The organism is Catenulispora sp. MAP12-49, from assembly GCF_041262705.1.
In the GTDB taxonomy this organism is placed as follows: Bacteria; Actinomycetota; Actinomycetes; order Streptomycetales; family Catenulisporaceae; genus Catenulispora.
In genome coordinates this window covers 227,122-313,387 of sequence record NZ_JBGCCP010000007.1, presented here as the reverse complement: position 1 = coordinate 313,387, position 86,266 = coordinate 227,122, and the positions used below count along the sequence as shown (strand labels likewise).

General features: G+C 71.0%; 76 protein-coding genes, 3 tRNA genes and 1 pseudogene (1 of these 80 cut by a window edge). 38 read left to right on the top strand and 42 right to left on the bottom strand.

What is annotated here, in order from left to right:
- The coding region (locus ABIA35_RS16860; protein ID WP_370358464.1) for an ABC transporter ATP-binding protein at positions 1-762 on the top strand (762 nt) is incomplete at its 5' end.
- A gap of 287 nt (positions 763-1,049) precedes the next feature.
- Positions 1,050-1,934 carry a hypothetical protein gene (locus ABIA35_RS16855; protein ID WP_370358463.1) on the top strand — a complete coding sequence of 295 codons (885 nt, stop codon included), beginning with the start codon at positions 1,050-1,052 and terminating at the stop codon, positions 1,932-1,934.
- Here ABIA35_RS16855 and ABIA35_RS16850 read toward each other — a convergent pair.
- The 4 genes from ABIA35_RS16850 to ABIA35_RS16835 form a co-directional block, all read right to left on the bottom strand.
- Positions 1,931-2,056, bottom strand: a complete 126-nt coding sequence (locus ABIA35_RS16850) for a hypothetical protein (RefSeq protein WP_370342483.1) — start codon at positions 2,054-2,056, stop codon at positions 1,931-1,933. The two genes, ABIA35_RS16855 and ABIA35_RS16850, sit on opposite strands and share 4 nt — an antisense overlap.
- 72 nt (positions 2,057-2,128) lie before the next feature.
- Positions 2,129-2,626 carry a hypothetical protein gene (locus tag ABIA35_RS16845; RefSeq protein ID WP_370342481.1) on the bottom strand — a complete coding sequence of 166 codons (498 nt, stop codon included), beginning with the start codon at positions 2,624-2,626 and terminating at the stop codon, positions 2,129-2,131.
- 104 nt (positions 2,627-2,730) lie between these two features.
- Positions 2,731-3,711, bottom strand: a complete 981-nt coding sequence (locus ABIA35_RS16840) for a WXG100 family type VII secretion target (RefSeq protein ID WP_370358462.1) — start codon at positions 3,709-3,711, stop codon at positions 2,731-2,733.
- On the bottom strand, positions 3,708-4,112 hold the full coding sequence (locus tag ABIA35_RS16835) for a hypothetical protein (protein ID WP_370358461.1): 405 nt from the start codon (positions 4,110-4,112) through the stop codon (positions 3,708-3,710). The genes ABIA35_RS16840 and ABIA35_RS16835 overlap by 4 nt, the downstream gene beginning before the upstream one ends.
- Before the next feature lie 332 nt (positions 4,113-4,444).
- Here ABIA35_RS16835 and ABIA35_RS16830 point away from each other — a divergent pair, with 332 nt between their 5' ends.
- Together ABIA35_RS16830 and ABIA35_RS16825 are read left to right on the top strand one after the other, a co-directional pair.
- Positions 4,445-5,224: an electron transfer flavoprotein subunit beta gene (locus ABIA35_RS16830; protein WP_370342477.1), complete on the top strand. Its 780-nt coding sequence runs from the start codon at positions 4,445-4,447 to the stop codon at positions 5,222-5,224.
- Between the two features lie 14 nt (positions 5,225-5,238).
- Positions 5,239-6,189 carry an electron transfer flavoprotein subunit alpha/FixB family protein gene (locus tag ABIA35_RS16825; RefSeq protein ID WP_370342476.1) on the top strand — a complete coding sequence of 317 codons (951 nt, stop codon included), beginning with the start codon at positions 5,239-5,241 and terminating at the stop codon, positions 6,187-6,189.
- Here ABIA35_RS16825 and ABIA35_RS16820 read toward each other — a convergent pair.
- Positions 6,161-7,828 (bottom strand): serine/threonine-protein kinase, encoded by a 1,668-nt coding sequence (locus ABIA35_RS16820; RefSeq protein ID WP_370358460.1) that lies wholly within the window; start codon positions 7,826-7,828, stop codon positions 6,161-6,163. The two genes, ABIA35_RS16825 and ABIA35_RS16820, sit on opposite strands and share 29 nt — an antisense overlap.
- Positions 7,829-7,941: 113 nt before the next feature.
- Between ABIA35_RS16820 and ABIA35_RS16815 the strand changes: the two genes are divergently transcribed.
- The 4 genes from ABIA35_RS16815 (at position 7,942) to ABIA35_RS16800 (ending at position 12,418) form a co-directional block, all read left to right on the top strand.
- The gene (locus ABIA35_RS16815; protein WP_370358459.1) at positions 7,942-9,366 is read left to right on the top strand and encodes an MBOAT family protein; all 1,425 of its coding nucleotides are present in this window, start codon (positions 7,942-7,944) and stop codon (positions 9,364-9,366) included.
- Positions 9,367-9,387: 21 nt separating this feature from the next.
- Positions 9,388-10,431: a GDSL-type esterase/lipase family protein gene (locus ABIA35_RS16810; protein ID WP_370358458.1), complete on the top strand. Its 1,044-nt coding sequence runs from the start codon at positions 9,388-9,390 to the stop codon at positions 10,429-10,431.
- A 140-nt stretch (positions 10,432-10,571) separates the two neighbouring features.
- Complete coding sequence (locus ABIA35_RS16805; RefSeq protein ID WP_370342472.1) at positions 10,572-11,744, top strand: cysteine desulfurase family protein; 1,173 nt, start codon at positions 10,572-10,574, stop codon at positions 11,742-11,744.
- Between the two features lie 104 nt (positions 11,745-11,848).
- The gene (locus ABIA35_RS16800) at positions 11,849-12,418 is read left to right on the top strand and encodes a hypothetical protein (RefSeq protein WP_370342470.1); all 570 of its coding nucleotides are present in this window, start codon (positions 11,849-11,851) and stop codon (positions 12,416-12,418) included.
- Positions 12,419-12,433: 15 nt separating this feature from the next.
- On the opposite strand, the gene ABIA35_RS16795 is transcribed toward ABIA35_RS16800, so the two are convergent.
- Positions 12,434-13,699, bottom strand: a complete 1,266-nt coding sequence (locus ABIA35_RS16795; protein WP_370358457.1) for an NAD(P)/FAD-dependent oxidoreductase — start codon at positions 13,697-13,699, stop codon at positions 12,434-12,436.
- Between the two features lie 78 nt (positions 13,700-13,777).
- On the opposite strand from ABIA35_RS16795, the gene mnmA reads away from it, so the two are divergent.
- Complete coding sequence (gene mnmA / locus ABIA35_RS16790; protein WP_370358456.1) at positions 13,778-14,854, top strand: tRNA 2-thiouridine(34) synthase MnmA; 1,077 nt, start codon at positions 13,778-13,780, stop codon at positions 14,852-14,854.
- An 83-nt stretch (positions 14,855-14,937) separates the two neighbouring features.
- Complete coding sequence (locus ABIA35_RS16785; RefSeq protein ID WP_370358455.1) at positions 14,938-16,656, top strand: penicillin-binding transpeptidase domain-containing protein; 1,719 nt, start codon at positions 14,938-14,940, stop codon at positions 16,654-16,656.
- A 45-nt stretch (positions 16,657-16,701) separates the two neighbouring features.
- Here ABIA35_RS16785 and ABIA35_RS16780 read toward each other — a convergent pair whose 3' ends face one another.
- Entirely contained in the window at positions 16,702-17,178 is a 477-nt protein-coding gene (locus ABIA35_RS16780; protein WP_370342465.1) for a MarR family winged helix-turn-helix transcriptional regulator, read from the bottom strand.
- Between the two features lie 58 nt (positions 17,179-17,236).
- On the opposite strand from ABIA35_RS16780, the gene ABIA35_RS16775 reads away from it, so the two are divergent.
- A complete protein-coding gene (locus ABIA35_RS16775) occupies positions 17,237-18,004 on the top strand; it encodes a YitT family protein (protein ID WP_370342464.1) in 768 nt (255 codons plus the stop codon).
- A pseudogene (locus ABIA35_RS16770) lies at positions 17,901-18,413 on the top strand (NADPH-dependent FMN reductase); the annotation flags it as partial. The gene ABIA35_RS16775 and the pseudogene ABIA35_RS16770, both read left to right, overlap by 104 nt.
- Positions 18,414-18,436: 23 nt before the next feature.
- Here the strand turns inward: ABIA35_RS16770 and ABIA35_RS16765 are convergent.
- Positions 18,437-18,886, bottom strand: a complete 450-nt coding sequence (locus ABIA35_RS16765) for a hypothetical protein (RefSeq protein WP_370342463.1) — start codon at positions 18,884-18,886, stop codon at positions 18,437-18,439.
- A 237-nt stretch (positions 18,887-19,123) separates the two neighbouring features.
- Here ABIA35_RS16765 and ABIA35_RS16760 point away from each other — a divergent pair, with 237 nt between their 5' ends.
- The 8 genes from ABIA35_RS16760 to gatB all read left to right on the top strand — a co-directional run bounded on the left by ABIA35_RS16760 (position 19,124) and on the right by gatB (position 29,433).
- Positions 19,124-20,131 (top strand): methionine synthase, encoded by a 1,008-nt coding sequence (locus ABIA35_RS16760; protein WP_370358454.1) that lies wholly within the window; start codon positions 19,124-19,126, stop codon positions 20,129-20,131.
- Positions 20,132-20,220: 89 nt separating this feature from the next.
- Positions 20,221-22,392, top strand: coding sequence for an NAD-dependent DNA ligase LigA (gene ligA / locus ABIA35_RS16755; protein ID WP_370358453.1), 2,172 nt, complete (start codon positions 20,221-20,223; stop codon positions 22,390-22,392).
- Between the two features lie 163 nt (positions 22,393-22,555).
- A complete protein-coding gene (locus ABIA35_RS16750) occupies positions 22,556-24,691 on the top strand; it encodes a putative bifunctional diguanylate cyclase/phosphodiesterase (protein WP_370342458.1) in 2,136 nt (711 codons plus the stop codon).
- A gap of 157 nt (positions 24,692-24,848) precedes the next feature.
- Positions 24,849-25,688: a PhzF family phenazine biosynthesis protein gene (locus ABIA35_RS16745; protein WP_370358452.1), complete on the top strand. Its 840-nt coding sequence runs from the start codon at positions 24,849-24,851 to the stop codon at positions 25,686-25,688.
- 183 nt (positions 25,689-25,871) lie between these two features.
- Positions 25,872-26,183 (top strand): Asp-tRNA(Asn)/Glu-tRNA(Gln) amidotransferase subunit GatC, encoded by a 312-nt coding sequence (gene gatC / locus ABIA35_RS16740; protein ID WP_370342456.1) that lies wholly within the window; start codon positions 25,872-25,874, stop codon positions 26,181-26,183.
- Position 26,184: 1 nt separating this feature from the next.
- Positions 26,185-27,690: an Asp-tRNA(Asn)/Glu-tRNA(Gln) amidotransferase subunit GatA gene (gene gatA / locus ABIA35_RS16735; protein WP_370342455.1), complete on the top strand. Its 1,506-nt coding sequence runs from the start codon at positions 26,185-26,187 to the stop codon at positions 27,688-27,690.
- A complete protein-coding gene (locus tag ABIA35_RS16730; protein ID WP_370342454.1) occupies positions 27,687-27,926 on the top strand; it encodes a hypothetical protein in 240 nt (79 codons plus the stop codon). Before gatA ends, ABIA35_RS16730 begins: the two co-directional genes overlap by 4 nt.
- Position 27,927: 1 nt before the next feature.
- Positions 27,928-29,433, top strand: coding sequence for an Asp-tRNA(Asn)/Glu-tRNA(Gln) amidotransferase subunit GatB (gatB, locus tag ABIA35_RS16725; RefSeq protein ID WP_370342453.1), 1,506 nt, complete (start codon positions 27,928-27,930; stop codon positions 29,431-29,433).
- A 70-nt stretch (positions 29,434-29,503) separates the two neighbouring features.
- Here the strand turns inward: gatB and ABIA35_RS16720 are convergent, their stop codons facing one another.
- Genes ABIA35_RS16720 through ABIA35_RS16705 form a run of 4 tightly spaced genes read right to left on the bottom strand, consistent with a single transcriptional unit; the run spans position 29,504 to position 33,283 of the window.
- Positions 29,504-30,724 (bottom strand): hypothetical protein, encoded by a 1,221-nt coding sequence (locus ABIA35_RS16720; protein ID WP_370358451.1) that lies wholly within the window; start codon positions 30,722-30,724, stop codon positions 29,504-29,506.
- On the bottom strand, positions 30,721-31,803 hold the full coding sequence (locus ABIA35_RS16715) for a hypothetical protein (RefSeq protein ID WP_370358449.1): 1,083 nt from the start codon (positions 31,801-31,803) through the stop codon (positions 30,721-30,723). The genes ABIA35_RS16720 and ABIA35_RS16715 overlap by 4 nt, the downstream gene beginning before the upstream one ends.
- On the bottom strand, positions 31,800-32,471 hold the full coding sequence (locus ABIA35_RS16710; protein ID WP_370358448.1) for a hypothetical protein: 672 nt from the start codon (positions 32,469-32,471) through the stop codon (positions 31,800-31,802). The genes ABIA35_RS16715 and ABIA35_RS16710 overlap by 4 nt, the downstream gene beginning before the upstream one ends.
- A gap of 5 nt (positions 32,472-32,476) precedes the next feature.
- The gene (locus ABIA35_RS16705; protein WP_370358446.1) at positions 32,477-33,283 is read right to left on the bottom strand and encodes a hypothetical protein; all 807 of its coding nucleotides are present in this window, start codon (positions 33,281-33,283) and stop codon (positions 32,477-32,479) included.
- Between the two features lie 265 nt (positions 33,284-33,548).
- Between ABIA35_RS16705 and ABIA35_RS16700 the strand changes: the two genes are divergently transcribed.
- The 4 genes from ABIA35_RS16700 to ABIA35_RS16685 all read left to right on the top strand — a co-directional run bounded on the left by ABIA35_RS16700 (position 33,549) and on the right by ABIA35_RS16685 (position 37,330).
- Positions 33,549-34,589 carry an NAD(P)-dependent alcohol dehydrogenase gene (locus ABIA35_RS16700; protein ID WP_370358445.1) on the top strand — a complete coding sequence of 347 codons (1,041 nt, stop codon included), beginning with the start codon at positions 33,549-33,551 and terminating at the stop codon, positions 34,587-34,589.
- 112 nt (positions 34,590-34,701) lie between these two features.
- Positions 34,702-35,433, top strand: a complete 732-nt coding sequence (locus ABIA35_RS16695) for a peptidyl-tRNA hydrolase (protein WP_370358470.1) — start codon at positions 34,702-34,704, stop codon at positions 35,431-35,433.
- A gap of 153 nt (positions 35,434-35,586) precedes the next feature.
- Entirely contained in the window at positions 35,587-36,348 is a 762-nt protein-coding gene (locus tag ABIA35_RS16690; RefSeq protein WP_370342447.1) for a peptidylprolyl isomerase, read from the top strand.
- A gap of 205 nt (positions 36,349-36,553) precedes the next feature.
- Positions 36,554-37,330, top strand: a complete 777-nt coding sequence (locus ABIA35_RS16685) for an SDR family NAD(P)-dependent oxidoreductase (RefSeq protein WP_370342615.1) — start codon at positions 36,554-36,556, stop codon at positions 37,328-37,330.
- A 100-nt stretch (positions 37,331-37,430) separates the two neighbouring features.
- On the opposite strand, the gene ABIA35_RS16680 is transcribed toward ABIA35_RS16685, so the two are convergent.
- Both ABIA35_RS16680 and ABIA35_RS16675 read right to left on the bottom strand, forming a co-directional pair.
- Positions 37,431-39,569, bottom strand: a complete 2,139-nt coding sequence (locus tag ABIA35_RS16680; protein ID WP_370358469.1) for a ricin-type beta-trefoil lectin domain protein — start codon at positions 39,567-39,569, stop codon at positions 37,431-37,433.
- A gap of 68 nt (positions 39,570-39,637) precedes the next feature.
- Positions 39,638-41,002 carry a ricin-type beta-trefoil lectin domain protein gene (locus ABIA35_RS16675; RefSeq protein WP_370358444.1) on the bottom strand — a complete coding sequence of 455 codons (1,365 nt, stop codon included), beginning with the start codon at positions 41,000-41,002 and terminating at the stop codon, positions 39,638-39,640.
- Between the two features lie 182 nt (positions 41,003-41,184).
- Here ABIA35_RS16675 and ABIA35_RS16670 point away from each other — a divergent pair, with 182 nt between their 5' ends.
- Both ABIA35_RS16670 and ABIA35_RS16665 read left to right on the top strand, forming a co-directional pair.
- A complete protein-coding gene (locus ABIA35_RS16670) occupies positions 41,185-42,231 on the top strand; it encodes a LacI family DNA-binding transcriptional regulator (protein WP_370358443.1) in 1,047 nt (348 codons plus the stop codon).
- Positions 42,232-42,375: 144 nt separating this feature from the next.
- Entirely contained in the window at positions 42,376-43,326 is a 951-nt protein-coding gene (locus ABIA35_RS16665; protein ID WP_370342443.1) for an alpha/beta fold hydrolase, read from the top strand.
- On the opposite strand, the gene fxsT is transcribed toward ABIA35_RS16665, so the two are convergent.
- From fxsT to ABIA35_RS16590, 15 genes are all read right to left on the bottom strand, one after another.
- Positions 43,314-47,180, bottom strand: a complete 3,867-nt coding sequence (gene fxsT / locus ABIA35_RS16660) for an FxSxx-COOH system tetratricopeptide repeat protein (RefSeq protein ID WP_370358442.1) — start codon at positions 47,178-47,180, stop codon at positions 43,314-43,316. The two genes, ABIA35_RS16665 and fxsT, sit on opposite strands and share 13 nt — an antisense overlap.
- On the bottom strand, positions 47,177-48,379 hold the full coding sequence (fsxC, locus tag ABIA35_RS16655; RefSeq protein WP_370342441.1) for an FxsC protein: 1,203 nt from the start codon (positions 48,377-48,379) through the stop codon (positions 47,177-47,179). The genes fxsT and fsxC overlap by 4 nt, the downstream gene beginning before the upstream one ends.
- On the bottom strand, positions 48,376-48,984 hold the full coding sequence (locus tag ABIA35_RS16650; RefSeq protein WP_370342440.1) for a TIR domain-containing protein: 609 nt from the start codon (positions 48,982-48,984) through the stop codon (positions 48,376-48,378). The genes fsxC and ABIA35_RS16650 overlap by 4 nt, the downstream gene beginning before the upstream one ends.
- 116 nt (positions 48,985-49,100) lie before the next feature.
- A complete protein-coding gene (locus ABIA35_RS16645) occupies positions 49,101-51,338 on the bottom strand; it encodes an FxsB family cyclophane-forming radical SAM/SPASM peptide maturase (RefSeq protein WP_370358441.1) in 2,238 nt (745 codons plus the stop codon).
- A gap of 38 nt (positions 51,339-51,376) precedes the next feature.
- Entirely contained in the window at positions 51,377-51,520 is a 144-nt protein-coding gene (locus ABIA35_RS16640) for a hypothetical protein (RefSeq protein ID WP_370342438.1), read from the bottom strand.
- Positions 51,521-51,651: 131 nt separating this feature from the next.
- Positions 51,652-52,143, bottom strand: a complete 492-nt coding sequence (locus ABIA35_RS16635) for a hypothetical protein (RefSeq protein ID WP_370342437.1) — start codon at positions 52,141-52,143, stop codon at positions 51,652-51,654.
- A 10-nt stretch (positions 52,144-52,153) separates the two neighbouring features.
- Positions 52,154-54,121, bottom strand: coding sequence for a RyR domain-containing protein (locus ABIA35_RS16630; protein ID WP_370358440.1), 1,968 nt, complete (start codon positions 54,119-54,121; stop codon positions 52,154-52,156).
- Between the two features lie 83 nt (positions 54,122-54,204).
- Positions 54,205-54,277: transfer RNA gene (locus ABIA35_RS16625), tRNA-Glu, on the bottom strand.
- Between the two features lie 168 nt (positions 54,278-54,445).
- Positions 54,446-55,705, bottom strand: coding sequence for a DUF1266 domain-containing protein (locus tag ABIA35_RS16620; protein ID WP_370342435.1), 1,260 nt, complete (start codon positions 55,703-55,705; stop codon positions 54,446-54,448).
- A 114-nt stretch (positions 55,706-55,819) separates the two neighbouring features.
- Positions 55,820-55,892 (bottom strand) — tRNA-Glu (locus ABIA35_RS16615).
- A gap of 127 nt (positions 55,893-56,019) precedes the next feature.
- Positions 56,020-56,844: a hypothetical protein gene (locus tag ABIA35_RS16610; RefSeq protein WP_370358439.1), complete on the bottom strand. Its 825-nt coding sequence runs from the start codon at positions 56,842-56,844 to the stop codon at positions 56,020-56,022.
- A gap of 157 nt (positions 56,845-57,001) precedes the next feature.
- Positions 57,002-57,073 (bottom strand) — tRNA-Gln (locus ABIA35_RS16605).
- Positions 57,074-57,188: 115 nt separating this feature from the next.
- The gene (gene gltX, locus ABIA35_RS16600) at positions 57,189-58,652 is read right to left on the bottom strand and encodes a glutamate--tRNA ligase (RefSeq protein WP_370358438.1); all 1,464 of its coding nucleotides are present in this window, start codon (positions 58,650-58,652) and stop codon (positions 57,189-57,191) included.
- A gap of 34 nt (positions 58,653-58,686) precedes the next feature.
- Entirely contained in the window at positions 58,687-59,481 is a 795-nt protein-coding gene (locus ABIA35_RS16595) for a fumarylacetoacetate hydrolase family protein (RefSeq protein WP_370342431.1), read from the bottom strand.
- A gap of 241 nt (positions 59,482-59,722) precedes the next feature.
- The gene (locus tag ABIA35_RS16590) at positions 59,723-60,883 is read right to left on the bottom strand and encodes a YeiH family protein (protein WP_370358437.1); all 1,161 of its coding nucleotides are present in this window, start codon (positions 60,881-60,883) and stop codon (positions 59,723-59,725) included.
- 71 nt (positions 60,884-60,954) lie between these two features.
- Between ABIA35_RS16590 and ABIA35_RS16585 the strand changes: the two genes are divergently transcribed.
- Entirely contained in the window at positions 60,955-61,854 is a 900-nt protein-coding gene (locus ABIA35_RS16585) for a LysR family transcriptional regulator (RefSeq protein ID WP_370358436.1), read from the top strand.
- 31 nt (positions 61,855-61,885) lie between these two features.
- On the opposite strand, the gene trxA is transcribed toward ABIA35_RS16585, so the two are convergent.
- The 3 genes from trxA to ABIA35_RS16570 are packed head-to-tail and all read right to left on the bottom strand — an operon-like array spanning position 61,886 to position 63,799.
- Positions 61,886-62,278, bottom strand: coding sequence for a thioredoxin (gene trxA, locus ABIA35_RS16580; protein ID WP_370342426.1), 393 nt, complete (start codon positions 62,276-62,278; stop codon positions 61,886-61,888).
- Positions 62,279-62,326: 48 nt separating this feature from the next.
- The gene (locus ABIA35_RS16575; RefSeq protein ID WP_370342425.1) at positions 62,327-62,656 is read right to left on the bottom strand and encodes a nucleotide pyrophosphohydrolase; all 330 of its coding nucleotides are present in this window, start codon (positions 62,654-62,656) and stop codon (positions 62,327-62,329) included.
- Between the two features lie 45 nt (positions 62,657-62,701).
- On the bottom strand, positions 62,702-63,799 hold the full coding sequence (locus tag ABIA35_RS16570) for a LacI family DNA-binding transcriptional regulator (protein WP_370342424.1): 1,098 nt from the start codon (positions 63,797-63,799) through the stop codon (positions 62,702-62,704).
- Positions 63,800-63,862: 63 nt separating this feature from the next.
- Here ABIA35_RS16570 and ABIA35_RS16565 point away from each other — a divergent pair, with 63 nt between their 5' ends.
- Entirely contained in the window at positions 63,863-68,236 is a 4,374-nt protein-coding gene (locus tag ABIA35_RS16565; protein ID WP_370358435.1) for a glycoside hydrolase family 38 C-terminal domain-containing protein, read from the top strand.
- Positions 68,233-69,057 (top strand): peptidylprolyl isomerase, encoded by an 825-nt coding sequence (locus ABIA35_RS16560; RefSeq protein ID WP_370358434.1) that lies wholly within the window; start codon positions 68,233-68,235, stop codon positions 69,055-69,057. Before ABIA35_RS16565 ends, ABIA35_RS16560 begins: the two co-directional genes overlap by 4 nt.
- A 3-nt stretch (positions 69,058-69,060) precedes the next feature.
- On the opposite strand, the gene ABIA35_RS16555 is transcribed toward ABIA35_RS16560, so the two are convergent.
- Positions 69,061-69,837, bottom strand: a complete 777-nt coding sequence (locus tag ABIA35_RS16555; protein WP_370358433.1) for a DUF2127 domain-containing protein — start codon at positions 69,835-69,837, stop codon at positions 69,061-69,063.
- Positions 69,838-69,896: 59 nt separating this feature from the next.
- On the bottom strand, positions 69,897-70,553 hold the full coding sequence (locus ABIA35_RS16550; protein ID WP_370342417.1) for a TetR family transcriptional regulator: 657 nt from the start codon (positions 70,551-70,553) through the stop codon (positions 69,897-69,899).
- Positions 70,554-70,621: 68 nt separating this feature from the next.
- Between ABIA35_RS16550 and ABIA35_RS16545 the strand changes: the two genes are divergently transcribed.
- On the top strand, positions 70,622-71,992 hold the full coding sequence (locus ABIA35_RS16545; protein WP_370358432.1) for a GH1 family beta-glucosidase: 1,371 nt from the start codon (positions 70,622-70,624) through the stop codon (positions 71,990-71,992).
- Between the two features lie 12 nt (positions 71,993-72,004).
- Here ABIA35_RS16545 and ABIA35_RS16540 read toward each other — a convergent pair whose 3' ends face one another.
- Genes ABIA35_RS16540 through ABIA35_RS16530 form a run of 3 tightly spaced genes read right to left on the bottom strand, consistent with a single transcriptional unit; the run spans position 72,005 to position 74,004 of the window.
- Positions 72,005-72,388: a VOC family protein gene (locus tag ABIA35_RS16540; RefSeq protein ID WP_370358431.1), complete on the bottom strand. Its 384-nt coding sequence runs from the start codon at positions 72,386-72,388 to the stop codon at positions 72,005-72,007.
- Positions 72,389-72,436: 48 nt separating this feature from the next.
- Positions 72,437-73,306, bottom strand: coding sequence for a TIGR02452 family protein (locus tag ABIA35_RS16535; protein ID WP_370358430.1), 870 nt, complete (start codon positions 73,304-73,306; stop codon positions 72,437-72,439).
- An 8-nt stretch (positions 73,307-73,314) separates the two neighbouring features.
- Positions 73,315-74,004, bottom strand: coding sequence for an SAM-dependent methyltransferase (locus tag ABIA35_RS16530; protein ID WP_370342412.1), 690 nt, complete (start codon positions 74,002-74,004; stop codon positions 73,315-73,317).
- Between ABIA35_RS16530 and pip the strand changes: the two genes are divergently transcribed.
- Positions 74,003-74,962 carry a prolyl aminopeptidase gene (gene pip, locus ABIA35_RS16525; protein WP_370358429.1) on the top strand — a complete coding sequence of 320 codons (960 nt, stop codon included), beginning with the start codon at positions 74,003-74,005 and terminating at the stop codon, positions 74,960-74,962. The genes ABIA35_RS16530 and pip overlap by 2 nt on opposite strands.
- Here the strand turns inward: pip and ABIA35_RS16520 are convergent.
- From ABIA35_RS16520 to ABIA35_RS16510, 3 genes are read right to left on the bottom strand one after another with little or no spacing between them, the layout of a single operon-like run.
- Positions 74,880-75,788, bottom strand: coding sequence for a glycoside hydrolase domain-containing protein (locus ABIA35_RS16520; protein ID WP_370358468.1), 909 nt, complete (start codon positions 75,786-75,788; stop codon positions 74,880-74,882). The genes pip and ABIA35_RS16520 overlap by 83 nt on opposite strands.
- Before the next feature lie 23 nt (positions 75,789-75,811).
- Positions 75,812-75,982, bottom strand: coding sequence for a hypothetical protein (locus tag ABIA35_RS16515; RefSeq protein ID WP_370358428.1), 171 nt, complete (start codon positions 75,980-75,982; stop codon positions 75,812-75,814).
- Positions 75,983-75,990: 8 nt separating this feature from the next.
- On the bottom strand, positions 75,991-76,728 hold the full coding sequence (locus tag ABIA35_RS16510) for a D-Ala-D-Ala carboxypeptidase family metallohydrolase (RefSeq protein WP_370358427.1): 738 nt from the start codon (positions 76,726-76,728) through the stop codon (positions 75,991-75,993).
- Between the two features lie 175 nt (positions 76,729-76,903).
- On the opposite strand from ABIA35_RS16510, the gene ABIA35_RS16505 reads away from it, so the two are divergent.
- Genes ABIA35_RS16505 through kynU form a run of 3 tightly spaced genes read left to right on the top strand, consistent with a single transcriptional unit; the run spans position 76,904 to position 80,322 of the window.
- On the top strand, positions 76,904-78,220 hold the full coding sequence (locus tag ABIA35_RS16505) for an ATP-binding protein (RefSeq protein ID WP_370358426.1): 1,317 nt from the start codon (positions 76,904-76,906) through the stop codon (positions 78,218-78,220).
- On the top strand, positions 78,217-79,041 hold the full coding sequence (locus tag ABIA35_RS16500; RefSeq protein WP_370358425.1) for a LuxR C-terminal-related transcriptional regulator: 825 nt from the start codon (positions 78,217-78,219) through the stop codon (positions 79,039-79,041). The genes ABIA35_RS16505 and ABIA35_RS16500 overlap by 4 nt, the downstream gene beginning before the upstream one ends.
- A 9-nt stretch (positions 79,042-79,050) precedes the next feature.
- Positions 79,051-80,322 carry a kynureninase gene (gene kynU / locus ABIA35_RS16495; protein WP_370358423.1) on the top strand — a complete coding sequence of 424 codons (1,272 nt, stop codon included), beginning with the start codon at positions 79,051-79,053 and terminating at the stop codon, positions 80,320-80,322.
- Positions 80,323-80,339: 17 nt separating this feature from the next.
- Here the strand turns inward: kynU and ABIA35_RS16490 are convergent, their stop codons facing one another.
- Both ABIA35_RS16490 and ABIA35_RS16485 read right to left on the bottom strand, forming a co-directional pair.
- On the bottom strand, positions 80,340-81,497 hold the full coding sequence (locus ABIA35_RS16490) for an acyl-CoA dehydrogenase family protein (protein WP_370358422.1): 1,158 nt from the start codon (positions 81,495-81,497) through the stop codon (positions 80,340-80,342).
- Positions 81,498-81,547: 50 nt separating this feature from the next.
- Positions 81,548-82,402: a spermidine synthase gene (locus ABIA35_RS16485; RefSeq protein WP_370358421.1), complete on the bottom strand. Its 855-nt coding sequence runs from the start codon at positions 82,400-82,402 to the stop codon at positions 81,548-81,550.
- A gap of 358 nt (positions 82,403-82,760) precedes the next feature.
- On the opposite strand from ABIA35_RS16485, the gene ABIA35_RS16480 reads away from it, so the two are divergent.
- The 4 genes from ABIA35_RS16480 to mctP all read left to right on the top strand — a co-directional run.
- Entirely contained in the window at positions 82,761-83,420 is a 660-nt protein-coding gene (locus ABIA35_RS16480) for a hypothetical protein (protein WP_370342398.1), read from the top strand.
- Positions 83,417-84,181 carry a hypothetical protein gene (locus ABIA35_RS16475; protein ID WP_370342397.1) on the top strand — a complete coding sequence of 255 codons (765 nt, stop codon included), beginning with the start codon at positions 83,417-83,419 and terminating at the stop codon, positions 84,179-84,181. The genes ABIA35_RS16480 and ABIA35_RS16475 overlap by 4 nt, the downstream gene beginning before the upstream one ends.
- A 129-nt stretch (positions 84,182-84,310) precedes the next feature.
- Entirely contained in the window at positions 84,311-84,664 is a 354-nt protein-coding gene (locus ABIA35_RS16470; protein WP_370342396.1) for a DUF3311 domain-containing protein, read from the top strand.
- A protein-coding gene (gene mctP, locus ABIA35_RS16465; RefSeq protein ID WP_370342395.1) for a monocarboxylate uptake permease MctP crosses the window boundary here: on the top strand, positions 84,661-86,266 show its 5' portion. 119 nt of this gene lie beyond the right edge of the window; the window shows 1,606 of its 1,725 coding nt (coding positions 1-1,606); the start codon lies at positions 84,661-84,663; its stop codon lies beyond the right edge, outside the window. The genes ABIA35_RS16470 and mctP overlap by 4 nt, the downstream gene beginning before the upstream one ends.

Genomic DNA, 86,266 nt, shown 5'->3' with positions numbered 1-86,266 from the left:
CAGGGTGCGTTGCGGCCGCTGCGGCGGGACATCCAGATGGTGTTCCAGGACCCGCAGTCTTCGCTGAACCCGCGGCACACTGTCGGCACCATCGTCGGGGCGCCGTTCCACATCCAGGGCATTGAGACGCCCAATGGTGTGAAGAAGGCGGTGCAGGATCTGCTGTCTTTGGTGGGTCTGTCCCCGGAGCACTACAACCGGTATCCGCATGAGTTCTCCGGCGGTCAGCGTCAGCGCATCGGTATCGCCCGTGCGTTGGCTTTGAAGCCGAAGCTGGTCATCGCCGACGAGCCGGTCTCGGCGCTGGACGTGTCGATCCAGGCTCAGGTGATGAACCTGCTGGAGGACCTGCAGAACGAGCTGAACCTGGCGTATGTGTTCATCGCCCACGACCTGTCGGTCGTGCGCCACATCTCCGACCGGGTCGCGGTGATGTACCTGGGCAAGATCGTCGAGATCGCCGACCAGGCCGACATGTACACCCGGCCGCACCACCCCTACACCACCGCTTTGCTGTCCGCGGTTCCGATCCCGGACCCGGATCGCAAGGGTGGCAAGGCCGAGGGGCAGAAGGAGCGCATCCGCCTGGTCGGTGACGTCCCGTCGCCGATCAACCCGCCGGCGGGCTGCCGCTTCAACACCCGCTGCTGGAAGGCGCAGGAAGTCTGCCGCACGCAGGAGCCCCCGCTGCTGCAGATCGGCTCCCTCTCCGCGGCCGGCTACGCGCACCAGGTGGCCTGCCACTTCCCGGAGAACGTGTAAGGGCATCCGCGCTTCAGGCGCACCGACGGCCCGGTGGGAGCTTTCGCTCCCGCCGGGCTTTCGGCATTGTGGGGCGCGTGTTTTCGACCGACGCCGGCTCGCACGCCGATGACGACATAGCCGACGAGGGTTTCGCGGGGGATGCGGGTGGGCTTCCGCCCGGGCAGGAGAACTCAGCCGGCGGCGCCGCGGCTGGCGAGGCTGCGGCAGGCGAGGCTGTGGCTGGCGACGGCGGATCCTTGTCCGGGCAAGGGATGTCCGGGCAAGGGATTCCGGCCGGCGGCGGCGTGCCTTCCCCCGGGTCTGCCGAGGCCGATCCAGAGTCCTTCTTCGCCTGGCAATCCGCCGCCGACACCCCCGAGGAACCCTTCTTCGGCATGCAGAGCGAGGCCTCGACCCTCACCGGCGTCGCACTCGGCCCCGGCCTGCGGCGTGCCGCGCTGGTCTGCGTCGGCGCCCTGGTCGGGCTCGGCGTGCTCTTCTGGGGCGCGCTGGCGCTGTACTTCGCCTACCGCGTCTTCTTCGACAGCCCGCACGTGAACCCCGACATGCCGCACCTTCCCGACGCGCGGCCTTGGACCGCCTTCTACCTCGTCGGCGCACTGTGGGGTGTGGGTGTCGGTCTGTTCGGGCTGGCGTCGCGGTGGCGGCCGCGGCTTCTGCTGTGGTGCTTCTGCTGCCTGGTGACCGCCTTCTTCTGGCCCGCCGGGATGGCCGCGTCGGCGGTCGCGGTGGCCTGGCGGCGGCGGGATCTGGCGGCGTCGCGGCGGATCGTGCTGGTGGCGCTGGCGGTCCTGGTGGCGATCGGCGGTCCGGTGTGGCGGTTCGCGGCGCCCTCGTCGACCGCCGAGCCCGTCGCCGTCGGCTCCGACGGCGATCTGCTCGGGACCTGGCGGTCGAGCTCCGACATGTCCGTCGTCCTGCGCGCCGACGGCAGCTACACCGCCGGCGCGCTGTCCGGCGGCGGACTCGGCGCCGGCGACGGCGTGCCGGCCTCGGTGGGCATGTGGGACACCGAGAGCCCCGGCGGCCGCTCCGGCGTCCGGCTGCAGATCGAGGGCGACCTGTCCCACTCGGTCTGGTTCGACGTCTACAAGGCGGGCCAGGATCTCGTCCTGTGCGCCTCCGACGATCCGGCGAACCCCTGCCAGGTGGTCCTTCGACGGTCCTAGTCGCTCAGGGCGTTGATCTCGTTCAACACGGCCACATCCTCTGCTGCGAGCACGAGATCGGCGGCCGCCAGGTTCTCCCGGTCGCCCGGAGGACCCCAGACGCCCGGGCCGGGAAGCTGCATGGCGCCATAACCGAGTCGGCTGAGTGCGAGGTCGGGGGCAGTCGCCGGAGTGAAGCACCGCATGACGCCGCCTCAGCCCTTGTTCTCGGAGGCGACCGCTTCCGAATCGCCCAGCAACCGCTCCTTCAGCCGCGCCTGCACCGAGTCGACCGTCACCCCGCCGTCCGGATGCGCCTGCACCTTCCCCCGCCGGGCGAGGTCGTGCACCCCCTGCCGGCTGATGCCGAGCATCGCCGCCGCCACGGTGAACGACACCGCCTCGGCGTTCGGGTGCCCGGCGCGCAGCAGCACCGCGCGGCCGAACGGAGTGGTCCACCACTGGGTCGGCGGGTTGAAGGGCTCGTCGGACGGGAACAGGGTGCTGACCAGCCGGATGGCGGTCATCTTCGCGGTGTCGTCGTCCGGGCCGAGCAGTTCCTCGGTCCAGACCAGCACCGCCTCGAAGGCCCGGCGCCGCAGGTCCTTGTCGAGCCCGAACAGGACGTCGACCGGTCCCAGGACGCGCGCCTCGACCAGGCGGTTCAGGTCCCGGGCCAGCTCTTCGTGGGCGGTACGCCATGTCGTTGCCAAAGCGGACTCCATCCCTAGTCGCTTCTACTTGACGAGTATCGTCTAGTACTTGCGTGCGGGTGTCAAGTACCAGCTTGGTGATGTCAGGTACGAGCTTGGTGATGTCAGGTACCAGCTTGGTCGGGCTCGATCTGTTCGGCCTCGTCGGTGATCGTGTGCCTGATCCGCGCGCCGAGGCCCTTCGCTCCCCCGGCGCCGAGGGGGAGTCCGGTCGCGTGGCCGAGCGCCACGTCCGTGGCGCCCTCGGCGGCCCGCAGGACGCTGCCGGCGCCGCGCAGCTCCGCGATCGTGGTCTGGGCCTGCCGCAGGGCGCGGAAGGCGTGCAGCGCGCGGAGCCCGTGGGAGACGCCGATCGCGTCGCGGGCCGCCTTCAGCACGGCGAGTTCGGTCACCAGCTGCTCCACCAGCGCCGCGAACTCCGCCGAGATCCGCTCGGCGCGAGCCAGGAACGCCGCCAGTGTCGCCGATTCGGCCAGAGCGCCGCCGACCGTGGCCAGGCCGAAGGTGAGCACGTCGGCCACGGCGGTCGCGGCCAGCTCGGCCGCCGCCCACGCCGCGGCGTCCGTCACGACGCCGGTCACCGCGTCCTGGGCCGCCCCGGCCGCCACGCCGGCCCGGTTGAGCAGGTGCGCCGTCGCCGCCAGGCCGAACGCCAGGCGGTCCAGCGCCGTCAGACAGGCGTCCATCGCGGCCCCGAACGCTTGCGCGGCCTCTCCGCGCCAGCTCCCGGCGAGCGGCGCGCAGTCCTGTCGCAGCCGCGTCGATATGCCGCGCACCGCGATCGCCTGCTCCAGCCACAGCACCGCCGCGCCGTGCAGGGCCTCGGCGTCGCCGGTCACCCGGTCCAGCACGTCCAGCAGTCCGACCTCGCGCAGGGCCCATTCGACGCCTGATGCCAGCGTGCCCTCCACACCGCTCGGTGCCGCACGGTGCACCGGGCTGAGCATCGTGTCGAGCCGCGGCGGCTCCTCGACGGCCCACGCGTAGCCGACTCCGAACCCGCCGCCGGGCACCGTGCCCGGCTCTCGGGGCTCCCGAGGCTCCCGCGTCCCCACTGGCTCTACCGGCTCCACCGGACTGTTCATCCGTGCGTCCCGTTGCCCGGCACGACCTCGTCCGGCTCGCTCCCGGGTATCTCGATCCCCACCCCGAGCGCGGTCTGCACCGCGTCCGCGACTCCGGCCACCACCCGATCGGCCGACGAATACCGCGCGGCGCACTCCGCTAGCCCGAGCGTCGCCGCCGCCAGCCACGCGGTCAGTTCTCCGGCCTCGGCGAGCACCTCGTGCTGATGCGCGGCGCAGCGGTCGGCCAGCAGGCCCGACTGCGGCAGCCGGCCGAACCAGCGGTGCTCCACGCGCACCGCCGCCACCGCCTCGCCGACCGACGCCAGCTCCGCCGCGCGGGCGCGCAGCGACTCGGCGTACCCCGTCAGCACGGCGGGGCGCACCTCGAAGGCGTCGAAGGAAGACCCCGGACCGGACATCGGACCACCCCCCCTGGTCAACGTGTTTTGAGCATCCTAGCTGGCCACCATCCCTCACAGTAGTCACTCGGACACCATGGGTATTCCCCCGCGCGGCCCATTCGAGACGTGACGCGCGTCGCTCCGTGCGGCACTACCAAGCGGTAACTTTGTCGGGATACGATCCCCGTGGACGGCACCGTGGGCAACCGCCGGGCCGCACCGGAAGCCGTGGAAGCCTCGCCTGCCTGCCCCCGTGTTCGGATGCTCTGTTTATTAAAATCAGGTCCGACCATGGCAAGCTGCGGAGGAGAGACCGGAGAAGCCCTCAAGCAGGAGGTCGGACAGCGATCATGAAAATCGTCGTCTGTGTGAAGCAGGTGCCGGACACGGAGGCCGAGAAGCGGCTCCTCCCGGACACCCTGACCGTGGACCGGGAAAGCTCGAACCCGGTGCTCAACGAGATGGACGAGTACGCCATCGAGGAGGCGCTCAAGCTCGTCGAGGCGCACGGCGGCGAGGTCACCGTGCTGACCATGGGCCCCGACGGCGCCGACGCGGCGCTGCGCAAGGCGCTGTCGATGGGTGCGGACTCCGGCATCCTGCTGTCCGACCCGGCGCTGGCCGGCTCCGACGCCGTGGCCACCTCCTACGGCATCGCGCAGGCCCTGGGCACGACCGAGTTCGACCTGGTGGTCCTGGGCTCGGAGGCCTCCGACGCCCGCACCTCGCTGGTCCCGGCCATGCTGGCCGAGCGCCTGGGCCTGCCGCAGCTCACCTTCGCCTCGAAGGTCGAGATCGACGGCACCGAGATCACCGTGAACCGCCTCACCGACTACGGCCACGACATCGTCAAGGCCCAGCTGCCGGCCGTGGTCTCGGTGGTGGAGAAGATCAACGAGCCGCGCTACCCCTCCTTCAAGGGCATCATGGCGGCCAAGAAGAAGCCGATCGCCCGGCTCGACGCGGCCGCGGCCGGCATCGAGACGGCGCAGGTCGGCGCGGCCGGCGCCTGGACCGCCGTGGCCGACGCCGCCCAGCGCCCGGCGCGCAGCGCCGGCGTCAAGGTGGCCGACGAGGGCGACGGCGGCGTGAAGCTCGCCGAGTTCCTGTCCGCGCAGAAGTTCATCTAAGGGAGCGTTGGAAGATGGCTGAGATCCTGGTTCTCGTCGACCACGCCGACGGCGCGGTCAAGAAGGTCACGCTGGAGCTGCTGACCAAGGCTCGCGCGCTGGGCACGCCCAGCGCCGTGTTCGTCGGCGCCGGCTACGACAAGGCCGCCGAGAAGCTGGCCGAGTACGGCGCCGCCAAGGTGTACGTCGCCGAGGACGCCGAGCTGGAGGGCTACGTCACCGCGCCCAAGGCCGAGCTGCTGGCCAAGCTGGTCGCCGAGCACTCCCCGGCGGCGGTGCTGGTCCCGGCCACCGCCGAGGGCAAGGAGGTCGGCGGCCGCCTGGCGATCAAGTCGGGCTCCGGCATCCTCACCGACGCCGTCGACGTCAGCGCCGAGCTGGTCGCCGAGCAGAGCATCTTCGGCGGCTCGACCGTGGCGCACTCCAAGGTCACCCAGGGCACCCCGATCATCGCCATGCGCCCGAACGCCACCGCCCCGGAGGCCGCCCCGGCCGCCGCCGAGCGGGTGGACGTCAGCGTGGAGCTGTCGGACGCGGCCAAGCTGGCCAAGGTCGTGGAGAAGGTCGTGCTCCCCAAGGGCGACCGCCCCGAGCTCACCGAGGCCTCGATCGTGGTCTCCGGCGGCCGCGGCGTCGGCAGCGGCGAGAACTTCGCGATCATCGAGAAGCTGGCCGACGCGCTCGGCGCGGCCGTCGGCGCCTCCCGCGCCGCCGTGGACGCCGGCTGGTACCCGCACCAGTCGCAGGTCGGCCAGACCGGCAAGACGGTCTCCCCGCAGCTGTACATCGCCGCCGGCATCTCCGGCGCGATCCAGCACCGCGCCGGCATGCAGACCTCGAAGACCATCGTCGCCATCAACAAGGACGAGGAGGCGCCGATCTTCGAGCTCGCGGACTACGGCGTCATCGGCGACCTGTTCAAGGTGGTCCCGCAGGTCACCGACGAGATCCTGAAGCGGAAGTAGTCCCCGGACGGTTCCCGGAGCCGCCCCGCCCGCCGACACCGGCGGACGGGGCGGTTCTCTGTCCGCCGGCGGAGCTGCTCGCAGGGCTCTGCGGCGGCGCAGGCGTGCCGTGGCCGCCGTGGGGGAGCAGCAGCACGGCGGCCGTCACCGCGGCGCCCAGGAGGGCACCGAGGGCGGCATAGACGGGAAAGCGGTGCCGGCGCGGCGCGCGGTGGTGGGCGGCGGCGGGGGCCGGGGCCGCTGCGGTCGGCGGCTCCGGGTCGAGGAGGAAGGCCGCGTAGGCGGCGCCCGGTCGGGTGGTGGGAGCGGGCTGGGGCTGAGACTGGGGCTGGAGTTCGGGCGTGGGCTCGGGCTCGGCCCGGGACTCGTGCTCAGGCTCGGCTCGGGACTCGGGCTCGGGCTCGGGCCCGGCGGCGAATGCCGCAGCGGCTTGAGCGGCCGCGGAACGCGGCAGGCCGGGCTGGCGTACGCCGTGCGCCGGCGAGTCGGGCGGGGACGCGCTGTCAGGGGAACCCTGTCGAGCGTCCGCGGAAGTCGCGTCCGGCCGGCGGCGGTCCTCCGGCGAGTCGAGCCCGGGCGCGGCATCGGCCGGCCTGGGCCGCCGCCGGCGCGTCCCACGGTGCGCGGGCTCCGCCACCGCCGCGTTCGCGATGTCCAGTGCCGAATCCGCCGCCTTGTCGAAGGCCGCCGAGACCGCGCGTACCCATAGCGGGTCGGCGGCGGTGACCTTCAGCCACGCGGCGAGTTCGGCCTCGCGGCGGGCGATGTCGTCCAGCACCGCGTCCGGCAGCCAGGGGTCCTCGGGGGCGACCAGGCCGGCGATCTCCGGCGCGGTCGGGCGCTCGGCGGGGTCCTTGGCCAGGCACGCGGCCAGCAGGTCGGTCAGGTCGGCGGGCAGGCCGTCGAGCTTGGGCGGCTCGTGCACCACCCGGTACAGCAGCGCCGGACCGTCGCCGGCGCCGAAGGGGCTCTGGCCGCGCGCCGCGTAGGCGATGACCGAGGCCAGGGCGAAGACGTCCGATCCGAAGGTGGCGGGCTCGCCCACCGCCTGCTCCGGCGACAGGAACCCCGGCGAGCCGATCAGCGCCCCGACCCTGGTCAGACCGATGTCGTCGAGGGCGCGCGCCACGCCGAAGTCGATCAGACGGGGCCCGCCGCGGGCCAGCAGCACGTTCGAGGGCTTCACATCGCGGTGCACGACCCCCGCCGCGTGGACCTCGGTCAGGGCCAGGGCCAGGCCGTGGGCCAGGGTCCGAAGGCCCGCCTCGCCGAGCGGGCCGAACGCCATCGCGGCCTCGGTCACGGACGGTCCCGGCACGTACTCCGAGGCCAGCCAGGGCAGCTCCGCCTCCGGATCCGCCGCCACGACGGGAGCTATCAAGGCGGCCGAATCTCCGTCGCCGCCCCCGCCGGCACTGCCGCCCCCGCCGCCGACCTCCTGGGCCGTGGCGACCTCCCGCCGGAACCGTGCCCGGAACCGCGCGTCGGCGGCGAACTCCGGCCGCGCCACCTTCAGCGCCACCGCCTGGCGGTCCGGTCCCAGCGCCAGGTAGACGCGCCCCATGCCGCCGACGGCGAGCAGCGTCAGCACCCGGAATCCCCCCAGGTGGCGCGGGTCGTCCCCACTTAGCGGTGCCATACCGGACAAGCTAAGAGCGATCTCGATCGCTGGGAAGGGCGTGACCGTCCGTGTTCTGTTTCGTTGGGTATTGCGACCCTCCCTGACGATACCGGCCACCCGGGACAGCACCCTTGATCTTCCCCACCGTCCAGTTCGCGCTCTTCTTCGCCCTCGTCCTGCCTCTGTCCTGGGCCCTGATGCCCCGTCAGCGCCTGTGGCGGCCCTTCATCCTCGCCGCCTCGTACTACTTCTACGCGGCCGCGGACTGGCACTACGTCTTCCTCCTGGCCGGCTCCACCGTGGCCAACCAGCTCGCGGCCACGGTCATCGCGCGCCGGTCCGCGGCGAAGGTCCGCAACGCCGCGCTGGTCGCCGCGATCACCCTGGACCTCGGCGCCCTCGGCGTCTTCAAGTACCTGGACTTCTTCAGCGCTTCCGTCAACAGCTCCCTGGGACTGTCCATCGGTCTGCTCCACTGGGTCCTGCCGGTCGGCGTGTCCTTCTACACCTTCCAGGCCATCTCCTACGTGGTCGACGTCCACCGCGGCCGCACCGCGCTGGCCAGGCCGCTCGACTACGCCATCTACGCGTCCTTCTTCCCGCACCTCGTGGCCGGCCCGATCGTCCGGGCGTCGGAGTTCATCCCGCAGCTGGCGGGCCCGCGCGATCCGAACCGCATCCCGGCGGCCCGGGCGTTCGGCCTGATCGCCGGCGGCCTGGTGAAGAAGATGGTCGTCGCCGACATGATCGGCACGAAGCTGGTCGAGCCGGTGTTCGGCACGCCCCAGGCGCACAACGGCACCGAGACCCTCATGGCGGTCTACGGGTACGCCGTCCAGATCTACTGCGACTTCTCCGCCTACACCGACATGGCGATCGGCCTGGCGCTGCTTCTGGGATTCCGCTTCCCCGACAACTTCGACCGCCCCTACACCGCACGCTCCCTCCAGGACTTCTGGCGGCGCTGGCACATGACGCTCTCCCGTTGGCTCCGCGACTACCTCTACATCCCCCTGGGAGGGAACCGCGGCGGGAGTCTCAAGACGTACCGCAACCTGATGATGACCATGCTCCTGGGCGGGCTGTGGCATGGCGCCGCATGGACGTTCGTCATCTGGGGCGGCATTCACGGCGTCGGCCTGGCGGTGGAACGTGCGTGGCCCTCCGTCGCGGACGCTATGCGTTTCCCCACTAGTGTTCCCGCACGGATTCCCCAGCCTGTGAAGACCGCAGCGGCGCGCATCGTGACCTTCCACGTGGTCTGCCTGGCGTGGGTCTTCTTCCACGCTCCGGACGTGAGCACCGCCTTCGCCGTCCTCGGACGGCTCTTCGCCGGCGGCCCGGGCACCGGCATCGTCACGCCGACGATCGTCCTGGTCATCGCCGCCGCACTGGCCGTGCAGTGGCTGCCCAGGGGGACCGGCGCGCGCTTGCAGAAGGCGTTCGTCACCCTCCCCGTCTACGCGCAGGGCATCTCGCTCGGGGCGCTGCTGCTGGTGGTCGCCGCCGTCAGCGGCGGACAAGGCGTGGCGCCGTTCATCTACTTCCGGTTCTAGGCGAGGCGCGAAAGGAGAGCAGTGTCCGAGGAGAACGGCCCCGAACCCGTCACCACCGCGCGCCAGACCGGCCGGGTGATCCGGATCGCGCTGGTCACCGCCCTGCTGCTGAACACCGCCGGCGTGGTCCGGGCCGGGCTCGGTATGCCGTCCGGCCCGACGCGCGACCTGCTGCTGGGGTTCGCGCGCCCGCTGGACAGCTTCGCGGGTCTGCTGGACCTGAACCGCCCGCGCAGCTCGCTGGACGCCATGCTCGGCCATCCCGACAGCGCGACGGGTGATGACCGGCAGACCCATCTGGAGCAGGACGCGGACCGGCTCCAGCCGCCGGCCCAGGCGCCGCCGCCGGCTCCGGCCAGCGCGCCGGGCTCCCCGGCCGCGGCCGACCCCCAGCCCCGGCTGGCGCCGGTCGGCGCCGAGGTGCGCCACGCCACCGCCGCCGATCCGCTGCGCATCCTGGTCACCGGCGACTCGCTCTCGGACTTCGACGGCCAGCAGCTCTCTCGCGTGGTGGCCGCCGAGCACCTCCCGGCCAAGGTGCGGGTGCAGGCGCGCAACGGCACCGGACTGACGCAGCCGTCGGTCTTCGACTGGTCGGACGAGGCGGCGCAGGACGCCGCGGACTTCGACCCGGACGTCGTGATCATGGTGCTCGGGGCGAACGACGGCTGGCCGCTGGAGGGCCACGACGTCGGGTCGAACGCCTGGAACCAGGAGTACGCGCGCCGGGTGGAGGCCGTCAGCCGCGACTTCATCGCCGGCGACCCGCAGCGCCGGGTCTACTGGGTCGGCCCGCCGGTGCCGCGCTCGGCGCCGTGGATCCACATCTTCGCGCGGATCAACGACGCGGTCCGCGCGGCGGTGCCGAACGTCCCCGGGCTCCGCTATGTGGACGTCGCCGGACCGACCTCCGACCACGGCAGCTACACCGACTACCTCACCGACCCCGCCGGTCACCGGATCCTCGCGCGGCAGCACGACGGCATCCACTTCAGCTTCGCCGGCTCGGTCTTCCCGGCGCGGATCATCCTGACCGCGCTCCAGGGGGAATACTCGCTGGGCTGACCGCCTTACCGCATACGGGCGGCGGTAACAGGCCCCCCGAATTCCGTGCGCCCTTCGGCCTCCGGGTGATCCCCTCCGGCCGGGCGGGGCCGGGCCGATCACCGCCACAGTCCCGCCAGCCCTTAGAATCGCAGCTAATCATGGCCGTATATCTGGATCACGCCGCGACGACCCCCATGCTCCCGGCCGCCGTCGACGCGATGACGGCACAGCTGGGCGTCACCGGGAACGCCAACTCCCTGCACGCCGCCGGCCGCGCGGCCCGGCGGGTGGTCGAGGAGTCCCGCGAACAGATCGCCGAGGCGCTCGGTGCCCGGCCCTCCGAGGTGGTGTTCACCTCCGGCGGCACCGAGAGCGACAATCTGGCGGTCAAGGGCCTGTACTGGGCCCGACGCGACGCGGACCCCCGCCGCCGGCGCATCCTGGCGGCGAAGATCGAGCACCACGCCGTCCTGGACCCGCTGACCTGGCTCGAGGAGCACGAGGGCGCCGAGATCGACTGGCTGCCGGCCGACTCCCTGGGCCGGGTGCACCCCGAGACGCTGCGCGCCGCGATCGAACGCGGCCCGGACTCCGTGGCGCTGGCCACCGTGATGTGGGCGAACAACGAGGTGGGCACGGTCCAGCCGATCCGCGAGCTGGCCGGCGTCGCCCACGAGTTCGGGATCCCGATGCACTCCGACGCGGTGCAGGCGGTCGGCGCCCTGGAGGTGGACTGGAGCGCCAGCGGACTGTCGGCGATGACCTTCACCGCGCACAAGATCGGCGGCCCGATCGGCGTCGGAGCGCTGCTGCTGGGCCGCAAGACCCAGGCCGTTCCGGTGCTGCACGGCGGCGGCCAGGAACGCGACGTCCGCTCGGGCACCCTGGACACCCCGGCCATCGCCGGCTTCGCGGCCGCGGTGGTGGAGGCCGTGAAGGACCGCGAGGCCAAGGCCGAGACGCTGACCGCGCTGCGCGACGAGCTGATCGCCCGGGTCCAGGCCGAGGTGCCCGACGCCGTCGTGAACGGCGACCGCGGCCCGGGCACCGGACTGCCGGGCATCGCGAACATGACGTTCCCCGGCTGCGAGGGCGACTCGCTGCTGATGCTGCTGGACGCCCGCGGCGTCGAGTGCTCGACCGGCTCGGCCTGCTCGGCCGGCGTCGCGCAGCCCAGCCACGTGCTGCTGGCGATGGGCGTCGAGGGGGAGCCGGCCCGCGGGTCGCTGCGGTTCTCGCTGGGGCACACGTCGACGAAGGCTGATGTGGACGCGTTGGCCGAGGCCATCGGTCCGGTGGTGGGACGGGCGCGGGCGGCGGGGCTGAGTTAAGGGCTGTAGCCCCATGTCCGTTTTAGGACAGTCCATTGACAGCTGACCGGTTAAAACAGGACTCTGATTCACCATCCGGCCGTGTCGACGACGAATGGGGCATCATGCTTCACACGCGTCCTGTACTCGCGCTCATCGCGGGCGCTTTCCTGTCCGCCACCGCACTGGCCGCCTGCCCGGCTTCGGCGTCCGTCGACGATTCGGGGCAGAACTGGGTGCAGTCCTCGATCAAGGCGCAGCTCTCCCGCAAGCCCGGGGGCGTGGTGGACGGGGACTCGATCCGCTACGCCAAGGACAGCGTCACGCTCACCTACAAGCCGCCGACCACGCCTGGCACCGCCGTGGCCCAGGACTACGCCGGGTGCAGCACCAACGAGGTCTGCCTGTACACCACGTCCGACGTGGTCGCGTCCGGGGTGCGGCTGAGCACCGGTTCGCTGTGGTGCCCGTGGGAGAACACGAACAATCTGCTGGACCTGCGGAACTACGGCATCGCCGACCAGGTGCGCGCCGCCGACAGCGAGAACGGTTGGTGGGCCGAGGGGATCTGGTCCAAGCTCGGGGTGCGCGGGGAGCAGTGGAAGATGAACCCGCACGGGATCCTCTTCAACCTCAGCACCACCAACATCACGTACCTGAACGTCTGCATCAACGAGGGCGACCTCGAGTACTGAGCTTCGAAAGCCGGTTCAGGCCGCAGCCGCGACCTCGGCCAGCGGCACCGCCGCGTTCTGCAGCCGGCCCAGGTCCACCGCGGCCCGGCCCAGGATCAGGCTCCGCACCTCGTCGACCACGTCCCAAACGTTCACGTTCATCCCGGCCAGCACCTTCCCGCCGGCCAGCCAGAACGCCATGTACGCCCCGGAATCCGGGTCGCCGCGGAACGCCACCTGGTCGTAGCCCGAGGACGGGATGTGGCCGACGTACTCCATGCCGAGGTCGTACTGGTCGGTGAAGAAGTACGGCAGCCGGTCGTACTTCAGATCCGTGACCCCCATCATCGAGGCCGCGGCGACCTTCGGCTGGTTCAGCGCGTTGGCCCAGTGCTCGACCCGGATCGCCTCCTCGTAGAAGGGATGCCAGGCGCTGGCCACGTCGCCGGCGGCGAAGACGTCGGGGTCCGAGGTGCGCAGGGTGGCGTCCACCACGATGCCGTTCGAGACCTCCAGCCCGGCCGCCTCGGCCAGTCCGGAGTTCGGCGCGGCGCCGACCGCCACCAGGATGTGGTCGGCCTCCAGCTCGGTGCCGTCGGCGAGCCGGACGCGGGTCGCCTGCTCGACGCCGTCCACGTCCTGCAACGTGAAGGAGTCCACGCCGACGCCCAGGCGCAGGTCCACGTCGTGCGCGCGGTGCAGGTCGGCGAAGCGCGCGCCGACCTCGGGGCCGAGCGCCCGCAGCAGCGGCTGCTCGGCCGCCTCCAGCACGGTCACCTCGACGTCCTTCTCGCGGGCCGCGGCGGCCACCTCCAGGCCGATCCAGCCGGCGCCGACGATCGTCAGGCGCGAGCCGGGGATCAACTGGTCCCTGGTGCGCTGGCTGTCCTCGATCGTGCGGAAGTAGCAGAGGTTCTTCGCGTCGCCGCCGGGGATGTCGAGCCGGCGCGGGGAGGAGCCGGTGGCCAGCAGCAGCTTGCCGTAGGGGAGTTCGGTGCCGTCGTCCAGGCGTACCAGGTGCCGCTCGCGGTCGACCGCCACGGCGGTGCGGCCCAGGCGAAGGCCCACCTGGTTCTCCACGTACCAGGCGCCGGACTCGTGGACGAAGACCTTGTCCCGCTCCTCCTTGCCCTGCAGGTAGCCCTTCGACAGGGGCGGGCGCTCGTAGGGCAGGTCGTGTTCGGCGCCGACCAGCTCGATCGGCCCGTCCCAGCCGTCCTCGCGCAGCGCCTGGGCGGTTTTCGCACCCGCCAGGCTCGCGCCGACGATGACCATGCTGTCCGTGCCCTCGGCGCCGCTCATGGCGTCCTCCGCTCGTGGTAGCCCGTCCCGCCCGATATGACCCGCCTCACAGTCAACCATTGCACGTACCCTTGAGGCATGCGTGTCTTGGCGGCGATGTCCGGTGGTGTCGACTCGGCGGTGGCCGCCGCCCGGGTCCGGGACGCGGGTCACGAGGTGACCGGCGTCCATCTCGCGCTGTCCCGCAACCGCCAAGCCCTGCGCGACGGCGCGCGCGGATGCTGCACGATCGAGGACTCGCACGACGCCCGGCGCGCCGCCGACATGCTCGGCATCCCCTTCTACATCTGGGACATGTCCGACCGCTTCCACGAGGACGTGATCGACGACTTCGTCGCCGAGTACCGGGCCGGCCGCACCCCGAACCCGTGCCTGCGCTGCAACGAGAAGATCAAGTTCGCCGCGGTGCTGGACAAGGCGCGGGCCCTGGGCTTCGACGCGGTCGCCACCGGGCACTACGCGCGCCTGCTCGACGGTCCGCACGGCCCGGAGCTGCACCGCGCCGCGGACCCGGCCAAGGACCAGTCCTACGTCCTGGGCGTCCTGGACGCCGACCAGCTGGGGCACTCCCTGTTCCCGCTCGGCGACGACACCAAGCCCGCGGTCCGGGCCGAGGCGGCCGAGCGCGGTCTGTACGTGGCCAAGAAGCCCGACAGCCACGACGTCTGCTTCATCCCCGACGGCGACACCAAGGCGTACCTCGCCAAGACCCTGGGCACCACGTCCGGTCCGATCGTCGACAGCACCGGGCGCACGGTCGGCGAGCACGACGGCGCCTGGGGCTTCACCATCGGCCAGCGCCGGGGTCTGCGCATCGGCGATCCGGCCGGCGACGGACGGCCGCGCTATGTCCTGGACATCTCGCCGGTCAACAACACCGTGACCGTCGGTACGGCCGAGGAACTGGACGTCACCGGGCTGTCCGGGATCAAGCTGCGCTGGTGCGGCCCGGAGTTCACCGGCCGGATCGAGTGCCGCGCGCAGCTGCGCGCGCACGGCGAGGCGGTGCCGGCCACCGCTGAGCGCACCGGTCCGGACGCGATCGAAGTAGTCCTCCACGAACCGGTTAGAGGCCTCGCGCCGGGGCAAGCGGCAGTCCTCTACGACGGTACCCGCGTCATCGGATCCGCCACAGTGGCGCAGACCTCACGTTAAGCGTGCCAACCATTTGGGCCTCTGATGCGTCGGTTAGGGTCGTAGGTTGAAAACCCGATCCGACGTATAGGGGAGGGACCCCGATGGGTTCACGACGCACGCTCCTGGCGATAGCCGCAGTTGCCACCTCGCTCGCCGTGGTCACCGCGGGGTGCTCCGGCGGCTCCAAGGCCAAGCCGGCGGCGAACGGCGGTACCTCGGCGGCCACCTCTCAAGGGGCCAGCCCGACCGACACGGTCGCGGCGGCGTTCCTGGCGGCGTGGCAGTCCGGCGACTACACGAAGGCCGGGTCCATGACGGACCTGCCCGACAAGGCCGGGCCGCGGCTGAAGTCGGTGATGGAGTCCCTGGCTCCCAAGACGATCGCGCTCAAGCTGGGCTCGCAGCAGAACGCGCCGAGCAGCGCCGGCTCCACGTCGGCCTCCGGCTCCTCGACCCCGGGCGCCCCGAGCAGCCCGGCGACCCCGGACCCGCTGGCCAACGCGGTCCACTACGGCTTCAGCGTCACCGACACCTTCGACGACGGCCTGACGTGGTCCTACAACTCCACGATGTCGGTGCTGCCGCCGACCGGGAACGGCCCGGCGCTGGTGCACTTCGCCTCGGCGATGATCAACCCGCAGCTGAGCGCCGCCTCGAACCTGAAGGCGGTGCCGCCCTCGGTGCCGGTCGCCGACCGCGGCGGTGCGCCGCTGTCCGGGACCGAGCACCCGAGCATCGCCAGCATCATCACCAAGCTGGCGATCGCCAAGCCGCAGAACGGGACGCAGGCCTCGCTGCAGATCCAGTTCGTCGACAACAACACCGGCAACCAGATCCCCGGATCGAACACGATCCAGCTCGGCGCGCCCAACGCGACCAGCGGTCTGCAGCTGGCCTCGACGATCGACTCGAAGATCCAGACCGCGGCGGAGAACGCGCTCAAGGCGTACCCGAACTCCGGCATGGTGGTGATCAAGCCCTCCACCGGCGAGATCCTGGCCATCGCCACGAACAACAAGAACAACCTCAAGATGGCCTACACGGCCACCCGGGCGCCGGGCTCGACGTTCAAGACGGTCACCGCCACCGCGCTCCTGCTCGGCGGCATGCAGCTGTCGGACACGGCGGACTGCACGCCGACCGCCAAGGTGGGCACCGAGACCTACCACAACGACGAGGGCCTGAAGAACGGCTTCACCGGCGCCACCCTGCTGACCGCTTATGAGCAGTCCTGCAACACCTCGTTCGTCAACGCGACGATCGGGCACAACCTGGCGATGGACAGCCTGTCCAAGACCGTCCACGACTACTACGGCATGAACCAGCCCTGGGACATGGGCGTCGGCTCGGCCACCTACTGCACCGGCGGCGCCCTGCAGGTGCCCCCGGCCGACACGCACAGCCTGCTCGCCGCCTCGGCCTTCGGCCAGGGCATGATCACGATGTGCCCGCTGACCATGGCCTCGATCGCCGCGACGGTGGCCACCGGCCAGTTCCACCAGCCGGTCCTGATCCCCGGCTTCCAGGCCCCGGCCAAGGCCCAGCCGCTGCCGGCGTCGGTGGACCAGAACCTGCAGACGATGATGCGCGGCGTCATCACCAACGGCACCGCGACCTCGCTGGCCGGCATCTCGCCGACCCTCGGGGCCAAGACCGGCTCGGCCGAGCCGAACGCCACCGACCCGACCGACTCCTGGATGATCGCGATGGACCCGAAGAACGACATCGCGGTCAGCGCTCTGGTCCTCAACGGCGGGTTCGGCAACAGCGCGGCCGGCCCGGCCATCGCCGCGATGATGAAGGCCGCCGGCCTGAGCTGAGCACGCGCTACCTTCCGATGCCCCGGGCCGCTTCGGCCCGGGGCATCACTCGTCCCCGACGCCGCCCGCCTCCAGCGGGCCCAGCACCGCCTCGCCGATGTCTCCCAGCACCCTGATCTGCTCGGGGCTCAGCCGGCCGATCAGGTGCCGGCGCACCGAGGCCACGTGGCCGGGCGCGGCCTGCTCGATGGTGCGGCGGCCCTGCGCGGTGAGCACCACCAGCGAGCCGCGGGCGTCGCCGTCCACCTCCTCGCGGCGCACCAGGCCGCGCTGTTCCATGCGCGTGATGTGGTGCGAGAGCCGGCTCTTCGACCACCGCATGCGGGTGGCGAGCTCGCTCAGCCGCCGCCGGTCGTCGGAGGCGGTCAGGTTCGACAGGACGTCGTAGTCGGCCTCCGACAAGCCCGCCTCCTTCGCCAGGTCGCGGCTGATCTCGGCGTTGAGCAGCAGGTGCATGCGGCGGTAGGCCAGCCAGGCGCGCAGCTCGGCGTCGTCCAGCCAGCGGGGCTCGGTCGCGGTCACGGGCCCAGTCTAGCGCTGTTGTTGACATGTCACCTAACCTCGGCGCAGACTTGTTGACATGTCACCGAACATTGCGCGCCGCCTGGTCCAGTTGTTCGCCGGGCTTGTGCTGTTCGGCGCCAGCACGGCCCTGATGGCGGTCTCGGACCTGGGTCTGGCCTCCTGGGACGTGCTGCATCAGGGCCTCGCCCGGCACACCGGCCTGCCGCTGGGGCAGGTCGTGATCGTCGTCGGCGCGCTGGTGCTGCTGGCCTGGATCCCGCTGCGGCAGCGGCCCGGGTTCGGCACGGCGGGCAACGTCGTGGTGGTCGGCCTGGCCGCGGACGCCGTCCTCGGCCTGCTGCCGCCGGTCCACGCCCTCGTCCCGCGCGCGGCGCTCCTGCTCGGCGGCATCGTGCTGAACGGCGTCGCCACCGGCCTCTACGTCGGCGCCGGTCTCGGACCCGGCCCCCGCGACGGCCTCATGACCGGATTGGCCGCGCGCACCGGCCGCTCGCTGCGCGGCACCCGGACCGGCATCGAGATCGCCGTCCTGGCCGCCGGCTGGCTGCTCGGCGGGACCGTCGGCGTCGGGACCGTGCTGTTCGCCGCCGCCATCGGCCCGCTCGCGCAGTTCTTCATCACCCGCTTCGATCTGGACCCACCAGGAGGACACCATGCCCCGCCTGCTCGTCATCACCAGCACGACCCGTCCGGGAAGGGTCGGGACCGCCGTCGCCGACTGGGTGCTCACCCTGGCCCGCGAGCACGGCGGCTTCGAGGTCGCGCTCGCCGATCTGGCGGAGATCGGCCTGCCGTTCCTGGACGAACCGGAGCACCCCTCTGAGAGGGCGTACCTCCACGAGCACACCCGGCGCTGGAGCGAGACGGTCGAGGCGGCCGACGCCTTCCTGATCCTCGCCGCGGAGTACAACCGGGGGATCACCGCGCCGTTGAAGAACGCGCTGGACTTGTTGTACGCGGAGTGGGCCGGCAAACCGGTCGGGTTCGTCAGCTACGGCATGTCCTCGGCGGGCCTGCGGGCCGTCGAGATGATCACGCCGGTCGCGGTGGCACTGGGGATGACCCCGCTGCCCGACGTCGTGGCGCTGCCGCTGCGCGAGGTCCTGGACGCCGACGGCCGGCTGGCGGTGCCGGGGGAGCACCGGGAGCGCGGCGTGCACGGGCTGCTGGAGGAACTGCGGCGCTACTCCGAGGCGCTCGGACAGCTGCGCAAGCCGGCGGCGGCGGCGTGAGCCGGACCCGGCCGGCCGCCGCCTCAGCTGTCGAAGCGCACGAACAGCTCCCGCTGGTCCGCCCCGGCCAACAGCGCCAGCAGCGACAGCGACCGGATCAGCTGCCCGCAGCGGTAGGCGTCCCAGCCCCCGTCGGCGGCCCCGTCGGCGGCGGCCCAGCGTTCGGCCAGGGCGTCCACGTCGTGGTCGCTCAGGTGCGCCAGCCGGGAGCCCAGAGCCCGGCGCACCGGCAGCAGGACGGTGCCGCCGGAATCGTCAGGGCCCTCATGCGCCGGCGTGAGCACCGCCTCGCGCACCTCCGCGGGGTCGTTGCCGGTCACCAGCAGATCCAGGTCGATCAGCTGGGCCGGATCCAGGTCGCCGGCGGGCACGGTGTCCAGGGCGGACAGCACGGCCGAGGTGTCGGCGTGGGCCGCAGCGGCCGCCACCACCCGCAGTTCGGCGGGGCTCGCGGCGAAGAACACGGTCGACACGGACGCGCTCCAGGAGGTCAAGACGGGCCACCGGAAGGCAGGCGGGCGTTGAACAGGGCTGGTGCAGGTCACAATAGCGGCGACCTGGGCTCTCGGCTCGCGCATTCGACACCCTGACGGGTGATGTCGGCGGCGTGCGGCACCGGGCCGCGCCCCCGGGCGCCGGGCGGCCCGCCGCCGCAGGGTTCCGAGGCAGCGAGCCGCCCCGCCCTGGTCCACCTTGGCTACGCTCGTCCCATGCACCGACCCCCACGCGCCACCGGCATCGGCTCCCTGCCCGGCACCGACACCGGCGCGGCGACCCGCCTGGTCTTCGACGAACTCCCGGACCTGCCGCACCTGCCCGAACTCCCGGCGCGCGGCGTGGGCGCGGACATGATCGGCCGCGGCACCGCGCTGCTGGTCGACTTCTACGCCGAGGTCCAGCCCAGCGGCTGGCGGCTGACCGAGCGGCCCGGGCGCGACGCCCGGCGCGCGGACTCCTTCCTGCGCCAGGACCTCGACCACCTGGAGGAGAGCGCGCAGGAGTTCACCCAGACCCTGAAGGTGCAGGCCGTCGGCCCCTGGACCCTGGCCTCGACCCTGGAGCTGCGGTACGGCAACCGGATGCTCGCCGACCTCGGCGCGGTCCGCGACCTCGCGGAGTCCCTGACCGAAGGGCTGAAGGTGCACATCGCGGAGCTGAAGAAGCGCGCCCCGCAGGCCGGCGCGCTGCTGGTGCAGCTCGACGAGCCGGCGCTGCCCGGCGTCCTGAGGGGCACCGTGCCCACCGCCAGCGGCTTCGGCATGCTGCGCGCGGTCGAGGAGCCGGTGGCCCGCGAACTGCTGGCCGGGGTGCTCCAGGCCGTGCACGACGCCGGCGCCCAGACCGCTGTGCACTGCTGTGCCCCCGGCGTCCCGATCGACCTCCTGCGCAAGTCCGGTGCCGACTTCGTCTCCTTCGACGCGACCGGCATCGACGTCCAGACGGCGCGCGACGAACAGCTCGGCGAGGCGATCGAGGCCGGTACCGGCCTGATGCTCGGCGTGGTGCCGTCCACCGAGCCGGCCCGCGCGCCCGGCGTCAACCAGCTGCTGGACAAGGTCCTTTCCCTGACCCGGCTGGGGTTCTCGCCCGCGCAGCTGGCCGAGGCCACGACGATCACCCCGACCTGCGGACTGGCCGGGGCGACTCCGCCATGGGCCCGCCAGGCCCTGATCCTCGCTCACCGCACGGCCGACGCGTTGGCGGACAAAGCCTCCTGAACTGCGGGACTGTCAGTGCCGGGCGATAGATTCTTCTTGTCGCAAGGCCCCCTAGCAGTCCCGACCAGTGAGGTGACGCGTTGTCCGCCATGGATGAGACCACCGCCGCTACCCCGGCTCAGCAGCACGCGGCCCTGGCCGAGGAGATCGAGGACGCGCGCTACCGCTACTACGTGCTCGACGCGCCGACGCTCAGCGACGCCGAGTTCGACGTGAAACTGCGGCAGCTGGAGGCGATCGAGGAGGCGAATCCGGAGCTGCGCACCCCGGACTCGCCGACCCAGAAGGTCGCCGGCGCCTACGAGACCGAGTTCACCTCGGTCCCGCACCTGGAGCGGATGCTCTCGCTGGACAACGCGTTCACCGCCGACGAGCTGAAGACCTGGGCCGACCGCATCGAGAAGGACCTCGGCTCGCTGCCGGACCTGCTGTGCGAGCTGAAGGTCGACGGCCTGGCGATCAACCTGCTCTACGAGAACGGCAAGCTCACCCGGGCCCTGACCCGCGGCGACGGCCGCACCGGCGAGGACATCACGCCGAACGCCAAGACCATCCAGACCATCCCCAAGACCCTGACCGGGACCGCCGAGTTCCCCGTCCCGGAACTGGTGGAGGTCCGGGGCGAGGTCTACTTCGCGGTCAAGGCGTTCGACGAGTGGAACGAGAAGATCCTCGCCGAGACCGGCCGCTCCTACGCCAACCCGCGCAACGCCGCGGCCGGCTCGCTGCGCCAGAAGGACCCGCGCATCACCGCGCAGCGTCCGCTGTCGATGGTGGTGCACGGCATCGGCGCGCGGAAAGGCTTCACTCCGACCTCCCAGTCGCACTCCTACGAAGCCCTCCGGGCCTGGGGCCTGCCGACCTCGGACCGGGTCAAGGTCGTCCAGAGCCTGAAGGACGTCGAGAAGTACATCGACTACTACAACAAGCACCGGCACGACGTCGAGCACGAGATCGACGGCGTCGTGGTGAAGGTCGACGCCCTGGCCATCCAGGGCCGGCTGGGCAGCACCTCCCGCGCCCCGCGCTGGGCCATCGCCTTCAAGTACCCGCCGGAGGAGGTCACCACCAAGCTGCTGGACATCCGGGTCCAGGTCGGCCGTACCGGCCGGGTGACGCCGTACGCGGTGATGGAGCCGGTCACGGTCGCCGGCTCCACGGTTCAGAACGCCACCCTCCACAACCAGGAGATCGTGGTGAAGAAGGGCCTGAAGATCGGCGACACGGTGATCCTGCGCAAGGCCGGCGACGTGATCCCGGAGATCGTCGGCGCGGTGCAGGACCTGCGCGACGGCTCCGAGCGCGACTTCGTGATGCCGGAGAACTGCCCGGACTGCGGGACCAAGCTGGCCCCGCAGAAGGAGGGCGACATCGACCTGCGCTGCCCGAACTCCGAGAACTGCCTCGGGCAGATCCGCGAGCGCATCGACTTCATGGGCAGCCGCAACGCCCTGGACATCGAGGCGCTGGGCTACGAGTCGGCGTTGGCGCTGACCCAGCCGGCCGGCGGGACCGCGCCGGTGCACGACGAGGGCGACCTGCTGAGCCTGAAGATCGAGGACCTCGCCGAGCTGAAGATGCTCCAGGCCAAGCGCGGTGCGGAGGCCAAGCCCGGCGAGATGGAGCTGGTGCCGTACTTCTACACCAAGGGCACGCCCAAGAAGCCCAGCGTGCCGACCGCCACCACCGAGCTGCTGCTGCAGCAGCTGGAGCTGATCAAGACCGAGCGGCCGCTGTGGCGCTTCCTGGTCTCGCTGTCGATCCGGCACATCGGCCCGACCGCGGCCCGGGTGCTGGCCCGGGAGTTCCCGTCCTTCGACGCCCTGGCCGATGCCACCGAGGAGGAGCTGAAGGCCGCCGAGGGCATCGGCCCGACCATCGCCACCGCGATCGTGGAGTGGTTCGCCGTGGACTGGCACCGCGAGATCATCCGCAAGTGGCAGGCCGCCGGCGTGGTGCCTGTTGTGGAGTCCCAGCCCGAGGGGCCGAGGCCTCTTGAGGGATTGAGCGTGGTCGTAACGGGCACATTGGCCGGATTCACCCGGGATGGTGCCGCCGAGGAACTCACCAGCCGCGGTGCGAAGGTGAGCGGTTCGGTGTCGAAGAAGACCTCGTTCGTGGTGGTCGGCGACAATCCGGGCAGCAAGCACGACAAGGCTTTGACACTCGGGGTGAAGGTGCTGGACGAGGCGGGATTCCGGGTCCTGCTCGCCGACGGTCCCGAGGCCGCTGCCGATACAGTGGCCGAAGCAGGGGCCTGACACCCACGTTCGGCCCGGCGTCAAGACCAAGGCGAAACCTTTACGGTCCGTCTCTGGTCGGCGACGTTCTGATACGGCAATATGGCCGCGTCAGCTCGTTTGCCTGACGCGCGCGCCAACGCTGAGTTCTCTGGAAAAGAACCGGTACAGGAGGGTCCGCTCCATGCACCGACCATTCGAGCCGGACTACGGCCCGAAGGCCGATCCGGGACGCCTGTACGCCTTCGTCGCCTCCGTCAGCGCGGCCGGGATCACCATCCTGGCCGCCCTGTTGATCCTGAACTGGCGCGGGTCCGGACCGACCACGCAAGCCATGCCCGCCCTGCTGATGACCGTCTGCCTGGTCTTCCTCGGGGAACTGCGGCCCCTGATGCGGTTGCAGCACACCAACCGCGAGGCGGCCACCACCACGGTGTTCACCATCGCCCTGCTGATGCTCGCGGGCTGGCCGCTGGCGGCGATGGTGCAGGCCGCGGCCTCCCTGGTGGGCGGCGCGGCCGGGCGCCGGACCTGGTGGCGGATCCTGTTCAACGTCTCGCAGTTCACGCTGTCGCTGGGCGCGGCCTGCCTGGTGCTGCGGTTCTTCGGGATCGTCCCCACGCCCGGACGCCCCTGGGCGCCGAACGTGACCTCCATGGCCGCGATCCTGCTGGCCGGCGTCGCGTACTTCGTGGTGAACCTGTTCTTCGTCTGGCAGGCCGTGGCGCTGTGGACCGGGGTCCGCCTGTCCGTCATAGCCTGCCGCGAATGGCGGGTCGAACTGCAGGTGGTCGGCGCCTCGGTGGTGCTGGCCCCGCTGATCACCGTGGTGATGCGGCACGAGCCCTACCTCATCGTGCTGTTCATACCGGTGCTCATCGTCTTCTACCGCAGCGCGCTGGCCTTCGACGAGAGCGAGTGGCAGTCGCTGCACGACCCGCTGACCGCGCTGCCCAACCGCAAAGCCCTGAGACGTCAGGCCGAGATCATGCTCGGCAACGCCCCGGACTCCGAGGAGTACGGGCCCTCCTCCCTGTACTCCACCGGCCGCACCCCGGCCGCCGTGTCCGTCCCGCCCGGCAAGATCGGGCTGTTCCTGTTGGACCTGGACCGTTTCAAGGAGGTGAACGACACCCTCGGGCACGCCGCCGGCGACGAGCTGATCCGCGAGGTGGCCGCGCGGCTGTCGGCCGCGGTGCGGGTCGAGGACATGGTCGCCCGGCTCGGCGGCGACGAGTTCGCGGTCCTGCTGCCGGGCCTGCCGGACGTCGAGGCCGCGCAGCAGCTGGCGCAGCGCCTGCTGGACGCGGTCGCCGTCCCCTACCGGCTGCACGGCTTCAACCTCGACGTCGAGGCCTCCCTGGGCATCGCGCTGCATCCCGACGACGCCCGGCACTACGACGTCCTGCTGCGGCACGCGGACGTGGCGATGTACGAGGCCAAACGCGGCAAGAACGGCTGGGTCCGCTACGACCCGGCCAAGGACCGCAACAGCCCGGACCGCCTGGCCCTGCTGTCCGATCTGCGCGCGGCCCTGGACGCCGGCCGCATCGAGGTGCACTACCAGCCGCAGGCCTCGTTCAAGGGCGAGCGGCTGGTCGGCGTCGAGGCGCTGGCCCGCTGGCGGCACGAGGTCCGCGGCGCGATACCGCCGGAGAAGTTCGTGAAGCTGGCCGAGTCCAGCGGCCTGATGGCGCGCCTGACCGAGTACATCCTCGACGTCTCGCTGCGGCAGGCGGCGCAGTGGTGGCGCAACGGCTACGGCGTCCCGATCGCTGTGAACGTCTCCCTGCGCGACATCGAGAACCCCCACTTCGTGGAGATGGTCGCCCGCAAGCTGGCGCAGCACCGGGTCCGCCCCGAGGCGCTGCGGCTGGAGGTCGCCGAGCGGGTCCTGGTCGGCGACGCGCAGAGCGTCCGCGCGGCCCTGATCGGCCTGTCCAAGCTCGGCGTCCGGCTGTCCCTGGACGACTTCGGCACCGGCTACGCCTCGCTGCTGACCCTGCGCCGGCTGCCCTTCGACGAGATCAAGATCGACCGCTCCTTCGTCGGCGGCATCGGCTTCGACGCCGACGACGCCGCCATCGTCCGCTCGACCATAGACCTGGCGCATTCCCTGGGCCTGCGGGTGGTCGCCGAGGGCGTCGAGGACCCCGGCACCTGGTCCACGCTGGAGGGCTACGGCTGCGACGAGGCCCAGGGCTGGCTGGTGTCCAAGGCGCTGCCCGCGGCCGAGATCTGCGCGCTGCTCGCGCAGCGGGTGGCGGCGGCGCCGACGTCGTCGGGGCCGGGATCGGCTTCGGACCAGCTTTCGGCCTAGATGCGCGACCTCGCCGGGGACTGAACCCCGAGCACACTCAATCCTGAGCACACGGAACCCTGAGCACACGGAACCCTGAGCACACTCGCGGGTGAGAAGGCCACTGTGGCGCGAGTGGATCCCCCGTCGGCCCGGGCCGACCGGTTAGCGTACGAGGGTGGAGATCCTTCGTTACACCGCTTTCAGCTCCGACCCCGCCGGCGGCAACCCGGCCGGCGTCGTCCTCGACGCGCGCGGCGTGGACGACGCCGCGATGCTCGCCGCGGCCGCCGAGGTCGGGTACTCCGAGACCGCGTTCCTGCTGCCGACCGAGCAGGAGCGGGTCATGGATGTGCGCTACTTCAGCCCGCTGGCCGAGGTGCCGTTCTGCGGCCACGCGACCATCGCGACCGCCGTCGCCTACGCCGAGCGGCACGGTGTCGGCGACCTGGTCCTGAACACCCGGGCCGGCGTCGTCCCGGTCCGCACCGCCGCCGCGGACGACGGCACGCTCACCGCCACGCTCGTCTCCGTCCTGCCCAAGAGCGCGGAACTGCACGGGCCGTTGCTGGCCGAGCTGCTGGAGATCCTCGGCTGGACCGCGAGCGACCTGCACGAGGCGCTGCCGCCGCGGATCGCGTTCGGCGGCGCGTGGCATCCGATCCTGGCCACCACGAGCCGGGCCCGCCTGGCCGAGCTGGACTACGACATGGACGCGCTGCGCGCCCTGATGCTCAAGCAGGACTGGACCACCATCGACCTGGTCTGGCGGGAGTCTCCCGACGTCTTCCAGGCCCGCAACCCCTTCCCGGTCGGCGGCGTCTTCGAGGACGCGGCGACCGGCGCGGCCGCCGCGGCGTTCGGCGGATACCTGAGGGAGCTGGGGCTGGTGTCCGCCCCCGCGACGGTGACCGTTCATCAGGGTGTGGACATGGGGCGGCCGAGCCTGCTGACGGTCGACATCCCGGCCGGGGACGGCGGCATCTCGGTCTCTGGAACGGCTGTCGTCCTGCAGTAACACCAGGGCGAGCCCGAGGTGGGACTGGGGCGGGACCGGATGATGCCGGGCGGGGACGGTGCGCCGCGCCGTCCCGCGGCCGTGACGGAAAGTCACCTGACGCCCCCGGACTAGGATGGCTACGGTTGTCCGATACCGCTGCCGACGATTCAGGCAGAGTCCACACCGTAGGGATTCGCGCATATGCCCGCTATCACCCGTGAAGAGGTCGCCCACCTGGCGCGGCTGTCACGGCTCGACCTGTCCGACGACGAGCTCGCGCACTATGCCGAGCAGCTCGACGTCATCCTCGGTTCGGTGGCCCGCGTGAGCGAGGCCGTGCAGCAGCTCGGCCAGGGCCAGGACATCCCGCCGACCTCGCACGCCCTGCCGCTGGTCAACGTGACCCGGCCGGATGTCGAGCGTCCCTGCCTGGACCCGGCGGACGTCCTGAGGGCCGCGCCGGCCGCGCAGGATCAGCGTTTCCGCGTGCCGCGCATTCTGGGGGAGGACTGAGATGGCGTTCGACGGAGACATGACCCGCGGCACGGCCGCCGCGCTCGCTGGCGCCATCAAGAACGGCGACGTCACCGCGACCGAGGTGACGCAGGCGCACCTGGACCGCATCGCGAAGGTCGACGAGAAGGTGCACGCCTTCCTGCACGTCGACACCGAGGGCGCGCTGGCCCAGGCCGCCGAGGTGGACGCCAAGCGGGACCGCGGCGAGGAGCTGGGCCCGCTGGCCGGCGTCCCGCTGGCGCTCAAGGACGTCTTCACCACCAAGGGCGTGCCGACCACCTGCGGCTCCAAGATGCTGCAGGGCTGGGTGCCGCCGTACGACGCCACCGTGACCCGGCGGCTGCGCGAGGCCGGCATCGTCATCCTCGGCAAGACCAACATGGACGAGTTCGCGATGGGCTCCTCCACCGAGAACTCCGCCTACGGCCCCACCCACAACCCGTGGGACCTGACCCGCATCCCCGGCGGTTCCGGCGGCGGCTCCTCGGCCTCGCTGGCCGCCTTCGAGGCGCCGCTGGCCATAGGGACCGACACCGGCGGCTCGATCCGCCAGCCGGCCTCGGTCACCGGCACGGTCGGGGTGAAGCCGACCTACGGCGGGGTGTCCCGCTACGGCCTGGTCGCGTTCTCCTCCTCGCTGGACCAGGGCGGCCCCTGCGCGCGCACCGTCATGGACGCAGCGCTGCTGCACGCCGCCATCGCCGGCCACGACCCGCTGGACTCCACGTCCATCGACCTGCCGGTGCCCGACGTCGTGGGCGCGGCGCGGCTGGCGAACGTCGAGGGCATGCGGATCGGCGTGGTGAAGCAGTTCGACAAGAGCGAGGGCTACCAGGACGGCGTCCGCCAGCGCTTCCACGAGTCCGTGGACCTGCTGCGCGAACTCGGCGCCACGGTCGTGGAGGTGGACTGCCCCTCCTTCGACTACGCGCTGGGGGCCTACTACCTGATCGCGCCGTCGGAGTGCTCCTCGAACCTGGCGCGCTTCGACGCCATGCGCTACGGCCTGCGGATCGGCGACGACGGCGTGAACGGCGTCGAGGAAGTCATGGCCCTGACCCGCGAGGCCGGCTTCGGCCCCGAGGTGAAGCGCCGCATCATGCTGGGCACCTACGCGCTGTCCTCCGGCTACTACGACGCCTACTACGGCTCGGCGCAGCAGGTCCGCACGCTGATCATGCGCGACTTCGACCGCGCCTTCGCCGACGTGGACGTGCTGGTCTCCCCGACCACCCCGACCACCGCCTTCAAGATCGGCGAGCGCGCCGACGACCCGATGGCGATGTACCTGGCCGACCTGTGCACCATCCCGACCAACCTGGCGGGCAACGCCGGCATGTCGGTCCCGGTGGGCCTGGCCCCCGAGGACGGCCTTCCGGTCGGCCTGCAGATCATCGCCCCGGCGATGGCCGACGACCGGCTCTACCGGGTCGGCGCCGCGGTCGAGGCCGCGATGAACACCAAGTGGGGCCGTCCGCTGATCGAGGAGGTGCCCTCGCTGTGAGCAAGAAGAAGGACAAGAACGGCGTCAAGCCGCGCGGCAACCTCGGCACCCTGTTCGCGGTCGGCAGCTCCGTGACCCTGGCCCCGGTCCTGGCGCGGCGTTTCAAGGACGCGCGCGCCAAGGGCGACAAGCTCGCGATCGCCGACGTCACGGTGTCGGTGGCGGCGCTGACCGTGGGCGTGCTCAAGGTTCTGCGGGCCCGCAAGTCCTCCGGCGCCGGAAAGGCGGAATCCTGATATGAGCACGAGCACTGTGAACCTGCCTTCCTACGAGGACGCGCTCGCCGTCTACGACCCGGTCATGGGTCTGGAGGTGCACGTCGAGCTGGGCACCGCGACCAAGATGTTCTGCGGCTGCCCGACCGGCTTCGGCGCCGACCCGAACACCCAGACCTGCCCGACGTGTCTGGGCCTGCCCGGCTCGCTGCCGGTGGTCAACGCCACCGCGATCGAGTCGGCCATCCGCATCGGCCTGGCGCTGAACTGCGAGATCGCCGAGTGGTGCCGCTTCGCCCGGAAGAACTACTTCTACCCGGACATGCCGAAGAACTTCCAGACGTCGCAGTACGACGAGCCGATCGCCTTCGGCGGCTACCTGGACGTCGAGGCCGCGGGCAAGACCTGGCGCATCGAGATCGAGCGCGCGCACATGGAGGAGGACACCGGCAAGTCGACCCACGTGGGCGGCGCCACCGGCCGCATCCACGGCGCGGACTACTCGCTGGTCGACTACAACCGGGCCGGCATCCCGCTGATCGAGATCGTCACCAAGCCGATCACCGGCACCGGCGAGCACGCCCCGGAAGTGGCCAAGGCCTACGTCGCCGAACTGCGCGAGCTCATCAAGGCGCTCGGCGTCTCCGAGGCCCGCATGGAACTGGGCCAGATGCGCTGCGACGCCAACGTCTCGCTGCGCCCGATCGGCCGCGAGAAGTTCGGCACCCGCTCGGAGACCAAGAACGTCAACTCCCTGCGCTCGGTCGAGCGCGCGGTGAACTTCGAGATCCGCCGCCACGCCGCCGTCCTGAACGCCGGCGACACGGTGATCCAGGAGACCCGCCACTTCCACGAGAACGACGGCACCACCTCACCGGGCCGGGTGAAGGAGGAAGCGGAGGACTACCGCTACTTCCCCGAGCCGGACCTGGTCCCGGTGGCCCCGGCCCGCGCCTGGGTCGAGGAACTGCGCGGCACCCTCCCGGAACTCCCCGGCGCCCGCCGCAACCGCCTGCAGGCCGATTGGGGCGTCACCGACCACGACATGCAGTCGATCCTGAACGCCGGCGCGGTGGACCTGATCGTCGAGACGGTCTCCCTGGGCGCAGCGGCCGACCAGGCCCGCAAGTGGTGGATGGGCGAGCTGGCCCGCCGCGCCAACGAGGACGGCACCGACCTGGCCGCCCTCCCGATCACCCCGGCCCAGGTCGCCGAGGTGGTCGCGCTCACCACCGCCGGCACCCTCAACGACAAGCTGGCCCGCCAGGTGATCGAGGGCGTCCTGGCCGGCGAGGGCTCCCCGGAGCAGGTCGTGGCCAAGCGCGGCCTGGCGGTCGTCAGCGACGACGGCGCGCTCCTGACGGCGATCGACGAGGCCATCGCGAAGTTCCCGGACGCCGCCGAGAAGGTCCGCGGCGGCAACCAGGGCCCGGCCGGCCAACTGATCGGCGCCGTGATGAAGGCGACCCGCGGCCAGGCGGACGCCGCCCGCGTCCGCGAGCTGCTGCTGGAACGCCTCTCGGGCTGACGCACGGTCCTGATACGCGAAAGCGGGGCCGCTCCCACACAATGGGGGCGGCCCCGCTTCGCGTTGTCCCTCAGCGCAGCATGCCGGCTTCCAACAACGCGACCTGCACAGTCGGCGTATCCGAGACCTTGGCGGGAGCGGTGGACGTGACGATCGCGACCACATCCCCACTCTGGAACACGACCCGCCGCTCCACCTGCCCCGGCAACCCGACCACCTGGTCGAACCTGCGAATGACGGCGGCGGACGTGTCGTCGCCGAACCCCGGCACCGTCAGCTCCGGCACGACACTCTCCGGCCGACTGGCCTTCGCCAACGCGGCGTTGTCCAGCAGCCTCGCCACCGAGAACGCAGCCTCGTGGTCGGGAAACTGCACCAGCTCGACCACCGTGTGCTGACCATCGGGAGCGGTCCACCCGCGCCACGCGACGCGGCTGATGCCGGCGTCGTAGAGGTGGCCGGAGACATCGCTCCCGGACAGCGAGTTCTCGAAGTCCGCGACAGCCTCCCACCCGCTCTCCTTGGGCACCACACCCACCGGCGCGGGCACAAGGTACTGACGCAGATCGCCGTAGTGCGTCTGAGTCTGGTTGCTGTCGGCTCCGGGCGCGGGCTCCCCGGCCGGCGGCACGGGATGCGTGACATTCAGGAAGCTGTAGCGGCCATCGCTGGCCGTGGTGAGGAAGGGCACATCGGTACGCCGGGGAATGGTGACGGCGTAAGCGGTCCCAGCCCCGACGGCCCCCGCCACGACGAGCGCCGAGCCGTAGCGCAGGACGAGACGCGGCCAGCGGGGCTTCGGCTTGGGCGCGGCCTCGGCTTGCAGCTGGGCGAAGAAGGCTGCGGGGTCGAGGTAGGGCTGGGTGGGGGTGGGGGCTTCGGCCAGGGCTGGGGCCGGGGCGATGGGCTCGGGGGCGCCGGCGGGTGGTTCGGCTGGGGCGTCGGCATCGCTGGCTTCTGCTGGCTGCTTGCTTGCGGTTGCCTCGGCTACCTTGCTGGCACCGTCGTCTTCGGCCGACTTCTCGTTTGCGGTTGCCTCGGCTACCTCGCCGGGATCGTTGTCTTCCGCCGGCTGCTCGCTTGCGGTTACCTCGCCGGCGCCGTTGTCTTCCGCCGGCTGCTCGCTTGTGTCGGCTTCAGCGTGGCCGTTGTCGGTCTGCTCCTCGACCGCCACCTCGCCATCGCCGGTCGCCTCATCGCCGCTCGCCTCATCACCGGCCGCCTCGTCCTGCGTCCGGGGCCAGCTCGGCGGTTCCCCGAAGGCCGCCAGCACATCGTCCTGCGCGCTCACGTTCCCAGCCCGCCCTTCAGCGTGTCCAGCTGCCGTCCGAACAGCTCGGTCACGGCGTTCGTGTCCAGCGGCACCGTGCCCTCGGCGTTCACGATGGCGAGGGTGTCGCCGACGGTCGCCAGGCACGTCATGCTGTCCAGCGGGTCGCCGACGTGCGTCACCGGCAGCACGCACAGGGCGTCCGGGTGGCCCGGCACCTGCGGTCCGGTGCGGAAGGCGCGCGACTGCTTCACCACGCGCTCGAACTCGCTGGAGCTCTCCGCCGACTGGGCCGGGTCCAGGCGCAGCACGGTCACCGCCACGTCCAGGGTCCCGGCCTCGTTCTGGTAGGTGCGCACGGCGCCGTCGCTCATGTGGCCGTTGGTGATCGCACCCTGCGCGCTCGTCATATCGGAGGCCGGCAGCGCGCCGAACAGCAGCGCCACCGTCGGGTCGGCCTGGTCCGGCGGGATCGCGGCGTCGTTGCCGAGGCCGCCCTCGTCCGGTCCGGGCTTGTAGCCGTCGGGCACCGGCAGCAGGAAGTCCCTGACGCTGCCATAGTGCGTGCCGTCCGGCCGCACGCCGGAGGTCACGCTCGGACTCGGCGTCGTCGGCGGCGCGACGGGCACACTCGCCGTCGCAGCGTCCTTGGACGGCCCGATCGCGGCCAGGATCCCGAAGCCGGCAACGGCCCCGACGGCCAACGCCGACACCAGCCACCCGGCGACGAACAAGCCACGGCGGCGGGTCGGATTCCCGGTCGGCACGTGGGCAGTAGCCGGCATCCCGTCGGCAACCGCCGCCGCCTCAGGGCCGGCCATCGCCACTGCGCCAACCGTCGTCATCTCGCCGACCGCTGGCCTCTCGCTGTCAGCCGCCGGTTCCCCAGGAACAGCCGCCGTCTCGTCGTCGACCGCCGGTTCCTCAGGACTAGCCGCCGACTCCTTGCCGGCCGCCGGTTCCGCAGGACCAGCCGCCGACTCCTCGCCGGCTACCGCCTTGTCGCCGCCCGCAGCCGCCTCACTTTCTGCCGCCGCGTCGCCGACCCCCTCGACCGCGACCTCAGCCCCACCCTCACCGAGGCGCACCTCACCGCTCACAGCAGATCCGCCTGATCCCTCGTCACCGACACGATGTCGTTCGTCGTCGGCCTGTTCTGCGCCCGGCTCACGAACACCTGTTCCACCACGTTCCCGTGCTGTACCAGCCCGTAAGCCGTGTACCGCCCGTCGGGGTCCTTGCGATTGGGGATGCCCACGGCTCCGTCCGCCGACTCCGGGAAGGCGGGCTCGGACGTGTCCACGGGGGTATGCGTCATCGTGCAGTACCCCGTCGCGTTGTCGCTGTTCCGGAACTGCACCAGGTCAACCTCGACGTCGGCCCCGTCCGCCGTCGTCCAGCCGGTGCGGACGGCGCGCCGGAAGCCGAGGCTGTTCAGCTGCTCCAGTGCGGTGGACGGGTCCTGGAAGTACTCGGCCAGGTCCCCGATGGTGACCCAGTCGCGGACCGGCGTGTCCGGTTCGTCGGTCGCGCCGGCGGGCTTGGTCAGCAACACCGAGCGCAGGTCGCCGTCGAGCTTCGCGGCGTCGTCCGTCTGCGGGTCGCGCGGGTCCGCGGCCACGGGCGCCGCCGCGGCGGCCAGCGTCTGCTGGATCGGCGGCAGCGGCGTGGCCGGGCGGCCCTGCTGGATCAGGAAGCCGCCGACGGCGCCGCCGGCCAGTCCGAGGGCCACCGCCGAGGAGAACAGCAATCCGGTGCGTCGCTTCACGTCCCTCACTTCCCCGAGTCCAGGCGGGCGATCTGCTTGCGCACCCGGTCGATCAGCACCGCGTGGTCCACCGGCGGCTGGCCGAAGACGTCGATCTCGAAGAACACGTCGCCGCGGAAGCCCACCGCGCGCAGCCGCGCCTCTCCCAGCGAGGCGTCCAGCGGGATGTCGTACGCCTTCTCGTCCGGGTAGCCCGGCACGCTGAACGCCTTCCAGCTCGCCATCGGCTTGTCGCCGGCGGCCCAGGCGCGCGCGTTCTCCGCCGAGGCGAAGTGCAGCAGGCGGACGTCGACGTGGTACTTCGCGTCGCCGGTCTGGTAGGTGCGGGTCGCGCCGCCCTTGAAATCCAGCTGCTGCAGGGCTTTCAGGGCCTCGGAGCTGTTCGAGTAGAACGCCGCCACGTTCGCGGCGGTCAGCGTGTCGCCGTCCGGCGCGCCCACCGCCGAGCCGTCGGACGGCACCGGCAGCAGGAAGAAGCGCAGGTCGCCGGTGTGCACGCCGTTCGAGACCTTCCCGGTCACCGTCGAGGACGGCGTCGGGCTGGACGGCGGCGCGGGCGGCGCCGACGAGGACGAAGAAGTCATGGTGGGACTCGGCGTCGTGCTCGGCGAAGCGCCGCCACCCGAGGCCGAATCAGAACTCGAAGGCGACAGCGCAGCGGCCTGCGCCAGAGCGGACTTGCCGGAACCGTCCGAGGAGTGGCCCCGCCCGACGGCCACCACGGCCCCGGCGGTTCCACCCGCGATCAGTACCCATCCGACAGAGAACGCCGCGACGATCGCACGTCTGCGACCGGCGCCCGGAGAACCCACTCCTGGCAACGTGCACCCCTGAACCCAAGAATCGACGAGAGGAGGATCTTCCCAGTCGTGAGGATGTTCGGAAAACCTCATTTGAGATCACGGTTCGGCCACGATTCGCACCCCGAGATCAGCCAGCCGCGACCTTCGCCGCGTCGACCGATCGGCGGCGCCCCAACCAGCCGCGGGACGCCGGCCGGATTGCGGCCCGAGCTGCGGCGCGTCAAGGTGAACCCTGAGCCCGGCCTCGAAGCCCGTCCCGGAAGGCGGTCCCGCGATGAAGGCCCTCCAGTACCCGGCGGTCGGCGCCGCCCCGGTGGTCGCCGACGTCCCGGACCCCGAGCCCGGCCCCGGCCAGGTGCTGCTGAAGGTCACCGCCGCCGGCGTGTGCCACTCCGACATCGCGGTGATGAGCATGCCCGCCGCCGCGCTGCGCTTCCCGCTGCCGCTGACCCTGGGGCACGAGGGCGCCGGGACGGTCGAGGCGCTCGGCGACGGCGCGACCGGCTTCGCCGTCGGCGACAACGTGGCCGTGTACGGGCCCTGGGGCTGCGGCATGTGCCACATGTGCGCGCAGGGCAAGGAGAACTACTGCCTGCGCGCCGCCGAGCTCCAGATCTTCCCGCCCGGACTCGGCGCGCCCGGCGCGATCGCCCAGTACCTGCTCGTCGACTCCACCCGGCACCTCGTCCCGCTCGACGGCCTGGACCCGGTGCGCAACGTCCCGTTGACCGACGCCGGCCTGACCCCGTACCACGCCATCAAGACCTCGCTGCCCAAGCTCGTCGGCGGCAGCACCGCCGTGGTGATCGGCACCGGGGGCCTGGGCCACGTCGCGATCCAGCTGCTGCGCGCGCTGAGCCCGGCCCGCGTCGTCGCGCTGGACGTCGCGCCGGAGAAACTGGAGCTGGCCAGGGAGGTCGGCGCCCACGAGGCGCTGATGTCCGACGAGAAGGCCGCGATCGCGGTGAAGGAGCTGACCGCCGGCCGCGGCGCCGAGGCCGTCTTCGACTTCGTCGGCGCGCCCCCGACCGTCGCCCTGGCCTCGGCCTGCGCCGGCGTGGAGTCCGACGTGACGATCGTCGGCATCGGCGGCGGCAGCGCGCAGGTCGGCTTCGGCGTCACGCCGTACGACGCGGCCTTCCGCGCGCCGTACTGGGGCACGCGGGCCGAGCTGATCGAGGTGCTCGACCTGGCGCGCGACGGATCGGTGGCGGTCCACGTCGAGACCTACAGCCTGGACGAGGCGCCGAAGGCCTACGAGCGGCTGCACGCCGGCCAGGTCCGGGGGCGGGCGGTCATCCTGCCCAACGGCTGACGCATATTCTGCTGGGGTGAGTGGCTCGATCAAGGAACCCGGCGACCCCTTCGCCCCGCCGACCGTCGCGGTCGACCCGGCGGTCCCGACCGCCCCTACCGTCCCCGCCGCCCTGACCGCCCCAGCCGTGGCGGCGTCCACGGAGGCCGAAGCGGCGGCGCGTGACGCGAATCCGCAGTACGTGCTGCCCCTGGTGGTCCGCATCGAGCGCGCGGCACCCCCGCAGCGCACTGACGCGCTGGAGACGTCGGCCCGCGCCGTCCTGACGTTTCTGGCAGACCCGCGCTCCACCGAGCCCGACGGGGAGTGGACGGCCCTGGTGCACGCCTGGACCGACGGCCGCATCCGCAAGGTCGTGCGCCGGGCCCGGGGCGCCGAATGGACGCGCGCCGAGGCGCTGCCCGGCATCACCGTCACCGGCACCGCGGAGACCGACCCGGCGCAGGTCCGCGTCTACCCGCCGGTCCCGCTCGACGCGTGGCCCAAGGACCTGGCGCGCCTCCAGGTCTCCGGCACCGACCTCGAGGACACCTCGCCGCCCGCGGCGGTCGAGGCGGGCTCGCAGCCGGTGCTGTGGCTCAACCCCGAGCTGGAGATGACCGCCGGCAAGGCCATGGCCCAGGTCGGGCACGCCGCGCAGATCGCGTGGTGGCGGCTGACCGACGCCCAGCGCAAGGAGTGGGCCGACGCGGGCTTCCCGCTCGCGGTGCGGGTCGCGCCGAAGCAGGCGTGGCCGGCGCTCGCCGATTCCGGACGGCCGCTGGTGCGCGACGCGGGCTTCACCGAGATCGCGCCCGGATCCTGCACGGTGGTGGCCGACCTCCCGGTGCTCGAAGGGGAGTAGCCCGTCGCGGCCGGCACTGAGTCAGAGCCCGAAGACAGGTTCGACCCGGTTGGTCAGCATTCGCCGGTCCGTAAAGCTCATCAGGGGTTTACAGCCGACACACGCCTGGGAAAGGCTCCAAGCGTCCTGGCCAACCTCTCAGGGAGCTGAAACATGCGGAAACCCCGCCTCACCAGCCGGTCCGGCCGCTTCGTCGCGGCGGCGGCCCTGCTGCTCGGCGTCAGCGTCGTCGCCGCGTCGGGCGCCGGAGCCTCCGGCGGCGCCGCACCGGTGCGCCCCGGCCACGCCACGGTCGTCGCCGCCGGCGACGCCGCCCCGGCCGCCGTGCACGCCGCCACCACGACCGCCGCCGACCCCTGCGGCTACGTCCCGTCCGTGCCCGCCGACGATTTCAAGGGCATCCCGCAGTTCGACGCCGCGAAGGCGGCGCAGCCGTACTCGGTGGTCTTCCACACCAGCCAGGGCGACATCACCGTCAAGGCCCTGACATCGGCCGCGCCCTGCACCACGTACTCCTTCCGCTTCCTGATCGACCACGACTACTACGACGGCACCCACTGCCACCGCCTCACCACCCAGCGCCTGTGGGTGCTGCAGTGCGGCGACCCGACCGGCACCGGCAGCGGCGGCCCCGGCTACTCGTTCAACGACGAGAACCTGACCGGCGCCACCTACCCGGCCGGCACCGTCGCGATGGCCAACGCCGGCCCGAACACCAACGGCAGCCAGTTCTTCTTCACCTGGAAGGACACCAAGCTCCAGCCCGACTACACCCCCTTCGGCGTCGTGACCAAGGGCATGGACGTGCTGCAGAAGATCGCCGCGGCCGGCGAGGACGACCAGAACGGGCCCGGCGACGGCTACCCGAACGACTACGTGCTGTTCCACCACGTGGGGATCCGCGCCGGGCGCTAGGACCCGGGACCACGCTTGGAGCGGGCCGGTCGGCGGCACAACCGCCGGCCGGCCCCTTGCTGTTCGGGTTGCCGCCGCGCCGTCCGGCCCGCAGCATCGGATCATGGACCGCGATATGGCCACCCCCGAGGCGCCGACCGTCGTGCCGGACCTCGGTGCCGGAACCGAGGAGACCATCCTCGCCGGCGAGGGCACCGCGACCGCCATGGAGGCCCTCGACTTCGACCCCGCGGGCGCCGAGTTCGCCGATCTGACCGCGCTGGTCACCGGTGCGGCCTCCGGCATCGGCCTGGCGACGGCGCGCCGGCTGGCCGACGGCGGGGCCGCGGTGGCGCTGGCCGACCACGACCTCGACGGCGCCGAGCGGGCCGCGACCGAGCTGGCCGAGACCGGCGTGCCGGCCCTGGCCGTCCGCCTGGACGTGACCGATCCGGCCTCGGTCGAGGCCGCCGTGGCCGCGGCCGTCGCGGGCCTGGGGCCGCTGCGGCTGGCCGTCAACAACGCGGGCATCGCCGGCACCGCCGCCCCCACCGGCGACTACCCGGTCGAGGACTGGCGCCGCGTCATCGCCACCAACCTCGACGGCGTCTTCTACTCGATGCGCTACGAGATCCCCGCGATGCTCGCCGCGGGCGGCGGCGCCATCGTCAACATGGCCTCCATCCTCGGGACCAACGGATTCGCCGGCGCCCCCGCCTACAGCGCGGCCAAGCACGGCGTGGTCGGCCTGACCAAGAGCGCGGCCCTGGAGTACGCGGCGCACGGCATTCGGGTGAACGCCGTCGGCCCCGGATTCATCGAGACCCCGCTCCTGTCCGGTGCGGACGCCGCCGCGCGCGAACTTCTGGTGTCCCTGCATCCGATGGGACGGCTGGGGCAGGCCGAAGAGGTCGCCGACCTGGTCGCGTTCCTGCTGTCGGACCGGGCGTCGTTCATCACCGGCAGCTACCACCTCGTGGACGGCGGCTACGCGGCCCGATGACCGGCCCGATAGCCGGCCCGACGACCGGCCCGGCAAGCGAAAAGGCCGACCGCGGAATCGCGGTCGGCCTTCCCTGTGGGGGAGTGGTGCGTCGGAAGGTTTACGGGTAGTTCGTCAGATAGCTGACATTGTGGCTGGGTGTGACCTGCCCGCCGGTCCCGTTGACCTGGTGGTTGATCGTCCCGTCCCCGCCGAGCACCGTCGTGACCATGTCGTGGAACGCGACGCCGGAGGTGTTCGGCGTCTCGATCGCGTGGTCGAGCACCACCGAGGGGTTGTCGCGGAAGTACGCGTAGATCCCCAGCCCCCACGCCTGATGCGAGGTGACGGAAGGACCGACCAGGTACGAGGCGTATCCCGTGTCCCCGTTCGGCGGAACCCAGCTGCCCTGGTCCGGAACGTCGTACGGACACTCACTCTGGTAGAAGTACGTCCGCCCGCCGTTGCCGAACCACTCGGTCTGGTACTGCTCGAAGTGCTCGACCGCGAGCCCGTACATGGTCACGTTGTTCCCGTAGACCACGAGCCCGTTGTTCGCCGGGTTGACCGTCCACCCGACGCCGTTGGTGTGGTCGGCGCGCCAGAGCCACAGGTCGTCGCCGATCACGTTGTCGCTGTTCACCACCAGCGCCTGCGAGGCCCGCGCGGCCTGGTCGCCGCCGATGCGGAAGAAGACGTCCTGCAGCTCGGTCGGGTCGGCCGCGTGGCTCGCCGACGAACCGCTGGGGCCGATCTGCATCAGCACCGCGGAGTTGGTGGAGTTGGCGCTGATCAGCAGGCCGGCGATGTCGATGCCGTCCACGTCGGCGGTGGTGATCGCGGCGTTCCCGTTGTCCGGGACCAGCGTCGCCATGCCCAGGCCCAGCACCACCGTGTTCGGCGCCGTGATGGTCAGCGCCGAGGCCAGGTGGTAGACGCCCGGCGTCACGATCAGGCTCTTGCCCGCCGCCAGCGCGGCGTTGATCGTGGCCGAGGTGTCGCCCGGCTTGACGATGTAGAACTGGCTGACCGGGATGGACGTGCCGGCCGGCGTGCCGGAGGTCCAGTCCGGGCCCTGGGCGTTCGTCCGGAGCGCGGGGACGAACACCTGCCAGGTGCCGCTGGAGTCGACGTAGACGAACGGCTTCTCGCGGTTCGTCGGCGACTGCGCGACGGTGGTGTCCGGCGGGCTCGGGAACGAGTTCGACGGGGCGTTGGTGTCGCCGACGAAGACCATGTTCCAGTTCGAGCCGGTCCAGCCGCCGTTCATCGCCGTGTCCTGGGTCAGGAACTGCTGCTGGGTGCCGGAGTTGATCTGCCCGCTGATGCGCGAGTCGCCGACGTAGCCGCCGCTGGACCAGTTGCCGCCGCTGCCGTGCACGTTGTCGTACAGCAGCATGCCGCCGTTGACGTCCATGCGGCGGAACGGGTCGGCCTGGGAGACCGCCCACATCGTGCTGCCGGACGGCGGGCTGACTTCCATGTTCTCGGCGTCGCGCCAGAAGTTCTGGGTGGCGTTGCCGTCGGCGGTGTGGCCGAACACGTGCACCGTGCCGCCGGTGATGTTCACCTGGTCCGGGGACAGCCCGAGCCCTGCGACCTCGGTGTTGTAGCCGACCGGGACGTCGACGTTGTACGAGCCCGGCGCGAACAGCAGGGCGTTGCGCTGCGTGCCGAACTCGTTGTTGACCTGAGCGTTGTAGACGTTGTTGATGTCGGCCTGGATGGTCGAGGCCGGCATCGACGGATCGAAGAACGTGACGTTCGGCCCGAAGTCCGGATGCGGGAAGCCGCCTCCGCCGCCACCTCCGCCGGTCGGGAGCGTCCACTGCTGGTTCGAGGAGTCGGCGCAGCTCCAGATCTGCGCCTGGGTGCCGGAGCCGCCGAAGCCGGTGTCGTCCAGGCACTTGCCGGAGTTGGGGTTCAGCAGTTCGCCGTTGGACTGCGGGACCCAGACCTGAGCGCTGGTCCCGTTACAGTCGTAGAGGTCGACCGTGGTGCCGTTGGCCGTGCCGGCGGCGTTGACGTCCAGGCACTTGCCGAGGACCTGGAGCGTGTTCGTGGCGCTGTCCACGGTCCAGCTCTGCGCGCTGGAGCCGTTGCACGTGTAGACCTGCACCGGGTTGAAGTTCGCCGACGAGGCCGAGCGGTCGTCCAAACACAGGCCCTGATAACCGGTGATCGGGCCGACCGGGTCCGCGGCCGCCGCCTTGGGTGTTGTCGTTGCGTTCGTTGCCGCCGGCGTCGTCGCCATCGCCATCTGGCCGAAGGTCACCAGGCCCGCGGTCAGGACGAGCGCGCCGAATCCGGCGGTGAGTATGCGGTTCCTCAAGGCAGGTTCCACTTCTGGTTCGAGGATGCGGCGCAGCTCCAGATCTGCGCCTGGGTGCCGGAGCCACCGAAGCCGGTGTCGTCCAGGCACTTGCCGGAGTTCGGGTTCAGGAGTTCGCCGTTGGACTGCGGGACCCAGGTCTGGGCGCCGGTGCCGTTGCAGTCGTAGAGGTCGACGGTGGTCCCGTTGGCGGTGCCGGCCGCGTTCACGTCCAGGCACTTGCCCAGGACCTGCAAGGTGTTGCTGGAGGTCACGGTCCACTTCTGCGCGTTGCTGCCGTTGCACGTGTAGACCTGGACCGGGTTGAAGTTCGCCGTCGAGGCCGAGCGGTCGTCCAGGCACAGGCCCTGGTAGCCGGTGATCTGGCCGGTCCCGGTGGGCGGGGGGTTGCCGCCGCTGCCGCCGGTGATGGCGTTGAAGATCCGGGAGTAGGCGTAGCCGGTCGCCTTGTCGTAGCTGTCGACCTCCCAGAAGGAGAGCTCTGCGACGCCGTCGTTCGCCGCGAAGGTCTCCAGGGTCTGCGCGTCGGACTGGGAGAACATCGCGCCGTCGTCGTTCTTGCCGGCGATCGGGGTCAGGCCCTCCTTGCCGTAGGCGGCGGACGTCGAGATGCCGTACAGGCTCGCGATCTGGCCGGCGGCGGCCTGCGCGGAGGACAGGGCGTCGTTGATGACCGGCTGGCCGTCGTAGTAGTCCATCGTCATCAGGTTGACGATATTGACGTTCACGCCCTGGTTCTTCGCGTCCTGCAGCAGGTTGATCTGGTCGCCCGGCAGGCCGGTGGGGTCCACGGCCAGGGTGAAGTCGACCTGGACGGCCGGCTCCTCCTGCTGGAGCGCGGCCAGCGCCTGGTCCCGGCGGCTCGTGGCCCCGGTGTCGCTGAGCACCCCGCCCTCGATGTCGAAGTCGAGCCGCGTGACGCCGTAGGTGTCGACGATGTTCTTGTACGCCGCGGTCAGCGACGACACGTTGGTGCAGGTCTGCGCCAGCTCGCCGCCCTGCGCGCCGCCGAAGGAGACGATGACGTCGCCGCCGGCCGCCTTCAGGGCGTTGATCTGCGAGGTGAACGAGCCGACCGAGTAGTTGCCGGCCTCCCACATCGGGGTGCAGCCGGACTGCGGGATCAGGAACGCCAGCGTGTAGCGGGCGTCGCCCGAGGCGCTCATGTCGGCGGCCATGTCGCCCGCCGAGCTGTTGCTGAGCTCCAGGTAGGGAGCCGCGTAGTGGGCGGGGATCGCGGCGGGGTGGACCGTCGCGGCGTTCGCGGTGGTGCTGACCGCGGCGGTCGCCACGAAGCCCAGGACGCAGGCCCCTGCCAGAGCGGCGTGAAGGGGTCTGAGCCGGTTGAGAGGTGGGATCACTGTGCTGCTCCTTTGTGGGGGGTGGAGATGGCATGCAGCTGAACCGACCCGAGTTGTTACAGAAACAGCTCCGTAACACTGTTGGCCGATGAGGAGTGAAGCATCGCGCCCTACTTCCGTCAAGGCGTAAATAAAGAGGGTTTACCAGGGCTTTGCCGAGCGGCGCGCGCTATCCTGCCCCGGTGGAACAAGATGATGTTTCGGGACGTGCGTCGACCAGCCAACGGACCACCGTCCGCGCGATCGCCGCCGAGACCGGTCTGTCGATCGCGACCGTGTCCCGCGTCATCAACGCCCAGGGCCAGGTCTCCGAGGACACCCGCCGCCGCGTGCAGGAGGCCATCGAGGGCCTCGGCGGCCGCGCGCCGGCGCCCCGCCCCCGCCTGCCCAAGACCGAACTGCCGGTCCTGGTGCGCTGCCCGTACCGGCTCAGCGACTACTTCGGCGCCCTGGTGACCGCCGTCGCCGAGGCCCTGGCCGCCACCGGCCGCCAGGTCCTGCTCGACGTCGGCGACTCCCGCGTGGACGTCCCGGTCCTCCGAGCCCTGCCCACCTCCCGCACCACCTCCGGCGCGATCCTGATCCTCCCCCCGGAACCCGCCGAGGACCTCCGCCTCCTCCAGTCCCGCCGCCACCCCCTGGTCGTGGTGGACCCCCGCACCCCCGTCCCCCGCGGCGTGGTCTCGATCGCCTCGGCCCACACCGCCGGAGCCCGAGCCGTCACCGGCCACCTCCTGGACCTAGGCCACCGCCGCATCGGCGTGATCTCCGGCTTCGAGGACTGGCTCTCCGGCTCCGACCGCATCGCCGGCCACCTGGCAGCCCTGTCCGAAGCAGGCCTGCTGGGCGACCCCGCCCTGGTCCGCCACGGCGAACCCGCGATCCACACAGGCCTTCGAGCCGGCCGCGAACTCCTCGACCTCCCCGACCGCCCCACCGCCATCGCCTGCTTCAACGACAAGGTCGCCGTCGGCGTCTGCCAGGCAGCGGCCGAACGCGGACTCACCGTCCCGACGCACCTGTCGGTGGCAGGCTTCGACGACAGCGAGATCAGCCGCGCCACCGCCCCGATGCTGACCACCGTCCGCCAGCCCCTGGACGAGATGGGACGGATCGCGGTGACGATGCTGGTGCGGTTGATGGAGCGACAGGCTCTTGACGCCTTGCATCTTGAGCTGGCTACGGAGCTGATTGTGCGGGGGAGTACGGGTCCGGTGCCCGTGGGGTGAGGTGAGGCGCCGCGGTGGGGTGAGGTGCGGCGCGGATCAGAACTCTGAGTCATTCGACGAAAGTCGCACGACGTTCTCTGTTGTCGCCGATCGGCATTGGGTAAACCCTGCTTGAGTAAATCCGGCCCCGATCAGAGGCACCCGATGACTCGATTCACCGAATACTTCGCCAGGAGAGCGGACGGCGGCAGGGTGGCGTTCGCGGAGTCCGGGCCCGCCGACGGCCACCCCGTCTTCTTCCTCCACGGCACGCCCGGCAGCCGGATCGGCGTTCTCCCGCGGCCTTTCGAGCTGTACCGCCGGAACGTGCGGCTCATCGTCATCGACCGTCCCGGCTATGGCATGTCTGACCGCCGCGAGGGCCGCGACGTGGCCTCCGTCGTCGAGGACGTGATCGCGGTCGCGGACGAGCTGGGCGTCGCCCGGTTCTCCGTCGCGGGACGTTCCGGAGGCGGCCCCCACGCGCTGGCCTGCGGCGCACTGCTGCGCGACCGGGTGCAGTCGGTCGTCGCCCTGGTCGGGATCGCGCCGTTCGACGCCCCGGGCCTGGACTGGTACGCGGGCATGACCGCTTCGAACGTCGCCGCCTACAAACTGACCAGCGCCGCGCTGGCCGACCCGGCTCTGATGCCCGCTGTGAAGCACAGCCTGGCCCTCGACACCGGTGCGCTGGCCACCGACTTCATCGCCGAGCGGCTCTACCCCGAACTCCCGGCCGCCGATCGCCGCATCATCTCGGACACGCGGATCAGGTGTCTGCTCCTGGACGGATTCCGCAACGCCGTGACGAACCGCGACAACCTGATCGCGGTGGACGCGGACGACTCGGACCGGACCTATCTGGCCGGGCAGTTCGACGATCACATCGCCTTCTGCTCCCCGTGGGGATTCGACCCCGCGGACATCGGCTGCCCGACCCTCCTGTGGCACGGCGAAGCCGACGTGTATTCGCCGCCGAGCCATTCCCGCTGGCTCGCCGCCCGGATCCCGCGCTCGGTGCTGGATCTCGATCCGGCCGAGGGCCACTTCGGTGCGCTGCGGTGCTTTCCCGCGCTGTTGGCCTGGATGGTCAAGGCAGCCGGTCAGGTGCGGTAGGGCTCCAGGTCGAAGTCTGCGGGCTGCCATTCCATGAAGGCCCTGATGATCTGGTGGTCCGCGCCGAGTGCCGGCCTCAGCATCTCCAGGGCGGATGTCCTGGAGGCTTCGGCTTCGGTTTTGAGGCCCATGCGGTGCTGCAGCGCAGCGCGGTTCGCTCTGGCGATCTGCGTACTGGGGTGATCGGATCGCAGGACGGCCTGAAGCCGGTCCAGCGTCTTGGTGAGCAGTCTTGCCGCCCGTTCGAGGAATCCGCAGTCCACCAGGGCGTTGGTGAGATTGACGGCGCAGTACAACGTGAACGGGTGATCCTCACCGAGTCTGTCGGTGAGCCCGGAGTGCGTGGCGGTGGCGAGTTTGCGGGAGTCCTCGGGCTTGTCGGTCGTCCGCAGATAGATCGCCACGTTGTTGGCGCTGGCCAACGTGTGCGGATGTGTGCTTCCCAGCAGTTTCTCGTAGCGGTTCCGCGTCTCCACGGCCGCCTCGAGTGCGTGCTCATGCTGGTTGGCCGCGGAAAGGTCACAGGCGAGGTTGAGCTTGCACGCAAGGGTTTCCGCTCCGTTGGGGCCGAACACCGCCTCGAACGCCTTCGCCAGCACCTCGGTTTGGGCCAGGCCCTCTTCAAAACGGCCGGCCTTGCGCAACGCGACGGCCAGCCCCTTCGCGGATTCCAGGGTGTAGGGGTCGTATTCGCCGCGCTTGGCGCTGCATCGACGCAGTACCGCTTCGTTCAGGCGGAGAGAGCCCGCGAAGTCTCCGCAGTCGCGGAGGTCACGACCCAGGTTGATCGCGGTGTTCAGCGACCACGGGTGTTCGTAGCCGAAGATCATTTTCTCGTCGTTGTACAGCTGCCGGTCCAGGTCGCGGGCCGCATAGCAGTCGCCGGTCACCGCAAGGGAGAACGCGTAGTTGTGCGCGGCGCGCAGCGCCGCCCGGCCGTGTTCCACAGACTTCCGCGTCACCTCGTAGCAGAAGCGGTCCACGTCTCTGGCATCCCTGAACCGGCCCAGGGCGCGCAGATCCGCGCCGAGACTGGCCAAGGTGTTGAGCCGTTCGGGATGGTTCTCGGGCAGGATGGCGCGTTGGCGTTCGGCGACATCGGAGTCGATCTCGTGCGCCTCCTGGGCCCGGCCGACATTGCGCAGCACGTTGCCCAGCAGGAACCGCAATCGAAGCACCGACCGGTCGTCGTCGCCGGACTGCTCGGTCCAGACCGCGATCAGGTCCCGGGCGATCTGCTCGGCCTCGGCGAGTTGGCCGGTGAGCCACAGGTGCCGCACCCGGTCGATCAACAGCTGACGCACATGCGCGTCGGTACTGGTCTCGGCGTGGCACGCCGACAGATGCGGCCAGATCCGCGCGAAGGCGGCGCGGTTCTCGGGGTCGTCGGTGTCGCCGGTGGTCGGACGGGACTGGGCCAGGATCTGCTGGACCGAACGCCGGGCGTTGTCGGCGACGCCTTGCTCGACCAGCCTGGGGCGCAGGAACTCCTGCAACGCGCGGTGCATCGTGAATCCGTGGACCCGGTCGATGCGCACGAGACCGAACCGGTTCAGGACGGCGGCGTAGTCCCCCAGAAGAGCCCGGTCGACGGACAGCGCCGGATCGTATGCGGCGAGAACCCGCGCGAACTGATCGCTGTAGAGGATGGCGCGGTCGACCGGGTCGCTGCCGAAGAACGCGAACAGCTCCATCATGCGGGTCGCGGCCGGCGACATGTTCTCGACCTGCTGGATCGCCGCGAGCCAGACCGAGCCGCGGACCGACGTGGGTACCCGGGCCAGGTAGTCCTCGACCGTCACAGCGGTCAGTTGGATGTACTTGCCGGCCGCGTCGATGTCGATCGGCACGTCGCCCAGAGCCGCGGCGAGACGGTCCGCGTCCGGCCACGCCATCTCCGGGACGTACCGGTGCAGCAGCGCGATGCTCTCTTCGCGGACGAAGGTGCTGACGTCCAGTGTCGTTCCCCGGTCAGCGGCGACCTCGCGGTCCCGGGTGGTGATCAGGATGTGCGTGTTGCCTCCTCCCGGGAGCAGGCCCGCGATGGTCTCCGCACGGGGCACGTTGTCGAAGATCAGCAATGCCCGCTTGTGCGGCTCGCCGCGGCGCAGCGCGTCCTTGACCAGTTCGACGGTCGCCACGTCGTTCGAGGCCCGCAGCCCGAGGCGTTCGCCGAGCTGGGCCATCGCCTCCACGGCGCGATGGGGGTCCTCGCTGCGGATCCACCAAACGATGTCGTAGCTTGACTTGAACCGGTCGGCGTATTCGACGGCTATCTGGGTCTTGCCGAACCCTCCGGCGGCGTGCAGGGCTCGCAGCGACGTCGTCCGTCCCGCCCGCATCTGCTCGCGCAGCTTGTCCATGAGCTGGACGCGGCCTGTGAAGTCCGGATTTCTCTCCGGGACCAGCCAGATCTCCGGCTTCGCCCCCGGATAGCGCGTTCCCTCAGGTGCCTGCAGCGGGGTCTCCAGAATCTGAGCCAGATGTCGGATCGCCGCCACCTGGTCGAGCTGATCGAGCTCGACGAGTATCCGGGTCGGGAAGATCTGCTCGATCGACGACGCGTCCACCCGGCACGGCACCACCAGTCCGCGCGTCTTGGCCGGGTCTGCCTCGTGCAGTGCGTTCAGCAACGCCTCGCACTCCGGCGAGGTGCGGTACGCCTCCGAGACCAACGCTATGGTGCGTTTCGTCGATCGCAACGCCAGGCTCAGCGCGTTGGGCACAATGGTGGACTCGGCTTCGCGATGAGTCCTGACACGCAGTCCCGAATGCTCAAGGACGAACGCGACCCATTCCGCCCAGGGCCGGTCCTCGGAGACGAAGCTGAGGAGGATTTCCGCGGGTGCCTCGGGCCTGCGTCTGGTGAACATCGTCCGCAGAAAGTTGGTCCGTTCCACCTCCGGCAACGGAGGCAGCGAGAGGACTGCCCCTCCGCTGATCTCGTCGGTCAGCCGCTCGAAGGCGGCGAGCAGCGAGCCGGGCTGTCCGGGACGGTCGCCGAAGCCTGCCAGGACTTCCTCATAGGCGTAGAAGGCCTTGTAGGGGATCTGTACCTTGCCCCAGTACTCGTGCGGGCGCTCGGCGGTCACGTAGTGCTGGAAGAGTGAATGGGCCTTGGCCAGCCCGGCATCCTTCTTGTCCGACTCCGCGTCCTCGATCCGCATCGGGATCGGCATGATCCTTATGCCATCGTCGTAGCCACTGACGCGCTGGGCCACGTCCGAGGCGCCTTCCATGCTCTGGTCGTTCAGCGCGAACCCGATCACGAGAGTGTCGGGCATCAGCGCCGTGCACAGGTCGCCGACGTCGTTCATCCCGGTGCGGCTGTCGATGAGGGTGTAGTCGTAGTCCCGGCGCATCGCCGACCGCAGCGCCTCGATGAACTCGTCACCGTGGTAGTCCTGGACGAACCGGTCCCACTCGAAGCCGGACATGCCGGTGCCGTAATCGCGATTGCTGGCGCCGGCCGGCAGGAAGTCGAGCCGGCCGCCTGAAGGGAAGTCCCAGCGGACCGGGATGACGTGGTCCTGCAGCCGGGTGTACTGGCTCGCGATGACGCTTGGCGGGGTGCGGCGCACGCTGCGGGAATGGTTGGCGACGGACCAGTCCCTGACGGCGAATTCGTAGTTCGTGACGAGGTAGCTCACCCCCAGGTGCTCGCTCAGGGCGCTCTGGTCGATGAACGGCCGGTAGAACTTGTCCAGCCCCGGAGCCTCCAGGTCCCAGTCGACCGTCAGCACCCGCTTCCCGTTGGCGGCCAGGATCCAGGCGGTGTTCGCCACCGCCATCGTCCGTCCGCAGCCGCCCTTGTACGAGTAGAAGGTGATGATGCGGCCTGGCTGCTGGGTCATGCGGTGCCCTCTTCCTCGGCGGCGTGTCCGACGCGGTGCAGGTGGTTCGCCAGCTGGATCCGGGTGTTGTTGGCCGTCGCGTCCAGGGCCAGGTCGAAGTTCTGCAGCGAGGTCGCGATCGGGGCGTTGAGCCGGAGGGAGGGACTGCGGCGGGCGAACTTCCGGTTGAGGACTCGGCGCAGCTGCTCCCTGAGCCGGACTTGCTCGTTCGCCGGCGTGTGGGCCGGATCCAGGGCGGCGACGATGCCGACCCACGGCTTGTCGATCCGGTCGAACCGCTCCAGCGCGCCGCGCCAGCGCAGATCGTCCAGCGCGTGCGGGTCGACGACCAGCACCACCTGGGATTCGGGCTCGTCGGCGCCGAACAGCCGCCGCTCGTCGGTGGTGAACGGCACCACCTCCGGCTCCCAGCCCTTGTCGCGGGCCAGCGTGACCAGGGTGTCGGCCAGCGGTACGGGCGTCTCGGAGGCGAACGGTGCCCAGTCGGTGGACTCCGCGCCGTACTGCGGCCCGGTGGCGCCGGGCGGCCGCCCGCGCGTCGGGGCCAGCAGGACGACCACCAGGGGCTGGCGCTCGGCCTGGCGCAGCGAGCTCGGCAGGTTGGCCAGTTCGGCGGCGTCGACGCGGCCGACGGTGCGTCCGGCGGCGATCTCCGCGATGCGCCGGGCCAGACTCGTCACGACCTCGTGGTAGCGGGCCGGATGCGCGCTCTGCAGCCAGAACAGGCCCTTGAACTGGTACTCCTCGTCGATGTCCGGCTGCCCGGTCTGGTAGGGCGAGGGCTGGGACGCGGCCCACTGCGGCGGGACCGGAGCCCACACGACGGGCAGGATCGCGTCGGAGCGCGGCGTGGTGGCCAGCCGCATCCTGGCTTCGAAGGCGGCCAGTTCCCGGCCGCACTGCTCGTTCTGGAAATACCGTTCCTGGTGCAGCGGGATGAAGACGTCGCATTCGGCGATGTCCAGCGCCACATCCCGCTCAGCGGGGATGCCCGAGGGGTTCCACGCCGCGCTGACCGCTCCGAGGTTGTGGAGGCGGTCCAACGGTGCGAACCGTGTGAGCGCGGCGCACAGGTCGTAGTAGAAGGCCGCGTAGTCCCGGTCCGGGTCGCCCTGGACACGTTCGGCCGCGCTGGGCCGGGCGTAGCTGAGGAAGAAGACCGGACCGGTGCCCGCCGGCTTGGGTGTGTTGTCGGTCATGGTGAACCTCCGAACCGCGGGGGCAGGCTGTGAAGCTCTTCGGGGTCGCCGTCGGGCAGGTCAGCCGATTTCGTCACGCCGCCGATCCGCCGGGCCAGGTCGTAGACCGTGGCCTGGTATTCGGCCCGGTGCAGGATCTGCAGGCCGAACAACCCGTGCTGACGGTAGAGGGCGTCGTGGGTCGAGTCGTCGAACAGGTGCCGGTCGGTGAACCACTCCGGCAGGCTCAGGTCGTCCAGGCCGTTCCACAGAATGGGGACGATCGGCGGATACGAGGACTTGCCCATTTGTTCGCAGCGTTTCTCGAACGAAGCCCATTCCCGGCCGCACCAAACGCTGTCGAAGTAGCGCACGGACAGCACCGGCACGAAGACCTGGAAGTGGGCCAGTCGTTCGAAAAGGACCGACTGGAAAGCATCGCCGGTGCGCAGCGAGACATCGGCGAATGCGACATCCATCCGGAAGGTGGTCAGGTGGTAGAGCATCTTGCCGATGTCGTCGAAGAACTGGTGGAAGGCCAGGTTCGGATTCTCGTCGAAGTCCCCGCCGGTGATATGGGCGTAGCTGAAGAAGACGGGGTACGGCGGATTCGGACGGGCTGGCAAAGCACTCTCCTCGGCGCCTTCGGCAAGCTGCCATCATCGCCGAGCGTATCCGAATACTGCGATGCTTTCACCGGTTCGCGCGGGCGGAATGGCGCGAGGGCGGGGCCACAGACGCTTCAGCGCCACCCGGCCACTGTCGCGGCCATGTCAGCGACCCAGCGCCGGCCCAGCCGGGTCAGCGCGACGCTCGTCGTGATCTGCGACAACGCGTCCTCGACCTGTCCGGCGAGGTCTTCCGAACGCCTTGCGTACTCCCGGCTGTGCGGCCCTTGAGTGGCTTGCGCACGCCTGCGCCAGTACTCGACCACGCTGATATGCGCGTACGCGCCTTGGAGCACGGCCTCCAACGAACGCGGACCCGGCCGCCACGCGACGCGATAGCCGGCCGTCTCGGCGTCCTCGGTCCTGTCGTGGAGATCGAACATGTCCAGGACGGCACCGAGCTTCAAGTGCTGGAACTCGTGCAGCACGAGGCAGGCGAGGGCTTCGCCGACGTCACCGTCGGTCGGCGCGGGCAAGGCGATTCCCAGCGCGCCGAACGCGTTCCTGGCCGTCGCGCTGCGCTGACGCCCTGGCTGCGGCTGTAAGGGGACGATGGTCGTCAGGCCCTCGGCCATCTCGGCCAGAGCCTCGGGATGACGTTTCGCGAGCACCACCGCGGTCGCGTCGAGTCCGTCCCGCCATGCGTCGAGCTCGGCCGAGGTCAACGGTCCGGTCACCGGATGCCCGAACCGGTCCCGCGCCGGGTCGTGATCCTCGATGCGGATTCGCACCGGGCCCATACAGACTGTGTGGCGCGCTGCCTCGGCACTGACGCCGTTGACAGTGATCGCCGACGTTTCCGCGACTCTGACGTGAACCGGCCCCGCCGTCACCGGTAACGCGCCGACGCCCGGTAACGAAAGCACGTCCTCGGCCACTGCGAGGTCGGCTTCGACTGGTTCGGAGCTCAGGACCGCGCAGCCGAGAGCGATTCTGGTGAGTGTTCCACCCGGTCCGCGCGCCGCGGTGCCGTCCGCCGGCATCAGGAACGGATCGGCCAGAACCCGGTTCAGCTGGTTCCGGTCGGCGGCGTCGAACTGCCGGACCAGAGTCCAACTGCGCTCGGCCTGCAAAGGCTTGGCGAGTTGTGCCAGCCTCATCCGTGCTTTGCTCACCTGAGCGGCCTTCAACGCCGCGACGCCGCTCTCGGATCCCTCGCCGCGGCCCAGCGCGCTGAAGTCGGCAGGACTCATCCGGTGCCGGGAGATGGGCGATGTCTGCCGGGTCTGGCCGGTCAATCCGGTGATGAACGTGTAGAGGTCCCGGCAGTAGACGGACGGATTGGTGAATCCGGTGCCGTCAAAGCGATGCGCGTACAGTCCGCCCCCGCAGATCCGGACCGCGGGACACCGCTGGCAGATCGGGCTCAACGACTCGGCCCCGGCACGGCGGCCGTCGAATCCGGGGTGGGCGGCGGCCTCGTCGAAGCTGTGGCGGACGACGTCGAAGCCGGTCGCCGGCGCGCCGTCGAAGGCGGTTTTGAGCGAGTCCGCCTGTTCGATCGTGCCGTCGGTCTCCACGACGACGATGTCCGCCGGTTCGAGCCCGATGGCCTCGGTCCTGCTCGACCTTCCGGCCAGGAGGTCCGAGACCGAGCGGAACAAGCGGACATCCATGGGTCTGCCGCATTCGGTCCAGCGTTGATGGACGGCCAGCAACCACGCCGCATAGCGGGCCTGCCCGGGCTGCGCGCCGGGCGGCGGCTCGACCCATGTCGCGTGGGGGAGCAGGAACTCGATCCGCGGGGGAGCGAACGCGGCGAGTGCGTCGAAGACGGCGACCGGGTCGTTCTCGACGTCGACGGTGCACAGCAGGCCGTTGAAGATCGACCGGTACTGTTCCGAGCCGACGAGCTGGATCGCCCGCACCAACTCCGGGTAGCTGGTGCGGCCGTTCGCGTGCCGGCGGTGCCGGTCGTTCGCGATGCGGTCGCCGTCGATGCTGATCCCGACGCCGATGTCCTCCTGCCGGAACATCTCACAAAACGCGTCGTTGAGCTGTAGTCCGTTGGTCTGGATACGGATGTCGGCCTTGCAGCCCGTCGGTAGCGCCTCCCGCAGCCCCCTGGCGAGGGTTCTGATGCGCTCGACGCCGGCCAGCAAAGGCTCTCCGCCGTGCAGGACGACGGTCACCCGGGGCAGATGATGGGCGGCCGCGTGTTCTGCGATGCGGGCCACGGCCGATTCCATGACATCCGCGGGCATGACGCGAGGACGCCCGCGCCACGACTGGTCGGCGTGCTCGTAGACGTAGCAATGATCGCAAGCGAGATCGCAACGGCTGGCGATCTTGACGACGAACTGACGGAACACGATGCCGGCTCTCTCCGGTCCGCCCGCGGACCGCGGATTCAGACCGACGACTGGAACTCGGCGACCGGGACGTCGGTGTCGTCGCTCCTTGTCAGCAGGTCTCCGTCAGCGGCGAGCATGGACAGCGGTACGTCGTCCACCACCGGAATGTCGGACACCAGGAGTTCGCCCTCGAAGCCCACGGAGTCCCCTTGTCTGTGCGGTCGGATGGCCGGCGGTCCCGGCCGTCAGCAGTCTATCGTGCGGAATGAGCGAACACATGAATGTGTAAGCGCTGGTGAAAGCATGTTTACGTGCGCGTCGCATGGAACGTTTATTCGTGCACTGCTGCTCGTAGCGCGCCGTCCGGCCATACTACTTCCACGGGCAGGCCGCGTCGGTATGCATTCTGCACAATGTCACCCGTGCCTCCGATTCCCCGCGCCGGAAGGCCGTCCCACACGGCGATCAGCCGGTCGATCACCATCAGCATCTGTTCCCCGCCGGCCAGGTAGGCGGCATCGTCGGACTCGAAGAAGGCGAGCCGGTGGACCTCGGTGGCGCGCGCCAGCCATTCGTCATACGCGTCCTGATGCGTTGCCGGCAGGGTCTCCCGGTAGCGGACGGCGGGGACGACCACCTCGAGCCGGCCGCCGCGGTCGGCGACGGCTTCGGCGAACAACGTGTCGGAGCCCTCGGCCAAACAGGTCACGCCGATCAGGTCGCAGCCCTGGTAGGCCTCGACGACACGGCGCAGGGCCGCGCGGATCAGGCGGGTCGTCGGTTCGTCGAACTGGCGGTGGCCGGTGATTCCGATGCGCTGCATGATGCCGACCTCAGCACAGATCGCTGCCGAGGGCGGTCACCGGGATGGGCGAGTCGCGGGTGCCGCTGGATTCCGTTGCGCCGGATGCCGGGGCTGGGGACTGGGTGGCGGGGGTGTGGCGCGGGGCGGGCCCGCCGCCTTCCTCGATCCGCACGATCGCCAGTCCCATGCCGCTGAGCAAACCCGGCAGGGCCCGGATGAACAGGCGGTCCTTGTCCCGCTGCTCCTCCGGCAACAGCGGCCAGGCCACCAGCCCGGGGTGGACTCTGCGGGTGTCGTCGCGGCGCGGGCCGTAGCGCCAGCCGTTGCGGCGGCGTTCGTCGGCCCAGCGGGCGTGTTCGGATTCGGCCAGGGTCTCGATCTCGGCGGGGCGGAAGGCGAACGGTCCGACCGTCTCGCGGCGCGGTGTCAGCAGGCAGCGGATGGAGGCCAGCTTGCGGCCCACGTCCTCGGCCTGCTCGCGGTTGCCGCGCTGGACGTCCGGCGGCAGCTCGTCCCAGGGGGTCATCGCCGTGGTGGAGTGCCAGCCGCGGCCGCCGGCGAGCTGGTCGGCCAGGTAGCGGCGGTGGATGGACTGCGCGAGGCTGTCGGCCAGGTCGTCGCCGATCCGGTCCGGGTCGCAGCCCAGCGCCGTGACGTCGACCAGTTCCAGGCGGCCGTCGAGGGCGTCGAACAGGGGCCCGGGGCGGCTGCCGCCGTGGAACATCTCAGCCATCTGCGACATGCGGTCCAGGCGGACCACCACGCCGTCCATCGAGCTCAGGTAGGAGCCGCAGGTCAAGGCGTCGGACAGGGCCTCGCGCTCGTCGCCGTGGCACAGGTACAGCCGGCGCAGCCGGGGCGCGCCGGTCCGGCGCCGCTCTTCCAGCAGCCGCGGCAGCGTGTCGGTCCAGGGCTCGATCACGCAGACGTCGAGCAGGAACGGGTACTGCTCGCACAGCCGCGAACCGACCGCGTCGGCGTCGGCGCCGACGAGCGCGATGGTGACGATGCCGCCGTCAGGTTGCGGCTGACCGGTGCGACTGCCGCCAACGGCGCGTTCGCTGTGCTCGGCGCGTCCGGCGCGTCCGGCGCGTCCGGCGCGTCCGGCGCATCCCTGCCACTGCCGCCCCAACTCCACCAACACCGACCGCCCGAACGCCCCCGTCCCCGATATCGCGATGTGCGGCGCCCCCGGCCCCTCCAGAGCCGCCCGGTCGCGCCGCACCGCTGTCTGCGCGGCGAGCTCGTCGCGGTTGAAGAAGTCCACGTGCGAACGCCCCGCGCCGGCCGTGGACCACCGGCGGGCCTTCAGCGCCGTGCACAGGTCCAGGTCGTCGATCGAGGCGTAGACGCGCTCGGGGTACCGCTGCTCGCCGCGCCATGCCTCGATCGCGTAGGCGACCTCGGCGTTGTCCTCGATCCGGTCCAGGCAGGCGTAGACCGTCGAGGCCCGTCGGACGCCGGCGTCGGTGAGGGTCCGCGGCGAGGCGGGCCGGCCGACGATGGTCCAGCGGTCGTCGGAGACGGAGTCGAACCGCACCGGGTCGGCGGCGCTGTCCGGCCGTACCACCAGGACCCGTACTCCTCGGGCCCGCAGCCGCTCGACCACCACCGAGGCGACGCGCGTCGTGCCGAACACCACCGCGTGCCCCCGCGACCGGCGCAGCCAGGCCCGGTGCAGCCTTCGCGCGGACAGCGCGACCACGATCTCCGCGAGGGCGTACAGCAGGACGCTCGGTGCGCTGAACCGCGCCACCGACAGCTGCCAAGGGAACGGGCCGCCCGCGGCCAGCGGGGTGGCCTGGACCAGGAACAGCTCCAGATCGAAATAGACCAGGTCGCTCGGGGTGTGGCTGTACGTCTGGCCCGGCAGATGGAGGTACCGGTCCAGGCCCACATAGCCGAGGATCAGGCTGACGATGCCCACGGCGACGAACAGCAACCGCAACATCGAGGCGATACGAGGTGTGGCGGATCCATCGCGGCGCGTCGTCATTGGCCCTCCCCTGTGAGGATACGCAGCCGCGCGCGCATGGGAAAAGGCCGATCGTCCGGAAACGATCGGCCTTTTCGCAAAGGTAGCCCCGACGGGATTCGAACCCGCGCTACTGCCTTGAGAGGGCAGCGTGCTAGGCCGCTACACAACGGGGCCCCAGCTGCCGCTTCGGCGCTCTGCAGCGCCTGGCGACCCCGAAAGCATAGCGCACTTCGGATGGCGCTCATCCCGCATTTACCCGCCGGAGGGTGGGCCGTGACCAGGGTCACGGCCCGTGGAATCAGGGGGTCGGGCCGCCGTCGGGCATCCCGCGCGTCCCCGCCCTCAGCGCAGCGACAGGGTCAGGAACGGGCTGGCGGGATCCTGCGCGAGCGCGCGGTGGATCTGCAGTGTGTCCCGGTAGGTGTTCTCCGGATTGCCCTGGCGCCCCATCTTGATCACCCGGCCGAGGATGTACGCCGCCGACAGCTGCCCCCAGTCGGCGTAGGCGCGGGCGCACAGGCCGCCGGCGTGGCGCACGATCTGCTCGGCGGTGGTGCGGTCGCAGAAGCCGCATGCCAGGCCCCAGCGAGCCATGTTCACGCAGCGGCCCCAGTCCCAGGCGGCCTGGGTGGTCACGATGACGTCGGGCCTGATGACGTTGTCCCTGCGCATCCAGGTCTCGCAGCGGACCACCCACTGCGCGATGTCGAGCATCTCCTGCCGCAGGCGCTCCGGGGCCCCGCGGTCGCGGCACCAGGCCTCGACGCCCTCGGTGAGAGCGCGGGTGTCGTGGGCCGGGTCGCCGCTGGGCTGCGCGCCGGCGCCGCGTTCGGCGCGGATGCCCAGGACCAGGTCCACCGGCTGCGGATTCTCGGTGTCCAGGAGTGAGTCCACCTGGTTCTGCCACTGCACCGGGCCCTCGATGCCCCACCACTCGCGCAGCGAGTCGAGCTGGTCGTGGTAGTTCAGGTAGGGGTGGCCCATCGAGTTCCACGGCACGGCGTTGCTCGCCGCCAGGTGCGCCCCGCACGCCAGCGCGCGGGGCAGCTCGCCCTGCGTCGGCTCGTTGTAGACGGTGCGCACCGTGCCGTGCAGCTGGTTCCAGCTGCCGACCAAGTGCGGGTTCTTCTTCATCCACTGCGCGGCCTTGCCGACGTTGAACTCGCGCTCCTCCGGCGTCCCCGGATTGATCACGAGCTGCATCGTCTGCCGCTGCTTGGCCAGCTCCTGGACCCACGCCGGGAACAGGTTCCGGTCGAAGTACACGCCCTCGGGCCGCTCGGCCGGCACCAGCGCCCGGGTGTACACCGGCAGGATCAGCCGCGCCCCGCGCCGGGTGGTGGCGTACTCCTGGCTGACCGTCAGGGCGGACTTCGAGGTCCCGCGGATCGCGTTGTTCAGCTGGCCGTAGACGGTGAGCTGGTTGAGCTTCACCACCGACCGGCGCAGGCTGAACTTCGAACCCTGATCCGGCTCGCGCCGCGGCACGTACACGTCCAGCCGCGCCAGCACGGCCAGATACGCGTCCGAATCGTCCGCGGCCCGGGCGGCGAGCAGCCCCTGGTCATCGGTCGAGGGCGCCGTCCAGTTGTCGGTCGTCACCTGAGTCCCCCCTGCGGTGCGTACTGAGACGCGTTGATGGCAGTCCGGGCCCCAATATGCCATCAAACATGCAGTAAGGGCTCTTACGAGATCGTAAGAGCCCTTGCCGTGAGGTAGCCCCGACGGGATTCGAACCCGCGCTACTGCCTTGAGAGGGCAGCGTGCTAGGCCGCTACACAACGGGGCCCCTAGCAGTACCGCCGCGCCTGAGGCGCCGGCAGCGGGACCTATCTTAGGCGATCGACGGGGTTCGCCCAAATCGCGGGCGGTGCCCCGGCCGCCGCCAAGCTGCCTGCTCGCCGCCTGCTCGCCGTCTACTCGCCGGCCGCGGCCGCGTCCGCGCGCACCAGCCGCACGAAGGCCCGGATGCCGCCGAGCAGCTCCCGCTGGTCGGTGAGGCCGTCCACGGCCTGGTCGAAGTGCCGGGTGACCGTCGCGACGTGCCGTTCGACCTCCTCGATGCGGGTCCGCAGGCCGGCCCGGTCGGCCTCCACGGCCTCGCGGGACAGGCGCACGTCCTCGCGCAGCCGGGCGTCGGCGGCGCGCAGGCCGTCGCGGACGTCGTCGAGCTCGCGGAAGGCGCGCTCCTGGCCCTCGTGCATCGTGAGGTGCATGGCCTCGAACTGCGCGGTCAGGCTTGCCAGCTGCGTGGTGAGCTCCAACACGTCGTCGCGCGGGTGCGTGGTCTCCTTCAGCAGGCTGGCTATGCGGGCCTTCACGTACGCCAGGTACGCCGCGGCCGGCCGGATCGCGCAGCTGAGCAGGTAGAAGGCGGCGACGTAGTAGCCCAGGACGTGCCCGGAGGCGTAGGTGATGCCGGCCACCGCCGCCGCCGTCACCGCGTGCCCGGCCAGCGCCAGCCGCAGCAGCCGCCGCTCCCAGCGCCGGACCTCGGCCTCGCGCCCCTCCGGCACCGTGATCCCGCGCTCGCGGGAGACCCCGATCTCGTGCCGGACCCGCCGCGCCTTGAAGTACAGGTTCCACGGCACCGTCGTGATGATCAGGAGCCAGTACAGGCTGACCGCGCCGAGTCCGACCGTCAACATCGTCCGCCCGGGGACGTGCATGAAGTGCGCCACCAGCGCCACCAGGCCGGCGAGGAACGCCAGGCCCCAGAACGTCTCCCATTGCTTCTTCATGCCTCAAGGATGGCGGTGGAGCGGGCATCGGCGGGAGAGTGCGAGTACTCAATTACTCGTGAGTAGCAAGTGTCGTGGGGGCGAAGCAGTCGTGGGGCAACGCAGCCGTGAGGGCAAAGCAAAAGAGCGGATCCGTTGGGGATCCGCTCTCGCAAGGCTGGGGTACCAGGACTCGAACCTAGAACAACTGAACCAGAATCAGCCGTGTTGCCAATTACACCATACCCCAACGTCCACCCGGCCTTGATCTTGCCGTGCGGCGTTGCGTCGATAACTATACGGGAGGCCCGCCCTTAGGCCAAAACGTCTTTAGAGCAGACCTCCCGCTACAGCTCAGCGCCGCCTTACGCGCTCAGTGCGGCGGCCAGCCGGCGCAGTGTCCGCTCGCGCCCCAGCAGCTCGATCGACTCGAACAGCGGCGGCGAGATGCGGCGGCCGGTCACGGCTACCCGGACCGGGGTGAACGCGTTCTTCGGCTTCAGCCCGAGGCCCTCGATCAGGCTCTCGCGCAGCGCGGCGTCGATGGCGGCGGTCGTCCACTCCGGGAGCGCCTCCAGGGCCTTGGCAGCGGCCTGGAGGACCGGCTTGGCGTCCTCGCCGAGGGACTTGGCGGCGTCCGCCGGGTCCACGGTGAAGGCGTGCTCGGGCACGAACAGGAACCCGATCATGTCCACCGACTCGCGCAGGACCACCATCCGCTCCTGGATCAGCGGCACCGCGGCGGCCAGCGTCGCGGACTGCTCCGGGCTCGGCGGGTCGGAAAGGAGGCCCTGTTCGGCCAGGAACGGCACGATGCGGCGGGCCAGGTCCTCCGGTGCCAGTGCGCGCACGTGGTCGCCGTTGATGGCCTGGCACTTCTTCAGGTCGAAGCGCGCGGCGTTGGCGTTGATGCGGGTGCCGTCGAACGCCGCGTACATCTCGGCGGGGGAGAAGAACTCCTTGTCCCCGCCCGGCGACCAGCCCAGCAGAGCCAGGTAGTTCAGCAGGCCCTCGGGCAGGTAGCCCTCCTTCACGTAGAAGGAGAACGAGGCCTCCGGGTCCCGCTTCGACAGCTTCTTGTTGCCCTCGCCCATGACGTAGGGCAGGTGCCCGAACACCGGCACGGTCTCCGACAGCCCCAGCTCGATCAGCGCGGCGTGCAGCGGCAGCTGGCGCGGGGTGCTGGAGAGCAGGTCCTCGCCGCGCAGCACGTGCGTGATCCGCATCAGGGCGTCGTCGACCGGGTTGACCAGCGTGTACAGCGGCGAGCCGTCGGCGCGGACCAGGACGTAGTCCGGGACGTTCGCGGTGTCGAAGGAGATCTCGCCGCGGACCAGGTCGTTCCAGGTCAGCGTGCCCTCCGGCATGCGGAAGCGCAGCACGCTGGTGCGGCCGGCGGCCTCGTGCGCCGCGATCTGCTCCGGGGTGAGGTTGCGGCAGGTGCCGGCGTAGCCCGGGGCGCGCTTCTCGGCCTTGGCCTTGGCGTTGGCCGCGTCCAGCTCCTCCTGCGTGCAGTAGCAGCGGTAGGCGTGGCCGCCGTCGAGGAGCTTGCCGGCGATGTCGGCGTAGATGTCCATGCGCTCGGACTGCCGGTAGGGGCCGTACTCGCCGCCGACCTCCGGGCCCTCGTCCCACTCGAAGCCCATCCAGCGCATGGTCGCCAGGAGCGCGTTGTAGGACTCCTCGGTGTTGCGCGCGGCGTCGGTGTCCTCGATGCGGAAGACGAAGGTGCCGCCGTAGTGCCGCGCGAAGGCGTAGTTGAACAGCGCCGAGCGGACCATGCCGACGTGCGGGTCGCCGGTGGGCGACGGGGGGAAGCGGACGCGCACAGGCTTGTCCGTATTGGGAACGGTTGTTGCGATATCAGTCACGAGCCACCACCCGGTTCGTCAAGTTGCCAATGCCTTCGATGCCGACCGTCACCTGCTGCCCCACCGCGAACGGCCCGACCCCGGCCGGGGTCCCGGTGAGGATCACGTCGCCGGGCAGCAGGGTCATCGCCTCGGAGACGTAGGAGACCAGGTCGGCGACCGACCGGGTCATCTGCGCGGTGCGCCCGGCCTGTCGCAGCTCGCCGTCCACCGTGCAGGTGATCGCCAGGTCCGCCGGGTCCAGCTCGGTCTCGATCCACGGGCCCAGCGGGCAGAACGTGTCGAAACCCTTGGCCCGGCCCCACTGCTTCTCCGCACGCTGCAGGTCGCGCGCGGTCACGTCGTTGCCGCAGGTGTAGCCCAGCACCACCTCGGGCACCCTGGCCTGCGGCACCTGCCGGCACAACCGCCCGATCACCACGGCCAGCTCCGCCTCGTGCTGCACGTCGAAGGAAACGCCGAGCGGGTACTGGATGGGGTCGGAGGGGCCGATCACGGAGGTGGACGGCTTGAGGAACACCACGGCCGGGTCGTCCTTGCCGGGGGCCTCGTTGCCGAGCTCAGCGGCGTGCTCGGCGTAGTTGCGCCCGATGCCGATCACCTTCGACGGGAGCACCGGTGCGAGCAGCCGCACCCGCGACAGGGGCCAGCGCCGTTGGGTGACCTGGACCGGACCGAACGGGTGGCCCAGGATCTCGGCCACCTCCAGGGACTCGGGCTGCTCGCCCTCGCCCTCCACGAGCCCGAACTTCACCTCGTCGTCGATGGAGAATCTAGCGATGCGCATCCTGCGATTTTAGGGGGTGCGCGGATTGGTGGCCGGTCTGGCGAGGCGGCAGCGCCGCCATAGCGCACGGAAAACTCGTCGGGAACGAGGCTGGGCGTGCCGGATGGCCGCCCTCGACCCGGTGTTGGTCGTGGGCGGCCAGCTTGCCGTAAGCGCAGCGCACGGCAAGGCACCGGTGCGGCCAGGCTCGGAGCTCCGGCGATTTTCCGCCCGGCCACCGATCCGCGCGCCCTCTTAGTGGTCAGGAAGTGAGCCGAACTCCGATATAGGCCGCTGACGCGATCAGGGCCCACGAAGCCAGGCCCAAAGCGAGCGGCTTCGCGCCGGTCCGGGCCAGCTCACGGAGTCGGACGCCGGTCCCCAGGCCGAACATGCCGCCGGCCAGGAGGAGGTCCTGGAGCTGCTTGGCCGCGCCGAGGGTGGAGGCCGGGAGGGCGCCGGCGGTGCGGATCGCGATCATCGCCAGGAAGCCGGCGACGAAGAGGGGGACGATCGGGGGGTGTTTGGCGGAACTGCTCGGGTGGTCGGTCGCCGCGGCGGCAACGCCGGCGGCCGGGGCCTGGTCCACATGGCCCGCGCTGCCTGAGCTGCCTGAGCTGCCGGCGCCGACTCCGGCGAGCACCTTGCTGCGCACGCTCGTCGTCACCGGCGCTGCGACCGCTTCATCGGGCTGGGCCCCCGCCGCCCGCCGCCGCCAAGCCACCGCCGTCCCGGCCACCATCGGCGCCAGCATCGCCACCCGCATCAGCTTCACCACGACCGCGGCGTTCACCGCCGTCGCCCCGCCGGAGCTCGACGCCGCGACCACCTGCCCCACGTCGTGCACCGAGGCTCCCACCCAGTGCCCGAACACCGCCGGGTCGTGCAGGCCCAGCGGTCCGCGCAGCAGCGGCAGCACCAGGATCGCCAGCGACCCGCACAGTGTGACCAGGGCGACCGCCAGCACCGGGTCCGGGTCGTCCTCGGACTCCCCGGGCCGCCGGGTCACGCCCTCCATCGCCGCCACGGCGCTGGCGCCGCAGATCGCGAAGCCGGTCGCGATCAGGAGCGGCTGCCGGCCGGGCAGGCCCATGCGGCGGCCCAGCCATTGCGTGCCGAAGAACGTCGCGAAGACGACAGCGACCACCAGCACCAGCATCTGCCAGCCCAGTTTGAGGACGTCCCCGAGCGCCAGTTGCAGCCCCAGCAGCACGATCCCGAGCCGCATCACCCGCTTCGCGGCGATCTGCAGCCCGGGCCGCGCCGCCGTCATCACCGAGGCCGGCAGCAGGTTCGCCGCCAGGACCCCCAGGACCACCGCGGCGGTCAGCGGCGACAGCGCGGGCCACATCCGGTTCGCGAACCAGGCGGCCACCACTGCCCCGGCCGTCAGCGCCAGGCCCGGAATCGGACTTTTCCCCATGTCAGCAAGCCTGGTCGCCCCCGGGCGGGCCCGGTAGCCGGCGATCGCCGAAGACCTCATAGGCTGTGTCTATGACCAGACTCCCGGATCTGGACGCGCTCCAGCTGCTGGTGGCCGTCGCCGACACCGGCTCGCTCGGCAAGGCGGCCGCGCGTATCGGCATCAGCCAGCCCTCGGCCTCGGCGCGGATGGCCACCCTGGAGCGCCGGCTCGGCCTCAAGCTGCTGGAGCGCACCACCTCCGGCTCCCGGCTGACCGGCGACGGCGCCATGGTCACCGACTGGGCCCGCCGGGTCCTGGAGCAGGCCGAGGCGCTGGTGGAGGGGGCCGAGGCGCTGCGCACCCACGCCGACGAGCGGCTGGCCGTGGCCGCGAGCCTGACCATCGCCGAGCACCTGGTCCCCAAATGGCTCATCGAGCTGCGCCAGCTCCGTCCGGCCACCCGGGTCGGGCTGACCGTGGAGAACTCCCACCAGGTGGTCGCGGCGCTGCGGGCCGGCCAGGTGGAGATGGGGTTCGTGGAGGGGCCTTGGGTCCCGCGCGACCTGCACTCGGCGGTCGTCGGGCGGGACCGCCTGGTCGTGGTGGTGGCCCCGGCGCATCCATGGGCGCGGCGCAAGGAACCGCTGACGGCCGGCCAGCTCGCCGCCGAACCGCTGCTGCTGCGCGAACCGGGATCCGGGACGCGCGAGGTGCTGGAGGCGGCGCTCGCCGCCCACGACGGCCCGGCGGTGCCGCTGATCGAGCTGGGGGCCACGGCCCCGTTGCGCTCGGCGGCCCTGGCCGGGAGCGGGCCGGCGGTCCTCAGCGTGCTGGCGGTCGCCGAGGACGTCGCCGCCGGCCGGCTCGTCGAGGTGCCGCTCGCCGATGATGTCGCGCTGCGCCGGACGCTGCGCGCGGTGTGGCCGCGGGGCCGGGAGCTGAGCGAGGCGGCCGGGTGGCTGGTTCAGGTGGCGCGGGGCCGGGCCTGATCTCTTAAGTTCTCAAGGGGGACGCCGAGGCTTACGCCTGGTTGTCAGCACCCTCATGTCCGCCGTTCTGGTGCGCCGCGATCTGCTTGCGCACCTCTTCCATGTCCAGCTCGCGCGCCTGGCCGATCAGGTCCACGAGCGGGGCCTCGGGCAGCGCGCCGGGCTGGCCGTAGACCATCACGCCGTCCCGGAAGATCATCAGCGTCGGGATGGAGCGGATGTCGAACGCGCCCGCGAGCTCCGGCTGGTCCTCGGTGTCCACCTTGGCGAAGGTGATGTCCGGGTTGGCCTCCGACACCTTGTCGTAGATCGGGGCGAACTGCTTGCACGGCCCGCACCACTCCGCCCAGAAGTCGACCAGGACGATCCCGTCCGAGGTGACCGCCTGCTCGAATGTGTCCTTGGTCAGTTCCACAGTGCTCATGCGCACCACCCTACGCGTGGACTGTCCAGAGTGCCCGTTTCTGCGCTTCTACCTCGGCGGGACCGGGAAACGACCCTCGTTGCGCTCGATTTTCTCTGCCAGCGCCCGCAGAACATCCACCCCGCAGGCCCCAGCCAGCTGCAGCAGATACGCCAGGACGTCGGCGATCTCGTCGCGGACCCGGAAGGCTTTGTCAGGGTCCGACATCACCTCCGTCGATTCCTCCGGCGTGAGCCACTGGAAGATCTCCGCGAGCTCCGAAGCCTCGACTGACAAAGCCATCGCGAGGTTCTTCGGGGTGTGAAACGGCTGCCATTCCCGGGCCTCGGCGAAGTCGATCAGCCGTTGTTGCAGCGCCGCGATGTCGAGATCACTCATGCCGACCTCTCTATCACTTACCGGCTATCACCTACCGGCTGTCACTCACCGCCCCGGCTTCGCCGTGCTCTCCCGCACCGTCAGCCGCGGCGTCGCCGCCTTTATGTCCCCGACCGTCCCGGGCTCCTCCACGATCCGCAGCAGTGCCTCGGCGACCTGCACGCCCAAGGCGTGCGTGTCCCGCGACAGCGCCGTGATCGCCGGGTGCACCACGCGGGTCAGCACCGAGTCGTCGAACGACACGATCGACAGCTCGGCCGGCACCCGCACCCCCATCTCGGTCGCCACCCCGAGCCCGGCGACCGCCATCAGGTCGCTGTCGTACACGATCGCGGTCGGCGCGTCGGTCTGCGAGAGCAGGCGCCGGGTCACCGCCGCGCCCTCGCTGTCGCTGAAGTCCGTGGGCACCGACTGGGTGTCGGCCAGGCCCAGCTGTCCGGCGGCGTCCTTCAGGGCCCTGATGCGCCGCTGGGTGTGCTGGAAGGCCGGGGTGCCGGCGACGTGCGCGATCCGGGTGTGGCCCAGGGCCGCCAGGTAGCGCACCGTCTCCAGCATCGCCTCCCGGTCGTCGGCCCAGACCGTCGGCAGGTCGCCGTGCTTGCCGTGGCCGCCGAGCACCACGGCCGGCACGCCGAGCGCCTCCACGGCGGCGATCCGCGGGTCCTTGGTCTGCGGGTCCACGATCAGCAGGCCGTCCACCCGCTGCTCCCCGGCCCAGCGCCGGTAGACGGCGAGCTCGGCGTCGGTGTCGTCGACGACCTGGAGCAGCAGCGCCACTGACCGTGCGGAAAGGACTGACTGCATACCGTAGATGAGCTGAGCGTAGAACGGTTCGGCGCCGAGGGTCCGGGTGGGGCGCGCGAGGACCAGGCCGACCGCGCCGGCCGGCGCCCCGCCGAGGGCCCGCGCGGCGCTGTGCGGATGCCAGTTCATCCGTTCGGCGGCTTGGAGGATCCGTGCGCGGGTAGCCTCACTGACGCCGGGGCGTCCGTTGAGCGCGAAGGAGACCGCGCTCGGCGACACTCCGACCTCGCGGGCGATGTCGGCGATGGTGAGCCGGTTCTTGCCTTTTCCGACAACCGCCGCCCGTCCGGAACCCGCGGTGGCACCAGGCTTGTTGACACCGCTGCCAGAGGTGGGCATTAATGACTCCCAGCTGCTTTAGCGCTTTAGTGGCTCGTTCGGGTGGGGATTCAAGGAGGGGCCGTGGCCGTCCAGATCAAGTCCGCGGACTCGATGGAGCTGTTCGTCGGAACCGATAGGGAACCGCGTCAAGTCCTCCGGGTCGTGGTCCAGCGGGCCGTCACCGACGGTGCGGTGACTGTATCGCTTCTCTCCATGAAGGTGCGAGCAGCCTGCGATATCTCCCCCGGAGACGGCGAGATCGTGATCGATCTGGCCATGGAGATGGACGCCGATGTGCGGGCCGGCGAAGTCCTGGCCGCGGAGCTCCGGCTGCTCGGCGCGGACGGCCAGACCCGCGCTGAGCAGCCGGTCACCATCACCGTGGCCGAGCCCGGCTGGACGATGTACCTGGTGTCGCACTTCCACTACGACCCCGTCTGGTGGAACACGCAAGCCGGCTACACCCAGACCTGGGAACTGCAGGGCAACGACGGCACCACGCGCCCGGTCTGGGAGAACAACGCGTTCCATCTCGTCAAAGCGCACCTCGATCTCGCCGCCGCCGACCCCGACTACACCTTCGTGCTGGCCGAGGTCGACTACCTGAAGCCGTTCTGGGACGTGTACCCGCAGTATCGCGCGCTTCTGCGCGAACTGATATCCACCGGCCGGGTGGAAGTGATGGGCGGCACCTACAACGAGCCCAACACCAACCTCACCGGCCTGGAGACCACGATCCGCAACCTGGTCTACGGCATCGGCTACCAGCGCGACATCATGGGCGCCGACCCCCAGACCGCCTGGCAGCTGGACGTCTTCGGCCACGACCCGCAGTTCCCCGGCCTGGTCGCCGACGCCGGCCTGAGCTCCACGTCCTGGGCACGCGGCCCCTACCACCAGTGGGGCCCGATGCTGACGAAGTTCGACGGCGTCCAGGGCGACGTGAAGAACATGCAGTTCCCCGCCGAGTTCGAGTGGATCTCGCCGTCCGGGCAGGGCGTGGTCACCCACTACATGCCGAACCACTACTCGGCCGGCTGGTGGATGGACTCCTCGGCGACGCTGGAGGAGGCCGAGGAGAAGGTCTACGACCTGTTCCTCGGGCTCAAGCAGGCCGCCGCCACCCGCAACACTTTGCTGCCGGTCGGCACCGACTACACCCCGCCGAACAAGTGGGTCACCGCGATCCACCGCGACTGGAACGCGCGTTACGTCTGGCCGCGCTTCGTCACCGGCCTGCCGCGCGACTTCTTCGCCGCGGTGCACGCCGAACTCGCCGAACGCGGCGTGCGGCCCAGCCCGCAGACCCGCGACATGAACCCGGTCTACACCGGCAAGGACGTGTCGTACATCGACACCAAGCAGGCCCAGCGCGCCGCCGAGACCGCGGCCGCCGACGCCGAGAAGCTGGCGACGTTCGCCTCGCTGCTGGGCTACGGCCGCTACCCGAGCGCCGCGCTGGACAAGGTGTGGCGGCAGCTGGCCTACGGCGCGCACCACGACGCCATCACCGGCTCGGAGTCCGACCAGGTCTACATCGACCTGGTGACCGGCTGGCGCGAGGCGCACGACCTGGCCGCCGAGGCCCGCGACGCGGCGCTGGAGGCGATCTTCCGGAACGTCGAGACCTACGGCGGCGCGGGCAACGGCGCCATCGGGGTGTTCAACACCCTGGCCTTCGAGCGGACCGACGTGGTGCGGGCGACGGTGCGGCTGCCCGAGAGCGGCGAGTTCGACGGCCTGCGGCTGACGGACGAGGCCGGGGACCCGGTGCCGTTCGTCGTCGAGGCGAAGGACGGGACGCGGGTCGACATCGCCTTCGTGGCCGCCGGGGTTCCCGGGATGGGCTGGCGGAGTTGGTACGTCGAGTTCACAACGAGCGCGGAAAGCCTTGCCCGGCACCAGAACCTTGTCTGGCAAGAGATCGGCGAAACCCCGGGCTCGCTGGCCAACGAGCACTTCGAGATCACGCTCGACCCGGCGCGCGGCGGCGGCCTGACCGGCATCGTCGAGCTGGCGACCGGCCGTCAGCTGCTCAAGCCCGGCGGGATCGGCAACGAGCTGCGCGTCAGCGAGGAGTACCCGCAGCATCCCGAGTTCGGTGAGGGCCCCTGGCACCTCGTGCCCAACGGCACCGTCACCGGATCGGCCGCCGCGGCCGCCACGTCCGTGCGCGCCGAGGAGTCGCCGCTGGGCCGGCGGTACGTCGTCACCGGGACCGTCGGCGACGTCGCGTACGAGCAGCGCATCACCCTCTGGCACGGACTGGACCGCATCGACTTCCGCACGCGCGTTCTGGACTTCACCGGCGCCGATCGGCTGCTGCGGGTCACGTTCCCGTGCGACGTCCCGGGTGCGCGCCCGGTCTCGGAGGTCGCCGGGGCCGTCATCGGCCGCGGCTTCGCGCTGCCGGAATCCGACGTGGCGGTGGCGCCCTGGACGCTGGACAACCCGGCGAACACCTTCTTCGCCCTGGGCAGCACCGCGACCCTGAACCTGCGCGACCTGGATGACACCGGCCTCGGCCGGGTCGCGATCTCGGTCGCCGAAGTCGTGGCCGACGACCTGGACCGGCACGCCGATCCGGTGCGCGACCTGGTGGTGGCGCTGGCCCGGGTCGGCGTCACCGCGACCACCACGAGCCCCGAGGGCGCGCGCTACGGCTGGCTGCACGTCGACTCCAACCTGCCGGACGTCCGGATCGTGATCGGCGGCCCGGACACCAACGCGCTGGCCGCCGAGGTCCTGGAGCGCTCCGGCCCCTCGGTGCGCCAGGAGTTCGACAGCCTGCTGAAAAACCGCGGCCGGATCTGCTTCTTCGTGCCGGCCGAGGTCCCGGTGGAGAAGGCGTGGGTGCCGAACGCCGACCTGCGGGACGCGCGCGCCCTGCCGGTCCTGATCATCGCCGGGGAGCAGCCGGAGGACACGGCGCAGCAGGTGCGCGAGGCCGCGGCGGCGTTCGCGGCCGACACGGTGCTGCCCGCCGTCACCGTCGACCCCGCCGACACGGCGCTGCTCGACGACCACACCGTCGGGCTGGTCAACAACGGCATCCCGGGCTTCGCCGTCGACCCCTCCGGCGCGCTGCACCTGTCGTTGATGCGCTCGTGCACCGGCTGGCCGTCGGGGGTCTGGCTCGACCCGCCGCTGCGGCGCGCGCCGGACGGCTCGGCGTTCCAGCTCCAGCACTGGACCCACGACTTCGACTACGCGCTGGTGAGCGGCGCGGGGGACTGGCGTGCGGCGGGGCTGGTCGCGTCCGGCGCGGCCTTCTCGGCCCCGATGCTGGCCCGGCAGGAGCCCGCGCACCGCGGCCCGCTGCCCGGCCGGCACGCGCTGCTGTCGGTCACGCCGGAGGGCGCCGCGCAGGTGACCGCGGTGAAGCCGGCCGGGAACCCGGAGTCGGTGGGCTCGGGGCTGGACGCGTCGCCGGAAATGGGCTTCATGGTGCGCCTGGTGGAGGCGGCGGGCACCGGCGAGACGGTCGCGCTGCGCAGCCCGCTCGGCGTGCTGTCCAGCGACCGCGCCGACCTGCTGGAGGAGTGCGGGCTGCGCTGCGACGTGCGGGCCGCGGGCTCGGTGCGGCTGGCCGGTTCGCAGATCTCGACGGCGATCATGGTGCCGCCGCAGGGCTCGGGCTCCTCGGCCTCCTCGCCGGTCCTCGGCCGCGCGACCGAGCCGGCGCAGCCGGTGTACTCGCGCTACTGGCTGCACAACCGGGGGCCGGCGCCGATGGGCTTCCTGCCGGTCTCGGTCGCCGCCACCCCGACGGTGCTCACCGGCGGCGGCGAGGTGTCGGTGGCCGTGGCGAGTCAGTACACGGACACGACGTTCGAGGGCATGCTGACCGTGCTGGCGCCCGAGGGCTGGCGCGTCGAGCCGGAGTCGCGCCCGGTGGCGCTGGAGCCCGGCGGGCACACGGTGTTCCCGCTGACGGTGGCGCCGTCGGAGGAAGCGGCCCCGGAGCCGGGGATGTACTTCGTCCGGGTGCGGCTGGCGGTGGCGGACTCGGTGGTCGAGGACGTCATCAGCGTCCTGATCGACGCCCCGGAGTACGCGCCGCCGGCGACCTCGCCGGAGACCGAGATCGAGCTCGGCGTCCAGACCCAGGGCACGAAGAGCGAGACGGCGCGCCCGACCGGCCTGGAGATCACCTCGATCACCCCGGGCCTGACACTGGCCCGCGGCACTCGCGGCACCCTGCGGGTCGGCCTGGCCAACACCACGCGCGGACTCATCGAGGGCGAGGCGATGCCGGTCAGCCCGTGGGGGACGTGGGACTTCATCGGGCCGTACGCGGCGGCGTTCAGCGTCGAGCCGGGCGCCGAGGGCTCGGTCGAGTTCGAGGTGGACGTCCCCGCCACGGCCGAGCCGGGCCACTGGTGGGCGCTGGTGAAGCTGATGTGGTTCGGCCGCGCGCAGTACACGGCGGCGGTTCCCGTGGTGGTGCAGTGACGCACTCCCACAGTCCGCAAGATCCGCACCCGCACCCGCACCCGCACCACAGCGACGCCGCCGAGGCGGCACGCGCACAACGCGAGGCGACGGTCATCGGCGCGGTCGCCGGTACTCCGATCCCGCGCGAGCGCTTGGACGCGCGGGTGCGGGAACTGCGCACCGGACGTCTCGCGGGGCGGCTGCCGGCGGTGGGGAGCAAGGAGGATCGGCAGTTCCTGCGATGGACGGCGCAGGTGCAGCTGACGGAGGAGCTGTGCCGAGTGGAGCTGGCGCGGCTCGGGCCGGAATCGGCGACCGACGCGGCACCCCGGCCGCTCACCCACGTCGAGTCGCTGCACCTCGGTTCCATCAACGCGGCGGCGTGGGCCAGGTCCGCGGCGATGTCAGCGCTCTACGACCTGGTCACCGACCCCACGCCCGCGGCAGCCCCGCAGACCGCCACCCGCACCTGGTACCGAGTCACCCATTCTGTCGCCGCGACCCCGCTGGAGGCGGCGACCGCCCCCGAGACCTCCCTGGGCTGGACGACCCTCGACGACCTCCCCGCGACCCTCGCCGCCGAACTCCGGGCCCGACCGTCCGGCACCCGCGTCGGCCCGGTGCGAACCGGCCTCGGCTGGCATTTCGCCACGGTCACGGCCACCGAGACGCGCCCCGACGAGCCGATGCCGCACGCCGAGCAAGACGCCTCCGACCCGGCCCGCCTCGCCGCTTTCAACCGGTGGCTTGATGAGCGCCGCAGTGCTCTGGTCACCAACGCGCCCGGCTTCGAGCATCCCGGTGATCCCGGGCAGCCGGACAACACCCACCGCCATTAGGAGTCAGTCCGTCGCGGCCCGCTCGACCTCCAGCAGCGAGGCCGCATGCCGCTCGGCCTCATAAGCCCGCTTCCCGCCGCGCACCCCGAACAGCCGCTTCGTCCACACCAGGTACAGCACCAGCGCCAGGTTCAGCGCGAAGGTCACCAGCTTCAGCGGGCTCACCTTGTGCGCCAGCTCGTACACCTCCAGGGGCAGGAAGATGCCCGTGGCCACGAACGCGAAGTACTCGCCCCATCGCTGGAGCAGCCACAGGCCCACGCCCTCGACCACCTCGACCGCCGCGTACAGGGCCAGGCCCATGACGATCCACACCAGCGTCGTCGGCCGCGCGTCCACCGCCTTCTGCAGGAGCTCCAGCGTCTTCGAGTTCTGCAGGTCGAAGCCGGCCCTGCCGAACACCTGCCGCACCACCGGAGCCGCCTGGTCGAAGGCCTGCCGCAGTTCGTCCTGGCGCCCCGCGAACCGGTGCACCACGTAAGCCGCCGCCCCGAACAGCAGCGCCCGTACCCACCGCTCCACCGCGAAGAACCGCAGCAGGACCGCGTCGCGCATCTCCGCCCCGCGCTTCACCAGCGGGGCGTCCTCGGCCGGGCCCGAAGGCGGCGTCTCGGCGGCCGGCACGAAATCCGCGCAGCGCAGGCACCGCCACGTCGCGCCCTCCGCCGACGATGCCGTCAACCGCGCCCGCAGCGCCGGCTCTGTCGGGGCGTACAGCACGTGTCCGCTGAAGGCGCAGCCGAGCAGGCTCCAGTCGAAGCGGTGCCGCTTGTCATCCATTCCGCCACGATACCGGGCGAAACGGATATAGCGACTCACACAGCCTGTCTCAGGCTCTCTCAGCCCACGTAGTAAGGGCCCAGATAGGCCACCAGCAGCTTCTTGCACTCCGCGATCAGCGTCGGGTCGCCCTCCGGATCGGTCCGGAACGCCAGCTGGAGTACCGCGTCCGCGGCCTCCATCGTCACCCGCAGGGCCAGCTCGATCTCCGAGGTGCCGGCGCGCGAGGAGTCCAGGAACGGTGTCAGCATCCGCAGCCGCTTGGCGACGGCCGTGTTGTTCTCGACGTTCTCGTCCAGGAGGTACAGGTCGCGCGGGTCCGCGTCCGACCACTCGCTGCCCGCCCCGAAGTCCAGGACGCCGAAGCCCGGCAGGGTCCGGCGCATGTCCACGAACTCGTCGATGGCGACGTCGACGACCTCCTCCACCGAGCGGGGGACGGCCTCGCCGTAGCGGCGTTCCAGGCGTCCCATGTAGTTCTCGAGGTTGCGGGCGGCCAAGGCGTGGACCAGGGCGCTCTTGTCGGCGAAGAACTGGTAGACGGTGCCGATCGGGACCTCGGCGCGCTTGGCGACCGCGGTGGTGGTCAGGCCGGCGAAGCCGACCTCGTCCAGCAGTTCGGCGCACACGTTGAGGATCCGCTCGTAGCGCTCGGCGCTGCGCCGCTGCATAGGGCGCCGGCGCAGTCCCGCTCCGCTCTCGGTCGTGGAGTCCATTCCCCTATTCTCCTCCGCCCGCTAACCTGAGGATGACTCATGTTAGTCCCTTCCGGAGGTGGCCCGCAGTGACCGTCCATGCCGTCCATGCCGTCCATGCCCCGCTCCCTTCGTTCCCCGCGTCCTTCTATTGGGGAACGTCCACCTCCGCCTATCAGATCGAGGGTGCCCCGGCCGAGGACGGGAAGGGCGTCTCGATCTGGGACACCTTCGTGCGCCGGCCCGACGCCGTGCGCGACGGCCAGACCGGCGACGTGGCCTGCGACCACTACCACCGCGTCGGCGAGGACGTGGCGCTGATGGCGGACCTGGGGGTCAACGCCTACCGCTTCTCGATCGCCTGGACCCGCGTCCAGCCCGACGGCTCCGGACCCGCCAACCCGGCCGGCCTGGCGTACTACGAACGGCTCGTGGACGCCTTGCTGGAAAAGGGGATCACCCCGTTCCCCACCCTCTTCCACTGGGACCTCCCGCAGGCCCTGGAGGACCGCGACGGCTGGCTGGCCCGCGACACCGCGCACCGCTTCGCCGACTACGCCGCGCTCGTGGCCGACCGCCTCGCCGACCGCGTCGAGCACTGGATCACGCTCAACGAGCCCTTCATCCACCTCGCGTACGGCTACGCCTTCGGCGTCCACGCCCCGGGCCGCACGCTGATGACCGAGGCCATCCCGGTCGCGCACCACCAGCTCCTGGCCCACGGCCTGGCGGTCGGGGCCCTGCGGTCGGCCGGCGCGGGCAAGGTGATGATCGCCAACAACTGCACCCCGGTCTGGTCCGCGAGCGACTCCGCGGAGGACAGGGCGGCCACAGAGGCCTACGACACGCTCCACAACCGCCTGTTCAACGACCCGATCCTGCTGGGCCGCTACCCGGACCTGTCGGCCTACGGCACCGGCCCGGACCTGGGCGGCGTGGTCCGCGACGGCGACCTCGCCACCATCGCCGCGCCCCTGGAGGGCCTCGGCGTCAACTACTACAACCCGACCCGCATCGCCGCCCCCGGCCCCGAGCACGGCCTGCCGTTCCAGGACGTGCCGATCGAAGGCTTCCCGCGCAGCGCGTTCGACTGGCCGGTCGTCCCCGACGGCCTGCGCGAACTCCTCGTGGGCCTGGCCGACCGCTACGGCGACGCCCTCCCGCCGGTCTACATCACCGAGAACGGCACCTCGGTCGACGACAAGGCCGTGGACGGCCGGGTCGCCGACCCCGAGCGCATCGCCTTCCTCGACGGCCACATCAGGGCCCTGTCCCAGGCGATGGCCGAGGGCGTCGACGTCCGCGGCTACCTGACCTGGACCCTGATGGACAACTTCGAGTGGGCCGAGGGCTTCCACCAGCGCTTCGGGCTGGTGCACGTCGACCACCGGACCCAGACGCGCACGCCGAAGGACTCGTACTACTGGCTGCGCGACCGGCTCGCGGAGCTGTCGTACTAGACCGGTCCCGTCCTAGGACGCCGAGATCTGCTGCAGCGTCCAGGTGTTGCCGTCGGGGTCGGCGAACCGCGCGTAGAACACGTCGGGCTTGCCCTCGGCGGACATCGCCTCGACCTCGGCGACCTCCATGCCGCGCCCGACTAATTCGGCGCGCGCGGCCTGGATGTCGTCGACCACCAGGTGCAGCATCTGCACGGACCCCGGCGCGCCGCCGGGCATCCCCTTGCCGAAGGCGATCGAGCACGCCGACCCCGGCGGCGTAAGCTGCACGATCCGGAACTCGTCGCCGAACGCGAAGTCGTGGTCGACGTGGAAGCCCGCCTGGCGCTCGTAGAAGTCCCTGGCGCGGTCCACGTCGGTCACCGGGATCGGGATCAGCTCGAGTTTGAAGTCCATGGCGCCAGCGTCGCACAGGCCGGTGTCAGATCCCGGAACGCTCGCGGGTCAGATCCCGGAACGCTCGCGCGTCAGGACCCCGAACGTCTCCTGGAACGCCGCGAGCGTCGTCTTCGCGGCCGACGTGTCGTACACCGCGAACAGCACGCGCGCGAACCGGCCCTCGAAGGCACCTCCGTCGGCGAGGTGTGCGCGGAACACCCGTGCCACGGTCGCGGGATCGTTGCGGAACACGCCGCAGCCCCACGCGCCGAGCACCAGCGTCCGCACGCCGTGCCGTGCCGCGACGGCGAGCACCCGTCCGGCGCGCTCGGTCAGCAGGCCCTCGATCTCGGTCAGCGCCGACGGCTCGTGCCTGGCCAGTGCTCCGGCGTTCGGCGCCGGCGAGGTCAGATAAGAGATCTGATACGGCGCGTCGAGCAGCCGCGTGGCGCTGTCGCGGTAGACCGGCACGCCCGGCGAGAAGATCACGCGGTGGCTGTACCGCGTGTCGCGGTCCGCACGGTGCGCGTCATAGTAGTCACGCGCTTCGAGCAGCGTCGTGTACAGCGCGGAGCTGCGGCACAGGTCTTCCTCCTGCGCCCGCGCGCCGCCCAGATAGCCGCCGCCGGGGTTGCGGGCCGAGGCGAAGCTCAGGATCGCGACGTCCGTCGCGCCTTCACTGCGCACCAGCCGCTGACCGGCGTGAGTACTGGTCTCGCCGGTGACTTCGAAGGCTGTCTCGTGCCGCGTCGCGGTGGCGTCGCAGGCCTGTTCGTCGAACAGGCTCCGCGTCTGGTCGGGGCTGTAGGACCGGGTGCCCTGACAGGCCGCAGCCACATCGGCGGCCAGATCCACACGGGTACCACGCAGATTGACGTAGTATCCGGCGTCGATGATTTTCTCGTTCTCCAGAGCGAGACTTTTGTATATCCCCATAGGTTTTGCTACTTGATGAAAGTGAATAGTTTCCCGTCGCCCGGCGACGGAGCGGGTTCCCGCTCCTGCCGATTCGCGGCGACGTAGATCACCGTCGGCAATTCCGGACCCGATTGCCACAGATCGGTGAATCCCGCTTCGGCGAACCAGCCGTGGATCCGCGGGACCACGGCCGGGTCCTGGCGGTGGCGGGTCCAGATCGCGGTGCCGCCGCGGGCGGTCAGGTGCGCGGCGTGCGCGACGGTGGTGTGGATGTCGGCCTCGGAGATGTTGCCGAAGATGCCGCACAGCAGAAGCAGGTCCGCCGGCGCGTAGTCGCCGTAGAGCGCTTGGTCGGCCGCGTCGCCGGTCACCACGTCGACTGCGCCGAGACCGACGCCATTGAGGCCGGCAGCTGCCGCGGCGTCCCGCGCGACCTGCGCGATCACCGGGTCGAACTCGATGAGGCGGGCGCGGACGTCGGCGCGGCGCGGATGCCCGGCGAGCACCGGGATCAGATCCCGGCCCTCGCCGGCACACAGAGACAGGACGTTGATGGTCCCGGCGGGGGCTTCGTCCAGCGCCCGCCGAATGCCCTGCTGCACCACGGCCAGCCGCTTGACCAGCGGTGATTCCGGGTCGTCATAGGCCGCGAACCACGTCTTCCAGTCCCGTAATTCGGGCGTGCTTTCGCTGTCGGGGGCTACGATCGCGTCCATGTCTATTGTCTACCCGCCAATGGGTCCTTACGCCACCGGATTTCTCGACGTCGGCGACGGGAATCGGATTTACTACGAAGAGCTCGGCAACCCGGACGGCAAGCCCGCGGTGAACCTGCACGGCGGTCCCGGTGCCGGCTCGATGCAAGGCCCGACGAAGGCCTGGGACCCCGAGAAGTGGCGCGTCATCCGCTTCGACCAGCGCGGCTGCGGGCGCAGCACGCCGCACGCGTCCGACCCCGCGACGGACATGTCCGTCAACACCACATGGCACCTGGTCCGCGACATCGAGCTCCTGCGCGAGCATCTGGGCATTGAGAAGTGGCTGGTGAAGGGTGCCTCATGGGGCGCCAGCCTGGCTCTGGTCTACGCGCAGACGCACCCGGAGCGGGTCACAGAGATGATCATCCCGGCGGTCACCTCGACCCGCCCGGAGGAGACCGACTGGCTCTACCACGGGGCGCGCAGGCTGTTTCCCGAGGCCTGGGACCGTTTCCGCAACCACGTGCCGGAGGGCGAGCGTGACGGGAACCTGGTCCAGGCGTACGGCCGCCTGATGGAGAACCCGGACCGCGAGGTGCGCGAAGCGGCGGCGGCCGAGTGGGTGCGGTGGGAGGACGTCCTGATCTCGGGGGAGACCAACGGCACCCCGGGTTCGTACAGCAAGCGTGTCGACGACGACCGGCTGGCCTTCGTCCGCATCTGCGCGCACTACTTCGGCAATGACGCGTGGCTGGAGCCCGGCCAGGTTCTGCGCGACATGCACAAGCTGCACGGGATCCCGGCGGTCCTGGTCCACGGCCGCCACGACCTCGGCAGCCCGGTGTACACCGCGTGGGAGCTGGCACAGGCCTGGCCGGACGCGAAGCTGGTGGTCATCGAGGACTCCGGGCACACCGGCAGCGAGGCGATGGGACAGGCGCTGAACCAGGCGACGGAGGACTTCTCGAAGCGGTGATCACGCTGCGGACGCCGGAGTGGCGGGTCCGGCCCCGTGACCGGACCCGCCATGCTTCGTAGAGCGCTACGACCTCACGCGCGCTGGAACACGCCGGCGCCGTCGTAGCCGCCCATCGCCTGCCAGCCCTGCCAGACCCCGCTGGGGTACCGGATGTCGTGATGCACACTGTCGTCCAGGCCGACCGCGACGAGCTGTGAGTCCCGTCGGACATCCCGGTGAGCGACACCGCCGTGGCGCTGAACCGCGAGGCGCCGTCGGCCCCGTCCAAAGGCTCCCAGCCGGCCAGGACCCCGTTCGCGGCCCGGATGTCGTGGTAGACCGCGCCGTCCAGGCCGATGGCCGCGACCTGGGACTGCGTCCCGCCCTGGCCGCCGATCGCCACGACCTGGCTCTGCCGCGCCGCCGCCCGCGCGCCCCACTGGCCGTAGTCCGCGGCCCAGGCCTGGTCCTGGTCGCAGTCCGCGCCGTCGACCGTGATGCCGTTCTGGACCTGGCGCAGCTGGGTCCGGGACTCCCACTGGCCGCCGGACCACGCGTAGGTCTGCCAGCCCCAGGTGATCTTCCCGGCGTCGAACAGCCGCTGGACCGGGTAGTAGCCGCCGTACGCGCCGGTGCGGCCGTAGCCCAGGACCGAGGCCGCGCCGTCGAAGTAGGCGTTGATCGCGGTCTGCTGGCCCGGGGCGGCGTCGAAGTCGACGGCGAAGTAGATCGGCCGGCCGGCGGACATGCCGCAGGCCAGCGCCATGCTTTGGGCATCGCGCGCGTGCTGGGCGCCTGCGGCGTACCCGCCGAGCGCCCCGGTCGGCGAGTCCTCCCAGACCAGGACGATGTCCAGGCCCGCCGCGATCAGCGCCCGCGCCTCCCCGGCGACGGACTCAGGGGCTTCGACGCGGCCGCCTGCGCCGGGCGCGCGGCCAGGACGGTCAGGCCCGCGAAGGCAGCCGCCGCACCCCCGAGGCCGGCCGTCAGCACCGCGCGGCGCGAGAGCCCGCCGGGCTGCTGGAGATCGGTGTCCACGAAGCTCCTCAGATGCCGCAGGTGGGAGCGGACCAGTCGTGCGTCGGCGCGTAGTCGACGTGGACGTGGTTGTCGTGGCCGGGGAATCCGGGCCCGAAGATCTGGCTGAAGCCGTGGTACCGGGCCTCGCGGGCCAGGGTGCACAGCGAGTAGGCGCTCGGCACCAGGTCGGCCGCGTCTCCGTAGAGGTGGCGGCTGTCCGCGACGCCGCCGTCGGCGGAGTTGCAGCCGTAGGAGCGGAACCCGGAGGTGACGGTGATCGGGTGGTCGCCCAGCGCGTGCCGCAGCGCTTCGAGCTTCCACATGATCTGGAACGCGTCGGCCTTGGCCGTGGCCGCCGACACCGCGCCGCCGGACCAGGTGGTGTTGCACTGGTTCATCTCGCTGTAGGCGAAGTGCAGCGGCGTGCAGTCGGACTTCTGCAGGGCGTAGATCTCGCCGAAGGTCTGCGGTCCGGCGATGCCGTCGACGCCGAGTCCGTAGGCGGCCTGGAACCGCTCGACCGCGGCTTTGGTGGCCGGGCCGAACACGCCGTCGACGGCGATGACGTTGTCGTACCCCGACCATCCGGCCACGCGGATCTGGAGCTGGGCCACGTCGGAGCCGCTGCTGCCCTGGGACAGGGTGCGGCCCCAGGTGTAGCAGGACGAAGCGCTCGCCGGAGTGCCGGCGGCGGCCGAGGCGGCGGTCACACCGAAGGTGAGCAACGCGCAGCTGAGCAGGATCCTGAGGAGTCGGTGCTTCATGGGGGCCTTCCGGCGTGAATGCGAGGACTGATAAGCGATCGAGGTCATCAAAGACCGCCGGCCAGGGCCCGACAACCCAACGAAATCGCGGTATTCGCGGCCCGCACGCGCCTTCGGGCCCGCTGCCGCGATCGGCCCATTGTTCGCCGGGGTCGGACTGAGTCAAGATGCTGGCATGGCGGTTGGTGAGCGGGCGGCCCGGCGACCGGCCTCGGCCCGACAGCTGATCCGCCGTTCGGCCACGGCCCGGCGCCTGATCCGCTGTCCAGCCGCGGCCCGGCGCTTGATCCGCCGTCCGGCCGCGGCCCCGACCTCGGCCGAGGGCGTCGCCTTCGTTGTGGCGCTGGCCATGTCAGGGGCTCGGCTGGCGACGGTGCTGCAGATGATCCCGGCGCTGCCGACCGGTCTGGCGCTCAGCCCCCGGCCGCACCTGTACGCCGTGCTGTGGGTGACCGGAGCGGTGGCCGCTGGCGGCGTCGCGGCTGTCTGCACCTTCTTGATCCGCCGCCCGCTGGGCCCACGCGCGGCGGCGGCCGACGTGGCGCTGGCCGTCGTGTTCCTGGTGCTCGGTGTGGCGGCCGTCCCCGCCGAGGACCGCGTCGGGTCGTGGGTCGGCTGGGCGCCCGGCTACACGCTGGCCGTGGTGCTGTCGCTGGGCGGTCTGCGGATCGCGGCCTGGCTGAGCGCCGTCGGCGCCCTCACCGCGGCCTACCTGTTCTTCGTCGTCGACTCCGCCACGGCCGGCAACCGGACGACCATCGCCAGCGACACGCTGAGCCTGCTGGTCTTCGGGGCGGTCGCGCGGGTGGTGCTGCGATACGTCACCAAGCTGGCCGCCGACGCCGACGAGGCCCGGGCACGGGTCGCGGAACTGGCACGGCTTGAGGAGGAACACCGCGCGCGGCTGACGATGCACGACGCCGTCACGATCATGCAGCTGCTCGCCGACGCGACGGTGCCGCCCGCGACCCGCGACCAGCTGCGGGAGCAGGCGAACGCGGAGGTGCGGCGGATGCGGGCCTACCTCGGCGGGCCGGGAGCCGGCAGAGCCGGGACGATGGAAGTCGCCGATGACAGGGTCCTGCTGTGCGATGTCCTGCGAACCGCGATGACCGGGTTCGCCGATCTCGGACTCGAGCCGGCGCTCGACCTCGCGGAGGGAGTGACGGTCGGCATCGCCGAGGGCGAAGCGGTGCGCGGGGCCGTCACAGGGGCTCTGCACAACGTCCGCAGCCATGCGCGCGCGAGCATGGTGGTCGTGCACGCCGACGCCGACGCCGACGCCGACGCCAACGCCGGTGCCGTGGCGGGACGCTGGATCGTCACGATCCGCGACGACGGCGTCGGATTCGACCCGGCGAGCGTCCGGCTCGGAACCGGGCTGCGACGCCAGGTGCTGGCCGAGACGCGGCGGCACGGCCTGGCCGCGCGGATCGCCTCGACGCCGGGGCTCGGAACGAGGATCGAGATCGAGGGGGAGTCATGGGGATGACCGGCACGACGCCGACCGCTGAATCGCCTGCCGCCGAGCCTGCCGCCGCACCCGCCGTCGCGCCGACCGCTGAATCGCCTGCCGCCGAGCCTGCCGCCGCACCCGCCGTCGCGCCGACCGCTGAATCCCCTGCCGCCGCGCCTGCCGCCGAGCCGCAGGCCGGGCCCGGCGCACCGACCGCGATCCTGGTCGAGGACGCGACCGCCATCCGCCTCGGCCTGCCCGCCATCGAGTTCGTCGCGACCTTCGCGCGCGTGGAAGACCTGTTGCGGGCCCGGCCCGGCGCCGACGTCGTCGTGCTCGACCTCCACCTGGTCAACGACCACCAGCGCGACGCGCTCCAGGGCGTCCCGGCCGTCGCCGCGCTCGCCGAATCCGGCTACCGCGTCTGCCTCTACACCCAGGAGGAACGCCGGTTCGTCCTGGCCGCCTGCCTCGCCGCCGGCGCTCGCGGCCTGATCCGCAAGTCCGCTCCGCTCCCGGAGGCCGCCGCGGCCATCGTCCAGGTCGCCGCCGGCCGGGTCGTGATCCCGCAGGCGATGATCGCCCTCACCGAGCTGCTGGTCCGGCGAGGATCGCTGACCATCCTGTCGCCCCGGCAGTGCCAGGTCCTGGCCGGCCGCGCGCGGGGTCAGACCTATGCCGAGATGAGCCGCGCCCTGCATCTGTCGGAGTCCACGCTGCGCGGCTACTGGCGCGAACTCACCGAGACCGTGGCCCGCCACCTGCGGGAGACCGCGCCCGGCGACATCGAGCGCTCGCTGGGGCTCGCGCCGGGGGACCTGGTGGAGATCTGGCCGCCCGGGCCGGGCCTCGCCTAATCTGATCACGTGCCCGACACCACAGCTCACTCCCGCGATGACGCGGAGCACCGTGACGCGACCGATCCTTTGGCTCCTCTGCGCACCCGCTTCGTGATCCCCGACGAAACGCTCGTCTACCTCGACGGCAACTCCCTCGGCCGGCTCTCCAAGGCATCCTTGGAGCGGGTCCAGGAAGTCGTGGCCGGCGAGTGGGGCGACCGGCTGATCCGGTCTTGGAACGAACGGTGGCAGACGCTGCCGCAGACCGTCGGGGACTTCCTCGGTGAGCACTTCCTCGGCGCCGCCCCCGGGCAGGTCGTCGTCTCCGACTCCACGTCGGTGAACCTCTACAAGCTCGCCTCCGCCGCGCTCGACGCTCGTCCCGGCCGCGACGTGATCATCAGCGACCTGCACAACTTCCCGACCGACCGCTATGTCCTGGAAGGGCTGGCCCAGGCCCGCGGCCTGGAGCTGAAGCTGGTCGAGTTCGACGAGCTCCTCGGCCCCACCGCCGACCAGCTCCGCGCGGTCGTGGACGAGCGCACCGCGCTGGTCTCGCTGTCGCAGGTGGATTACCGCTCCTCGGCGCTGGCCGACCTGACCGCGGTGAACCAGGTCGTGCACGAGGCCGGCGCGCTGGTGCTGTGGGACCTGTGCCACTCGGCGGGCTCGGTCCCGATCGAGCTGGACGCCAGCGGGACCGACTTCGCCGTCGGCTGCACCTACAAGTACCTGAACGGCGGACCCGGATCCCCGGCCTTCCTGTACGCCAGCGCCTCGCTCATCGACTCCGTCCGCCAGCCGATCTGGGGCTGGTACGGCCAGCGCGACCAGTTCGCGATGGGCCAGGGCTACGACCCGCAGCCCTCGGCGACCCGCTTCCTGGTCGGCACCCCGCAGGTCGTCGGCGTCTCGCTGGTGGACGCCGGAGCCCAGGTGCTCGCCGAGGTCGGCATCAAGCCGTTGCGGGACAAGGGCGTCGCGCTCACCGAGTTCGCCATCGAGCTGTTCGACGCCTGGCTGGCCCCCCTCGGCTTCACACTGGGCAGCCCGCGCGACTTCGCGGTGCGCGGCAGCCACGTCTCAGTGCGGCACCCGGAGGCCTACCGCATCTGCCGGGCGCTGATCGAGGAGCACAACGTCATCCCCGACTTCCGGAACCCGGACCGGGTGCGCCTGGGCATGGCCCCGGCCACGACGCGGTTCGTTGACGTGTGGGACGCGTTCGACGCGATGCGGCGAATCGTCGAGACCAAGGCCTACGAACAGATCGACGCGACGCGCACCGATGTGACGTGAGCCCTACAAGCTGAGCCCTACAACCCCAGCGACTTGGCGATGATGGTCTTCATCACCTCGCTGGTACCGCCGTAGATCCGGGACACGCGGGTGTCCGCGTACAACCGCGCGATCGGGAACTCGGTGATGTAGCCGTAGCCGCCGTGCAGTTGCAGGCACTTGTCGATGACGCGCCCGGCGGCCTCCGTGCAGAACAGCTTGACCTTCGCGGCGTCGGCGACCGACAGCTCGCCGGCCTCGTGCAGCTCCAGCGCCCGGTCCACCATGCACTGCGCCGCCTCGACCTCCGTCGCGCACTCGGCCAGCACGAACTTGGTGTTCTGGAACGAGGCCACCGAGGTGCCGAACACGGTGCGCTCGCGGACGTAGTCCAGCGCGAACTGCAACGCCGCCGATGCCGAGGCGTAGCCGCCGACCGCGATCGCCAGCCGTTCCTGCGGCAGGTTGTGGGTCAGGTACGAGAAGCCCTTGCCCGGCTCGCCGAGCAGATCCTCCACCGGGACCAGCACGTCGGTGAACGACAGCTCGGCGGTGTCAGAGGTCTTCAATCCGATCTTGTCCAGCTTGCGCCCGACCGCGTACCCGGCCGCCTTGGTGTCCACGCACAGGATCGACAGGCCGCCGCGCCGGTCCTCCGGCGCCGCCGGCGCGGTGCGCGCCACCACCAGCACCATGTCCGCCAGCGCGCCGCCGGTGATGAACGTCTTCGCGCCGTTCAGGACGTAGTGCCGGCCGTCCTCGGACAGCTTCGCGGTGGTCTGGATCCCGGCCAGGTCTGAACCGGTCCCGGGCTCGGTCATCGCGATGGCCGTCATCATCTCCCCGGACAGGAACCCGGGCAGCCACCGCGCCTTCTGCTCCTCGGTGGCGTAGGCCAGCAGGTAGGGCAGGATCAGCCCGACGTGCACGGTCGTGGTGCCGAACGTCACACCGGCGCGCGTGGTCTCCTCGATCACGATCGCCTGGTACTTGAAGGTACTCAGCCCCGCCCCGCCGTACTCCTCGGGCACCTCGATCCCGAACACGCCGAGCTCCCCGAGCCGGTGGTAGAACTCGCGCGGCGGGTGGCCGGCCTTCTCCCACTCGGGGTAGACCGGCACGACCTCCTTGGCGATGAAGTCGCGCAGCATGGCGCGGAAGGCTTCGTGGTCCTCGGTGTAGACGGTGCGGCGCATGGCGCCAAGTTACCGGCGGGTATGGCAAAGCGCCATGGGCCTGCGCACCCTCAGAACGCGTCGGCCGGCGGCGCGGGCGAGGGGTGCGCCTCGTCGTCCGGCACCGGCTTGGCGCCGCCCTGGAAGTCGACCAGGTCCTGGCCGCGCACCACGCGGCTCGGGAACGGGTCGGAGGCGGCGCGCCGGATGAGGCCGTCCACCGGCAGCGGGACGTCGGAGGCCAGCAGGATGAGGTTGCCGAACTTGCGGCCGCGCAGGATGCCGGGGTCGGCGATCAGCACGACGTGCGCGAAGTGCTGCTTGGCGTTGGCGACCTGGCGCCGGGTGAACATCAGGCCGCCGCTGTCGCCGTCGGCGAGGTTCACAGCGTGCACGCCGGTCGGCCGCAGCGCGCGCTTGGCCAGGCCGTAGTACTCCACGGACGTCAGGTGCCGCGGGATGCGCGCGGCGGCGAACACGTCGCTGACCGTCAGGTCGAAGGCGCCCTCCGGGACCCGGCTCAGCACGTCCCGCGCGTCGCCGGTCCGCAGCCGCACGCGGGCGTTGCGCGGCAGCGGCAGCTCGGTGCGGACGAAGTCCAGCAGCTTGCCCTCGATCTCCACCACCTGCTGGCCCGAGCCCGGACGCGTGACGGCGATGTAGCGGGGCAGCGTCAGACCGCCGCCGCCCAGGTGCAGGACCCGAAGCGGCGCACGCTCCTCGGCCGCCAGGTCCACCAGGTGCGCGATCTGCCGCACGTACTCGTACTCCAGGTACGTCGGGTCGTCGAGGTCGACGTGCGAATGCGGGGTCCCGCCGACCAGGAGCTGGAAGGCGTTGCGGCGGTCCAGATCGCGGAGCAGCTCCCAGTCGTCCTGATCGTCGGGTTCGGCAGGGGGTTCCTTCGGAGTCTTGGAGCGCGACATGCCCGAGAGTCTAAGCGCCCGGCGGCTTTTGACGGCGTTGGTGCGCCCCCGCGGCATTGCGCCACTCGATAGAGGGACTTTTCGGTACTGGCCGCCCAATTCGGCTATCACAGAAACGACAGGTCCGGCCATCGCAGTCAGCCGCGGTCAGTAGCAGTCAGCGGGGCAGGCGGGGACGGCGTCGTGGACCGCGTGCTCCGGCCGTGGTCCACGACGCCGAGGCCGGACGGGTTCGCGGGGGAGTGTCGGGGAGTGTCTGGGGAGTGTCGGGGAGCGTCGGGGGAGCGCGGGAGAGTGCGCCGCCGGCCGGGCCCTTTCGGTATCAGGACCCTGGTGGGGGAACGGAGGCGGTACAGCCGTGGTTCGCAGCAGACTCGGCGCCGGGGTCGCGGTGTCCGTCCAGGTCGCGGTGCTCGGGATCGGGGTGGGGGCGGGACTGGGGCTCGGCCTGGCCGGGATACACCCGTCCCCGAGATTCGCGAGTTCTTCGCTCGTGGGGCAGCCCGCCGACGATCCGTCACCGCCGTCGCCCCCGCTCCCCACTCCGACGGGAGGGCAGCCATCACCGCCGTCCTCCGAGCTGCCGGTGGAACCGGGCCTCCCCTTCGGGCCCTCGTTCCACCAGCACCTCCCGCTGCCGCATCCCACCACCACGCCACCGGCGCCACCGCCTTCGACTCCGGCCCCGGCTCCATCTCCGCGGCCGACACCGCCGCCGCCCCCGAAGCCCACACCGAAGCCGCCCCCGCGCCCCACGCCGCCTCCCCGGCCGGTGCCGCCGGCCCCGGTGCACCGCGCCGTGCCGCCGTCGCCGCCTCCGCGGAAGCCTGCGATCCCCGCGATCGCGCCGGCCGCCGCGGCGCCGCCGCCGGACCGGCCGGACCCGGACCCCGACTGGGGCCTGACCACACTCGTCGCCCTGATGGTCCCCGCGACCATCGCGGCGGCCGCCGCGGCCGGCGGGGCCGTCGGCGGACCCTCCGGTCCTTCGGGGCCGGCGACAGGAGGCAGACCATGATGGAGTTCTGGGCGATCGTCGCCCTCGGCGTCGGCGTGATCGTCGCGGTCGGACTGGCCCGGCTGCTCGGGCGCTCCGAGCGCGCGGTGTCCGGTTCGCACAATCCGCAGGCCCTGTCGGTCGTCGGCAGTGCCCTGCTGTCCTCGTTCATCCTGCTGACCGCGTTCCTCATCGCCAGCACCTGGTCGACCTACAACACCGACCGTCAGCACACGTACGACGAGGCCCGGTCCGTGACCACCGCGTACTGGCTGGCCGGCAAACTCCAGCCGGCCGACCGCGACCGGGTGCGCGCGGGCCTGACCATGTACGCGAACGAGGTCGTGGCCGACGACTGGCCGGCGATGGGCCGCCATCAGACCTCGGACACCGCCGCCGCCGCGCTGGACGGCCTGCGCGTTGCGGTCGGCGCGATCCGCCCGGCCACCGCCGCCGACGAGAAGGACCGGGCCGACGTCGCCGCCGCCCTGGACGACGTCTACTCCAAGCGGCTGATCCGCGCCGCCGACGTCAACTACTCCATGCCCTCGCTGCTGTACATCGCGATGGTGATCGCCGCGATCCTGCTGGTCGCCTACCCGCCGCTGGTCGGACTGACGGCCAACGGCCGTAACGTGATCGTGTTGTCCGGCCTCGGGGCGATGGTGGGTCTGGGGATCCTGATCGTCATCGGCTTGTCTCAGCCTTACTCCGAACCGTTGAGCATCGAGCCGACAGCCTTCCGACACGCGCTTCAGCAGTTCACACTGGTTGTTGGATGAATACAGATCAATGGATGAGACACGTAGCATCCGTTACCGAGTCGTTGTCAACGAGCCCCTGATCGGACGCGCGCCTTGCGATTAGATTTCGGCGCAGTTTCCCTACGTAAACGGGAGGGGTCTCGTCTCATGTCAGAGAACGAGCTGAGTACTAGAGGGCCGGTGGTGACACCGGCCCGCCTCATCGCGGCGGTCTGCGTCATCGTGCCCTTCGTCGCGGTGTTGTGGGTGCCGATCTTCGACAAGGACAAGCCGGAGGTCGCGGGCTTTCCGTTCTTCTTCTGGTGGCAGTTGCTGTGGGTCGCGGTGACGGCCGCCCTCATGGCCCTGGCATACGTCGTCGTACGCCGCGAGGAACTGGCCCGCAAGCCGGTGCCCGCCGCGGTGGTCGACCAGATCGACCAGATCGCGGCCGCTGAGATGTCCGAGAACCGGCCCGAGAGCCCGTCCGAGAACCAGCCCGAGGAAGGGGACTCGGTATGACGCCTCGCCTGACCGCCTCGAAGGTCCCGACCCCCGACGTCGGCACGCACGGCATCAACAAGACCGAACTGGCCGTCGTCGTCTTCTTCTTCCTGCTGGTCTCCGTGCTCGGCTTCCTGGCCGCGCGCTGGCGCAAGGCCCGCGAGGCCAACCACCTGGAGGAGTGGGGCCTGGGCGGCCGCAGCTTCGGCGGCTGGATCACCTGGTTCCTGCTCGGCGGCGACCTGTACACCGCGTACACGTTCGTCGCGGTGCCCGCGGCGCTCACCGCCGGCGCGTTCGGCTTCTTCGCCGTGCCGTACACGATCATCGTGTGGCCGCTGGTCTTCCTGTTCCTGCCCCGGCTGTGGTCGGTCTCGCGCAAGCGCGGCTACGTCACCCCGGCCGACTTCGCCCGCGGGCGCTACGGATCCAAGTCCCTGGGCCTGGCGGTCGCGATCGTCGGCGTGGTGGCGACGATGCCGTACATCGCGCTGCAGCTGGTCGGCATCCAGGCCTGCCTGGACGTGATCGGCATCGGCGGCAAGGGCTCCTCGACCTTCACCAAGGACCTCCCGCTGTTCATCGCCTTCGCGGTGCTGGCGGCGTTCACCTACACCTCGGGCCTGCGCGCCCCGGCGGTGATCGCGTTCGTCAAGGACTTCCTGATCTACCTGGTCATCATCGTCGCGGTCATCTACATCCCGACCCGCATCACCGGCGGCTGGCACGGCATCTTCCACCTGGCCTCCTCCGGACCCACCGGCAAGACCAAGCCCGGCTTCCTGTCCCTGAACGACGCCAATGGCAAGACCAACGCCTTCCCGTATGCCACGCTCGCGCTGGGCTCGGCGATGGCGCTGTTCATGTACCCGCACGCGCAGATCGGCGTGCTGTCCACCAAGAGCCGCAACACGGTCCGCAAGAACCTCGCGGGCCTGTCGCTGTACTCGCTGGTGCTGGGCTTCATCGCGCTGCTCGGCTACATGGCTCTGGCGGTCGGGTTCAACGGCACCGCGAAGGGCCACCTCGGCGGCAACGCGCAGCGCGCGGTCCCGGCGCTGTTCGACGCGGTCTTCCCGTCCTGGTTCGCCGGCGTCGCCTTCGCGGCGGTGGCGATCGGGGCCCTGGTCCCGGCGGCGATCATGTCGATCGCGGCGGCGAACCTGTTCACCCGCAACATCTTCGTGGACTTCATCAAGCCCGACGCGACCCCGCACCAGCAGGCGCAGGTGTCCAAGACGGTGTCGCTGCTGGTGAAGTTCGGCGCCCTGGCCTTCGTCCTGGGCCTGGACGCGACCAGCGCGATCAACTTCCAGCTGCTCGGCGGCGTGCTGATCCTGCAGACCTTCCCGGCGATCGTGATCGGCCTGTTCAACCGCTGGTTCCACCGCTGGGCGCTGGTCATCGGGCTCTGGACCGGCGTGATCTACGGCGTCGTGGTGGCCTGGCAGCAGAAGAAGTTCGCCGCCGGCAGCACGACGGTGGTGACGCAGCAGCACTTCGGCAACCAGATCGCGAAGGTCCCGGGCACGCATCTGTACGCGTACATCGCCATCACCGCACTGGTGCTGAACCTGCTCGTCGCGGTCGTGCTGACCTTCGTGTTCCGCGCCCTGAAGG

What these genes read in the sequence shown, in the direction of transcription:
- ABIA35_RS16775 (WP_370342464.1), top strand. Translation starts at nt 17,237, where the DNA reads ATGTCACCGAACATTGCGCGCCGCCTGGTCCAGTTGTTCGCCGGGCTT.
- ABIA35_RS16700 (WP_370358445.1), top strand. Translation starts at nt 33,549, where the DNA reads ATGAAGGCCCTCCAGTACCCGGCGGTCGGCGCCGCCCCGGTGGTCGCC.
- ABIA35_RS16505 (WP_370358426.1), top strand. Translation starts at nt 76,904, where the DNA reads ATGGCGGTTGGTGAGCGGGCGGCCCGGCGACCGGCCTCGGCCCGACAG.
- ABIA35_RS16540 (WP_370358431.1), bottom strand. Translation starts at nt 72,388, where the DNA reads ATGGACTTCAAACTCGAGCTGATCCCGATCCCGGTGACCGACGTGGAC.
- ABIA35_RS16820 (WP_370358460.1), bottom strand. Translation starts at nt 7,828, where the DNA reads ATGGCACCGCTAAGTGGGGACGACCCGCGCCACCTGGGGGGATTCCGG.
- ligA (WP_370358453.1), top strand. Translation starts at nt 20,221, where the DNA reads ATGGATGAGACCACCGCCGCTACCCCGGCTCAGCAGCACGCGGCCCTG.
- ABIA35_RS16830 (WP_370342477.1), top strand. Translation starts at nt 4,445, where the DNA reads ATGAAAATCGTCGTCTGTGTGAAGCAGGTGCCGGACACGGAGGCCGAG.
- ABIA35_RS16635 (WP_370342437.1), bottom strand. Translation starts at nt 52,143, where the DNA reads ATGCAGCGCATCGGAATCACCGGCCACCGCCAGTTCGACGAACCGACG.
- ABIA35_RS16475 (WP_370342397.1), top strand. Translation starts at nt 83,417, where the DNA reads ATGATGGAGTTCTGGGCGATCGTCGCCCTCGGCGTCGGCGTGATCGTC.
- ABIA35_RS16785 (WP_370358455.1), top strand. Translation starts at nt 14,938, where the DNA reads ATGGGTTCACGACGCACGCTCCTGGCGATAGCCGCAGTTGCCACCTCG.
- ABIA35_RS16485 (WP_370358421.1), bottom strand. Translation starts at nt 82,402, where the DNA reads ATGTCGCGCTCCAAGACTCCGAAGGAACCCCCTGCCGAACCCGACGAT.
- ABIA35_RS16850 (WP_370342483.1), bottom strand. Translation starts at nt 2,056, where the DNA reads ATGCAGCTTCCCGGCCCGGGCGTCTGGGGTCCTCCGGGCGACCGGGAG.
- ABIA35_RS16840 (WP_370358462.1), bottom strand. Translation starts at nt 3,711, where the DNA reads ATGAACAGTCCGGTGGAGCCGGTAGAGCCAGTGGGGACGCGGGAGCCT.
- ABIA35_RS16690 (WP_370342447.1), top strand. Translation starts at nt 35,587, where the DNA reads ATGCGGAAACCCCGCCTCACCAGCCGGTCCGGCCGCTTCGTCGCGGCG.
- gatC (WP_370342456.1), top strand. Translation starts at nt 25,872, where the DNA reads ATGCCCGCTATCACCCGTGAAGAGGTCGCCCACCTGGCGCGGCTGTCA.
- ABIA35_RS16555 (WP_370358433.1), bottom strand. Translation starts at nt 69,837, where the DNA reads ATGGATGACAAGCGGCACCGCTTCGACTGGAGCCTGCTCGGCTGCGCC.
- mnmA (WP_370358456.1), top strand. Translation starts at nt 13,778, where the DNA reads ATGCGTGTCTTGGCGGCGATGTCCGGTGGTGTCGACTCGGCGGTGGCC.
- ABIA35_RS16550 (WP_370342417.1), bottom strand. Translation starts at nt 70,553, where the DNA reads ATGGACTCCACGACCGAGAGCGGAGCGGGACTGCGCCGGCGCCCTATG.
- trxA (WP_370342426.1), bottom strand. Translation starts at nt 62,278, where the DNA reads ATGAGCACTGTGGAACTGACCAAGGACACATTCGAGCAGGCGGTCACC.
- ABIA35_RS16470 (WP_370342396.1), top strand. Translation starts at nt 84,311, where the DNA reads ATGTCAGAGAACGAGCTGAGTACTAGAGGGCCGGTGGTGACACCGGCC.
- ABIA35_RS16595 (WP_370342431.1), bottom strand. Translation starts at nt 59,481, where the DNA reads ATGCGCATCGCTAGATTCTCCATCGACGACGAGGTGAAGTTCGGGCTC.
- ABIA35_RS16825 (WP_370342476.1), top strand. Translation starts at nt 5,239, where the DNA reads ATGGCTGAGATCCTGGTTCTCGTCGACCACGCCGACGGCGCGGTCAAG.
- fxsT (WP_370358442.1), bottom strand. Translation starts at nt 47,180, where the DNA reads ATGACCCAGCAGCCAGGCCGCATCATCACCTTCTACTCGTACAAGGGC.
- gatA (WP_370342455.1), top strand. Translation starts at nt 26,185, where the DNA reads ATGGCGTTCGACGGAGACATGACCCGCGGCACGGCCGCCGCGCTCGCT.
- ABIA35_RS16665 (WP_370342443.1), top strand. Translation starts at nt 42,376, where the DNA reads ATGACTCGATTCACCGAATACTTCGCCAGGAGAGCGGACGGCGGCAGG.
- ABIA35_RS16760 (WP_370358454.1), top strand. Translation starts at nt 19,124, where the DNA reads ATGCACCGACCCCCACGCGCCACCGGCATCGGCTCCCTGCCCGGCACC.
- ABIA35_RS16490 (WP_370358422.1), bottom strand. Translation starts at nt 81,497, where the DNA reads ATGCGCCGCACCGTCTACACCGAGGACCACGAAGCCTTCCGCGCCATG.
- ABIA35_RS16585 (WP_370358436.1), top strand. Translation starts at nt 60,955, where the DNA reads ATGACCAGACTCCCGGATCTGGACGCGCTCCAGCTGCTGGTGGCCGTC.
- ABIA35_RS16575 (WP_370342425.1), bottom strand. Translation starts at nt 62,656, where the DNA reads ATGAGTGATCTCGACATCGCGGCGCTGCAACAACGGCTGATCGACTTC.
- ABIA35_RS16800 (WP_370342470.1), top strand. Translation starts at nt 11,849, where the DNA reads ATGCTTCACACGCGTCCTGTACTCGCGCTCATCGCGGGCGCTTTCCTG.
- ABIA35_RS16590 (WP_370358437.1), bottom strand. Translation starts at nt 60,883, where the DNA reads ATGGGGAAAAGTCCGATTCCGGGCCTGGCGCTGACGGCCGGGGCAGTG.
- ABIA35_RS16685 (WP_370342615.1), top strand. Translation starts at nt 36,554, where the DNA reads ATGGAGGCCCTCGACTTCGACCCCGCGGGCGCCGAGTTCGCCGATCTG.
- ABIA35_RS16530 (WP_370342412.1), bottom strand. Translation starts at nt 74,004, where the DNA reads ATGGACGCGATCGTAGCCCCCGACAGCGAAAGCACGCCCGAATTACGG.
- fsxC (WP_370342441.1), bottom strand. Translation starts at nt 48,379, where the DNA reads ATGACCGACAACACACCCAAGCCGGCGGGCACCGGTCCGGTCTTCTTC.
- ABIA35_RS16795 (WP_370358457.1), bottom strand. Translation starts at nt 13,699, where the DNA reads ATGAGCGGCGCCGAGGGCACGGACAGCATGGTCATCGTCGGCGCGAGC.
- ABIA35_RS16680 (WP_370358469.1), bottom strand. Translation starts at nt 39,569, where the DNA reads ATGGCGATGGCGACGACGCCGGCGGCAACGAACGCAACGACAACACCC.
- ABIA35_RS16610 (WP_370358439.1), bottom strand. Translation starts at nt 56,844, where the DNA reads ATGAAGAAGCAATGGGAGACGTTCTGGGGCCTGGCGTTCCTCGCCGGC.
- ABIA35_RS16750 (WP_370342458.1), top strand. Translation starts at nt 22,556, where the DNA reads ATGCACCGACCATTCGAGCCGGACTACGGCCCGAAGGCCGATCCGGGA.
- ABIA35_RS16835 (WP_370358461.1), bottom strand. Translation starts at nt 4,112, where the DNA reads ATGTCCGGTCCGGGGTCTTCCTTCGACGCCTTCGAGGTGCGCCCCGCC.
- gatB (WP_370342453.1), top strand. Translation starts at nt 27,928, where the DNA reads ATGAGCACGAGCACTGTGAACCTGCCTTCCTACGAGGACGCGCTCGCC.
- ABIA35_RS16535 (WP_370358430.1), bottom strand. Translation starts at nt 73,306, where the DNA reads ATGGGGATATACAAAAGTCTCGCTCTGGAGAACGAGAAAATCATCGAC.
- ABIA35_RS16500 (WP_370358425.1), top strand. Translation starts at nt 78,217, where the DNA reads ATGACCGGCACGACGCCGACCGCTGAATCGCCTGCCGCCGAGCCTGCC.
- ABIA35_RS16510 (WP_370358427.1), bottom strand. Translation starts at nt 76,728, where the DNA reads ATGAAGCACCGACTCCTCAGGATCCTGCTCAGCTGCGCGTTGCTCACC.
- ABIA35_RS16630 (WP_370358440.1), bottom strand. Translation starts at nt 54,121, where the DNA reads ATGACGACGCGCCGCGATGGATCCGCCACACCTCGTATCGCCTCGATG.
- ABIA35_RS16805 (WP_370342472.1), top strand. Translation starts at nt 10,572, where the DNA reads ATGGCCGTATATCTGGATCACGCCGCGACGACCCCCATGCTCCCGGCC.
- pip (WP_370358429.1), top strand. Translation starts at nt 74,003, where the DNA reads ATGTCTATTGTCTACCCGCCAATGGGTCCTTACGCCACCGGATTTCTC.
- ABIA35_RS16570 (WP_370342424.1), bottom strand. Translation starts at nt 63,799, where the DNA reads ATGCCCACCTCTGGCAGCGGTGTCAACAAGCCTGGTGCCACCGCGGGT.